The following is a 110071-nucleotide window of genomic DNA, read 5'->3' as shown; positions in this document are numbered from 1 at the left end:
GCACGGGCTGATTCCGCCCGACCAGTTCATCCCGCTTGCCGAGCAGACAGGGCTGATCAACCCGCTGACCTACTGGGTGCTCAATGCCGCAATGCGCCAATGCTACGACTGGCGCGGCGCCGGGCTCGACATCCCGCTGGCGGTCAACCTGTCGGCGCGCAATCTGCAGGACCCGCGCCTCTTGGACCGCATTGCCGGGCTGTCCGCGACTTGGGGCGCGAGCCCCGATTCGCTGCAGTTCGAGCTGACCGAGAGCACCCTGATGGATGACCCGGAAGGCGCGCTCGACATCCTGCAGCGCATCAAGCAGATGGGGTTCCGCCTGTATGTGGACGACTACGGCACCGGCTATTCGTCGCTGAGCTATCTGAAACGCCTGCCGATCGACTCGCTGAAGATAGACAAGTCCTTCGTGATGAGCATGCCCGAGGAGCGCGATTCGTATGCCATCGTGCGTTCCACCATCGAGATGAGTCACAACCTCAACCTCGAAGTGGTGGCCGAGGGCGCCGCCAGCCAGCAGATCTGGGCGCAGCTGACCGCGCTGGGCGCCGATGTCGGCCAGGGGTCGTACCTCAGCAACCCGATGCCGGCCGAACAGTTCCTCGGCTGGCACGGCGGCCATTGAGCGTTCGCACCGGGCCTGGCAAGGCGCGTCAACCGGGCCGGCCGCCAAGCGTTGCCAGATAGGCCGCGGCGCGACTTCCACCACCGCCGGCTTGCTCGCCTGCCCGGCACCGCCCCGGCCGCGCCCGATTGTGTTGTCTCCCCGGACCTGCCATGCAGATTACTTTTCGTTGCGACCCCGCCCTCATCGACGTGCTGCCGCGCCCGATCCCGGCCCGCCAGGCCCTGCCGGAGTGGCTGCGCGCCATGCCCACCAAGGCCTTCTCCGAGCTGCACGGGCGCGACATCCGCACCGTCAAGCAATGCCCGCCGTTCGTGGATGCGATGTCGCACGGCTTCATGATCCTGCTGCCGTGCGATGTGCGCGTGGACCATGGCCGTTTCGCCTGGGATTGGGCCCAGCCGCCGCTGACGGTGGAGCACCATCCGCGCGCACCCCTGAGCTTTCATGTGCCCGAGCAGCTGCGTGGCGCACCGTTTCACGATGGCCGCTCGGCCGCGCTCAAGTTCAACAGTTTCTGGACCATCGAACTCGAACCGGGCTGGTCGCTGCTGGTGACGCACCCGGTGAATCGTGATGACCTGCCGTTCCGTCTGTTGACCGGCCTGGTCGATGCCGACCGCTTCACCGATGCCGGCATCAACTTTCCCGCCATCTGGGCCCGCCCCGATTATTGCGGCGTGCTGCAAAAAGGCACACCGATCGCCCAGTGCTTCGTCGTGCCGCGCGACAGGCTGGAGCTGGTATGCGAGCCGCTGTCCACCGAGCGCGCGCGGCGCTACACCCGCCTGGTGGCGGAGGTGATGGATACGCCGGGGGTCTACCGGCGGCTGTTTCGCGTCAAGCGGGGCGGCTCAGGCCGCGAGTAGGCGCCGCAGGGCGTCGATGTCGAGGCACAGCCGTCCGCTTGGCGCCGCGCTCAGGGCGAAGGCGATGCGGCCGAAGGTATCGGGCCGCAGACGATAGGCCAGCCGATAGTGCGCCAGCGCGTCGTCGATCCGGCCGCTTTCCTGCTGCACGATGCCGAGGTTGACGGCGGCCTCGGCGTCGTCCGGGCGCAGTGCCAGCACCTTGCCGAATGCCGTGATCGCGCCGGGGAGGTCGGCCATGTCCTGGCGCAGCATGCCAAGGTTGAACCAGGCGCCGGCCTGTTGCGGATTGAGCGCCAGTCCTTGTTCGAACGCGGCGCACGCCGTTGCCGGGTGCCCCGCCTGGCGCCGGGCCGTGCCCAGGCCAAACCACACGGCTGCCTGCTGCGGCTGGGCGGCGGTCGCGCGTTCCAGCAACTCGGCCGCGGCGTCAGCCTGATCCAGCTTGAGCAGGGCGTCTGCGGCCAGCAGCGCGGGCTCGGGCTGCGCGGGCGCGAGCGCTGCGGCTTGCGCGAAGCTGATGGCGGCAGCCGCCGCATCGTCGTCAGCCAGTGCGGCGCGGCCGGCCAGCAGCAAGGTTGGCACATGCCCCGGGCGCGCCCGCAGGCTGCGCTCGGCGTGGCGCCTGGCCTGCCGCGCGTCGCCGGCACCGAGGCAGATCAGGGCCAGCAGCTGGTGCGCGGCCGCATGCTCGGCGTCGGCCGCCAGTATCTGCCGGCAAAGCTCGGCAGCGCGGGTGGCGTCGCCACCGTTATAGGCGGCGATCGCGGCGGCGGTGAGCGCATCGGGTTGAGCTGGGGCCATGGCGTGACAGGGCAGGGATGATCGTGCCGTGGAGTATAGCAGCCGGCCCGGGCCGCATCGGTCTGCCGCGGTGCAGCTCAGAGCAGGCCCAGGTCGCGGGCGCCTGCGCCCGGGAACACCGTGGCCAGTTGCGCCGGGCCGAGGCCATACAGCCGCGCGAACAGCCCCGCCAGCAGTGGACGGTAGTCGTTGAGCACCGGGTAGTCGCGGTTCTGGAACAGGCTGGCCCGCTCGACCCGGACCTGCTCGCCGGCCACCCTGCCGCCGGCAAGCTGGCCGCCGAGCACCCAGTAGACCGAGCCGTGGCCGTGATCGGTGCCGCGGTTGCCGTTCTCGCGGAAGGTGCGGCCGAACTCGCTGATGACCACGACCACGGTGTCGGCCCAGCGCGGCCCCATCTCGTCGGCAAAGGCCGCCAGGCCGCGCCCGAGCTCGTCGAGCCGGCTGGCCAGGTAGCCGGTTGCCGCGCCCTGGCCGACGTGGCTATCCCAGCCGCCGACATCGACGAAGCCCAGGCCATAGCGATCCCGCATCAGCTTGGCAATGCGCCGCGCCTCCTGTTCGAAGCCGCGGGTGCTGATCGCCTGCCGGCCGGCGCCGTCCATTTCCGTCTGAAGTGTCTTCTGCACGTCCTCGCGCGTTGCGAAGCCTTCCAGCACCTGCTGTGCGAGTGGTGTATCGCGGTACATGGCGGCGACGATGCGGCTCTGTCGCGCGTCGAGGCCGGGCCGGTCGAGCTGGCGCAGCGCCAGATTGGCGACCTGCAGCTCGCCACGGAAGATCAGCGGCAGCTGCTCGGTGAAGGCGATGGCGGGCGTGCCCGACAGCACCGCCGCGAGGCGGTTCAGAAAGCCCGACTGGTACTGGCCCGCGCCCGTCGTGCCGAGCTCGATGCTGTCCTGCGTTTCGAAATGGCTGCGCGACAGGTCATCGGTGCCGGCAAACGGAACAAAGGCAAGCTGCCTGGCCTGGTACAGCGGATACAGGCTGTCGCGCAGCACCGGGTGCAGGCCCCAGTCGGCATCGAGCGGCAGCGCCGCATTGGCGTCCGGGCCGGGCGGCGCGATGGCGATATTGGGCCGCGACTCGTAGTAAAACGCGCTGCCGTGCGGCACCAGCAGGCTTGCCGCATCGTAGCCGCCGCGCAGGAACACGAGCAGGAAGCGGGGGCTGGCGGCCGGCGCCGACAGCAATTGCCCGCCCCAGCCGGCGAAGGGCAGGGTGGCCAGCGATTTGAGCAGATGGCGGCGGTTCATGGCGGCCTCGTGTCAGCGGTTCATGAAGTCGGGCGAGCTGAGCAGGAAGGTATTCCACTCCTGCGGCGACTCGGCCTGATCGAGCGCCTGGCGTGTGGCCGGGCTGATCAGCGCCTGCCAGTGGCGGTAATAGAGCGGCCCGGCCAGTTGCGGAAATGCCGGGCGCGCCATCGGGCTCAGGCCTTCGCCACGGAACAGGCCGGCGCTGCCGTTGCCGATGGCGCGGGCGATCTCGAAGCGCGTCGTCATCTGTCCGGGGCTGGCCCAGGCCGAGGACAGCAACGGGTAGCCATCCGGCGTCTGGTGGCCGTACAGCGGCTCGCCCATGCGGTTGATCCACGCCAGCATGGGGCCGGCGTTGAGGATGGGCTTGCCGTCGTAAGCGAGGCGCACGGCCGACACGACATAGTGCATCGGGTCCTTGAAGCGCCGGCCCAGCGAGGCGGCGAACTCGGGTGAGCGGAACAGCGTGCGCAGCGTGTCGGCGATCTGCCCGTCGCGGCGCAGGAAAGTGTCCGCCATGGCGGCGACCAGGCGTGGTGGCGGCTCGTCCCCGACGAAATACTGCGCCAGCTTGCGGCTGATGAAGCGCGCGGTGGCCGGGTGGCGCGCCAGCCGGTCGAGCGCCTCGTCCACCTCGGCCAAGCCCTTTGCGTGCAGCGGCTGGCCCAGCAGCGTCTTCTCGCCGTTATCGTGGCGGCGCGGGTTGAATTCGAACAAGCCCTCGCGCACGGCGGCTGCCGGCTGCTCGCGCAATTGGGCCGGGTGGACGATGCCGACGCCGGTCAGCACCCGCGCCAGCTCCTGCACATCGCGTTGGCTGTAGCCGCCATCGACGCCGAGCGTGTGCAGCTCCATCAGCTCGCGCGCGTAGTTCTCGTTGATATGGCCGGCCGCGTTCTGCGCGTTGTCGAGGTAGTGCAGCATCGCCGGGTGGTGCGCGGTGACGCCGAGCAGGTCGCGGAAACGGCCCAGCGCATGGGCCCTGAGCTGGTCCTCGTAATCGGCCAGCAGCGCGCGGATCGGGCCCTTGTGCTGAAACACCGAGAAATGATTGAGCCAGAACCAGGTCATCTGTTCCTGCAACTGCCTGGGCGAATACAGGTCGCGCAGCAGCGAGCGCGTCGCTGCCTCGCGCGCCAGCGTGTTGAGGCTCTGGTTGAGCTGCTGCCGCGCCGCCTGCCTGGCGCCATCGTCGGCAGCCGCGTCTGCCGCCATCTTTTGCTGCGCGAGCTCGGCCGCCAGTTGCGGCAGCGGCACGCGGCTGATCGTCATCGCGTCGATCTGTGCCTGCACCTCGGCGGGCAATACCGCCGGCCCCGGGCGCAGCTGTTGTTCCAGATAGCTGGCCGCGCCGTCCACTTCGATCTGTCGCACGCTGGCGCTGTCGGCGCCCCAGGTGACGCGGTTGGCGAACAGCAGCGGGTCGAGCCGCAAGCTACCGTTGCCGCCCGCGTGGCCCGGCCCGCCAGCGGGCGCCGCACAGGCCGCGAGCCCCAGCACGCTGGCCAGCAGGCCGGCGTGGGACAGTCTTTTGCCATGCAGCGTCGGGTGGCCGGGCATTGCCATCGTTCGTCCTCGGGCTGGGTGAGGCAGCTTCACCGGCTTACTTGCCGATTTCCTTGCTGACCGCGTTTTCCTGCTGGTTCAGGGTTTTTTGTTCCTGCCTGGTGATGTGGCCGCCATTCTGGCTCGCCATATCGCGCTCTTCCTGGCGGATCTGGTGGTCTTCATGGTGCAGCTTGCGTGCTTCCGCGCGCGTCATGTCGCCTTCCTTCACCTCGCGCTTGATGCGGCGGTCCTGGCGCTCCAGCCGGTCGTTGACCTGGTCGCGGCGCGGGTGGTGCTTTTCCCAGCTGGTCTCGGCCATCGCCTGGCTGGCGGCACCCAGGCTGATCGCGGCAAGCAGCAAGCTAAGCGTAGTACGTTGGATGGTTTTCATGATAGGGCTCCTTTTGTAGATTGAGGTGGCACACTGCCGTGCCACACCTCCAAAAACGCCGCAGTGCGACGGGGAGGGGACATTAAATTTTGTAGCTTTTGTAAAACTTCGTAATGAGACCTCGCCGGCCGCACCTCGCCGGCCGCACCTCGCCGGCCGTACCTTGCCGCCCGCAGCTAACCGCCAGCACCTACTCACGCGGCAGCTCGATCGCCAGCCGTGTAGGTGAGGGCGCCGCCGCCCACCGGCAATACAGCCGCACCACGACGAGCGCCAGCGCACACGCTGCCAGCGGGCAGTAGAACGGATCGGCCGGTGCGCGCCGGGCAAACGACACGACGAACTGCAGCCACAGGTAGTGCGTGCCGAGCCAGTGCAGGCGTTGCCAGTTGCGCTGGCCCAGCAGCGCCGCCGTGCGCTCGAATGAGGTCGCCGCCAGGCTCACGATGAAGCCGTAGCCGATGCCGCCCAGCACATAGTTCGCCGACTTGACCATGGCGTGGAACAGCTGCGGGTCGAGCCGGGCATAAACCAGCACCCACGCGCCATGGACGGCATGGGATAGCGCGAACGACAGCCCCAGATAACGCCGGTTGCGCCGCAGCCAGGCCGTAGCGCCGCACGGCCAGCGCTGGTACAGCGGGCCGGCGAGGAAGGCGGCGGCAAACAGCAGAAAGGACGAGCGGGCCGTGATGCGTATCATCAGCCGCGCGCCGTCGCTCGTCAGGCCGCCGCCGGGCACGGCCACGCTGAGCAGCGCCAGCGCGAGCCCGACCCATGCAGGCAGCGCCCATCCCTCGATCCATGGTTTGCGTGGCGTGTCCATGGTGGCCCTCTCAGCGCAGCGACGAAGACAGCGGGATCGGGCCCGAGCCCGCGCTCACGAAGGCCTTGCGCACCAGCGCGCCGCATTCCGCGCTTTTCATGCCGGCATCGGGCAGGTAGGACTGGCGCGCGAAGATGCCGTAGAGCGCCTTGTCGGCGCTGATCCACGGATAGAAGCCAAACGCGCCGGCCGAGCTGAATGCGCCGTCGCCTTTCGGGTCGTCCTCCACCCAATGGTTGAGCGAATAGTGCCATGCATAGGGCGAGGGGCTCTGCACCGCGCTGGTGCAACTGCCAGGCAGCGTGCAGACCGGGTGGGCCCCGAGCAGCCGGTTGATGACGAGGTCGCCGCGCATGATCTTGCGCAGGAAGTGCGCATAGGCCGCCGGCGCCGCCGCCATGCCGCCGGCCGGCTCGGGCGTATTGAAGCGGATGTCGACATCGGCGCCCAGCCTGGCCTGCAGCTCGGTGGTCAGCGCCGCGCTATCGATATCGCCGAGCCCCAGGTCGATCAGCAGCTTCTGGTCGTGCCCGCCGTTGTAGCTGAACTTGCCGACATGCTCGGGATTGAAGTTATTGTTGTCGCCCCGCGCAAAGCAGGCGCGACCGGTCTCGCTGCCCTTGCACAGCAGCGGCTGCAGCTCGTCGTAACCCGAGAGCATCTCCAGCGCCGCCATTTCACTGAGGCTCAAGCGGCCACCTTCGCGCTGCGCCACGTAGGCGCCGAACACCCATTTCGATGCCGAGGCGAGGGGGATCACCTTCTCCTGGCGAATCGAATAGCCGTGCTGGCCGTGCAGCAGCGCGCCGCGCGCGTCGCCGATCTCCCAGTAATAGTCGCCGAGATTCTGGCAGGCCGGCGCCTGAGCGAGCGTGCGCTGCACCGCCGCCTCGCGCGCCAGCCAGTCGCCCGGCCCGGCCCAGGCCATCGATACCGCCACCCAGCCCGCACTCCAGGCGCCCGCCTGGCGGATCCACTTTGTCTTCATGGTTTGCTCCTCATCGACGTTGATCATCTTCGGTTCCGATACGCCACCCGCTGCGGGGATGGCTCGGCCCGATGCCATGCAGTCTATGCAGTGTTGCGGCGGGGCTGGCGCGGTGCCTGTTACAAGCGATTTGGCGGCGGCCCGGCTGTAATCGGCTGTAATCAATTCGCGGCATGCATGGGCGCCATGGCGGCGGTAACATGCGTCTGACGATTCAGACCGATGGAGCCAAGTGGATGTCGATACGCGTGATCGTGCTCGACGACGATGCCGAGATGCGGGCGCTGCTGCAGCGCTTCCTGAGCGAGCAGGGGCTGGCGGTGCGCACGGTGGAGGATGCGCCGCAGCTCGACCGCCTGCTCGCCCGCGAGCACTTCGACCTGCTGGTGCTCGACCTGATGATGCCCGGCGAGGACGGCATGTCGATCTGCCGCCGTCTGCGCCACCAGGGCGAGACGATCCCGATCATCATGCTGACGGCCAAGGGCGACCCGGTCGACCGCATCCTCGGCCTGGAAATGGGCGCCGACGATTACCTGCCCAAGCCCTTCGTCGCGCGCGAGCTGCTGGCACGCATCCATGCGCTGTTGCGGCGGCAGGCGATGGCCGAGGCCGGCACGGCCAGCGGCAAGCTCGACAGCGTGTGCTTCGGGCCCTTCGTGCTCGATCTGGCTCGCCGTGAGCTGCTGCGCGACGGGCAGCTGCTTGAGCTGTCGTCCACCGAGTTCTCGCTGTTGCGCGCGCTGGCCACCAACCCCAACCGTCCGCTCGGGCGCGAGCGGCTGATCGAGCTGGCGCGCGGGCGCGACCACGATGCCACCGAGGGCAGCGTCAACGTGCAGGTGCTGCGGCTGCGCCGGCTGATCGAGGCCGACCCGGCCAATCCGAAGTACATCCAGACCGTCTGGGGCGTGGGCTATGTCTTCGTGCCCGAGCAGGAAAACCGGGGTAGCGCGCAATGAGGCTGCTGCCGCGCTCGCTGCTGCGCCAGAACCTGCTGCTGATCGCGGCGCTGGTGGTCGCGGCGCAGCTCGCCACCGCCTTCGCCTTCTATTACCTGATGCAGCGGCCGCGCGCGGTGCACACGGTGCAGCTCGCCGTGCAACAGATCCGCTGGCTGCAGGATGGCCTCGCCAGCATGCCGGCGCCCGCGCGGCAACACTATGTCGAGCAGATCAACCGTTCCGGCGTCGCCACGCTGATCCCGGCCGATGGTGGCGCCCTCGCCGGCAGCGAGGTGCCGCCGTCGCTCGGCATGCGCATGTTCGTGCGCTCGCTGCGGCGCGAGCTGGCGCGTGCCGGCATCGACAGCCACTGGCGCAACGACCCGCCCTACAGCCTGTACATCAGGGTGCGGCTCGGCGAGGCGCCGTACTGGTTCCGCCTGTCGATGGCGCAGCTCGATTCCGCCTCGATCTGGCCCTGGCTGGTTGCGCTGCTCGTCAGCGCCGTGCTGACGATGGCCGGCGCGTTCGCGATCCAGCGCCGCATCAGCCGGCCGCTCACCGATCTCGTCGACGCCGCGCGCCAGCTCGGCCAGGGGCGCTACCCCGCGCGGCTGCCGGAAGACGGCGTGACCGAGATTGCCACCGTCGCCGGCAGCTTCAACCAGATGGTCGGCAAGCTCGCCCAGCTGGACCGCGAGCGCGCGCTGATGCTGGCCGGCGTGTCGCACGACCTGCGCACCCCGCTGGCCAAGCTGAGCCTCGCAGTATCGCTGCTCGAAAGTCAATCCGACCCGGCGCTGGTGGCGCAGATCCAGCGCCATGTCGGCGAGATGGATGGGCTCATCGGCCAGTTCATCGATTTCGCCCGCATCGGCACCGATGAGGCGCCGGCGCCAGTCGACCTCGCCGCCATGCTGCGCCAGCTAGCCGGCTATTTCGAACAGCAGGGGGCGCATTTCAATCTTGAGCTGGATGGCCTGCCTGTCGTCACCTGCCGGCCGGCGGCCATCCGCCGCGCACTGGTCAACCTGATGGACAACGCCGTCAAATACGGCGCCAGTGCTGACGGGCATGCCGAGCTGGCCATCCATGCGCGCATCAACGGCGGCTATCTCAGCCTGTCGGTGCTCGATCGCGGCCCCGGCCTCGCCGACTGCGATCTGGCGCGGCTCGCCGAGCCCTTCGTGCGCGGCAGCGAGGCACGCCAAGGCAAGCCGGGCACGGGGCTGGGCCTGGCCATCGTTGAGCGCATCACCCGGCTGCATGGTGGAGAGCTGCGCCTGGCGCCGCGCGCGGGCGGCGGGCTGGAGGCAACCATGACCTTGCAGCGGGCAGGGCAGGCCGCGTCAGCGATTGGTTAATCAACGGTGGCCGCTATCGCACCGACATTACAGCGATGTCGTCCGGCAAGCCCGTGCCGTGCCATGCCGTCGCGCTGGCTCGCTACTGGCCGGGTTTTCGGGATTTTGCCGCGCCCGAGCGGAGATTCTCCGCCACCGCGGCCTGGATCAGCGCCTTGAATGCCGCCGCGTCGAGCGTGTCGCCCTCGTGGAGGTCGATCGCGCGGCGCACATTGCCGTCGAGGCTGGCGTTGAATAGCCCGTGCGGATCCGCCAGCGCCGCGCCGCGCATGAAGGTCAGCTTGACCGCCTGCTTGTAGATCTCGCCGGTGCAGATGATCCCGCCACAGGACCAGACTGGCACCCCCAGCGGGTTGCTGGGCTTGATCCATTTGCACTCTTCGAGGATGTCAGGCAACGCCTCGTGGATCAGCCGGCGGGCCTCCGTCAGCATCGCGCCACGCCAGCCCCCGAGTGCCTGAATCCGCTCGTCGATGAGGCTGCTGGCCACTTTCACGATGGGTTTGAGCTTCGGGCCGGCCGGCGCGGGCGTGTCCCGCTGCGTGGGTTGGGGGTCCGACGCTTTGCCTGGTTTCGGTGGCATGGTCATGCCGTATCCTCAGTGGCCCGAGGCCCCGTATGCGAGTGCCTGTTGCACCTGCGCCATGGCCTTGTCGAAAGACATGTCCCCGGCGATGACCTTCGCCAGCTGGGCGTGCCGGAAGATGGCGATGGACGGGACGGACTTGATGCCATAGGTCTGGGCGATGGTGGGCGATTCCGCCATGTCCACCGTGCCGGAAACGACGCCAGCCTCGCCGATCTGCGCCGCGATCTTCTCGAACACCGGCTTCATGCTCTGGCAAGGCTGGCACCAGGAGGCCGAGAAATAGATCACGGCCACGCCCGCCTCGCTGTCCGGCGCGTTCAGCGTGCGTGAAAAGTTGTCGATATTGAGCGCGGTGATGTCGGGCATGTGTCGATTTCCCCTGTCGTTGAGCGCGACGGCCAAGAATCGATCATGATGCGGGATGTCGGCCAGATAACCAAGTTTTCCTGCCTCATCCCGGCCGTAGCCGTAAGCGCGTGGCGTGTTCGATGCATTCGTCGCCTGGATGGCGCGCAGCAGAATCCGGGTTTCAAACTGCCGGCCTGAATGGCCGGTGGTTTGTTTCAGCGTTGATCACGCGCCGGCTCCGGATCACGTTGCGCGCCATCCAGCGCTACACACCACGCGGTTGCCCATGCCGGCAGCTGGCATGGGCATCGGCCTGCAAGGCGCTACCCGCTTGGCCTGCAGCCGGCCTGGGGGCGCCGCCAGGCGTGGCTTGCAGCTGCTGCCCGCAGGCCGCGCCGGCAGGCAGGTGCGCTACCCGATCAGCATCAGCCCCGGTGGCAGGGTTTCGCCGAGGACGCGTTGCTGGCTGGCGCTGTCGAGCTCGACGACTTCGCGTGGCATGGCGATCCAGATCGGTGCGGCGCGCAGGGCTTCTAGGCGTTTGGCGACCTGTTCGCGCAGGGGCTCGGGCAGGTCGCGCGGGCGGTCGCCGGTGAGGCGGGCCAGGTGGGCGGCGGCGAAGGCGGCGGGTTCGATGCGTTTCCAGTCGAGCGCGAGCAGGGCGTCGAGCCAGGGGGCGACGGCATCGGGGGCGATCACCTCGTGGGCGCTGCCGTAGAAGGGCTGGCGGGCGCCGAGCCGGCCGATGACCCACAGCGTGCGCGGCAGCTCGCCCGAGCTGGTGTCGCCGCCGGGCTTGGGCAGCGTGCTCACCAGCCATGCGCCGATCTGGCGCTTGAAATCGGCCGGGATGCGTTCGAGCGAGGCGGCGAGCCGCACCATGTCGTCCTCGCTGCCCTTGACCGGCGGCACCGCGCGCGCGCGGATCGCGGCCTTGTCCTTGTTCATGATCAGCTCGAAATCCTGCAGCAGGCGCAGTTGCTGGGGCTGTTCGAGCCCGCCGGCGATGCGCCGCCACAGAGTCCACCATTCGCTGCAGACGCGCTTGTCGCCGCCGTGCTGCACGCCGCTGTCGAACAGGCTCCACAGCTCGCTGACGCGCCAGTCGTCGAGCGCGTGGCCGTAGCCGGGGCGCAGGCAGAAGCCGGCCAGGTTGAGCCACAGCCGCTCGTGTTCGGCCGAGCGGCGGCGGCCCTTGGCGCGTTGCCACAGCGCATCGAACAGCGGGCGCAGCCAGGCCGTGGGCCAGTTGTCGCGCTCGCCCAAGAGCCGTTCGAGCTGGTGGCGCAGCTGCTTGACCTCGTCCGGCGCGACGCCCTTGGCGCGGGTGCCGAAGATGCGGTCGATGCGGTCGACGGCCTCGCCGAAACGCGGCGGCAGGGCTTCGCTGGCGGCGCTGGGCGGGGTGTCGCCGCGCAACTGGAATTCGAGCTGCCAGCGCCGGTTGCTGTCAGCGGCATCGACGCAGTGCATGGCCAGCGTGCCGACCTCGGTCAGCGTGGTGGCGAGCTGCACCGGGATGTCCTGTTGCGCGCCGGCGCGGGCGGCCGGCAGCACCGTGGCGATCGGCGGCAGGCGCGTGAATTCGCCGTCGGCCAGGTCAATCAGCTCGCCCGGCGCGGGCACGGCCTGACCCTGGGCCTCGGCCGTCGCCGAGACGAGGTGGAAGCGCACCGGCTGTCCGAGCCGCAGCGCGAAGCTGCGCTCGGCGAGCGCGATCTCCCGCCCGGCCTCGCTGCCGCGCGGCAGCAGGCAGACGGCGCGCTGGGGGGCGGCATCCTGCGCGGCCGGGGCGTCGTCGAGCAGCAGGAAATAACTGCGCGGCGAGCCACCGCCGATGCGCGGCGCACGGCCGTGGCGGGCCAGTGCGTAGGCGACGGCGCCGCGTGCCACGGCGACATCGGGCTGCGGATTATCGAGCAGCGTCAGCGGCTGGCCGCGCCAGTCGCCGAGCGTGTCGGCCAGTCGGCGCGCCAGCGCATCGGCGCGGAATACCCCGCCGTTGAGCAGCAGCGTGTCGGGCACGGCCGCGCCGTCGCCGCTGCCGAGCGCCTCGCGCGCCGCCGTGGCGTGATGGCGCAGGAAGCTTGCGACATGGCGCGTGATGGCCGCATCCGCCGCGTAGGGCAGGCCGAATTCGACCAGGCCGGCGCGCGTCTGGCGTGCCAGCTCGTCGAGGCCGACGCGTGGGAAGAAGCCGTCGACGATCAGTTGCTCGACCTCGTCGCGCAGCAGGTCGGCCGAGCGGCTGGCGCCGATCAGCTTGCTGCCGGCGCCGAGCAGGGTGACCGGCGCGCGTTCCGGCGCGTCGGCGGCCAGCAGTTGTTCCTTGGCTGCGCGGCAGCGCTCGATCAGCTGCGACAGGCGGCCCGCCGACAGCCGCGCGCCGGGCTCGGTGGCGAGCCGCGATTCGGCGAGGTGGGCGAGCGCCAGGTCCATATTGTCGCCGCCGAGCATCAGGTGGTTGCCGACGCCGATGCGCGACAGCACGGGCTTGCCGTCCTGCAGCTCGACGCGGATCAGGCTCAGGTCGGTGGTGCCGCCGCCGACGTCGCAGACCAGCGCGAGCCGGGTGGCGGCGAGGTCGCCGCCCAGCGTCGCGCGGTGGCGGAACAGCCAGTCGTAGCATGCCGCCTGCGGCTCTTCGAGCAGGCGCAGCTCGGGCAGGCCGGCGTCGCGCGCAGCGGCCAGCGTCAAGGCGCGCGCGCCGTCGTCGAACGAGGCCGGCACGGTCAGCACGATGTCCTGCCGTTCAAGCGGCGCTTCGGGGAAGCGCGCGTTCCAGGCCGCGCGCACGTGGGCCAGGTAGCTCGCGCTGGCGGCGACCGGCGACACCTTCGCCACGTCGTCGGCTGCACCCCACGGCAGGATGGCCGCGGTGCGGTCCACCGCCGCGTGCGACAGCCAGCTCTTGGCGCTGGCCACGAGCCGGCCCGGCACCTGGGCGCCGAGCTGGCGCGCCAGCTGGCCGACCACCACCGGTGCGGCGGCATCGGCGCGGGCCCATGGCAGGGCCAGCGCCTCGGCCGGCAGCTCGCCCGTCGCCGCGTGGTAACGCAGCGAGGGTAGCAGCGCGCGCGCCGCGACTTCGCCGGGTGCCACCAGCTGCTCGATCTCGAACAGGCGGATGTCGTCGCTGCCACGGGTGGCGTAGGCCACCACCGTGTTGGTGGTGCCGAGGTCGATGCCGACCAGGTACTGGCTCGCCGACATCAGCTTTCGCCGGCCCCGCGCACGTCGAACTCGACCTTCCAGCGCTCGTCGCCGTCCTGCGGCACGGCTTCGAGTTCGAGCGTGCCGGCCTCGGTCACGCGCGCATGCAGCCTGACCTGCACGACCTCGCCGGGCAGGCGGCCGATGGCCGGCAACTGCGCCTCGATCTGGTTCAGCTCCTGCAGCTCATCGTCGCTCCAGAAGCCGAGCAGCGTGCCCATCTGGTCCTGGCGGCGCGTCGACGAGCCGAAGAAGCGGAAATGCACGGGCTCGCCCACTCGCAGGCCGAATTCCTGCGCCGGCAGCGTGGCCTCGGTGCCTTCCTCCATGCCGAACGGGGCCACGCACAGCGCCTCGATCGGTGGCTCCATGCCGGGGATGGCCGGCATCGCCGACTCGACCGCGACGTAATAGGCCTTCGCGGTGCCGCCACGGATGCGCACCCCACGGCCGCGCCGCACATAGCCGTAGTAGGCCGCGCCGCGCGCCACCGCGAGGTCGAGGTCGGCGCCGCCGAGCACGCGGGCCGGCGCTGCGCCGTCGCTTTCGAGCCAGGCGTTGATGGTATGAACGACGCGATCGGCCAGGATCTCGGCCTTGAACACGCCACCGTTGAACAGGATCGCCGTCGGCTGCAGGAAGCTCGCGCCCGCGCGGCCTTCGAAGCCCTCGAGCTCGGCCAGCGCATCGACCTGGCGGCCGAGGAAGGCAGCGAGGTGGCGCGTGATGGCCGCATCCTGCGCATAGGGCAGGTTGAACTGCGTCAAGCCCGAGCGCGCGCGCGTGACGGGGCGGGCTGCCGCCTCGACCTGCGGGAAGAAGCCTTCGAGGATCACCGAGCCGACCTCGGCGCGCGTGAGCTCGGTGCGGATCGTGCCGCCGATCAGCTTCGAGCCACGGCTCGGCACCACGATCGGCAGCTCGTCCAGCGTCGGGTCGGACAGCAGGGACTCCTTGGCGCTGCGGCAGGCATAGGTCAGCGCGCGCATCTGCCAGGCATCGAGCTGGGTGCCGGTCTGCGCGAGCTTGCGCGCGATCACGTGGGCCAGCGTCAGGTCCATGTTGTCGCCGCCGAGCAGGATATGCTCGCCGACCGCGACGCGGTGCAGTTCGAGGTTGCCCTCGCGCTCGACCACGGCGATCAGCGAGAAGTCGCTGGTGCCGCCGCCGACATCGACCACGAGGATCACGTCACCCGGCTTCACCTGTTTGCGCCAGCCGCCTGCACTGTTCTGAATCCAGTTATAGAGCGCCGACTGCGGCTCTTCGAGCAGCGTCAGCGAGCTGTAGCCCGCCGTGCGCGCCGCCTCGGCTGTCAGCTCGCGCGCGGCCGGGTCGAATGAGGCGGGGATGGTGACGGTGATGTCCTGCTCGCTGAACGGTGCCTCGGGGTGGCTCTGGTCCCAGGCCTGGCGCAGGTGTTCGAGATAGCGGATCGACGCCGTCAACGGCGAGATGCGCGCCACCTCGGCCGGCGCGTCGTGCGGCAGGATGTCCGCGCGACGGTCCACGCCAGGGTGGCACAGCCAGCTCTTGGCGCTCGACACGAGGCGGATCGGCGTGTTGGCGCCACGGCTGCGCGCCAGGCTGCCGACCGCGTAATCAGGCTCGGCGCCCCAGGGCAGCGCGAGGTCGCCCGGCGCCAGCTCGTCGCCGTGCGGCAGGTAGAGGAAGGAGGGCAGCAGCGGCTGGTCTTCGATCTGGCCAGGCGCCGTCAGCTGCGGCACCGGCACGATGCCGTGCACGGTCTTCTCGCCGTCGCTCGCGCCGATATCGACGTAGGACAGCGCGCAGTGCGTGGTGCCGAGATCGACACCGATGGCAAAACGCGGGTCGCTCATAGCTCGACCTCCGCCGGTGCCAGCACGCTCGCGTCATGGCCGTCGGCCAGCTTGGGCAGGCGCGTCGAGGTGGCGCGCCAGCCGCGGTGGCTCAGGCTGCCGCGGAACGGCGCCTGGCCGACCACGTTGCCGGTCAGGCGGATCGAGGCGGCATCGAAGCCGGCCTGCAGCTCGATGCGGCTGCCCTCGGCCTCGCTGCGCACCGGCTCGATGGTGAAGTGCTCGCGCAATACTTTGGCGCAGCCCTCGTGCACGAGGCGCGCGGCGGCGCCGACGTCGGCATCGCTGAAGCCGGTGAGGTTTTCCTGGGTGAAATCGATCAGCCGTGCGTCGCGCTGCAACAGGCTCAGCAGCTGCAGGGCCGCATCCGGCGTGGCCTCGCGGAACACGCGCGGGGCCGGCTGCGGCGCGGGTTGCGGGGCGGCCTGTGGTGCGGCTTGCGGCGCAGGTTGAGGAACGGGCTGGGGAGCGGGCGCTGCTGCCGGCGCGTCGTTCAGGCGCTGCAGGCGCAGCGCGAATTCGCCGCTGGCGAGAATGCTGAAAAACGTGGCGATCGCAAGCGGAATGCGGCGCAGCAGGCCGGGTGCCGCATCGCGTGGCGTGGTGTGGGACGAGCTCATTGCTAACTCCTGGATCAATAATCGTTGGCCGGGATGCCCGCCTGGCGGCGGCATCGGCATTGGCGGTCGTGTCACGCGACAGGGGGGCGGCGGGCCGCGTGCAAGCTTGCATGGCGGTGGTCGGCGTCCCTGTCGATTCGGGCCTCGCGGCAAGCCGTCGAGAGCTACCCGTGTTGTCTGTTTGCCGCGGCGGGCACGGGCCGGTGGGGCCATGCGCATGCCGTCATGGCGACATCCGGCTATTCCATTTGAATGGTGCGCCGCAGCAGCGGAAGTGTACCCGATGCGCCGGCCCTTGCGTAGCGCTGAGTCGTGGCGGCGGGAGGGGCCCGGCCTGGCTGGGCTGGCGAAGAGAAAGAGTGGGCCGGGCGGGTTGCCAGCAGGCGGAAAACCGGTTGGCCCAGCCGGCCAGGCTACCGGGGGCCGGCGAAATCTGGTGGCTCAGCCGACATGCCGCCGGCTGGCGGGAAAAGGCCCTTGGCTCAGTGCACCAGCCAATGGCCCAGCGTCGCGATGGCGATGGTGACGAAGCCCAGCGCCAGGTTGAGGCCGACCAGCTGGCGGATACGGCCGAGCGCGGCGGCGCCGGCTTTCCAGTCCCCGGCATCGACGGCATGCCGCAGCGCGGCGTAGGGCACGGCATGGAGGTAGAGATAGATCGCGATCATCACGCTGCCGCTGGCCAGCATCAGGTGCCAGTTCAGCGGCGCGGCGGTGAAGCCGGTGCGGGCGATCATCGTCAGCCCGCTCAGCGGTATGGCGATCACGGCGGCCCACACCCAGACGAAGAAACGCGCGAATACGCCGCGCCACAGCCGCAGCCGGGGCGGGCCGTCGAGCACCTCGACGGCGGCGGGGCGCAGGCAGACATAGGCGAAGAACATGCCGCCGACCCAGATCGCCACACTGGCCAGGTGCAGGAAACGCAGGAGCGGGTCGATCGTCATGCTGGGGCCTTGGGTGGGTTGTCAGCCGGCGGGCTGCCTGGCTGCGCGGGTGGCGGGGGCGGCTCGTATTTGCGGATGCTGAGGTCGGGTGCCGCATTGCGCTTGAGGCCCTGTTTCTGTACCTGATCGAGCCAGCGCTCGAAGTCGCGCGAGAAAGCGTCGATGGGCTGGCCGACCACGCCTTCGAAGCGCGCCACCGTGTCGAGCGCCGGGTCGTCGAGCACATTGCCGGGGTCGCGGTCGCGGAAGGCGCTATATACGGTCGGCAGCAGGCCGCGCTCCTGCAGGTAGAGCATCAGGTAACGGTTGACGGCCATCTGCAGCGATAGTGCCATGGTTGCACGGCCCACGCCGTCGGTGTCGCGCGTGAGCTCCTGCACGTCGAACGGAAACCAGTCGCTGCTAATGATCTGGCGCACCGAGGGGCGTTGCGGCGGCGCGAACAGGTCGATCACCTTGCCGCGCCAGTTGGGCTCGCCGAGCAGCGCGTCGCCATAGAACGCCGACACCTCGTACAGCGAGGCGATGCCTTCGTCGAGCCATTGCGGGATGTCGCCGAAACCGCGATGCACGGTCAGGTGGTAGAGCTCGTGGAACAGCGTGCCGATGCCCATGCCCGACACCACGGCCACGGCCGACTGGTCGTCGCGGAAGGTGTAGCCGATGGTCGGGCTGTGGGGCCCCATGTCCAGCCCGTGCAGGCTGCGCGCGAGCTTGCCCAGGTCCGCCGGGCCCGGCACCAGGTAGATGGCGATGTAACGGTCGGGCAGCTCGATCTGGTAGGTGCGCTGCAGGAAGTCGAGATAGCGCGCGAGCTGGCGGCCGATCTGGCGCAACTGCTCGCTGCTGTGGCCAGCGCTGCTCGCGAGCACGAAGCGTGCGCTGGTCGCGACGCTCGGCAGGCCCGGCGCCAGGCGCTTGACCATGGCGATGGCTGCGTCGGCCTGATCGAGCGCGATGCGGCGCGCCACGAGCTCGCCCGGCGGCAACTCCCGGACGCGGCGGGCCGGGTAGGTCAGCACCGGGTTGGCGCGGTCGGCCGGCGCATAGAGCTTGCCCGAGCCCGACGCACCGGCGGCGACAAAGCTGTCGATACCGGGCTGGCTGGCCGCGAGCGGGCCCAGCGGCTCAGTGGCGGCCTGGCACAGCGCCAGCTCGCGCTTGACCAGCGCCCGGCTGGATTCGACCAGCGGGTAGTTGTACAGCGTATAGCGCAGTACGCGGGCTCCCCATTGCTGCTTGCCGGCCATGCGGCAGCCGCTGGTGCCGAGCATGTAGTCCACCTCGGGGCGGCGGCCGTAGGGCTGCTGGCGGAAGTCGAGCAGCGCGTCGTAGGCCGGCTGGTATTCGGCCGCCAGCCAGTGCGCCTTGCCGGCCTCGTACAGCGGCTCGGCCTGGGCCGCGCCGATCAGCCACAGCGCGGCGGCCAGATAGCTAGGATGGGCTCGGCGCATGGGGCTTCTCCTTGGCGGGCGGGCTGTCGGGCATCGCGTCGGGCCTGGGCAGCGCCTTGGCCGGGCCGCAGTTCGGGCCGCCGAACAGCTCGCATTCCTCGCCCGCGCCGCCGCTGGCGATACTGGTGCCGGGCACGGGCAGGTAGACGGCCTTGTCGCGCGTATCGAACTGGAACGGCACGACCAGCGTGATGCCCATCAGGATGGTGCCGAGCGTGGCCATCACCAGGCCTGGCGACGAGGTCTTGAGCATGCCCTTGACGCCGCCGCCCTCGGCCGCCAGCTCGGTGCCGGCTGTCTCCAGCCGCGCCAGCACGAAGATGGCGCCGACCAGCGTCAGGATCATGCCGGTGAGAAAGCCCAGGTAACGCGTCCAGGCGCGCAACAGCAAGGTCGCGTTGACCTGGCGGTAGCGCTGGTCGATCACATGCTGTTCGAGCAGCACGGCCGTCTTCCAGCGAAGATAGTCCTGCGGCGGCGGGGCATCGCGCGGCAGCGCCTGCTCAAAGCCGGCGAGCGATTGGCGGATGTCGTCGTGCGGTGCGATACGCACCTCGCGCAACAGCAAAAACAGCACGAGCAGGCTCGCCACGAAGAAAAACGCCGCCATCAGCGCGATGGCACGCGTCATGAAGGGCAGCAGGCGGCGCTGCCAGTCGATCAGGTGCTGCCTCGACGAGGTGGCCATGGTGGCGTCCGGCACGGGCGATAACTCAGTATAGGGCAGCGCGCCAGACCTGCTGCGCGAGCGACAGGCGGCGTGGCGGCCTCAAGCCGGCCGGCATGTGCCGCAAAACGCCACGGCGGGCCGCGCGAGTCCTGCTAACATGCCGGCATCGCGACTGAATCCAACCGGCAAGGAACGCGCCATGTCCAACCGCACGCTGAACCTCGACGATACGCTCTACCGTTACGTGCTCGACCACTCGCTGCGCGAGCACCCGGCCCAGACCGCCCTGCGCGAGGCCACCCGCAGCCACCCGAGCGCCAATATGCAGATCTCGCCCGAGCAGGGGCAGTTCATGGCCTTGCTGGTGCGCCTGCTCGGCGCCCGGCGCACCATCGAGATCGGCGTGTTCACCGGCTACAGCGCACTCAGCGTGGCGCTGGCCCTGCCCGCCGACGGCTATGTGCTGGCCTGCGACATCAGCGACGACTACACGCGCATTGGCCGCCCCTACTGGCAAGCGGCCGGTGTCGCCGGCAAGATCGACCTGCAGCTCGCGCCGGCGCAGGCCACGCTCGATGCGCGCCTGGCAGCGGGGGAGGCCGGCAGCTATGATTTCGCCTTCATCGATGCCGACAAGACCGGCTACGATGGCTATTACGAGCGCTGCCTGCAGCTGTTGCGTCCCGGTGGCCTGATCGCCATCGACAACGTGCTGTGGAGCGGCAACGTGGCGCGCCCGGCCGAGACCGCCGACACGGCCGCACTGCAGGCGCTCAACGACAAACTGCACCACGACGAGCGCGTTGACCTGTCGCTGCTGCCGATCGGCGATGGCCTGACGCTCGCGCGCAAACGCTGAGCCGCCGGCCCGCAGCGGCCCAGCCTGGCACCTGCCGCTAGCGGCAGCCAGATACAACATTCATTGCAAGGAACGCCGTCCGTGACCGCGCTTTATACCGTCCCACAACTCCGCAAACTCGAACGCCTGGGCGCGTCATTGGCCCGCCAGCCGCTGATGCAGCTCGCCGGCCAGGCCGCCGCCGACTGGGTGCGCAGCCATGTGCCGACCGGCAACCGCGTGCTGTGCGTGGCCGGCCCCGGCAACAACGGTGGCGATGCGCTGGTCGTCGCGCGGTTACTCAAGGCGGCCGGTTACCCGATCGATGCCGTGTTGTTCGGCGAGGCGGCCAGGCTGCCGGCTGATGCGGCCGGTGCGCTGCGCGACTGGCTCGCTGCCGGTGGCACCGTCGTCGATGCCATCCCGCCGGGGCAAGGCTGGCGCCTGGTGGTGGATGGCCTGTTCGGTATCGGCCTCGACCGCGAGCTCGATGCCCACTGGCAGGGTATCGTCGCGCAGATCAACGCGATCGATGCGCCCAAGCTCGCGCTCGACGTGCCGAGCGGCCTGCATGCCGAGACCGGCGCAGTGCTCGGTGCGGCGGTCGAGGCACGCTGGACGGTCAGCTTCATTGCGCTGAAGACCGGCCTGCTGACGGCCGACGGCCCCGACCACGCGGGGGAGGTGATTGCCGCGCCGCTCGGTTTCGACGCGACGACCGTGCTGCCGCCTGCCGGCCACGCGCTGCATGGCGTGGACGTGGCGCCGCTGCTGGCGCCACGCCGCCGCAACAGCCACAAGGGGCGCTATGGCAGCATCGGCGTGGTTGGCGGCTCCGCCGGCATGGTTGGCGCCGTGCTGCTTGCTGGCCGCGCCGCGCTCAAGCTCGGCGCCGGCCGCGTCACCATGGGCCTGCTCGACCCCGACGCGCCGCGTGTCGACCATGTGCAGCCCGAGCTGATGCTGCGCCACGCCGAAGACGTGCTGCACCTCGATCATGTGACCACGCTGGTGGTCGGCCCCGGCCTGGGCAAGAGCGCGGATGCATTGCACGCGGTCGAACAGGCGCTCGCGCGGCCGTTGCCGCTGGTGCTCGACGCCGATGCGCTCAACCTGGTGGCTGCCCGCCCCGAGCTGGCCACGGCGCTTGCCGCGCGCGAGGCCGATACGGTGCTCACGCCGCACCCGGCCGAGGCGGCCAGGTTGCTCGGCTGCGGCACCGCCGACATCCAGCGCGACCGCGTGCAGGCCACGCGCCAGCTCGCCGAGCTGTTCCGCTGCCATGTCGTGCTCAAGGGCTGCGGCAGCATCTGCGTCAGCCGTGACGGCGCCTTGCGCGTCAACACCTCGGGCAACCCGGGGCTGGCCTCGGCGGGGCAGGGCGACGTGCTGTCGGGCATGGTCGGCGCCTTGCTGGCGCAGGGGCTTGCCGGTTTCGATGCCTTGCAGCTCGCGGTCTACCTGCATGGCGCGGCGGCCGACAAGCTGGTGCAGGATGGTGTCGGCCCGGTCGGCATGACCGCATCGGAAGTCATCGACGCCGCGCGCGACGTGCTGCGGCGCCTGTCCCGGGGCTAGGGCGCGGGCCGCCTGCGCCGGGGCTTACCTGGCCTGCTCGGGCGGCCGGCCGTGGCCAAAGATCAGGCTGGCATTGGCCTGCCCGATGCGCGGCGCGACATAGCGCTGCATCAGGCCTTCCGTGCGCATGCCTTGCAGCTCCTTGCGCAGCGCATCGCGCTGGCGCGGGCTCAGGCTTTTCTTCGATAGATAGACGCCCACCTTGAGGCGTGGCGTGTTGGCGGGCTCCGCCACGTTGAGGTCGTCGCGCAGGTGCTCGGGCGGGACCTCCATCAGCAGCACGGCGAGATTGGTCGCCAGCAGCTGGATCCGCCCGAGTTTCAGCTTTTTCAGCGCGATCGCGTATTCCACCGAGTAATCGAGGCGGGACTGTGCCTCCAGCCCTTGCAGCGCGAGCTGGATGGCGCCGGGGAAACGCGCGCCGCGCACCACGCCGACCACCTCTTGTGGCCGTTGCTCAAGCTCGGACAGCTGGCTCGGCGGCATCAGGCCCCAGCGCTTGCTGGTGGCCAGCAGGAAGGGAATGCTGCCGAACTCGACGAATTCGCCATCCGCGCTCCTCTCCGGCGTTTCGATCGCCCCCAGCACGATGTCGAGGCTGCCCGCCATGAACAGCGACCACACGCGCGCCGTCGGGTAATCATGCAGCTCGATCGGGCAGTCCGTCCGCTGCTCCAGCAACGTGTGCAGCGCGGGTAGCCCGGTCTCCGCCAGCGGGGCGAACAGCGCGGAAGTCGCGCGCCCGGCGTAGCTGGCTTGCTCCGGCACGGGGCAGTCGCTGGCGGCATTGGCCGTGTCGACGGCCAACAGGCCCAGCAGGATGGGGAGGGTAGACAGAGAGGACAAGAAGGCCACCCGGCGAATTGGCTAAATTCCATCTTAGGCAATGGCAGACGCCGCGCGCGGGCCGGTGCCGGGCTGCCGGGGGCTGGCGAGGGATAGTGCTGAATATTTTGATATATAAGCCCCAGCGGGTGGGCCGGATGGGCTGTGCTTGGCTGATATAAGTGATTGTTATTGATAATGAATGATGGTTTGACTGACTGTTTTCGTAGCGCCAGCGAAAACCATGATTGCGTATTTACGTCATTATCGCGGCGCGAGCCACGGGCGTTCAGCGCAGAAAGAACAGCAGCGCCATGCCCAGGCCAACCAGCACGATGGCGAAGCGCAGCAGTCTGGCCGGAATGCGCCGCCCGGCGCGGCCGCCGACATAGCCGCCCAGCGTGGCCGCCAGCATCATCGCCAGCGCTTCGCGCCACAGGATCGCGCCGCCCCAGGCGTAGAGCGAACAGGCGATGGCGGTGAGCACGCTCGACAGCAGGTTCTTCAGGCCGTTCATGCGGTTGAGCTGCGTGTGGCCGAGCATGCCGAACAGGGCTAGCAGCATGATGCCGAGCCCGCCGTTGAAATAGCCGCCATAGCACGATACCGCCAGCACCCCGAGCACATGGGCTATGGCGCGGGCCTCGCCATCGCGCTTCACATGGGCCAGTAGCCACGGGCCGGCGGCGAACAGGGCCGCCGCCGCCAGCAGCAGCCAGGGCACCACGCGGCGGAAGGTGTCGTTCGGCGTGATCAGCAGCAAGGCGGCGCCGAGCGCGCCACCGACGAGGCTCAGGGCGACCAGCCGGCGCAGGCTGTCGCGGGTGATCTGGCGCATGTCGTCACGGTAGGCCCAGCTGCTCGACAGGTAGCCGGGCAGCAGCGCTATCGTGCCCGTCGCGTTGGCCGCCACCGGCGCCACGCCGGACAACACCAGGGCCGGGAAGGTCAGGAAGCTGCCGCCACCCGCCACGGCATTGAGCGCGCCGGCAAAAAAGGCGGCAGCAAGCAGCAGGGGCAGGCTGGTGATGACATCATGCGGCATGGGCGGTGCCGTGCAAAGGTAGGTAGGCGGGCATCAGGGCCGCCCATGGTCGCGCCGCCTGGCGCCGCCGTCGCTGGCGGTGAGGCCGCGCAGGTGCCCACGCGGCAGCCGCAGCGCAGCCCGAGCGGTAAGCCGCGCTGGCCAAGGGCCATGGCCAGCTGGGCGCTGTCAAAGCCGCGTGCCGAACAGCTTCAGCGCCTGCTTGCCATCGTCGAGCACGATCATGCGTTCGAACGACAACCCGAGCTTGCCGAGCAGACTCATCGAGCGCTCGTTATCGGGCACGGTGATGGCGACCAGGCGGCGCAGCCCGATCGCATCGCGCGCATAGGCCAGCGTCGCTGCTGCCGCTTCATAGGCATAGCCCTGGCCGCGATACTGCGGCAGAAACGCGAAACCGATGTCCACGTCGTCGAGCGCATCACGCTGGATCAGCCCGCACATGCCGATCGGCATGCCGTCGGCACAGCGTTCGACGAGGTAGAGGCAAAAGCCGCAATCCTCGTACATCGTCTGCGGCCCATTGCGGATGTAGCGGCGGGCATCGTCGAGCGTGGCGACCTGCTTGTTGCCGATGAAGCGCAACCAGTCCGGGTCGTTGACCAGCTCCAGCACGAAGGCCGCATCATCGAGCGTGAACAGCCGCAGCACGAGCCGCGGCGTGGCGATGACAGCGCCGGCCTGGCTCATGCGCTGTGCTGCTCCAGCGTGAAGCGCGCGCCGGCATCCTGCCCGAGCTGTTTGACGAGGTAGGGCATGAGTTGCGCGAGCGTGTCGTGCAAGGTCCACGGCGGGTTGACCACGAACATGCCCGAGCCGTGCATGCCGAAGCCGTCGGGCGATGGGCTCTGCACCTGCAGGTTCACGTGCAGCCAGCCCTTGGCCGGCAGCTTCTTGAGCTTGTCGAGCATGGTGCGGATCTCGGGCCGCGACAGCATCGGGTACCAGATCGCGTAGACGCCGGTGGCAAAGCGCTTGAGCGACTCCTGCATGGCGGTGACGACATGTTGGTAGTCGCGCTTGTCCTCGTAGGGCGGGTCGATCAGCGTCAGCGCGCGGCGCGTCGGCGGCGGCAGCAGCGCCTTGATGCCGTTGAAGCCGTCTTCCGGGTAGATCATGGTCTGCTTCAACTGCTCGGCGAAGTTGTCGAACAGGATAGGCGCGTCGGTCGGATGCAGCTCGTAGAGCCGCAGCCGGTCCTGCTCGCGGATACGCTGCAGGGCGAACCACGGTGAGCCGGGGTAGAGCCGCAGCTTGCCGTGGTCGTTGAGCTTGCGCACCACCTCGACATACTCGGCCAGCGCCGGCGGCAGGTCGGTGCGCGACCACAGCCGGGCGATGCCGCTCTCGTACTCGGCGTTCTTGGCGGCGAAGCCTTCCGTCAGCGCATAGACGCCGGCCCCGGCATGGGTGTCGATATACCAGTAGGGCTTGTCCTTCTGGTTCAGGTAGTCGAGCAGCTGCAACTCGACCAGGTGCTTGAGGACATCTGCGTGGTTGCCGGCGTGGAAGGCGTGGCGATAACTGAGCATGGCGGGACGAGGCGATTGGCAATCCGCCATTTTACCGGAAGCCGGGCCCGGATACCGTGCCCGGCGTGGCGATGGCTACAGCAGCTTGCCCGGGTTGATGATGCCGTTCGGGTCGAACACGCGCTTGATGCTGCGCATCAGCTCGATTTCGGCCGGTGCGCGGGTGTAATGCAGATAGGGCTGCTTGGTCAGGCCCACGCCGTGCTCGGCCGATACGCTGCCGCGATACTGGCGCACCAGCTCGAACACCCACTGGTTGACCTGCTGGCAGCGCTCGACAAAATCGGGCATGGCCATCGCCTCGGGCTTCAGCACATTGATGTGCAGATTGCCATCGCCAATGTGGCCGAACCAGACCACCTCGAAATCCGGGTATTCGCGCGCCAGCAGCGCATCGAGCGCCTGCATGAAGGGCGGCACATTGCTGATGGTGATCGCGATATCGTTCTTGTAAGGCTTGCGCGGCGTGATCGATTCGCTGATGTCCTCGCGCAGCCGCCACAATGCCTTGGCCTGCGCCTCGGACTGGCTCAGCACGCCATCGCTGACCCAGCCCTGGTCCAGCGCCTGTTCGAACAGCTTCAAGGCTAGCTCAGCCTCGCGCTCGCTCTGGTTCTCGAATTCGAGCAGCACGTAGTAATCGCTCTCGGTCTCGAAGGGGCGCTGCACATGGCCGCGTGCGAGCACGTGCCGGAGCGCCTTGTCGGAGAAGAACTCGAAGGCGGTCAGGTCCATCTCGGCGCGGAAGGCGTTGAACACGCGCATGATGGCTTCAAGCTCGGGCACCGCGAGCACCATCACCGACAGCTCGCGCGGCTTGCGCGCGAGCTTCATCGTTGCCTCGACAATGAAGCCCAGCGTGCCTTCGGCGCCGATGAACAGGTGCCGCAAATCATAGCCGGTGGCGTTCTTGATCAGCCCCTGGTTCAGTTCGAGGATTTCACCGGTGCCGGTCACCACCTTGAGGCCCAGCACCCAGTCGCGGAACAGGCCATAGCGCACCACCTTGATGCCGCCCGCGTTGGTCGAGATATTGCCGCCGATGCGGCTAGAGCCGCGCGAGGCGAAATCGACCGGGAAATACAGCCCGTGCTCGTCGGCGAACTGCTGCAGCGCCTCGGTGATGACGCCGGCTCCGCAGACGACGGTGCGGTCCACCGGGTTGAAATCGCGCAAGGCATCCATCCTGTCGAACGACACCACGACCTCGCCATGCCGTGCGACGGCACCCGCCGACAGGCCGGTGCGCCCGCCCGACGGCACCAGCGCGATGCCGTGTGCGTTGGCCAGCCCGACCAGTGCCCGCACTTCCTCGGCCGAAGTCGGGAACACCACCGCGCTCGGCGCCGGCTGGTAGATGCGTGTCCAGTCGAGGCCGTACTGCTCCAGGCTGTCAGCGTCGGTGCGCACGCGCTGCTCGCCGAAAATGGCGATGAGTGCGGGGATGAGGTCGAATGCCATATGTCTGCTTTCGTGGTGGGATGAGGCTTGCCTTGTCGGCAGGGACGTTGTCTAATAATACCTGATTATTTTAATCAACAATTACCATGCTGGTATTGGGGCCAAGATGAAACGATATTCACTCGACAAATACAAGATCAAGTTCCTGCTGCTCGAGGGTGTACACCAGTCCGCCGTCGATGCCCTGAAACAGGACGGCTACAGCAACATCGAATTCCACAAGAAATCCCTGCCCGAGAGTGAGCTCATCGAGGCGGTGCGCGATGCCCATTTCATCGGCATCCGCTCGCGCACCCAGCTGACCGAGGCCGTGTTCGCCGAGGCGCAGAAGCTGATTGCCGTCGGCTGCTTCTGCATCGGCACCAACCAGGTGGATCTTGCTGCGGCGGCCCGTCGCGGCATTCCGGTATTCAACGCGCCGTTCTCGAATACGCGCTCGGTGGCCGAGCTGGTGATCGCCGAAATCGTGATGCTGATGCGCGGCATCCCGGAAAAGAACGCGATTGTTCATCGCGGCGGCTGGGTCAAATCGGCCGAAGGCTCGTTCGAAGTGCGCGGCAAGACGCTGGGCATCGTCGGCTACGGCCATATCGGCACCCAGGTTGGCGTGCTGGCCGAAGCCATGGGCCTCAACGTGGTGTTCCACGATATCGACACCAAGCTGCCGCTCGGCAACGCGCGCCAGCTGGCCTCGCTCGACGAGCTGCTGGCGGTGTCCGACGTGGTCACGCTGCATGTGCCGGAAACCGCGCAGACGCAGGACATGATCGCCGCAGCACAACTGGCGGCCATGAAGCCCGGCAGCCACCTGATCAACGCCTCGCGCGGCACCGTGGTCGACATCGAGGCGCTGGCCGCGATGCTGGAGAGCAAGCACCTGGGCGGCGCGGCCATCGATGTGTTCCCGGCCGAGCCCAAGGGCAACGACGAGGAATTCGTCTCGGCACTACGCCGCTTCGATAACGTGATCCTGACGCCGCATATCGGTGGCAGCACGCTCGAGGCACAGGCCAATATCGGCGCCGAGGTCGCGGCCAAGTTCCTGCGCTATTCGAATAACGGCTCGACGCTGACCGCCGTCAACTTCCCCGAGGTATCGCTGCCCGAGCACCCGGGCAAGTGCCGGCTGCTGCATACCCACCGCAACGAGCCTGGGGTGCTGGCGAAGATCAACGAGGTGTTCTCGGGCAACCGGATCAATATCGCCGCGCAATACCTGCAGACCAACGAGCACATCGGTTACGTGGTGATCGATATCGATCAGGACTACAGCCACGTGGCGCTGGAAAAGCTGCAGCAGGTGGAGGGCACGATACGCTGCCGCGTGTTGTATTGAGCGGCCTGTACCGCAATATCGACGCGCCGGATTGTCCGGCGCGTTTTGTTTCTGCCGGGCTGGCACGCCGCGCACAGGCCACAAAAACAAAAAGCCGCGGGGCTTTTCCTCGCGGCTTGTGGTACGGGTCCGTTACAAAAGACCGTTCAGCGTTTGAACAAATACAGGATCCACCCCATATTTCGCTCCTTTCGATTTCGGCATCACACCTGACGGTGTTTAGCTGTACGCGGGCGGTTGCAACCCTTGCCATATTTGATGACGTCAACCACCGGCCACGGACGACACGATTGTCTGTACGAAGGTCCGCTCCGGCCCACCACACCAACCACGGCGCAGCGCTTTTCCTCTTTTGAAGGAATATAAGTGACTAATATTAAACAAATATGATGCCAAAGGCAATCGTTTATCAGTTTTTCATGATGATCCAGCTGCCCGGCAGGCAGTACAAAACATCGTGTGGCCAGCCGCAGCAAGGTGGTACGGGCCTTGCCAGTCGCGGCCTCCCGGCATCCGCCATCCATCGGCTACCGTTGCCGGCGGTGCTCAACCGAGTGACTGGACGCCAAAGGTGTTGCACTGGCGCGTGTCGCCCGAGTCGAAGCCTTGCTTGAACCATTTGATGCGCTGCGCCGAGCTGCCGTGCGTGAACGAGTCGGGCGCCACATGTCCGCTCGCATTGCGTTGCAGCGTATCGTCACCGATCGCGTTGGCCGCCGTCAGCGCTTCTTCCATATCGCCGGATTCAAGCAGGTGGCGGGTCTCCGCGTAGTGGCCCCAGACACCGGCAAAGCAGTCGGCCTGTAGCTCCAGCCGTACCGACAGCGCATTGGCGGTCTTTTTCCCCACCTGCTGCTGCTTGCGATGCACCTGTTCGGAAATGCCGAGCAGATTCTGCACGTGGTGCCCCACCTCGTGTGCGATCACATAGGCCTGCGCAAAATCGCCAGGGGCACCGAAGCGGGTATGGAGCTCGTCGAAAAAGCCGAGGTCGAGGTAGACCTTGCTGTCACCCGGGCAATAAAACGGACCCACCGCCGAGCTGGCCTGGCCGCAGGCCGACGCCACGGCACTGCGGAACAGGACCAGCTTGGGCCGCTGGTATTGCTTGCCCGACTGCTGGAACAACTGCCCCCAGGTATCTTCGGTATCACCCAGAATGGCCGAGACGAATTGCTTGCCCTGGTCCGCAGGCCCCGCCGGTGCTTGCCCCTGAGCAGGTGCAGCAGCGTGCTGCTGCACCTGTTGCACGAGGCCCAGCACCTCCAGCGGATTCTTGCCGAGCAGCAGGCTCAACAGGCCGACCACCACGATACCGCCGATCCCGAGCCCCTTGACCGGCAACCCGCCGCCACCCGAACGGCGATCTTCCACATTGTCGCTTTGACGCATCTCGTCCCAGCGCATGGCATCCACTCCTGCTGTGATTTCCTTTTTACTCTAGCAGATGTCGCCGTTGCGAGGCCCATGGCCGGGCTGCATGAGTGCGTCCGTGTGCGGAAACAGGGGCATGCTTCAAGGGGGCCCATAAAAAACTGGATAACTGGATATGATTACAGTATGCTGTATGAAATTGCAGTTAACTCAGTCGATAACGGAGGCAGCCATGCGCAGGGATACCATGTCGTTCAATCGGACCGAAGCCGTGGCTTCAGTCTACCTTCATCACTCGAATACCCGCCTGGCCGATTGGGCCGAGGCGGCCCCGCTTACCGGGCTTGGGCTATTTCTCACGGCCGTACTGTTTGTCGTTGCGCCCGCCTGGCTCGAAGTGCTGGCCCATCTGCAAGCCGGCCCTGGCCTGTGCCTGCTGGTGCTGGCCAGTGCTGCGACCTTGCTTGGTGCTACCGCTCATTGCATCAGGCGCTGCTGGCAGGTGCTGTCGCGCCCCGCATCGCGTGTGCCGCGCTCTGCCTTGCACGAGCGCGAGTTGGCGGTGCGTGCCGGCATGAGGCTGGTCGAACGCCTGCTGTCGCGCCGCGCGGCGCCGCTACCTTGCGAACGTGATGCCGCGCGCAGGGTTGCCGGCGCGCACCAGTTGGCCTGAGTGCAATCGGCACTGTCTTCCTGGCGGCTTGTGGCTATGCTGAAAACTGCGCAATCGCAATTTTCAACAGGCGCGATGCGATCGTCGTCGTGCAGCGCCACTTCGGGAGCCAGACAAGATGAGCGAGCATGTCTACAAGATGCTGGAATTGGTCGGGTCGTCAAAGCAGAGCAGCGACGATGCGGTTCGCAACGCCATTGCCAAGGCGGCCAAGACGATCAAGCACATGGATTGGTTCGAGGTCGTCGAGACGCGCGGACATCTCAACAATGACGCGATCGCCCATTGGCAGGTGACTATCAAGGTTGGTTTCCGCGTCGACGACTGAGGCCGGCGTTGGAGGCTGGGCGGGGCTTGCTGCCCACCCCGTCGATGCTGCTGTGCAGATGGTCTGCCTAATCGGGGAGCCCGAGTTCCTGATTCAAGCGGCTCACAATCGCACGCAACTGGGCCAGCTCGTCTTCCAGCACCGTGACCCGGCTGCGCAACTCGGCAAGCTCTCCGCCCGCTGCTGCCGGTGTGCTTGGCGTGGATAGTTGATTGATCTCCGGCGTACCCGACAACAGGTGGGCCCAGCGGTTTTCGCGTGAGCCGGGCTGGCGTGGCAGCTCCATGACGAGTGCGCCGCTTGAGCGTTCGGCCAGCTCGTTGAGAAACCCTTCGACGGCGGAAATGTCGGCAAAGCGGTGCAGGCGTTCGCAGTTGATGCGCAGCTCGCCGGCTGTCTGCGGGCCGCGCAGCATGAGGGTGGTCAGTATGGCCACCGATTGCGATGGGACCTGCAGCACCCGGTCGAGATTGTGCGAATAGCGCGCAACACGACCGCCGCTCGATTCCACCACCAGCGACAACGACTTCAGGTTGTCGATGGCCGTTGCCGCTTCGGCCTCGCTGATCTCCATCACCGGGTCGCGGCTGGTCTTCTGGTTGCAGCCGGCGACCAGGGCGTTGAGTGAGAGCGGATAGGTGTCGGGGACGGTACGCTGTTTTTCCGAGAGGACGGCCACGATGCGGGCTTCGGCGGCGCTGAGTGAGGGGAGGGCCGACATGCTGTCTCCTTGTTGGTCGATTCGGCCCGTATTATGCGGCCCGTACCCGGACGCGACAAAGCACGGGCGGACGAGCGGCCGGCTGTCGGGCGCCTAGATGGTGATTTCGAGCACGTTGCCTTCGGGGTCCAGCACGCTGCTTTCATAGTAGCCGTCGCAGGTCAGCCGTGGCCCGCTGAGGTGGGTACACCCCAGGCTGATCAGTTGTTCGGTCAGCTCCTCCACCTTTTGTGCGCTACCGGCCGCAATCGCCAGATGTCCCAGACCCAGCATGGTGTCGGCCTGCTTCCGTGCGATGTCTTCGCGGTGCATCAGCTCCAGCCGCGCGCCATCCTCGAAATGCAGGAAATAGGACTCGAAGCCGGTTCGCTCATTGCAATACTTGTCCGATGCCCAGGCGCCGAACGTACTGCAATAGAACTGCCGCATCCGCTCCAGATCGTGCACCCAGATGGCGACATGCTCGATTTTCATTGCCATGTCTCCAGTGTTGACAGCCATTGGCGGTAATCCGAGCTGCTCCATTTTGCGCCGAGCTCGCTGAGCTCCGCACCGCTGAGCGTGGTGCGGAGCGCGGCGACATCCATGCCGGCTAGGGTGGCGGCACGGATGCCTGCCGCGCTGTCTTCATGCACGAGGCAGTCGCCGGGCGCCAGGCCCAGCTGACGAGCGCCGATCAGGTAGGGCGTCGGGTCTGGCTTGCCTTGCGGGCTATGCTCGGCCGCGATGATATGATCGAAGGCGCTTTCCAGCCCGAGTTCCGCCAGGGTGAAGTCGACGTTTTCCAGCGGCGCGTTGGTTACCAGCGCAGTCGGGATGCCGTGCTGATCGAGCCATGCGAGGTAGTCGCTCAGGCCGGGCAGGGGGCGTAGCCTGCCGGTTGCGAGCCACTTGAACATGGCTTCTTTCGTTTGGCTCATGCGGAGCGCCTGCTCACGTGATACACCCGCCAGACGCATGAGGATTTCCACCGACGTACCGGTGTGCACCCGCGGGTCGTTCGGCGCGAGGTCGAGGCCAAGATGTTCGCGCGCGAACAGCCGCCATGCTTCGTCATGAAACGGGACGGTATCCGTCAGCACACCATCCATGTCGAAGCATATTCCGGCATAGAAACTTTGTAGGTTATGCATGGTGGTGCCTCTTTTTACGAATTCATGCTGATTGTTGCACGGTATTCTGCCTATTTGTGCATAAAAACGCAAAAAGATGCATGAATGTGAAGGGATGATATGATGGCGACCATGTTCGCCGAAGAAAGACGCAAATTGATCCTGGACGACCTGACCCGCACCGGGCGGGTCGAGGTTGCTACGCTTGCGCAGCACTACGCGGTATCGGAAGACACGATACGCCGCGATCTGCGTGAGCTGGCCGAGCAGGGCTTTTTGCAGAAAACCCATGGTGGTGCGGTTGCGCTCGATACGGCGCACATGCCGTGGCGAGTGCGCACCCAGCTGCTGCCGGAGGCCAAAACCCGCATCGGGCAGGCCGCTGCCGCATTGGTCGAGCCGCACCAGACCGTCATCCTCGATGCCGGGTTGACCACGCTCGAGCTGGCGCGCCATCTGACAGCCAGGCCGCTGACCATCGTCACCAACTCGTTCGATATCGCCGCACTGTTCGTCGATGATGCCGAGGTGGAGCTGGTGTTGACCGGGGGCGTATGGAACCGCGAGGACCGCCATTTCAGCGGGCCCCTGGCCGAGGCTGCGATCAGGCGCTACCGGGCGGACTGGACCTTTCTTGGCGTATGCGCGGTGCACCCCAAGGCGGGCATCACCGCGACCTATGCACCGGATGCCGAGGTGAAGCGCAGCATGCTCGAATGTGGCGTCAAGGTGGTGCTGCTGGCCGACCACTGCAAGTTCGGGCAGGTGGTGTCGCACCATGTGGCACCGCTGCAGGCCATCGACCTGTTGCTGACGGATGAGCCGACGAGCTTGCTCGATGGCTTGGACATCACCGTGACGGTGGTCGGCAAGGCTGCTGTGCCAGCCGTTTGAACCCGGCAGGGCAAGCGGTGCCGTTTCATTGCTTCCAGCGGCAGAGCAGGACGTAAGCCACGGTGATCTGCGTGGTCACCACGAAGGCCCATGAGGCGAAGATGCCGGTTGCGCTGGCCAGCATCACGCAGGGCATGCGCCAGTCGAGGCAAGTGCTGCCGACCAGCTCGATCAATTGCAGCGAGCCGAGCGACAACAAAAAGATGATGGTCCATTTGAGGATGTAGGCGGGCAGGTAAATGCGCTGTTCGCGGTTGTGGCGATAGGCTGCTGCGCGCTCCAGCAGCGAGCCGTTGTCTGCGTCCTTGAACATCCAGAATGGCCACAGATACAGGTAGAGCAGGTAGCGCAGGGAATCGCGTCGGGCCGACGCGCTGACGAAGATTGGCATCGAGCAACTCCTGGCTGAGGCGAATCCGTGAGCGGGTGATTCCAATATAGCTCAGCGCTCCAGACCGCACGTCCATCGCCCAGGTCAGCCGTCTGCGTTGAACAGCCAGTTAGGCTGGTGACAGATGCGGAGGCGGCTGAGTTACGCATACCTGACTCCTGAATTGGCTTGGAAGCCCTTTGGGTCGGACATTGACCATACAGTGCCCCAAGGGAATGCTGTTGAGGCGGCGTCCGGTTCAGTGCCTAACTGTGCATTGAGTTGTGACCGGACAAAAGCGAGTTCTTCTTCAATGGCCTCACGAGTAGGCCAACCACCTTCGAGCTTTGCGTCTGGCAGCGATACGCTGAAATGGACTTCCGTTAATGCCCCGTGGTTGAAACCGGCAGCGAACCCACAAGGTTGCTTTCCGAGGGTGACCTTGTGAAACGAGAGCCATTCATAGCCGTTGCCCATTGCGTGTTCTTGCCTGAACAAAGGGGCAAGCGCTTTGCGGACATCTTCTTTTCTCCGCCCGCTGCGAAGCGCCAAGCTATAGCCGCTTAGATGGATTGCTCCGTCGTGAGGCGAGATGACAAGCTCGGCTGTATTCATGAGAGGCCTAACGCAAGATGGGCGCACAATCAAGGGCATTCCGGCAGTTCGTCTCCTCGTCGCTTGTCGCCGGTAGCGGGGTCATCCGCTTGATGCGGGCTCGGCATGTCGGCGCGTACCACGGTGACCGAGCAGGTCGCCCGGGCCACCACTTCGGCCGATACGCTACCCAGATGGCGCCGCAGGCGCGAGCTGCCGCGCGCGCCCAGGAGCAGATGGTCCACCTGGCAACGCTCGGCATGTTCGAGTAGCGCGCTGGCCGGGTCATAGTGGGCCAGCACATGGTGCGTCACCCGCTCGCCCTGGGCGCTGAGGCCGCGAGACCAGTGCTTGAGGGCGATCAGCTTTTGCAGGTGGGCATTGCGCCCCTCGCTGTCCTCGTTCAGGTCCAGCGCGATGCGGTGTGTCTTGAGCACCGACACGCAGGCAACGCGGGCCTCGGGCTCGATCTGCAGGATGCGGTTGGACATGAAGCGTAACTTGTCCGAGAGCGCATCCTCGCCGTGCGTGAGATCGACCGCCACCATCAGCATCAGCGCGCGGTTGGTCTGCTGCTCGGCCGACTGGCCGCTGAGCGCCTCGGTGCCCAGTGACTTCAGCCAGCGCCGCGCAACCGTGCCGAGCCCGTCGGTCTTGCGCTTGGCGGCCCGCTCGGTGAGCACGACCTGTTCCGGATGTTGCAGCTGCATGGCCAGCTCTGCCGCACTGCCGTAACGCTGGGCGGGCTCGGCCGCCAGGCAACGCAGGATGATCTCCTGCAGCCAGGGCGGGCAATCCGGCCTCAACGAGATCGGCGGGGCCGGGTCGCTATAGAGCCGTTTGCGCAGCCCGGCGACGGTGGTGGGAAAGCCGAACGGCCGCTTGCCGGTGAGCAGGAAATAAAGCAGGACGCCTACTGCGAACAGGTCGCTGCGCGGGTCGTTGCGTACATGCAGCACCTGCTCGGGCGAGATGTAGGGCCCGGTGCCCAGCGGCAGGCGAAAATCCTCGGCGAGCAGATCGGGGAGCTGATCGTGGCGCGACAGGCCGAAGTCGACGAACACCGCCTCGCCGCTGGGCCGAAACATGATGTTGCTGGGCTTCACATCGAGATGGATCACATGCTGGCGGTGCAGCTGGTGCAGGCCGGTGGCGATGTGCCGGCCGATATCGGCCACTTCGTCGATGTCGAGCGGCAGGCTGTCCAGCCGTTGCGACAGGGGCTGGCCGTCGATGCGCTCCATGACGATGTAGGGCTGATCGGTGAGGTCGCTCGCGGCGTAGAACGTCGGCACATGGGGGCCGCTGAGCTTTTTCATGATCATCTGCTCGACCTCGAAGCCGACGATCGCGGTCGGGTCGTCCACGCTCTTGAGCCGTGGGATCTTCATCACCAGCGGCGCTGTCATGCCGGTGTGGCTGACGCGCCAGATGGTGGCCATGCCGCCCTGGTGCAATTTCTCTTCCAGCAGATAGCCGTCGATCTCCATTCCCGGCTTGACTTGCCGCATGCTGACTCCCTTCTCAGGTGCCGCTGGCGAGCCGATCGGCAAGCCGCGCGGGCAGGCCGGCCTGGCGTATCTTGCGGGCAGCGCTGTCGTGATCGTAGGGTACGCGCAGGAAGGTGATTTCAGATTGCGCCAGGTCAAACTCCGCGTAGCAGGCCGCCGGGTTGCCGTCGCGTGGCTGGCCAACCGAGCCCACCACCGCCAGCCAGCGCCGCATGCGGCTCAGGGGGATGGCAACACCGGCCGTCGGCGTATGGCTGCTGGCGCGCTGCGAGCCCGCCAGGTGATACAGCGCCTGCGGGTGCATGTGCCCGCACAGCGTGTAGCGCAGCGGGGTCGCCTGCAGGCTGTGTGCGGCCTCCTTGTCGCCGTGTATATAGCCCCAGTCGCCGGGCGCCCAGGCGTTGGCGTGGACAAACAGGCAGTCGTCGTGTTCGAGCCTGAGTGGCAGGCCAGACAGAAAACGGCGCTGCACCTCGCTCAGCTGCCCGCTCGTCCACTGCGCGGCGCGATTGGCATCGGCCGCCATGGTGAGGCTGCCGGCCTGTACTGCAGCAAGGTCGTGATTGCCCTGCACGACCCAGGCCCCCTTGTTCGCATGGTCCATCACCTGATCCACCACCCAGCCGGGATCGGCGCCGTAGCCGACTAGGTCGCCCAGAAAGGCGAGCCGGTCATAGCCACGTTGGGCCGCGTGGGCAAGGCAGGCGGCCAATGCCTCGCGATTGGCGTGCAGGTCACTGAACAGGGCGATTCTCATAGGCGTGACGAGGTGATCCGTTTTTCCCAGTGTAACCGGTTTTGCCGTGCCCGCCGTGCGGCGGCCCGACGTCGGACACGCTCGGCGAGCTTGTGAACATTTGTTAACTCGAGTAGCGTGCTAGCCATCGAATGTGCCTTGTCGAAGGAGCTGGCGATGTCGGGCAAGAGTAATCATGTGCAGGATCTGCGGGGGCTGAGCCGCCTGACGACCGATGCGGTGACGCAGATCACCCATCTGGTGGAGGCGGTGCATCTCGACGTCGTCGAGCGCACGGGCAGCTGGAGCGGCGGCTTGCATCGTCCCGTCGCTGCGGCGACTCGGGGCGTCTACCGCGCGGTGCGGGGCATTACCCAACTGGCGGGGATGGGCGTCGGCGCGTTGATTGGCGGGCTGCAGCCCTTGCTGGGCGAGCGCAGTGGCTGGCCGGGACGGGAGCCCATGGTGGCCGCGCTCAACGGCGTGCTCGGCGACTATCTGGTGGCATCGGCCAACCCGCTGGCTATCCCCATGCAACTGCGTGTTCACGGCAAGGCGCTGAGGCTCGAACGCGAGGCGCTGGCCCATGCCTTCCCGCACGCCGGGCGGCGGGTGATGGTGATGGTGCACGGGCTGTGCATGAGCGACCTCAGTTGGCACCGCCGTAGGCATGACCATGGCGCCGCGCTGGCGCGGGCCCTGGGGTGCAATGTCGTCTACCTGCGCTACAACAGTGGCCTGCATGTATCGACCAATGGGCGAGAATTTGCCGGCATTCTGGAGCAACTGGTGCAGGCATGGCCCGTGCCGATCGAGCAACTCGACATCATCGGTTACAGCATGGGGGGCCTGCTTGCACGCAGCGCCCACCACTATGCCCTGGAGGCCGCGCACAGCTGGCCCGCAAGGCTCGCCAGGCTGGCCTTTGTCGGCACACCGCACCATGGCGCGCCGCTCGAGCGACGTGGCAACTGGCTCAACACGGTACTTGGCATCAGCCCCTATACGGCGCGCTTTACCCGCATCGGCAACGTACGCAGCGCCGGCATTACGGATCTGCGCCATGGCAACCTGCTGGATGAAGACTGGCAGACCCACGGCCGCTTTCACCATCACGACAACCGGCAGCTCGTGCCGCTGCCGCCACATACCCAGTGCTTCGCCATCGCGGGCACGCTTGGTCTGCACGACGACGAACTCAAGGGGCGCCTGCTGGGTGATGGCCTGGTGCCGACCATGAGCGCGCTCGGACAGCACAGCGATGCCGCACGCGTCTTGCCGATACCGTCAGAGCGGCAGTGGATAGCCTATGGCGCCAATCACCTGGATTTGCTGAATCGGAAGGATGTCTACGAGCAGTTGCTGAACTGGCTCGGCTGAGCCGCGCCCGACATGGGCTAGCGGCCGAGCAGCGACAGTACCGTCTGCGGCTGCGCATTGGCCTGCGCTTGCACGGCCAGCGCAGCCTGGGCGCGGATGTTCGCGCTCGCCAGGTTGCTCGACTCAGCTGCGTAATCGGTGTCGTTGATGCGGCTCTGGGCGGCGGACAGGTTCACCGACGTGGTCTGCAGATTGGATATGGCTTCGGAAAACTGACTGCTGGCCGCGCCGAAGTTTGCCCGCGTGCTGGAGAGCGTGCCGATGTCGGCATCCAGATTGTCGATGCTCTGCGTCGCCGAGGCCGCCGAACTGAGATCCACGCCACCGGCCAGTGAAAACAGGCCGCCATTGCCCGGCGTGGTGGAAAGATTGCCCGTCGTGACGCCGATCTGGTTGCCGGCATTGGGGCCGGACTGGAAGTTGAGCGTGGCGCCACCCTGCAGCAACGACACACCGTTGAAGCTCGATTGCTGCACGATATCCGCGTTGGACTGCGTCAGCTGGTTTGCTTCCGCCTGCAGTGCTTCACGGTCGCTGCCGGACAGGGTGCCGTTGCCGGCTACCACGGCAAGTTCGCGCAGGCGGTCGGTGTTCGATTGCAGCTGGGACAGGTTACCGTCGGCGACTTCGGTCAGCGATACGCCGTCGTTGAGGTTGGACGCGGCCTGGTTGCTGCCGGCGATCTGCGCCGCGAAGATCTGCACGATAGCCGAGCCGGCCGGGTCGGTCGCGGCCGAATTGATGCGCTTGCCGGACGACAACGCCTCGAGCGACTTGTGCTGTGCCGACTGCGCCGCCCCCAACTGGTTTTGCGCGTTGAGCGAACCGAGGTTGGTATTGATTGATTGCAGCATGGGCCGGTCTCCTGCGGTATCCGCGATGAAAATCCACGCGGAGAGGTTTCGCCTGGTGTGGCGCCACCGTGATCGAATTCAGTGTTTCACTTTATTCTCAACGGCTTGCCTTCACAAGCGGCGCGCGATGAACGGTTGATTCCTCGTGCCGTGCTGATTCGGCCATGCCAAGGTAGACGCCGGCCGGCCCGTGCGCTAGACTCAGCCCGGTGCCTCATGCCATTTTCATGAGGCCGCGCCAGGCTTGGCTTACAGCCAGGTTTTGGCACTCGCTGCATTCTCATAACGACATTTCTCCACCAGCAAGATTCAGCCGGGCTCGGCATCGAGCCTCGCGTCAGGGCCAGGCCCTCGCGCACCGGCATCGTCATTTCTATCGCTGGAGCAAATGTTATGTCCCCACCCCCCGTTGAATGGTTTCATCCGCTGTTCGTGCTGCTCAGGCAGGTGTTCGGCGACACCGACATCTGCGTGGGTGCCACGCTGGTGTTGCTGCTGGTTTGCCTGTTCACGCAGTGGGTTGCCTGGGATCGCTATCGCCACGCCTACCTAGGCGCCAAGGCATCGGGCGATTACCCGCGTTTTCTCGCCCATCCCGAGCCGCAGAGCGGCTTTCGCTTTGCCGCGCCGCTCTTGACGGCGATGGGGGTGCTCGGCACCTTCGGCGGCATCACCGCCGGCCTGGCCCATTTCGGCAATACCGACAGCTCGCAGGAGATCATCGCCTCGGCGCGCACGCTGGTCGAGGGCATGAAGACGGCGTTCTACACCTCGCTCGTGGGCCTGTCGTCGGCCGCGCTGTTCAACCTGTTCCAGTCCGCGCTGACGATACAGGTGCGCAAGTGGCGCCGTCTGGCCACCGAGGGCTGGCAGCGCCAGGCTGCCGATGAGTCGCGCCGTGCACATGAAGCCTCGCTGCTGCCGATGAAGCGCACGGCAGACGAAGTCTCCACACTCAACGCCCATCTGGTGACGGCGCTCAAGCTGCAGGAGTCGCTGCAGCGCGCTGTGTTCGATATGCAGAAGCTGCTCAAGCCCGCCGTCGACACCATGGGCGAGGCGCTCGACGTGCTGCGCCCGCTGCCGGCGGCAGTCGAGGATCTGCGCGTGATCCACGGCCAGTCGATGACCCTGCTCACGGCCGCGGCGACCGATCTGAAAACCTTCTCGGAGAACATCCGCGAGCCGTTCAACACCTTCAGCCGCACCGTCGATGATTTCGATGGCAAGGTGAACGCCGCGCTGCAGCAGTTCGCGCAGGAATTCAACAAGGCGCTGTCGATGCGCCAGGCCGAGGAAAAGGCGTTGATGGAGACCTACCGCGAGACCTTCGTCGAGCTGCAGAACAGTGCCGCGAGCGTGATGGACAACGCGCGGCGCAAGCTCAGCGCGACACTGGCCGGGCTCGACCTGCATCTCGATGCGGTGCGCCAGGCGGCCGAAACCGATCTCGAACGCATCCGCCGCATGTTCGACAGTACGCTGGAGCAACAGCAGAGCCGCTTCAGCGAGCTACTGCAGACGCGCCAGCAGCAGGAGGCCGCGCTGTACCAGGACTACCGCCAGAGCTTCGAGCAGATCCACTCGCGCGCCGTCGGCTCGCTCGACGCGGCCAGGGGAGGGCTCGACGATACGCTGGGCGGTCTCGGCAGCCAGCTCGTGGGCCTGCGCCAGACGGCGGCCGACGAGATGCTGCGGCTGCGCGACGATTTCCGCGACGGCTTGCAGGGATTCTTTGCCCAGCAACAGCCCTTGCTCGAACAAAGCCTCGGGCATCAGCGCGAAGGCTTGCTCGACGCGGTGTCGGCGTTCCGCCTCGCCTTCGACACCGAGGCCGGGCGCCGTGCCGCCATGCATGCCGAGTGGGAGGCGAGCTTCGGCAAGCTGGTCGAGGCGACTGGCGCGGTCGGCCAGCTCGCTGCCCAGCTCGATCTGCAGGAAGCCCAGGCGTTGCTCACCCAGCTGTCGCGCCGCGACACCACGCTGGCCGAGCAGGCGGCAAAAGAGGCGCAGGGCTTGCGCGAGGCGCGCGCCGCGCTGCAGGCCGTCTCGGCGCAGTTGGAGGACATCAGCCATCACCTGCCGAGTGCTGCCGAGCATTATTTCAGTGCCGCCAGCCGGGGCACCGAGGGTTTCTTCAAGCAGCTCGACGGCGCGGCCGAGCGTATTGTGACGCGCATCGACAGCGTGGTGCGCGAGCTGGTGACGGCCACGCAGGCCGTGCAATCGCTGAGCGAGAGCAGCCAGGCCATGGCTGCCACGCAGCAGCGCCGGCTGCTCGCCAAACTCGCTGAAGGAGCCGACTCGTGATCCACTGGACCGCTACGCTGCCGCATGCCGAGCCCGAGGATGATTACTCGATCCTGTCGCTGCGCGAGTTCCTGTCGGCCATCCTGCTGACCTTTGCGCTGCTCTACGTGGTGGCGATGCTCGAAATCGTCAGCCTGAAGGAGCGCAGCCAAGTCACCCGTACGGCCATCCTGAGCACGCTGCAGGGCGAGCTGCGCCGTGCCGGCGTCGATGTCGGTGTGACCGCGCAGGGCGAGATGGTGCTGCCCGACCGCGTGTTCTTCGATCACGGCCGCCACGAGCTCAAGCCCGAGGGGGCCGCGCGGCTGCAGCAGATCATGCCGATCTTCACCGAGGTGATCTTCGCCAAGCCTGAATTCGCGCATGAGGTGCAGCGCGTGGTGGTGGAGGGGCACACGAGCCAGTCCGGCGACTACGACACCAATATGAGCCTGAGCCTGCAGCGGGCCGGCAGCGTGCTGCTGTACATCGCCGGTATGAATGCGCTGCCGCACCGCGAGGCGCTGCTCGCACGGCTGACCGGCGCTGGCCGCGGCAAGAGCGATGCGCGCGCCGGCGCGGAGGATGAGGCCGACCGCAATGTGCTGATCCGGCTGCAGTTCCAGTCTGACGATGAACTGCTGCAACGCCTGGTCGGGCAATTTGGCGGCGGCTGAGCCGGCAGGTCAGCGCAGGAGGGCGCACGGTGATAGCCATGCTTCGGCTGTTGGGCTATCGCGGGCGGGAGAGACGATGGTGCTACCTGATCTGGTATCTGGCGATGGCCGTTTTCAACTTCGATGGCTCGCTGCGCATCTGGCTCATTTCGCTAGGCAGTGGCACCGTCATCGGTGCCGGCTTGGTGCTGTGCGTGGTCGTGTCAGGCCGGCCCGTGCAATTCAAGCGCTGGCAGCGTGCGTGGCTTTACCTGGTATCGTTTGGCGTATCGAGCTATTCGGCCGTGCTGAAGGAGCGCGGCCTCCAGCCCATCTTCTCGCCGCGCAGGCTGGAAGACCTGCTTGCCGTGCTGTGCCGCCCTTGCCTTGTTCGCGTTTACCCGCAAACAGTTGTTCACCGCTAGAATGCCGGCTACCGAGCCACCCAACTGAACCGCGCCTCTGGCCGAACCCAACGTGAACCCGCCGACCATCACCGCCACCGCCTGCCGGACGCCACTTGCCGCGGGCCTGCGTAGCTGGCTCGCCAGCACACCGGGGGCCTTGCTGGTCACACTTGCGATCAGCACGGTATGTGCGCTCGAATCGACGGTTGCGCCATGGGCGCCGTATTTCGTCGTCTATGGCGCGCTGGCCCTGCTCATTCCGAATCTCGTCGGGATAGCGCCGATCCGGCCGACGCGCCTGCATGGCCGGCCGTTGTGGCGAATCACGACCATCGTGGCCGTGCTGGCGATCGCGGTCGATTCCGGCGTGTTCACCCTAGGCTACGATCTGCTGCTGCAGCGGATGGGGCTTGGGGGGCAGGCGTTCTATTCGATATCCGGCGCGACCGCGCGCCTGGTCGAGATGGTCGCGTATCGTACTGGCCTGTCGCCGCTCGCGGCCCAGGGCATCTTTGGCGTGTTCGTACTGCTGTGGGCGCCAATCGGCGAGGAACTGTTCTACCGCGGCTATCTGTACGGGGTGCTGAAGTCGCGCATGCCGGGCGTGGCAGCGTTCGTGATTGCCGCCGTCTGTTTCAGCGCGCGCCACGTGCTGCATTTCCTCTACCTGTGGCCGACCGTCTCGATTGCCGGCCTCGCATGGGCGCTTGGCATGCTGTGTTTCGCCGGCTTGATGACCTGGCTTTATGAACGTACCGGCGGCCTCGGGCCGTCGATGGCCGTGCACTTCATGGTGAACGTGGCTGGCCTGCTCGTCGCGCCGGTTTGAGCGTGCGCCGGCGGTGACGGACTATAGTTAGGAGGGACCGCCCAGGCTGTCCCGTCTTAAGAGGCCCGCCCAGGATGCCCGCCACGAACACGAGAACCCCGCCATGTCCCATCCACCCGCATCCCACCAGCGCGCCCGGCGCCGCCTGCTGAAGGCTGGCCTTGCCATGGCGGCTTCCGGCTCGGCCTTGGCGGCCTGGGGCGCCGAGCAGCCCGAGTGGCGTACGCTCGGGCAGATACTGCCCTTGCTCGACCAGTTCGATCATCAGGCTGGTTTCGGCGTGCGCGAAGGCTGGCCGCTGCCCAAGGTGCTGGTGCATTGTGCGCAGAGCATCGACTATTCGCTCGATGGTTATCCCGAGGCCCGCTCAAGGCTGTTTCAGGCGACGGCGGGGTCGGCGGCATTTGCCGTATTCCGCCTGCGCGGAAAGATGAGCCACCCGCTGGACGAACCAATACCGGGCGCGCCAGCCATCGACGACGCGACGTCGTTGCCCGAGGCAACAGCCCGCCTGCGCCGGGCCATTGCCCGCTTTCAGTCGCACCAGGGGCCGCTGGCGCCGCACTTTGCCTACGGCGCGCTGGAACATGCCGATTTCGAGCTGGCCCACGTCATGCACATCGCCAACCATCTGAGCCTGCTCGTGTCACCCGCGGCTTGAGCCGGCGCAAGCTGCAGGCAATTGGCGGCTATTCGGCCGGCTTGTCGATGGTGTCGGCTTCGCCTGCGGCAGCGTCGGCCGGCTTGTACTGGCGTTTGATGTGGTCGAGGTCCGACAGCATCTGCCAGGTCAGGTGGTCGATGCGGGTGTGCAGCTCGACGATGGCCGCTTCAGATTTCAGGTTGACCTCGAAGTCCCGGATCATCGTCATGCGGTCGCGCGCCGCCTGGCGGTTCTGCGACATCATGATGATCGGTGCCTGGATCGCGGCCAGCATCGACAGCACCAGGTTCAGGAACACATAGGGGTAGGGGTCGAAGGCGCGCTCGCTCAATATCTCGGTATTGAGGATCGCCCAGCCGATCAGAAAGGCACCGAACAGGCTGATGAAGGTCCACGAGCCACCGAACTCGGCGACGCGGTCGGCCATTCTTTCCCCGAGGGTGACGCCTTCTTCCGGAATCGCGCCCTCGGCACGTGTCTGCTGCAGCCGTTTGGAAATGCGCATCAGCGCGATGCGTTCGCGTTCGCCCAGGCCCCCGATGCCGGTGTGCAGCAGATGTTCTGCCAGATAGCGGATGTGCTTGTTGTCTGTTTTCATGGCATGACCCCGATTTTACGTTGGGGCGCCAAGCCGCCCCCTGGCCGTATTAACGGATGGTCGGCCATTTCGATGACAATATGGGCGCGTTGCGACATTTTTTGCGCGCCAGGCAATGTTTTCTGTACACAAAAGCAAAAGCTGTTGTAGAATTCGGCCCTCTTCGCGGATGTGGCGGAATTGGTAGACGCGCTATCTTGAGGGGGTAGTGTCCTTGACGTGTGGGTTCGAGTCCCACCATCCGCACCAATTACCCCGCTCTGCATGCCTTGCAGAGCGATACAAAAAAGCCCGACAGACTGGATCTGCGGGCTTTTTTGTTGCCCGCGTGCAAAGCGCCCGCTGGGCATTTCACGCTATTCTCTCGCTTAGCCTTCACCTTTCGCCAGGAGCCACTTCCATGACGGTCGATGTCAGCACAGCCCGGGTTCGCCAGGCCATTGTTCACCAGGTCGGCAATCGCGGCCGCGACGAAGGCTGCCGCTTGTCGAGCGAGCTGGCCGATGCCGACGAGGCGGTGTGCCAGTTGCTGGTCAGCCATTACCTCGCCAGCGCGGTCAAGTCGGCCGGCGACGGCTACGAGTTCTTTCACGAATCCGATCTGCAGCTGAACGAGATCTACCACTACAGCCGCGAGCTGTTCGATGGCGCGGCCGGTCTGCAGGCTGTGTCGGAGAAGATCGCGCGCCACCTCTACGCGCAGTCGGTGCATCCCAATATCGGTGCTGGTGACCTGCTGCTGGTGTTGTTCCATGACATCAAGGTCGACGGCGAGACTACGCAGGCGCTCGGCATCTTCAAATCCGAGGTGCATGAGGCCTATCTCTCGGTCGAAGAGGCGCAGGGCCGCTACCGGCTACGCGGCAGCACCGGCATCAGCCTGGGTCAGATCCAGAAGGGCGCGGTGGTCATCGCGCGCGACCACACGGTGTATGCCGTCGATCGCCTGAGCAGCAAGACCAAGTACTGGCTCGAGGCCTTCCTGCAGGTGCGCAAGAAGGTGACCGAGAAGGCCGCGCTGCAGTCGTTGACCAAGCTGGTGAAGAAGGTGACGAGCGAGATCGAGGAGCCCGATCGCGCCATCGAATTCAGCAATGCTCTGGTGACGCAGCTCGAATCGGATGCACCGTTCTCGATCGACGACATCAAGCAGCTGTCGTCCGATTATGTGCCGCTCGATGCGCTCGAAGCGGCCCTGGCCGAGACGCATGCCGTCGAATACTTCAGCCAGCCAGAGGCCTTCGAGCCGCCGCCGGCGAAGAAGCTCAGCAGCGCGGTGCAGAAGGGCAGCCGCAAGATCAAGGTGATGGCTGGGGTCGAGCTGGTGTTTGACAACAACTTCAAGGTGTCGTCGATCGACAAGGATGAGGACACCGACGACGACAGCGTCATCGTCACGCTGCGCATCGGCCGCGGCCGCGAGGACTGAGCCAATCTGGCGTCTTGGTGCGGCGCGCTGGTGGAGCTTGTGTGCGACAAGCATGAAAAAAGCGGCGAGTGATCGCCGCTTTTTCGTACCGACGCCGCTATCGACGTCACGCCGCGTGGCTTAGGCCATTACGGCGGCCATCGCATTGGCGACGTAGTCGACGTTGCCGTTGTTGAGCCCGGCCACGCACATGCGGCCCGAGCGCACCAGGTAGACGGCGAACTCCTCGCGCAGGCGGTCGACCTGCTGCGGGTTGAGCCCGGTGTAGCTGAACATGCCGCGCTGGGTGAGGAAGTAGCTGAAATCGCGCCCTGGCATCTTGGCCGACAGCACCTCGTGCAGCTTCTTGCGCATGGCCTTGATGCGCTCGCGCATCTCGGCGACTTCGCTTTCCCATTCGCTGCGCAGTTCCGGCGTCTGCATCACGGCCGCGGTGATCTGGCCGCCGTGGGTCGGTGGGCTCGAGTAGTTGCGGCGCACGGTGAACTTGAGCTGGCCGAGCACGCGGCTAGCTTCTTCCGCATCCTGGCAGACGACCGACAGGCCGCCGCAGCGCTCGCCATAGTAGGAGAGATTCTTCGAAAACGAGTTACTGACGAAGAAGCTGACGCCCGCATCGGTCATCGCGCGGATCGCGAAGGCATCTTCCTCCAGGCCATCACCGAAGCCCTGGTAGGCGATGTCCATGAACGGGATCAGCTTGCCGGCCTTGACCACGGGGACGATCTGCTCCCACTGCGCGCGCGTCAGGTCGACGCCGGTGGGATTGTGGCAGCACGGGTGCAGCAGCACGATGCTGTGCTCGGGCAGCGACTTGAGCGTGGCCAGCATCTCGTCGAAGCGCACGCCGCCGGTCTTGGCGTCGTAGTAGGGGTAGTCGTGCACCTTGAAGCCGGCGCCCTCGAACATCGAGCGATGGTTGTCCCAGGTCGGATCGCTGACCCAGACTTCGCTGTTCGGGTAGTAGCGCTTGAGGAAGTCGCCACCGATCTTGAGCGCGCCGGAGCCGCCGATGGTCTGGATGCTGGCGATGCGATTGGCCTTCACCGCCTCGTGCTCGGCGCCGAATACCAGTTGCTGCACCGCCTCGCGGTAGTTGGCAGCGCCTTCCATCGGCTGGTAGGGGCGTGCCGCGGCGTTCTGCGCACGTGCCGTTTCGGCTTTCCTGACCGACGGCAGCAAGGGAATGCGGCCCTGCTCATCGTAATACAGGCCGATGCCGAGGTTGACCTTGGTGGTGCGCGGGTCCTTGTTGAAGGTTTCGACGAGGGTGAGGATCGGGTCGCCTGCGTAGGCGTCAACATGCTGGAACATAGCTCGATGTGCAGGGTGGGTGGGTAGAAGCGTGAAATTCTAGCCCATGCCGAGGCAGGAAATACACATACAGTTTGGTGTCGGGCCCCGGCCCGTGTCGTCACAGCGCTGCGCCTGCCCGGCGGGCTGCCCGTGGCCATTGCCGCCGTGCCGGGGCAGGGGCGGTCAGGCTACCGGCTCGGGATAGCCATCGCGGAAGCAGATTAGCTCGCCGGGCGCCATCTTGTGCCAGCATTCGTTGTCGGTCAGCGGCTGGGTGGCGATCACCGCGACGCGGTCGTTGGGGGTGGTGACCTCGCTGAAATCGACCGTGACGTCGTCGTCGACCAGGTGCGCCTGGGCAAACGGGGCGTGGCGCACGATGTAGTGCAGATGGGTGGCGCAGTGTGCGAACAGCCAGTCGCCGTTGGACAGCATGAAGTTGAAGGTGCCGAGTGCGGCGAGCTCGGTAGCGATCTCGCGCAGGGCCTGGCACAGCTGGGCGTGTTCGGGCAGTGCGGAGAAGCGCTTGCGCAGCCGCTCGAGAATCAAGCAGAAGGCACGCTCGCTATCGGTGCTGCCAACCGGCTGGTAATAGTCGCCGAAGTCGTTGGGCAAGCCTTCGAGGTTGCCGTTGTGGGCAAAAATCCAGTATTGCCCCCACAGCTCGCGCAGGAAGGGGTGGGTATTGGCCAGGTTCACCGCGCCCTGCGTGGCTTTGCGGATATGTGCGATGACGTTGGTGGACTTGATCGGGTAGCGCTGCACCAGCTCGGCGATCGGCGATTCGGCCGAGGGCAGGTAGTCGCGGAAGATGCGGCAGCCATGCCCCTCGAAGAAGGCGATACCCCAGCCGTCACCGTGATGGTCGGTGTGCCCGCCACGCCGCGAGAATCCGGTGAATGAAAAGCAGATGTCGGTCGGGACATTGCAATTCATGCCTAATAATTGACACAATTTACCTGCTCCTTGGTAGCCGATGGCATGAAGTGCATGCCAACCATTGCGTACTCCTACGTTCGATTTTCTACGCCGCAACAGCTCCTGGGGGATTCCCTTTGGCGGCAGCTTGAAGCCTCTATCGGTATGTTATCGAAAATGATCTCGTTCTTGATCAAACTCATCCGTGATGAGGGGGAATTTGAAACCGGGTGTTTCAGCTTGTTGGGCTGTTAATCCAGCGCCCTATGGTATCGACGGCTTCTTTTTCCATACCGATAAACCCGTGCCAATGCAGTGCCGCACACGGATCACCCGTTGGGTTGTCACCCTCGCTAACCATGATTTCCTTTTTGATAGGAGCATTCTTGAGGCCACGCAGGATGTTGGGAACTTCCTGCGGTTGGCAAAGGGGGCAGGCGTCTTTTGTATGATGAAGCACCAGGACTGGCACCCTGATGTCAGCCAATTCCTGTTTGGGTATGGCGCCGGGCTTCTTGTTGTTGACGACACTGGAGGTCAGCACCAAACCCGCAATTTCGTTCTGCACATGGATGGCGGTAGCCGTTGCAGAAATAGTGCCTCGGCTGGTACCGACGACCCATACTGGCAAATCAGCTTTAGTCTTGATAAAGGCTAGCACCTTCTGTACATCGGCCATGTGTGCATCGCTAGTCCGGTCTACGTACTCCAGCTCAGCGGAATCATTGGGGCGGCCGAAAATGGCGACATTGAAGCCATTAGCCAGAAAATATGGGTTGGAGCGAACTAAAAAATTATTGCCGGTCGCCTTCCCATCTTCCACTTTGCCAAAACCACCGCCTCCACCTGGAAAAAGCAAAACAGTGGCTTTTGCATTGGGTATCGATTCCCAAAACAGCGTGGTGGATACACCGTCGCGCGTCGGCACCCTGATCAGTTCCCCTGCGGAGGCTAAACATGAGGCTGCGAGTAGAAAAATAGCCAGTAGTTTCTTCAGCATATTGGATAATCGTATTTATACAGAAAATGGCTGGGCGAGGCTTCTGTCAATATTATGGAATGGCACGACTGGCTTCAGTCACTAATCATGCCAGATGCCATTATGTAATTCGTGTTGCTTATTACCTGGTAATTGACACACTTTACATGCTAATTACTGGCCGACAGCAGGGAGTACATGCCTGCCATTGCCTTTTCTTACGTTCTTTTTCAACGCCGCAATGATTGAGGAATGATCCCCTTCGGTGGCAGCTTGATGCCTCTGGCCGATATACTACCGAAAATGGTCTCGTTTTTGACCAGACGCATCCGTGATGAAGGGCGACTGAGCATGCTCAAACCCTATGCGGGCAAATCGATTGCAGTCAGCGTGCGCTTAGCTTGCTGTCACGGTGGCGATGGCCTGTGTTCGATTACGCTTTCACTCAGATAATGGCTGGGAGTAGCAGAATGAAATGTATCGTGGCTGCCATGCTGATGGCTATGGCAACAGGGCAGATATTGGCTGCGGATGAGGATCAGCCGGCAACGCCTGTCCCCGCGCACCTTAAACTGGCTCGCGAGTTGCTCGCCACCGTCAAGCCCGAGAACAACAAATACGTAATTCGTGGGCCGGAAGGGGTACGCTGGAAGGGTGACCTGTTTACCAGTGAAAACTCGGTCAACACGATGTGTACTGGTTTTGTCAGCGCGGTGCTCGAAAAGGCCAACAACCCGACGGTCAAGGAAATCGAGTCCAAAACCCAGTGGAAAAAACACCTACGCTTGGATAGCTATTGGGAAGCACTGCAGAAGGGCTACGGTCTCCAGAAAATACAGACCATCGAGGCGGCCAAACCCGGGGACTTATTCATGTTCTGGTGCAATGGTGGTTGCCGCACACGTGAGGGATATGAGGCACTTGGGCACATCACCATCGTTGATGCGCCTCCCACGCGTAAAGAACCCACTCCGCCGCTGATCGACAACACCATTCAATGGCTTGTGACGGTCATTGACTCGGCGGATGGCCCGCATGGGCGAGAAGATACGCGCTGGAGGCCAAAGGGCGAGCCGATTGCGACCGGGGTTGGCCGTGGCACGTATCGCATCTACACCGATATGGCGGGGATTCCTGTGGGGTATACCAATGGTCCGAATGATCCCAAATTCCATGACGGCAAAGACCGGCCAATCAATATTGGCCGTCCCTTGCCATACTGATGTGGCATTCATCGGGTTTTCGTAGGTTTTCGATTCCTTGGCGAATCCAGCAGGACTTGCTGCGTGACCGGATCGATCGCCTCTCTGCTTCGATCGGGAAACGACGAATGTCTTGGCAGATGCAGAAAGTGTGATTCAGCAGGCCGTGCCTACGGCGTGCCTGGCTCGATTCGGCCCTTGATGTTGCTTAACGCGCGGCGCGGCAGTGCCTGATAACATCGCGCCATGAGTCGCTACCAAGAGCTCGCAGAGCAGACAGAAAACCTCATCCTCAACGGCGTGCTTCGTCCGGGGGAGCGACTGCCTTCTGTCCGGCATGCCTGCCGTATCCACGATGTCAGCCCCGTCACGGTGACGCAAGCCTACTACCTGCTGGAGAGCCGCGGGCTGATCGAAGCGCGCCCCAAATCGGGCTATTTCGTCCGCGCCCGTTTGGGCCGGGGCCTGCCCGAGCCCGAGATGACGCACCCTGTCGGTGGCTCCACGCAACTCCAGGTCAGCGACTTCATCTTCCAGATACTGGAGAGTGCCCGCGACCCCGCAGTCGTGCCGCTCGGCTCCAGCTTCCCCAGCCCCTATCGCTATCCGCTCGACAAGCTTGGGCGCTTTCTCGCCAGCGCGGCCCGCAAGTTCGACCCGCAGGCAACGTTGACCGACCTGCCGCCTGGAAACGAGGAGCTGCGCCGGCAACTGGCCTTGCGCTACCTGGCGCAGGGGGCAACGGTGTCGCCGCAGGAGATCATCATTACCTCCGGGGCGATGGAGGGGCTGAATCTATGCCTTCAAGCCGTCACCCAGCCCGGCGATCTGATAGCCATCGAATCGCCGACCTTCTATGCCGGATTGCAGGCCAGCGAACGCCTGGGCCTCAAGGTCATCGAAATTCCTTCGCATCCCCGTGACGGGGTCAACCTGGCTGCCCTGGCGGATGCCCTCAGGCATCACCCCATCAAGGCATGCCTATTCATGCTCAACTTTGCGAACCCGACAGGCAGCCGCGTGCCGGATGAAAGCAAGAAGGCGCTGCTGGCGTTGCTGAGGCAACACGACGTGCCGCTCATCGAGGACGATGTGTACGCCGAGCTCTATTTCGGGCCGCACGCGCCGCTATGCAGCAAGGCCGAAGATAGCACCGGCCTGGTGATGCACGTTTCGTCGTTCTCGAAATGCCTGGCTCCCGGCTATCGCATCGGGTGGGTGGCAGCTGGCCGCTACGCGCGCCAGATCCAGCGCCAGAAGCTCTCCTTGAGCCTGGCCACGACCATCCCGGTGCAGATCGCCGTTGCCGATTACCTCAAGCAGGGGGGATTCGATAATCATCTGCGGCATCTACGGCAAACGCTGGCCATGCAGGAGGTAGTGCTGGCGCAGGCCGTCGAGCGCCATTTCCCGGCTGGAACCAAGCTGGCACGTCCCAAGGGGGGCTATTTCCTCTGGCTGGAGCTGGCCGCCAGGGTCGATACCCTGTTGTTGCATCAACAGGCTTTGACGCACGGCATCAGCATTGCACCTGGCCCCATTTTCTCGGCCAAACGGGAGTTCAGCCACTACCTGCGCCTCAATTTCGGACATCCGGGCTCGGAACGCCTGATGTCGGCAATGGCGACGCTGGGAGCGCTGATCGCCCAGCAGCTATCGTGATGCCCAATGCGCCAGTTGCGTACCGAAATAAGCTGTCATGGCCAGCGCCAGCGGCGTCACCGAGACAAATACATACACCACGCGACGAATGAAGGGGTGGGTGACTTCAACCTCGATGAAGCGCCGGGCAACCAGCATGCCCTTGACCCAGATAATGGCGGCAACCAGTAGCTGCAGCCACGGCGTGCCATGAAACCATTGGCCGAGGTACAGGCTGGTGATGGTCAGGACGAGCAGCCCCAGCCAGGCGTAGGTGAGTGGTGCCAGACTGGTCGACAGCGTTTTCTCGGTAGTATTCATGGTTACACCAGTACGTAGAAGAACGAGAAGAGAACCAGCCAGATGATGTCCGTGGCGTGCCAGTAGCTCGCCAACGCTTCCAGGCCGCCGTGATCATCGGCTGAATAGCCGCCAGCCAGGTGCCGGGCCAATACCCACAGTATGCCGAGGATGCCCCAGGTGGCATGAACCAGATGGCTCAGGGTCAGGTAGTAGTAGACGGTGAAGAATATGCCCGCATCGCCAGTAACGCCATGCGCCATGTTCCACTGGAACTCGAGATATTTGGTGAGTGGATAGCCAAGCGCCATCACCAAGCCTGCAAGCAGCCAGCCAATCGAGGCCCGGCGCTTGCCTGCACGCATCGTTGCAACCGAGCAGGCTATGAAAAAGCTGCTGGTCACCATCAGTGCGGTAATAACCGTCCCCGACAGCCGGGACAGTTTCTCGCCCCCTTGCTCAAATGCCTGTGGGAAATGGGCCCGGGCAACGAAATACACGGTGAAGAGAACCAGAAACTCGACAAATTCGCAGGTAATGCCGACCCAGATGCCGTTGTTGCCAGGCACCCGTCGATTGTTCTGCACATGCTCCAGCGGCTCTTGCGGCTGCAGCGGCTCGAGGCCTGAAATTGCCAACGTGGTCATAGGGATACCTGCATTTCTTTCGACACCACCATTTTGGCTGAATGCGGCGACCATCACAGATACAGCTGGTGCGATTTCCGATCTGAACAGTTTGCCAACCTGCGCGTCGACGTCAACTTATTCCTCGATCGGGAGTGGGCTGAAGTGGCGTCGAGCCAGCTCGGGAGGCGGATTGATGCAGCCCGCCAGCGAAGGGTGGGCCTTTGCAAAATGGCCATTCAAGCGCGGATGAGGGTGGCCGCACGGATGGTGCCTGATGGACTTCCTGCCGACACGGCAGAATGGGTTTGAGGGGCTGGCTTCAATCACCAGCCCCCCAAATACCATCACGAAATCATGCTATTGCAGAATGACTTGCACATCGACCGGGCCATCGCAGATGGATGACGGCAGGACTTACTTCACACCCATTTTCTCGCCGAGGCGCACCGGGCGGGCGGCTTCCCACTCCTTGTTGAAGCGCAGCTTGCCCTTGGGGAATAGCAGCACGACCGTCGAGCCAAGCAGGAAGCGGCCCATCTCTTCGCCTTGCTTCAGCACGATCTGCTGCTCGTCGTAGCGCCATTCGCGCACCTTTGCGCTGCGCGGCGGGTTGACCACGCCGTGCCAGACCGTGGCCATGCTGCCGACGATGGTGGCGCCGACCAGCGTCAGCACGAATGGCCCATGTTCGGATTCGAACACGCACACCACGCGCTCGTTGCGGGCAAACAGGCCCGGCACGCCACGCGCGGTCGTCGGGTTGACCGAGAACAACGCGCCCGGCACATAGATCATGCGTACCAGGCGGCCGTCGCAAGGCATGTGGATGCGGTGGTAGTCCCGCGGGCTCAGGTAGATCGTGGCAAAGCTGCCATCCTCGAATTGCCTGGCGAGTGCTGCGTCGCCGCCGACCAGCGCCGTGGTCGAGTACTGGTGGCCCTTGGCCTGGAAAATCTGGTCGCGCTCGATTGCGCCAAACTGGCTGATCGCGCCATCCACCGGGCAGATGAAGTCAGCCCGGGCCAGCGGGCGGACACCGGGCTTGAGCGGGCGGGTGAAGAATTCGTTGAATGTCGAGTAGCTGCGGATGTCGGGATTGGCCGCCTCGGCCATGTTGACGTTGTAGCGGGCGACGAAGCGCTCGATGATGCCGGTGGTCAGTGCGCCGGCGCGTGCACTGGCGAGCTTGCCGGCGAGCGAGGTGAGGGCTTGCTTGGGAAGGAGATACTGCGGCAGCACCGCGAGACGGTCAGACAAAATGCATACTCGAAAAAAAGCCAATCGCGGATTATAACGTCGCACCGCCACAAGGCCTACCGCTGTTTGGGCCCAGGTCGCGGGGCTTGTATATCGGGGTTTGTCCCAGTACGGTGGCCATCGCCCGGCAATCGTTGCCCGTGGCGCCAGACGCGGCATGGCAGGGAACTCGTGCAGCCGTTGCCGGTCTTGTCCAGAGCCGATATCGGCGGCGCGGGGCGGATGCCTTGGTGGTAAAATGCGCCGATCTGCATGAAGGATTTGCAATGCAACAATACCTGGACCTGATGCGCCACGTGCTCGAGCACGGCGTGAAGAAGACCGACCGCACCGGCACTGGCACCGTGTCTGTGTTTGGCCACCAGATGCGCTTCGACCTGTCGCAGGGGTTCCCGCTGGTCACCACCAAGAAGGCGCACCTGAAGTCGATCATCCACGAATTGCTGTGGTTCCTGTCCGGCGACACCAACATCCAGTACCTGAAGGACAACGGCGTCACCATCTGGGATGAATGGGCCGATGCCGAGGGCAATCTCGGGCCGGTGTATGGCTACCAGTGGCGCAACTGGCCTGCGCCGGACGGCCGCCATATCGACCAGATCCGCCAGGTGATCGAACAGATCAAGCGCACGCCCGATTCGCGCCGCCTGATCGTGTCGGCCTGGAACGTGGCCGACATCGACACGATGAAGCTGCCACCCTGCCACGCCTTCTTCCAGTTCTACGTGGCCGACGGCAAGCTCTCGTGCCAGCTCTATCAGCGCAGCGCCGACATCTTCCTCGGCGTGCCGTTCAATATCGCGAGCTACGCGCTGCTGACCATGATGGTGGCGCAGGTGTGCGGCCTGAAGCCGGGCGACTTCGTGCATACGCTGGGCGATGCCCATATCTACCTGAACCACCTCGAGCAGACCGAGCTGCAGCTGTCGCGCGAGCCGCGCGCCTTGCCGACGATGTGGATCAACCCCGAGGTGAACGACATCTTCACCTTCAGTTATGACGACTTCCGTCTCGACCATTACGACCCGCACCCCGCCATCAAGGCGCCGGTCGCGGTGTGAGGCAGCCATGAGCAAGTTCGATGGTATCGTGTGGCGCTCGGCGACGGGCGAGGTGATCGCCTGCGTCGAGAAGATCAAGGTCATGCGCGAGAATCTCGAAGAGCTGCAGCAGGCCGCTCAGGATGCGCTCGAAGACGCGCTGCTGATGGGCTGCGACGAACGACAGGTAAAGGATGTGTTGCACCGCCTGGTCGATGAACTCACCAACCCCTATAACGACTGAATGAGCCCGACCCTTTCCCTGATCGCCGCCATGGCGCGTAACCGCGTGATCGGCATCGACAACCGCTTGCCCTGGCATCTGCCGGAGGATCTCAAGCACTTCAAGGCACTCACGCTCGGCCACCCGATCCTGATGGGGCGCAAGACCTTCGAATCGATCGGCCGCCCGCTGCCAGGCCGCACCTCGATCGTCATCAGCCGCAATTCACAGTGGCGGGCCGACGGCTGCCTCGTTGCCGGCTCGATCGCCCAGGGGCTTGAGCTGGCACCGGCCGCCGACGAGGTCTTCGTCATCGGCGGCGCGGAGCTCTACAGCCAGGCCATGGGGCTGGCCCAGCGGCTCTATCTGACCGAGATCGACGCGGATGTCGCGGGCGACGCCTACTTCCCCGCGCTCGACATGACGCAGTGGCAGGAGGCCGAGCGCGTCGTGCATGCCGACGACGGCCGTGGCTTCGGTTACGCCTTTGTACGCTACGACAGACGCGGCGCCTGAGCCGCCACCAGGAGCCGCGGTGATGGATTCCCTCGCGCCACTCGCCGCCTACCTGGAAACCCACCGGGAACCTGCCTTCCTGCAGGATGCCTCGGGCTGCCTGCTGGCCGTGAACGAAGCGTTCTGCCGTTTCACCCTGACGCCGCGCGCCAAGCTCATCGGCCGGCGCGCTGGCGGCGACGCGATGCCGTTACCCGCCTGGGCCGACGGGCGAGCCGTGTTCGTGACTGGCGAGGAGCAGGAGGTGGTGGACCATTTCCGCCTGCCCGATGGCCGCGCGCAGTCGCTGGTGACGCAGAAGCACCTGATCACCCTGCCCGATGGCAAACGCATCCTGGCCGGCAGGATCACGCCCACGGCCGAAATCGTCAGTGACGAGCAGGACGAACGGCTGTTTCGCGTCATCGCCGAGGCAACGCCATTCCCGCTGCTGCTCGTCAGCGCCGCGGACCTCGTCATCGTGGCCGTCAACCAGCGGGCAGCCGAGTATTTTGGCCAGACCGCCGTGGAGCTGATTGGACAATCATTCGAGAGCCGTTTCGTGATGGCGCAGGTGTGCCGGCAACTGCTGCTGATGCTGAAGACCCAGGGGGCGGTGCGCGACGAGGAATGTGGGATTCGCGGCCGCAATGGCCAGACCTGCTGGGTGCAGCTCGCAGGGCGGAAAACCAGCCACGGCGACGGCAGCCTGCTGCTGTTCGCACTGCACGACATCACCGAGCGCAAGCGTGCCGACGCCGCCTTACGTGACAGCGAGGCCAGGCTCAGGGCGATACTCGATACCACCTCGGAAGGCTTCGTTCAGTACGACCTGGTCAACGGCCTTATCGTCGACGTCAACGAAGCCATGTGCAGGCTCACCGGCTACCCGCGTGAAGCGCTGCTGGGGCGCCCACCGGCCGATTTCGTCGATGAGCCGAGCCGGCAGACCCTGTCCGAACAACTGGCTCTGGCCGGGCGCGAGCATCACCGCCAGTTCGAGCTGACGCTGTACACCCGCGAGGGCGAGGCACGCGTACTGCTGGTGAATGCCTCCACCCGGTTCGATGCCGAGCAGCACCCGGTATTTAGCTTCTGCCTGATCACCGACATCACCGAGCGCAAGCTCAACGAAGAGCGCGTGCTGTATCTCGCCTTCTATGACACGCTGACGGCGCTACCCAACCGCTTCCTGTTTCAGGAACGCATCGATCAGGCGCTGCTGCAGCAAAAACGCCAGGGCGGGCTCGTGGCGCTGATGTTCGTCGACCTCGACGACTTCAAGCTGGTCAACGATACCTTGGGGCACGACTGCGGCGATCAACTGCTGCGAGAGGTGGCGCGCCGGCTCAACGCCTGTGTGCGCCGCAGTGACACGGTGGCACGGCTGGGCGGTGACGAATTCGTACTGTTGCTGCCAAACCTGAAGGCGCGCGAGGATGCGATTCTGGTAGCGCGCAAGGTCGTGACCTCTCTGACCGTGCCCGTCCTGATAGAGGACCAGTTGCTGACGGTATCGCTGAGCCTGGGCGTGGCGCTGTGTCCGGACGACGGAAACGACCCCGATCTCTTGCGCAAGAAGGCCGACATGGCCATGTATGCGGCCAAGCGGGCGGGCAAGAACCAGTTTCGCCTGGCCGGCGATTAAGTCGCGCGCCGCTTGCGCATCCAGGTGAGGCCCCCGGCTGTCAGCCCGGCGATTGCGACGCCGATGCCCAACGCGGCATAGGGGGACACCGGCGCATCCGGTTTCAGTGTGCTGGCCACCGGAATCTGCGGGGCTGGCCGTGGCGTAGCCGCCTTGGCCGGCGCGGCAGTGCCGGAAGCAGCCGCTGGCGCGGTGGATTGCCGCTTGAGCTCGATCTGCAGCGCGGCGACCTGTGCTTCCAGTTCACGAATCTTGTCGTTGAGCGCGAGCAATTGCGCGGTCTTGTCATCGTTCTCGTGCGTGGCCGACGGTTTGCCCGTACCGCCCAGGTCATCCTTGGTGCCGGCATCGGCGTCGTTCTTGGTGGCGGACAGCTTGACGCGATATTCGGTCTGGCTCGCGACGATTGGTGCCGTGCGGTGCTTCGGCGGGGGCGGCTCGGCTGGGCTCGACGGCCCAGCCTTGGCAGCTGGCGGGGCCGCGAATTTCTCGCGGGTTTCGAGCAGCTCCGGAATCACCAGCGCCTGGCCGATACGGATACGGTCCGGATTGCGGATGTTCGGGTTGGCATCGATGATGGCCTGCGCCAGCTGTTTCTGCCGGTTCTTGCTGCCGGGCTGGTAGCGACGCGAGATGCGCTGCAGGGTGTCTCCCTTGCGTACCGTCCAGGTGGTCTTTTCCCCTGTTTCTGCTGCTGGCTCGGCCGCCTTGGGCTTGGTCGCCAGCACCCTCACGACGGGCAGGAATACCTGGCTCGGCGGCACCGGCGCGGCCTCATCGCGTACCCGGTCTTGCGGTGCGGGATCGAGAAAGAAGGTGTATTCCCTGAGCGAATCCGCGTTTGCATCGCAGCGGAACTTGATCCGCACCAGCGCGACCGGCTCGGTGACCGGGTTGGGGGTGGCAATACGCAGCGTGCCTTGCTCGGGGCTGCCTTCGACGCTCAGCGTGGCATTGCTGATTACCGGGAAACCGTTTTCGCTCCCACCGCTGCGATCGAGTTCGAAGCAGCCAAACAACTCACGTTTGCCGCTCAGTTCAACATGGCTGAAGCTGATGCTTGCGTCGAACGGCTCTTGAAGATAGGAGCGGACCTGCAACGGGCCCAAGGTGGCGGTGGCCAATGCGGTCTGGCTCAACGCCAGCAGGGGAAGAACAGCCAGGGTGGCAATGGTGGGTCGCTCGTATCGGCGCATTATCTTGTCGTGGCCATTGATGTGCCGTGATTATAGCGGCATTGCGTGCGCTGTCAGCAGCCGCGCGCGATGGACGGCGCTTCCGCGGGCATGGTCAGTCGTGAAGTTGGCCGTCGACGTAGTACCAGCGGCCATCCTCGCGCACAAAACGGCTCAGCTCGTGCAGCTTGCCGGCACGTCCGCCGATCTTGTAGCGGGCGACGAACTCGACGCTTGCCTCGTCGCCGTGCTCGCTTGCCCGCAGGACTTGCAGGCCGATCCACTTGATACCGACGTGTTCGTTGGGGTCGAGCGCTTCCGGCCGGGTGGAGCGATGCCAGGTGTCGAGCAGGTATCGATCGTGTTGCAGGGCGTAGGCGCTATAGCGCGAACGCATCAGCGTCTCCGCACCGGGGGCAGCTTCCGCCCCTTGCAGATAGCGGCCGCAGCAGCGCTCGAACGATGCCGGCGGGCCGCAGGGGCAGGTCGGATGTGCCTTTGCCTTGGCCATGGCTAGCCCCCGGCGAGCTTGACGGTGAAGCCGCGCTTCTCGAGCTCGGCCTTGATCGTTTCACGGTGATCGCCCTGGATTTCCACTACGCGCTCCTTGAGCGCGCCGCCGGTGCCGCACTTGCGCTTGAGCTCGGTCGCCAGCTGCTTCAATGTGGCATCGTCGATGATGAAGCCGGTGGCGGTGGTCACCGTCTTACCGCCACGGCCACCGGTTTCCCGGCGAACGCGAATGACGCCATCACCGGCCGGCGGCGCGGCTTGCTTGCAGGTGCAGGCATTCGAGGGGTGACCGCAGCCAGGGCAGAGCCGGCCATGCTCGGTCGAATAGACTGCGCGTGAGTTGGACACGTCGGTGCTTCCTGTTCAGGATGGATCGGCCGTGCCGGCTTCGGCCCGGGCCTGTATCTGCTGCTGGTACTCGGCCAGCTGGCGGCGGTATTCGGTGAGTTCGGCGGTGTACATGTCGTGTACGCACACATCGCAACCACTGCCGCAGCAGTCGCTATCCAAAGGGGGCTCTGGTGGTTCTGGTGGAGTAGGGAGATCGGTCATGCCCCGATTTTACCGGATTCCGCCTCGCCTGCTCAAAGGCGACGCATTGCCGTGTTGGCTGCCTGGCTGGCGAAAACGGGCAAAAAAAGCCCCAGGCCAGTCCTAGACTAATTCCTGGGGTAGGGGAAAGCAAAATATATTCGAGTGATAACTCTAACTTAAACGTATTCTAGTTCATCGGCATATTGAAGTCAAAAAGATTAAGTTAGAACAAATTCCAAAAACGTAAAATATAGAATAATCTGCTTGATTATCAAATGATTACGTTTTTGCTTGAGGGGTGGGGTGGCGCCAGGCCATGTCAGCTATTGTCCGGCAGATACAAGGTTACCTTCAGGCCTGGGTTCAGGTGCTTGCCGAGCTTGTTCCAGCGCTGAATGTCGGCTGCGGCCACGTTGAACTTGCGGGCGATGCTGTATACCGTGTCGCCGCGCTGAACCACATAGCGTGTGGTTTTTGGTTGTGCGGCCTTGTGCACCGCCTGCTTGCCACTGCGAGCCTCGGCCAGCTTTGTCGGCTTGACCGTGTCGGGCTTGGCTACCACGAGCATCTGGCCCGGGGTGATGTGGCCCGCCCGCAACTTGTTCAGGTGGCTCAACTCGGCAACGGTTAGTTGATAGCGCTTGGCCACACTGAACGCGGTATCGCCGTGCTTGACCTTGTAAGTGCCTGGGTTGCTGTCGATGCGCTCCAGCTTGGCGTAGGTGGGCAGGGTGGGTACGGCTGGCTGCGGTGCCGCGACGTTTTGGGTGGCGTCTTCATCCGCCCCCGTGCTGGGGACCAGCAGCATTTCCCCACGAGCGACGCGCACGTGCCCGATGCTGTTGATTTCCCGCAGCCTGTCGACCGAGATGCCGAATTTCGCCGCAATCTGCTCGTAGCGCTCGCCCCGCGCGGTGCTATAGGGTTTCCAGCTCAGCAGCGGCTTATCGTAGCTGGCCAGATTCTCGTTGAATGCGTCAGCCTTGTCGGTGGGGATCAGCAGCTTGCGGCTTGGCTTGTAGGCGATGACTGGCTTGTTGAAGGCCGGATTCAGGTGCACGAATTCGTCCACCGGGATTTCCGCCAGCTTCGCCGCCACCTTGGTATCCATGTGGACCGGTGCGCTGACGACGGTGAAATACGGCCGGTTCGGAATCGAGCGTACGTTGATACCGTAGGCCTTGGGGTTGGCAAAGATGTTGCGGACTGCCAGCAGTTTGGGCACATAGTTCTGCGTTTCGGCCGGCATGCGGATATCGAGGTAGTCCTCGGGCAGGCCGCTGGCCCGGTTCTTGGCCAGTGCCCGCGAGACGGCGCCTTCTCCCCAGTTGTAGGCCGCCAGCGCCAGATGCCAGTCGCCGAACAGGCCGTACAGATACTGCAGATAGTCGAGCGCTGCGTCGGTAGCGGCCAGCACGTCGCGCCGGCCGTCATACCACCAGGTCTGTTCGAGGCCGTAGTTCTTGCCGGTGGAAGGCACGAACTGCCAGATGCCGGCTGCATGGGCCGGCGAGTAGGCCTTGGGATTGAAGGCGCTTTCGATCATCGGCAGCAGCGCCAGGTCGACAGGCATGCCGCGGCGTTCGAGCTCGTTGACGATGTGATACAGGTAGCGCTGCGCGCGTTCGACCATGCGATACAGCGATTCCGGGCGGTTGGCGTAATACTGCTCATATTCGCGTACCTGGGGCGAATCGAGATTCGGAATGCTGAATCCCATGCGCATCCGCTCCCAGAGATCCACGTCAGCGAGCAGATTGGGGGTCAGCCGGTCCGGCTCAGCGGTGTTGTCGTCCGCGTCGGCTGCCGGCTCCACCTGTGCGGGGATGGCGGCTTCCTGCGATATGCCGGGCTGGGGCGCTGTTTGCGGGGAATCTGGCGGCGTGAAACGCGTTTCCGCCGCAAAGAGCGGGGCGGAAGCACCCAATCCGAAGACGGTAAGAACCAGGAACGGCAGTTTCTTCATTCGGTCGGCTGCTGTAAGGCGTGTCAAACGTGCAATTTTACCGGGGCCGACTCTGCGCTGTCAAAAAGCGTAATCAAATTAATGGGATGTGTGTGGGCCTGGCGATGAAAAAACGGGCTAAGTGACTCGTTGGAAAAAGAAAAGTGCCGGGATATATATTGTTGATGAAATATATAGCCGCGCTGCCTGGGCGCCGGTCAACCGCGGAACCCATCCTTCCAGGCGCGCAGTGTTGCAAATACGCTACAGGCGTCGGGTAGTGGGTGGCCGGCATGCTGCTCCGCTGCCTGTCTGACCGACTCGAGCGAGGCCCGCAGGAAGGGGTTGGTGCGATGTTCCAGCTCGATGCTGCTCGGCAGCGTGGCTTCGCCTTTGTCGCGGCGCGCGCTGTCCGCCGCGTGGCGCTGTTGCAGATCGAGATTGTCTGGCTCGACGGCCAGGGCGAAACGTTGGTTCGACAGCGTATATTCGTGGGTGCAATATACCTCGGTCGGCCCGGGGAGCGCGGCCAGGCGCGACAGCGAAACGTGCATCTGCTCCGGGCTGCCTTCGAACAGGCGGCCGCAACCGCAGGCAAACAGGGTATCGCCGCAGAACAGCCGGCCATCGCCATAGTAGGCGATATGGTCGAGCGTATGGCCCGGCACGGCCATGACCGACAGCTCACAAGCCAGGCCCGGGACCGCGATCCGCTCGCCGTCGGACAGTGGGTGCGTGATGCCCGGATAGGGGCTGCCCAGCGGTCCGAATACCGGCACGGGCCTGCACGACAACAGCTTGGCCACCCCACCGACGTGATCGGCATGATGGTGGGTCAGCAGGATCGCCGTCAGCGACAGCCCCTGATCTTCCAGGTGGTGCATGACTGGCTCGGCGTCGCCCGGGTCCACCACGACGGCATTCGGGCCGTCGCTCAAAAGCCAGATATAATTATCTTGAAACGCTGGGATGGGGATGATCTTCATCGTGTTTCGGCCTGAGGCTGTCATCGCAAAGAGGAAAGACTGATGCAGGATTGGAACGAGTGGTGGCAATCCGCCCTGGGTCAGTATGTCATAGAACGCGAGCAGGAGTACTTTGATCGCACGGTAGCCAATTTGTTCGGCTACCACGCGGTGCAGATCGGTATGTCACAGTTCGATTTCCTGCGCGCCAACCGGATGCCCCACCATTTCCATCTGGGGCGGGAGGTGGGCGCCGAGCTCTGCTGCGACCCGACCCAGGTGCCGCTGGAGACATCCAGCGTCGATCTGGTTGTCTTGCCCCATGTGCTCGATACCAGCGAGCACCCGCACCAGGTCTTGCGCGAAGCGGAGCGCGTGCTGGTGCCGGAAGGGCAGCTCGTGGTGGCAGGCTTCAACCCCTGGAGCCTGTGGGGCGCCAAGCGCTACTGGGCGCGGCGCAATGGTGCGCCATGGTCTGCCAACTTTGTCAGCCTGCCGCGCATCAAGGATTGGCTCGAACTGCTTGGTTTCGAGGCGCGGACCACGCAGTTGGCCGGCTATGCCCCGCCATTCTCGCAGCGACACTGGCTGGAGCGCTTCTGTTTCGTCGAAGAGGCCGGCCGGCGCTGGTGGCCGGTAGCAGGGGGGGTGTACTTCCTGCACGCGACGAAACGGGTGCGCGGCATGCGGCTGATCACGCCGGCGTGGCAGCAAATCCAGCTGCGTGCTAGGCTCGCGGCCCTCGCGGAAAAGAACGGAGTCGGCGCCGCTGCGCGCACCATCGAGCAGCGGTCGAAATCATCATGACAGACCAGATCACAGTCGATATCTATACCGATGGCGCTTGCAAGGGCAACCCGGGCCCAGGTGGCTGGGGGGCGCTGCTGCGCTATGGGGCGCAGGAGAAGGAGCTCTTTGGCGGCGAGCCGATGACCACCAATAACCGTATGGAGCTGCTTGCGGTGATCGAGGCGCTCAACGCGCTGAAACGGCCATGCACGGTCACGCTGTATACCGACTCGCAATATGTGCAGAAGGGCATCAGCGAGTGGATACACGGCTGGAAGAAAAAGGGCTGGAAGACCAGCCAGAACCAGCCGGTCAAGAATGCAGACTTATGGCAGCGCCTGGATCAGGCGCAAAGCCAGCACAAGATCGACTGGCGCTGGGTCAAGGGTCACGCCGGGCATGAATTCAACGAACGGGCCGACCAGCTCGCGAATCGCGGTGTAGAAGCAGCACGATAAGGGCATCATGAGACAAATCATCCTCGATACCGAAACCACCGGCCTGGATCCGCAACAGGGTCATCGCATCATCGAAATTGCCGGTGTGGAGATGATCAACCGCAAGCTATCTACGCCGGATCGCCACTACCATAGCTTCATGAACCCGGGCCGCGACAGCGATGAAGCCGCCCTGCAGGTGCACGGCCTGACGACCGAGTTTCTGTCGGACAAGCCCAAGTTCGCCGAGATTGCCCAGGATTTTCTCGAGTTCGTCCGCGGTGCCGAGCTGATCATTCACAACGCGGCATTTGACATCGGCTTTCTGAACGCCGAGCTGGGCAAGCTCGGGCTGGGCAAGATGCAGGACCATGTCGCCGGCGTCATCGATACGCTGGTCATGGCCAAGGAGATGTTTCCGGGCAAGCGCAACAACCTCGATGCGCTGTGCGATCGCTTCGAGATCGACCGCTCGGCGCGGACATTGCACGGCGCGTTGATCGACTGCGAACTGCTCTCCGATGTCTATCTCGCGATGACCCGCGGCCAGGAGAGCCTGGTGATGGACATCGTCGACAACACGCCGGCCCAGGCGCTGACCTTCAAGGCTGAACGCAGCCGGCCGCTGAGGGTGGTGCGTGCAAGCGAGGCAGAGCTGGCGGCGCACGATGCTTACCTGGGCGACCTCGACAAGGCCGTGAAGGGCACGTGCACCTGGCGTCAGCTCATCAGCACGACGGAGCCGGCCGATGCCAGCTGAGGTGCGCCGTGTGGCCTTGCTGCCGGCGGCAGGCAGCGGCTCGCGCATGGGCGGAAGCCTGCCCAAGCAATATCTCGATCTGGCTGGTGAGCCGATCATTATGCACACCGTGCGCCGCTTCATCGAGAATGCGGACATCGACTGCGTGGCGGTCGTATTGAGCGCCGACGACAGCTATTTCGATGCCCATGACTGGCGGTTTGCCGGCAGCCGCCTGCGTGTGCTGCGCTGTGGCGGCGACAGCAGGGCGGAATCGGTGCGCAATGGCTTGCGTGCGCTCGCCGGCGAATTTGACTGGCAGGATTGGGTGCTGGTGCATGACGCCGCCAGACCTTGCCTTGGCGCACGCCTATTGGTGGACATGATGATCGAGCTCGAAGACGACGAGGTGGGCGGCATCCTGGCGATACCGGTGGCCGACACCCTCAAGCGTACCACCGATGGTGCACATATTGCCGAGACGGTGCCGCGCGACATGCTGTGGCAGGCGCAAACGCCGCAGATGCTGCGTTTTGGCCTGCTGCACGAAGCGCTGGAGCGCGATTGCGGCCCAGGCATCACAGACGAGGCCTCCGCCCTCGAACGGTTGGGCTGGCAACCGCGCCTGGTCAAGGGCAGCCCACGCAACCTGAAAGTTACCTATTCCTCCGATCTGCCTTTGGCAGAGCTGATCTTGAAAAGCGAGCAATGATGAGAATTGGGCAAGGATTCGATGTTCACGCACTGGTCGAGGGGCGCCGCCTGATCATCGGTGGTGTCGACATCCCATACGAGAAGGGATTGCTTGGCCACTCCGACGCGGATGTGCTGCTGCACGCGATCACCGATGCACTGATCGGGGCGGCGGCGCTGGGTGATATCGGCAGGCATTTCCCTGATACCGACCCCCGCTTCAAGGGTGAGGACAGTCGTGTGCTGCTGCGGGAAACCTGGAAGCTGGTCCACGACAAGGGTTATCGCGTGGCCAATATCGACGCGACCATCATTGCACAGGCACCAAAAATGGCCCCGCATATTCCGCAGATGGTTGCCAATATTGCCGATGATCTGGGGCTCTTGCCCGACGAGGTCAACGTCAAGGCCAAGACGACCGAGCGGCTGGGGTTCACCGGGCGTGGCGAGGGCATCGCCGCGGAAGCCGTGTGCCTCTTGCAGAAGCACCAATAGACGACATCACGCCCAGGCTCAGATGCCCGCAAGCACGACGCGGGCTACGCCGACGAAGCCGAACCCCGCCACGGTCAGGCCGGCAATCTTGCGTACCAGCGGCTTGCGTGTGAAGGTAGACAGTTTTTGTGCGGTGACACCCATAGCTAGCAGGTTGGGCAGGGTGCCGGCACCGAAACACAGCATGATACCCGCCCCCTTGAGCGGGGCACCGCTGGCGAGGGCGGACACCAGCGCCGTATAGACCAGCCCGCATGGCAGCCAGCCCCAGAGCATGCCTACCAACCAGGCTTGGCCGAGCGAGCGCACGGGCAGCAGTTTGGTCAGCACAGGGTTGAGATGGCGCCAAAGCCGTTTGCCTGGGCGTTCCAGCCAGGAAATTGCATTCGACAGCCCGGCCAGATAGAGCCCGAGCCCGATCAGCAGCAGGCTTGCCAGCAGGTAAAGCACCAGGCTCACCGGCAGCAGGTGCTGGAATAGCCCGCTCGCGGACCCGGCCAGCCCCGCCAGCATGCCTGCCAGCGCGTAGCTGCTGAGCCGGGCCAGGTTATAGGCCAGCAGGAAAGGCCAGCGCGCGCGCCCCGGAGGCAGTTGCAGGCTCAGTGCGCTGACCAGGCCGCCGCACATGCCGATGCAGTGCACGCCACCAAGCAGACCCGCCAAGAACAGGGAAAGAAAGCTGACCTCTAACATCGCCACAGGATACCAGCCTGCCGAGGTCGCAGATACCTGCTATCGGCAATGCCAGCAAGATTTATGGGCACTATCGCCGTCGCAAACGTGCCCGCCTGTTTGTAACAGGGATCAGATTACCTTCGAGTAGCGCTGGCGTTCCTGATCGTGGCGCAGGTACTTGTCGAAGACCATGCAGATGGTGCGAATCAGCAGCCGCCCCTTGGGGGTGACCGTGAGCCAGCCATCGGCCAGCGTCAACAGGCCTTCGCGTTCATAGTCACGCAGCAGCTCGATCTCAGCGGTGAAGTAGCGATTGAAGTCGACGAGATAGGCGACTTCGAGCGATTCGATCGAAATCTCGAAATGACACATCAATGCCTGGATGATCGCCCGGCGCAGCAGATCGTCCGCGGTGAGCTCGATGCCGCGCATGATCGGCAACTCGTTACGGTCGAGGCAATCGTAGTACTCATCCAGTGTGCGGAAATTCTGGCTGTAGGTCGGGCCGATCTTGCCGATGGCCGAGATGCCCATGGCTACCAGATCGCAGTCGGCGTGGGTGGAGTAGCCCTGAAAATTGCGGTGCAGGCGGCCTTGCCGCTGCGCGATGGCCAGCTCGTCATCCGGCTTGGCGAAGTGATCCATGCCGATGTAGACGTAGCCTGCATCGGTAAGCTTGCCGATGGCGAGTTTCAGTATGTCGAGCTTGGATTGCGCCGTCGGCAATTCCACCACGTTGATACGCCGTTGCGGCTTGAACAGCTGGGGCAGGTGGGCATAGCTGTAGATCGACAGGCGATCGGGGGCGGCCGCGATGACCTTGTCGAGCGTCTGTGAGAACGATGCCAGGGTCTGCTTGGGCAGGCCGTAGATCAGGTCCATGCTGATCGATTTGAAGCCGTTGTCGCGTGCGGCTTGCATGACGCCGAGCGTTTCTTCCTCGGACTGCACGCGGTTGACGGCTACCTGTACATCGTGGTCGAAGTCCTGCACGCCGATGCTCATGCGGTTGAAGCCTTGCTTGCCGAGCAGGGCGACGGTTTCGTGATCCACCTTGCGCGGGTCGATCTCGATCGAATACTCGCCGTCGTCGATCAGCTGGAAATGCTCGCGCGTGGCCTGCATCAGTTCGGCGATCTGGTCGTGCGGCAGGAAGGTCGGCGTGCCGCCACCCCAGTGCAGTTGCTCGACACGCCGGTCGTTGCCGAGCAATTGCGCATGCATGGCCATTTCCTGAATCAGGTATTTCACATACTTGGCCGAGCGGGCTCGATCCTTGGTGATGACCTTGTTGCAAGCGCAGTAGTAGCAGATGGTGTTGCAGAATGGAATGTGGAAGTACAGTGACAACGGGCGCGAGATGGCGCCGATATTGCGATCCCTGAGCCAGCTGGTATAGGTCTGCGCGTTGAATGCCTCGACGAAACGGTCTGCCGTTGGGTATGAGGTATACCTCGGGCCATTACGATCGAGACGACGGATCAAGTCCAGATCGACCTCGACATGATCAAAATCCGAGACAGGGGCCAGCAGGGGGGAGGAAGTTTGCATATCGGCTATTCGCTTTACTGGTGCGGCCCATCATGCCAGCGCAAGCCCCGTGTTGGTTTGATTTGGGTCAAAATCCATGTCATAGTAGGCTGTTTGTAACTGCTTGGTGAATCATGTCTGGTGCCTCCGTCGTTCCGATCCGGGAAGTCTCCTTCAAGCAGTTGAAAGTTGCTTGTTCCTCGTGTTCGTTACGTGAGTTGTGCCTGCCGTTGGGTCTGTCGCATGACGAGATGAGCCAGCTGGAAAAGCTGATCAGCCTGGGTGTGAGGGTAAAGAAAGGCGAGCCGCTGTATCGTGCCGGCGAGCCGTTCCGCTCGCTATATGCGGTGCGCACGGGTTTCTTCAAGACCACGGTGCTGGCGGAAGACGGGCGCGAGCAGGTGACGGGTTTTCAGATGTCGGGCGAGCTGATCGGGCTCGATGCGATCAGCACCGAACGCCACACCTGCAATGCCGTTGCACTCGAAGACAGTGAAATCTGCGAGATTCCATTCAATCGCCTGGAGGAATTGTGCCGCCAGGTGCCTGTGCTTCAGCATCATCTGTATAAGGTAATGAGCCGCGAGATTGTGCGCGATCATGGCGTGATGATGCTGCTCGGCAATATGAAGGCAGAAGAGCGGTTGGCCGCCTTCCTGCTGAACCTGTCCCAGCGTTTTTCCATTCGGGGTTATTCTGCCACGGGTTTTTACCTGCGCATGACCCGCGAGGAGATTGGCAGCTTCCTTGGCCTCAAGCTCGAAACCGTGAGCCGGATTTTCTCGCGCTTCCAGGACGAGGGATTGCTCAAGGTCCAGAACAAGTATGTCGAGGTGCTCGATGTTGGCGGGCTTAAGGCCACGCTGAATGGCTGCGCCGGCAGCTAACGATTACCGGATCAAATCAAAAACGCCGACCAATGGTCGGCGTTTTTGATTGTTGACGCTACTCGTTAGGGCTGAGAGAGGCGCTTGTTGTGTGCGGGCTTGATCGGGCAGTAAAGATTCACCGAGTCCGCGTCTTTCTGGAAGAACAGGGTCAGCCAGCTGTCGCCGGCGGCAAACAGCCAGAAGACGAAGAAACCGAGGGAGTAGGTTGCCATGCGATATCGCGCCAGCGATGTGCCAAAGACGACCAGATCGGCTGGATCCACGAACGTGAAGAACAGCGAGGTCATGATCCCGGCGACCAGGAACGACGGCCACAAAATCGATATTGCCTTACGCATTGACTTCTCCTCTGGTGAATATCAACGACGGCAACCCCTTGAGCATCCAGCCAGCCTATTGATTTGCCGCCGCTTTTAGAATAATTGCTTTATCTTTGTCGGTATCCCACTTGCCTGTCAAGCGCCATTTCTGCTCCACCGCCTCGACGCTGATATACCAACGGCCATGGATGGCCTGTGGCAACTGTGCCTGGTAGAGGTTGCCGCCCAGGCTGGCGAGCGGCAGGGTCTGATCCAGCCCGGCTCGCGTCGGGTGCATCAGACGTAAGCCAAGCTGCCTTGGCCTCTGCAGTGCATCGTTGCCATCCAGAGTCAGGCGTAGCTCGCGATCGTTGTCGCCAAGCATGACGTGCGCACGTGCACCAAGCTTGCTCGCTGCCGTATCGCGGGCCAGATCGAGGTTGATTTCCTTGCCCTGCTTGTAATAGTCGTCCGTGACGAGGCCATCGTCGCTTTTGACCGCCAGCCAGGCTGTCAGGAAACCGGCGACGACGACGACGGCCGGACCCGCCATCAACAGCCAGGGGCCGTTGTAGCGATACCAGGGTTTATCTTGCTTCTTGCGATTCATGTATTTCTCGACAGTTGGCCGGTGGCTTGGTTCCGCCGGCCAGCCGTTAACGGGTGATGAAACTGGTCGTGTGTTCGATGGCGACCTTGGCGTCGTCCACCGCTTCGACCTTGAACGTGACCTGCTTGGTGCCGCGGCCGATATCGGCCGGATCGACCTGGATGTTGGCGGGTACGTTGAAGGCGCTGCCGGCCGGTACGCTGACGCGGGTGTCGGCAATCAGCTTCAGCCCGGTGAGCCCGGTAGCCGAAATCTGGTAGGTGTGTGCCTTCTCGTCGGTATTGATGATCTGCAGCTGGTAGAGGTTTTCCAGCAGCCCGTCATCCGTTTCCCGTACCAGCGTGGCGCGGTCGCGCGTGACATTGAGCTTGAGCGGTACGCGCAGGGCGAGTGTCGCGATCATGGCCGCCGAGATGACCGCCAGCAGCACCGTATAGACCATCACGCGGGGGCGCAACAGGCGACGCAGGAACTGGCTCTCCTCGTACTTGTGCTCCAGTGCGTTCTCCGTGGTGTAGCGGATCAGGCCGCGCTGGTAGCCCATCTTGTCCATCACCTGATCACAGGCGTCGATACAGGCTGCACAGCCGATGCACTCGTACTGTAGCCCTTCGCGGATGTCGATACCGGTCGGGCAGACCTGGACGCAGATGCTGCAGTTGATGCAGTCACCCATACCTTCGGCCTTGTGGTCGACCTTCTTGCCGCGCGAACCACGCGGCTCGCCGCGTTCCGTGTCATAGGAGATGACCAGCGTGTCGCGGTCGAACATCACGCTCTGGAAGCGCGCGTAGGGGCACATGTACTTGCACACCTGCTCGCGCATAAAGCCTGCGTTGCCATAGGTGGCGAAGCCATAGAAGCCGACCCAGAAGGCCTCCCATGGGCCCAGCGAGAACGAGATCAGCTCGTTCCACAGCGATTGGATCGGCGTGTAGAAACCGACGAAGGTGAAGCCGGTCCAGAACGACAGCAGCAGCCACAGGCCATGCTTGGTGGCCTTGAGCCTGAATTTGGTGAATGAGTTGGGCGCCGCGTCGAGCTTCATGCGTTTGTTGCGGTCACCTTCGACCCAGTTCTCGATCCACAGGAATATCTCGGTGTAGACCGTTTGCGGACAGGCGTAGCCGCACCAGAGCCGGCCGGCGATTGCCGTCCACCAGAACAGGCCGAACGCGCACAGCACCAGCAGGCCTGCCAGCAGGGCAAAATCCTGCGGCCAGAATACGTAGCCAAAGATGTAGAACTTGCGGTTGACCAGGTCGAACAACATCGCCTGGCGGCCATTCCATTGCAACCAAGGGACGCCGTAGAAGAACAGCTGGGTGATGACGACCATCGCGATACGCCAGTTGTTGAACAGGCCTGATATGTAACGCGGGTAGATTTTCTTGCGGACTTCGTAGAGATCCTGAACCTCGGCGGCTTCAGGGGTGTTTGATGCGATGACCTTGACGGGTATTTTCTTGAGACTGTCGCCCATTTTCAGTTTCCTGTTGCGAGCACCAGATGGGGGCGCGGGGCCGGGAGACCGCCTTGCGAGGCGGCTGGTACCGCCGTTCGCTGATGCGAACGGCGGTGAGGCAGGCCGGAGCCTGCACTTGAGGGGATATTACTTGGCAGCGTCAGCCTGGTTGGACAGGCCGTAAACGTAGGAAGCCAGTACATGGACCTTGGCATCGCCCAGGAATTCCTTCCAGTTGGGCATCACGCCGTTGCGGCCATTGGTGATGGTTTCGACGATGGTCTTTTCCGAACCGCCATAGAGCCAGGTCTTGTCGGTCAGGTTGGGGGCACCGACTGCCTGGTTGCCCTTGCCGTCAGCGCCGTGGCAGGCCGCGCAGATGGTGGTGAAGGTTTCCTTGCCGCGCAGCGCACGGTCTTCGTTGTGATCACGGCCGGACAGCGACAACACATAGTTGGCCACATCCTTCACGCCGTCTTCACCGAGTGCCGCGCCGAAGGCCGGCATGGCGCCCTTGCGGCCACCGCTGATGGTTTCGCCAATCTTCTCCGGGGCGCCGCCATACAGCCAGTCGCTATCGGTCAGGTTGGGGAAGCCCTTGTTGCCCTTCGCATCGGCGCCGTGGCACTGCATGCAGTAGGTCTGGAACAGGCGCTGGCCCATCTGCTTGGCCTCCGGGTCTGCTGCTACGGCCTTCACGTCCATCTTCAGGTACTTGTCGTAGATGGCGTTGTACTTGGCTTCAGCCTTGCTGCGCTCGGCTTCGTACTGGCCTTGCGAGGTCCACTTGTTCAGACCTTGCCAGGTGCCGAGGCCCGGGTAGAGCGCGAGGTAGACTACGCCGAACACCAGCGTGAGCACGAACAGGCCCATCCACCAGCGCGGCAGCGGGTTGTTGTACTCCTCGAGATCGCCATCCCAGACATGGCCCAGCGTCTCGACCTTCTCGCCAGGTGCCACGCGGGTGCTACGTTGCGACACCAGCAGGTAGGCAAGCCACACGATGCCGCCGACCACGATCGCCGTGATCCAGATACTCCAGAAACTGCTTACGAAATCACTCATTTGATTGCTCCGCTATTCGGCCGCCGATCAGGCGTCCTGCCTTTTGTCGGCCAGAGGTGCGTCGTCTTCCATGAAGGGGACATTGGCCGCCTCGTCGAGATCCTTCTTGCTGCGTGCCATGGCCCATACGACGATGCCCAGGAACACGATGAAAGAAACGACTGTGACAGCAACGCGCAGATCGGTGATCGTCATTACCTATTACCTCTTGTTTTTCAGCGCCAGGCCCAGACCTTGCAGGTAGGCGATCAGCGCGTCCATTTCAGTCTTGCCCTTGGCGGCGTCGACGGCACCCTTGATGTCGTCATCGGTGTAGGGTACGCCGAGCTTGCGCAGTGTCTGCATCTTGGCCGGCAGGCTGTCTGCATCGACCTGGTTGCGGGCAAGCCATGGGAAGGCAGGCATGTTCGATTCGGGCACGACGTCACGCGGATTGTTCAGGTGAGTGCGGTGCCATTCGTCCGAGTAACGGCCGCCGACGCGAGCCAGGTCCGGGCCAGTACGCTTCGAGCCCCACAGGAAGGGGTGGTCGTATACCGACTCGCCAGCCACCGAGTAGTGGCCATAGCGCTCGGTTTCTGCACGGAACGGACGCACCATCTGCGAGTGGCAGCCGACACAGCCTTCACGGATGTAGATGTCGCGGCCAGCCAGTTGCAGCGCCGGGTAGGGCTTGACGCCCTCGATCGGTTGCGTGGTCGACTTCTGGAAGAACAGTGGAACGATTTCCACCAGGCCGGCGAAGCTGACGACGATCAGGGTGAAGACGATCAGCGCGAACGTGTTTTCTTCAATCAGTTTTTGTACTTTTTCCATGATGCTTCTCTTTCCGACTTAAGCGTGGGCATGTGCAACGGGAGCCGGGATCGAGGCTTCCACTGCCTTGCCTTGGGCCGCGGTCTTGAGCACGTTGTACAGCATGACGACCATGCCGGACAGGAACAGCGCGCCACCCAGGAAGCGGATGGTCAGGTATGGATACTTGGCGGCCACGACCTGCGCGAACGAGTAGGTCAGGGTGCCGTCCGGGTTGACCGCGCGCCACATCAGGCCTTCCATCACGCCGGAAATCCACATGGCGGCGATGTACAGCACGGTGCCGATGGTGGCCATCCAGAAGTGGGTTTCGATCAGCTTGATCGAGTACATCTGCTCGCGGCCGAACAGGCGCGGGATCAGGTAGTAGATCGAGCCGATGGAGATCATTGCCACCCAGCCCAGTGCGCCGGAGTGAACGTGGCCGATGGTCCAGTCGGTGTAGTGCGACAGCGCGTTGACGGTCTTGATCGACATCATCGGACCTTCGAAGGTCGACATGCCGTAGAAGGACAATGCGGTGACCAGGAACTTCAGGATCGGGTCGGTGCGCAGTTTGTGCCACGCGCCGGACAGGGTCATGATGCCGTTGATCATGCCGCCCCAGCTCGGTGCGAGCAGGATCAGCGAGAACACCATGCCGACGGACTGGGTCCAGTCGGGCAGAGCGGTGTAATGCAGGTGGTGCGGGCCCGCCCACATATAGGTGAAGATCAGCGCCCAGAAGTGAACCACCGACAGGCGATACGAGTAAACCGGACGGCCGACCTGCTTCGGTACGAAGTAGTACATCATGCCCAGGAAGCCTGCAGTCAGGAAGAAGCCTACCGCGTTGTGGCCGTACCACCATTGCACCATCGCGTCAGCGGCGCCGGCGTAGGCGGAGTAGGATTTCATTGATGTCCAGGAAACGGGCAGCTCGGCGCTGTTGACCACGTGCAGCAGGGCCACCGTCAGGATGAAACCGCCGTAGAACCAGTTCGCGACATAGATGTGCTTGACCTTGCGCGTGGCGATCGTGCCGAAGAACACGATGGCGTAAGACACCCAGACGATGGTGATCAGAATGTCGATCGGCCATTCGAGTTCGGCATATTCCTTGGACGTGGTGTAGCCGAGCGGCAGCGAGATCGCGGCCAGCAGGATGACCAGTTGCCAGCCCCAGAACGTGAACGCGGCAAGCTTTTCCGCGAACAGACGGGTGTGACAGGTACGCTGGACAACGTAGTAGGAGGTAGCGAACAGGGCGCAACCACCAAAGGCAAAGATCACCGCATTGGTGTGCAGCGGGCGGAGGCGGCTATAGGTCAGCCAGGGTGTATCGAAATTCAGGGCCGGCCAGACCAGCTGCGACGCGCATAGCACGCCAACGGCCATCCCGACAATACCCCATATGACAGCCATGATGGCGAACTGCCTTACCACCTTATAGTTGTATGTGGACTGCGATTGCATGAAGTTCTCCCAGTGTTGCATGAAAAGGTGCGCACATTCCCCGGAGGCGGGAATGTGGGTAATGCTAGCGTGACGAATCCCTTGAATTCTTGACTTGAGTCAAAGGGGGTGCCAGAACTGTGGCGTTGCAGCAATGTATGTGCGACGCAACATAAACATGCGATTATACATTAACTGTCTTGCTCGGGCTTGGTTTCCGGGCTGTCGTCGTCCATGATGACGCGATGCGCGGGGCCTTCGAGGTCGTCAAACTGGCCATTGTCAATCGTCCACCAGAACAATGCCGCGATCACGAGAACTAGTACCACGCTGAGCGGAATGAGTAAGTATAGGATTTCCATAAGTTTCTGCCGGCTATCGAGTCCGCGGGCCGAGCAGCCGCAAGGCATTGCCGACCACCAGTAGCGAGCTGCCTGCCATGCCGATGCTTGCGAGCCATGGCGTGATCAGACCGGTGATCGCGAGCGGCAGGGCGACCAGGTTGTAGCATAACGCCCACCATAGGTTCTGCCGGATGATGGCGCGGCAGCGCCGGGCGATATCGAGCGCGTCGGCGACGACCGGCAGCTGGTTGTTCATCAACACCATGTCGGCGCTTGCCCGGGCCACATCGGTGCCGCTGCCCAAGGCAATCGAGACCTGTGCGCTGGCAAGCACCGGGGCGTCGTTGACCCCGTCCCCCAGCATGGCAACCACCGCACCGCTTTGCTGGAGCGCCTGTACGGCTGCCAGCTTGTCGCCAGGCGTCAGCGCTGCACGGGCGTCATCGATACCAAGCCGCTGGGCCAGCGCATGGACTGCCTGTTCGCGGTCGCCACTCAGCATCACAAGCTGCTGGCCGGTCGCACGGAGCCGCTGGAGCAGCGCGGGTGCCTCGGGGCGAACATCGTCCCCGATCGCTATAACGGCCAGCCAGCAGCCGGGTTGACCGAGGTAGACATGGCTCGCATCCGCATGCCAGTCGGCCGGCATGGCGGGCAGCGGCTGGCCGACCAGTTGCGCTACATAGGCGGCACGACCGAGCCGGTGCGGCTCGCCCGCGATGACGCCTTCGATACCCATGCCGGTTTCGCTGCCGAGCGCGTCGGCGGCGGGAAGGTCTGGCTTGCCGACTGCATCGAACAGCGCCTTCGCGATCGGATGGGGGGAGCCCTGTTCCAGCCGGGCCGCCCGTTCAAGCGCCATCGCGGCATCAAGCCCGCCGAGCGGCAGGATGTCGAGCAGGCGCATGCGGCCATAGGTCAGCGTACCGGTCTTGTCGAATACCACGTGGGTGACACCGGCCAGGGTCTCCAGCGCATGGCCGCGTGCCACCAGCATGCCGAGCTGGGTGAGGCGGCCGGTGGCGGCGGCCAGTGCAGCCGGCGTGGCCAGCGAGAGCGCGCAGGGGCAGCTGATGACCAGCACCGAGACGGTGATCCACAGCGCGCGGTGGGCATCGTGCAGATACCAGCCGGCAAAAGTGAGCGCGGCCACCAGCAGCAGCGCCGTGACGAACCAGGCCGACACCCGGTCCGCGAGCTGGGCCAGGCGCGGCTTCTCGGCCATGGCGCGGTCGAGCAGGCGCACAATGGCCGACAGCGCCGTGTCCTGCCCTGTCTTGTCGACCCGTACGACGAGCGGGCCGTCGATATTGACGGCACCGCCGATGACCGGGTCGCCGACCTGCTTGGCGATGGCGCGGCTCTCGCCGGACAGCAACGATTCGTCGACACCGCTGCTGCCTTCAATCACCGTCGAGTCGATCGGAATGGTTTCGCCGGGTTTGACCAGCAGCACGTCGCCGCAGGATAGGGTGGCGACCGCGGCCTCATGCGCCTCGCGACTTTGCGGATAATGGGGGAGCCGGTGCGCGAAGGCCGGTATCAGCTTCACCAGCTGCTCGACCGCCGCACCCGCCTTGCGCCGCGCGATCATCTCGAGATAGCGGCCGCCCAGCAGCAGGAACACGAACATCGACACCGAGTCGAAATAGACCTCGCCGGTGCCACTGACCGTTGCCCACACACTGGCCAGGAAGGCCGTGAGAACGCCGATGGCGACCGGCACGTCCATGCCGGCGCGGCCGGCCTTGATGTCCTTGAGCGTGCCTTTGTAGAACGGCAGCGAGGAATACAGGATCACCGGCAGCGTGAGCACCAGGCTGGCCCAGCGCAGTATCTGCTCCGATTCGGCACTCATGTCGCCGTGCGCCATGTACACCGGCACCGCATACATCATCACCTGCATCATCGACAGGCCGGCGAGATACAGCCGGATCAGCGCCTGCTTGCGTTCCTTCTGCGCCAGCTGGTCTTGCCGTGCAGCATCGAACGGGTGGGCGTGGTAGCCGATGTCGGCGACGGCCTGCAGGATGCGGCTCAGCTTGACCTGGCTGTCGTCCCAGCGCACCAGCGCGCGGTGCGTGGTGTAGTTGATGTCGACCGACAGTACGCCTACCAGCCGTGTCAGGTGCCGCTCGTTGAGCCACACGCAGGCCGCACAGGTGATGCCTTCGAGAATCAGCGCGGCCTCGCGGATATCGCCCGATTCGGTGCGCACGAAACTCTTCTGGATTTCCGGCGAGTCATAGAGCCGTATCTGCTCGAGGATTTCGGTTGGCAGCGGGGTGGCCTTGTCGGCGGCACCCGCGCGGTGCTTGTAGTAATCGCCGAGCCCGCTGTCGACGATGGTCTGCGCCACGGCCTGGCAGCCTGCGCAACAGGCTGCGTGCTGCTGGCCCTGGTGGCGTATCGGGTAGTCCGCACCGGCTGGCACCGGCAGCCCGCAATGAAAACAGTCGGTTCCGGTAATTTGTGCGGTGCGGTAAGTCATGGCCGGCATTGTAATGTATTTCACGTCGGCTTAATTGATCGATGTCAATGCGCATCTCCCGGATTGACTGGCGCTGACCTCATTCGTGACCGGCCCAAGGCGATGTGGCCGGGCGCCATGGCTCAGCCGAGGCGGGACTTGATCGCTGCCGCGCTATCCTGCAGCGCGGCGACATAGTGCGCCAGCCAGGGGTTGCCGGGCCGGTGCAAGGGGCGCACCACGCCTACCCGGTAGGGGATCGAGATGCTGAAGCGTCGCAGTTGCAGGCGCTCGCCGGCGAAGGCCAGCGCCGTAAGCGGATTGATGATGGAGAGGCCGATGCCTTCGCACACCATGGCGCAGATCGCCACGGCGCTGTGGGTCTCCATGCGCATGCGGCGCTGGACGCCGTGCTGCGCGAAGGCCTGATCCAGCTCCACGCGGTAGGGGTCGTCGGCGGAGAGGCTGATGAAAGGCTGCTCCGCGAAGTCCGCCGGGGTCAGCACGGGCCTGGCCAACAGCGGGTGGCCGGCCGGCAGCACGCACACCTCGTCGGCTAGCAGCAAGGGCTCCAGCTCGGTGCCGGGTGGGGTGTCGTGGTGCTCGGTGAGGCCAAGGTCGAAGCGCTGGCCGCTGAGCCATGCCTCCAGCAGGGGGGACTCCTGTGGGGTGACGGAAAGCTGTACGCCGGGGTGGGCCGCAAGAAAATGCGCGCTGGCGGCCGGCAGCAGGGCATGGGTGAGGGCGGGTAGGCTGAGGATGCTCAACTGCCCCTGCTCGCCGCGCCCCAGCTGGCGGGCCGTGCTGATCACCTGATCGAGGCCCTGATAGCTGCGCTGCACCTCGTCGTACAGGCTCAGGCCCTGCGTGGTCGGCTGCAGGCGGCCCTTGCTGCGGGTGAACAGCGCGTAGCCGAGCACCTGCTCCAGCCTGGCCAGCTCGCGGCTCAGCGTGGGCTGCGAGCTGTTCATCAGCCGCGCGGCCTCGGTCACGTTGCCGGTGCTCATGACGGCGCGGAATACATCGATGAGTCGGTGGGTAATCGTTTCTGTCATATCAAATATGAATGAATAATATAAAAATCTGCATTGGACGGCATGCTATCGCGGGCGCATCATGCATGGCAATCAAACACAGGACCTGCTCATGCCTTCTATCGCTCCAGCCCGCCTCGCCGATCTCGCCAACCGTTATGGCACACCATTGTGGATCTACGATGCCGCCGTGATCCGCCAGCGCGTGGCCGACCTCAAGCGCTTCGACATCGTCCGCTTTGCGCAGAAGGCCTGTTCCAACACCCACATCCTGCGCCTGATGCGCGAGCAGGGCGTGAAGGTCGATGCCGTGTCGCGCGGCGAGATCCTGCGCGCACTGGCGGCCGGCTTCGACGCGGCGGGCGATGCACCGGGCATCGTGTTCACCGCCGACCTGTTCGACCGCGCCACGCTGGACACCGTGGTGGAGCAGGGCGTCACCGTCAACGCCGGCTCCATCGACATGCTGCACCAGCTCGGCGCCGCGTCGCGCGGCCACAAGGTGTGGCTGCGCATCAATCCAGGCTTTGGCCACGGCCACAGCAACAAGACCAACACCGGAGGCGAGCACAGCAAGCACGGCATCTGGCACACCGACCTGGGCGCCGCCCTCGATGCGATCCACCAGCATGGCTTGCAGCTGATGGGCCTGCACATGCACATCGGTTCGGGCGTGGATTACGGCCACCTGAGCCAGGTGTGCGGCGCGATGGTGGCGCTGGTGCGCCAGACCAAGGCCGCGGGGCATGATCTGCACGCGATCTCGGCGGGCGGCGGCCTGTCGATTCCTTACCGCGAGGGCGACGCCAGCATCGACACCGAACATTATTTCGGCCTGTGGGACGCCGCGCGGCGCGAGGCCGCTGCCATCGTCGGCCACCCGCTGTCGCTGGAAATCGAGCCGGGGCGCTACCTGGTGGCCGAATCGGGCTGCCTGCTGACCGAGGTGCGCGCGACCAAGCAAGCCGGTGCCAACCATTTCGTGCTGGTGGATGCAGGCTTCAGCGAGCTGATGCGCCCGGCCATGTACGGCAGCTACCACGGCATGAGCCTGATCGCGCACGATGGCGGCGAGCGCCCGCTCGGTGAGTGCGTGATCGCCGGCCCCTTGTGCGAATCGGGCGATGTGTTCACCCAGGGCGACGGCGGCGTGGTCACGCCGCGTGCCCTGCCGCGCGCGCAGGTCGGCGATGTGCTGGTGATCCACAATACCGGCGCCTATGGCGCGAGCATGTCGTCCAACTACAACACGCGGCCCTTGATCGCCGAGGTGCTGGTCGATGGCGAGCAGGACAGGCTGATCCGCCGCCGCCAGATGGTGGACGAGCTGCTGGCGCTGGAAACGATCTAAGCCTGTATTGGCGATGGCTGTAAAGACGGGCGCGCTGTGCGCCCGTTTTGCTTGTGGGCCGGGTCAAAAAAAACCCGGCCGGGGCCGGGTCAATGCCGTTGGAGCTTCCAACAAAAAACTGTCTGGCGATCCTCGTCCGTGCCGTCAGGGCACGAACAGGTCGACGAATTCGTTGACCGGCGTGGCCTCCAGCCTTGCCTGGTCCGCCGTGAGTGCAACGATCGCCTGCTGCCGTGCGGCGGGCAGGCGGCGGGCGAGATTGGCCTCGAACTTGGCCTGCAGCACGGGCATGCCTTCGTCGCGGCGGCGCCGATGGCCGATTGGATACTCGACCTCGATGTTCGCGGTCTTGCTGCCGTCGCGGAAAAATACCTGCACTGCATTGGCGATCGAGCGCTTGTCGGGGTCGAGATAATCCTGGGTATAGGCCGGGTTCTCGACGCAGATCATCCTGTCGCGCAGCATGTCGATGCGCGGATCGGCGGCGGCTGTATCCTCGTAGTCGGCCGCGCTGAGGCGGCCCTGGATCAGGCCGATGGCCGTCATGTACTGGATGCAATGATCGCGGTCCGCCGGGTTGGCGAGCGGGCCTTTCTTGTCGATGATGCGGATCGCCGATTCCTGCGTCGTGATGATGATTCTTTCGACTTCGTCGAGCCGGCCCTGCACCTGTGGATGTAGCCTGATCGCGCATTCGACGGCTGTCTGGGCGTGAAACTCGGCCGGAAAGCTGAGCTTGAACAGGATGTTCTCCATCACATAGCTGCCGTAGGGCCGCTGGAACCGGAATGCGCTGCCCTTGAACAGCACATCGTAGAAGCCCCAGGTCCGGGCGGTGAGCACCGACGGATAGCCCATCTCGCCCTTCATCGTGAACAGCGCCAGGCGCACGGCCCGGCTGGTGGCATCCGCCGCGGCCCAGCTCTTGCGCGAGCCAGTGTTCGGCGCGTGGCGGTAGGTGCGCAGCGGCTGGCCATCGACGAAGGCCTGAGACACGGCATCGATGATCTGCTCGCGGTTGCCGCCCATCAGTCGGCAGCACACGGCGGCCGAGGCGACCTTGACGAGCACCACATGGTCGAGGCCGGCGCGGTTGAAGCTGTTCTCGAGCGCCAGGCAGCCCTGGATCTCGTGCGCCTTGATCATCGCGGTCAGCACGTCGCGCATAGTGAGCGGTGGCTCGCCCTTGGCGACGCGGATGCGGCTCAGCCAGTCCGCGGTAGCGAGAATGCCGCCGAGGTTATCGGAGGGATGCCCCCATTCGGCGGCGAGCCAGGTATCGTTGAAATCGAGCCAGCGAATCATCGCGCCGATGTTGAAGGCAGCCTGTACCGGGTCGAGCTGGAAGCGCGTGCCGGGAACCCGGGCGCCGTTCGGTACCCGCGTGTCCGCCACGATCGGCCCGAGCAGCCTGGTGCAGGCTGGGTAGTCCAGCGCTTCGAGCCCGCAGCCCAGCGTGTCGATCAGGCAGAGGCGGGCCGTGTGGTAGGCCTCGTCCGACCCGATCGGCGTGTCGACGACATAGTCGGCGATGTCGATCAGGACTTGATCCGGATCGGGGCGGGCGCTCGAGGCATGGGCGGACATCCAGACTACCTTTCTCCATTTCAGGCGCTCATTGCAACACCTCGCGAATGTCTTCAATCACGCGGTCCGCGATGAACGGGGTCTTGGCCTTGGCAATCGCCTTGTGGAGCTCGTCCAGCAAGGCTTTCAATTCCATGGCGTTGCTGCAGCGTTCGATTTTCAGGGTGAAGAACACTGCCTTCAGGCCGAGGTACTGACTCACGGCCTTGTTCATCATCTCGGTGGCCGCCAGAAAGCGCTTGAAGGCGGCATCCTTGTCGATGGCGGCGGCTTCCGTTTCTGCGCTGGGCGCGGCTGCAGGTACCTCGGCTGGCACAGCTGGCGTCGGGGCTGCCAACGCGACGGCCGCCGCCGCACCGATTGCTTCTGCCAGGCCGAGCTCCGCCAGGCGCGCCAACACGCCGTCCGCACAGCCCAACGAGGCTGCCAGGGCAGTCAATTCGGCGCCATTGCGCTTGCCGTCGACCTGTAGCAGCAGATTACGTAAACGTCCCGTCAACTCCGGGCAGCGGCCCCGCTCCTGCAGCGCGAGCTGGCCTGCTGCCGTCTTCACCCAAATCGAATCCTGCACCACCCGGTCTCCTTGTTCCGTTTAGGCCATATTCCGAATCCTGCCGGTTCGGATAGGGACAGGTTAGCACAAGAAAACCAGATGTCATTTTTTGCTCGCACAGGCCAAAAGGCCCGGCTGGCCTGTGTTGACGGCCAGCACAGGGGCGGGACAGCGCGCTAGAATGAATCCCCCGGCACGCGCACCCAGCCTTCCATCAACACGCGCGCGCTGCGGCTCATGATGGCCTTGGTCACGCGCCATTCGCCGCCGACCTGCGCCGCCTCGGCGCCCACCCGCAAGGTGCCCGACGGGTGGCCAAAGCGCACCGCGTTGCGTGGGCCGCCGCCGGCCGCCAGGTTGACCAGCGTGCCGGGGATCGCGGCGGCGGTGCCGATAGCCACGGCCGCTGTGCCCATCATCGCGTGGTGCAGCTTGCCCATCGACAGCGCGCGTACCAGCAGATCGACATCGCTTGCGGCAACCTGCTTGCCGCTCGATGCGGCGTAGCTCTGGGGGGGCGCGACAAAGGCAATTTTCGGCGTGTGCTGACGGCTGGCCGCTTCGTCCAGACTCTTGATCAAGCCCATGCGCAACGCACCGTGAGCGCGGATGGTTTCGAACATCGCCAGTGCCTTGGCATCGCCGTTGATGGCGTCCTGCAGCTCGGTGCCGTTGTAGCCGATAGCGTCGGCGTTGACGAAAATGGTCGGGATGCCGGCGTTGATCATCGTCACCTTGAGCGTGCCGACGCCCGCTACTTCCAGGTCATCGACCAGATTGCAGCTAGGGAACATCGAACCGCCGCCATCGCCTTCTCCTTCATCGGCCGGGTCGAGGAATTCAAGCTGCACCTCGGCCGCCGGGAAGGTCACGCCGTCGAGCTCGAAGTCGCCGGTTTCCTGCACTTCGCCGTTGACGAGCGGCACGTGGGCGATGATGGTCTTGCCGATATTGGCCTGCCAGATGCGCACGGTGCAGTGGCCGGTGTGCGGAATGCGGGCGGCATCGACCAGCCCGGCGCTGATGGCGAAAGCGCCGACCGCCGCCGAGAGGTTGCCGCAGTTACCGCTCCAGTCGACAAAGGCCTTGTCGATCGAGACCTGGCCGAACAGGTAATCGACATCGTGCTCGGCCCGCTCGCTCTTGGCCAGGATGACCGTCTTGCTGGTGCTCGACGTCGCGCCGCCCATGCCGTCGATCTGCTTGCCATAAGGGTCAGGGCTGCCGATCACGCGCAGCAGCAGCGCATCACGCGCCGGCCCTGCCTGCTGGCAGCGCTCGGGCAGATCCTGCAGACGGAAGAACACGCCTTTGCTGGTGCCGCCACGCATGTAGGTAGCGGGGATTTTGATTTGGGGTGGGTGAGGCATATTACCTTGTTCCTTTGCTAGGACTATTGTCTCCCCTCGCCCCTTGCGGGATGACCAGCAGCTTGACCAACGTTGTTTGTTGGCTTAGCCGAATGATCAGTGGTTTCATCAGAGGGGTTGGGGGAGAGGGGGCTCACGCCTGCGCAGACTCCAGAAAATCCTGTGCAAAGCGCTGCAACACGCCACCGGCTTCGTAGATCGACACTTCTTCATCGCTGTCGAGGCGGCAGGTTACCGGCACTTCAAGCCGTTCGCCGTTCTTGCGATGAACCACCAACGTCAGATCCGCACGTGGCTTGCGCGTGCCGATCACGTCGTAGGTTTCGGTGCCGTCCAAGCCCAGCGTCAAGCGCGTGGTGCCGGGTTTGAACTCCAGCGGCAACACACCCATGCCGATCAGGTTGGTGCGGTGGATGCGTTCAAAGCCTTCGGCGATAATCGCTTCGACACCAGCCAGACGCACGCCCTTGGCGGCCCAGTCGCGCGAGCTGCCCTGGCCGTAGTCGGCGCCGGCGACGATGATCAGTGGCTGTTTGCGGCCCATATAGGTTTCGATCGCTTCCCACATGCGCATCACTTTGCCTTCCGGCTCGACGCGCGCCAGCGAGCCGGCTTTCACTTTGCCTTCAGCATCGCGCACCATTTCGTTTTTCAGCGTCGGGTTGGCAAACGTCGCGCGTTGCGCCGTCAGGTGGTCGCCGCGGTGGGTGGCGTAAGAGTTGAAGTCCTCTTCCGGCAGGCCCATCTTGTGCAGATACTCGCCAGCGGCCGAGTTCATCATGATGGCGTTCGACGGCGACAGGTGATCGGTGGTGATGTTGTCCGGCAGCACCGCCAGCGGGCGCATGCCGGTCAGCGTGCGCGGCGCTGCCAGCGCGCCTTCCCAATACGGCGGGCGGCGGATGTAGGTCGACATCGGGCGCCAGTCGTACAAGGGGCTGACCTGGGGGCCGGCATCCGCTTGCAGCGCGAACATCGGCTCGTACACCTTGCGGAATTGCTCAGGTTTGACGCTGGCTTTGACGATGGCGTCGATTTCCTCATCGCTCGGCCAGATGTCTTTCAAGCGGATTTCCTTGCCATCAACCACCGCCAGCACGTCGCGCTCGATATCGAAACGGATGGTGCCGGCAATCGCGTAGGCCACCACCAGCGGTGGCGAAGCGAGGAAAGCCTGCTTCGCATACGGGTGAATACGGCCGTCGAAGTTGCGGTTGCCCGACAACACCGCAGTGGCGTACAGGTCGCGCTCAATGATTTCCTGCTGAATCTGCGGATCCAGCGCGCCGGACATGCCGTTGCACGAGGTGCAAGCGTATGCCACCACGCCAAAGCCAAGGGCTTCCAGATCGCCCAGCAGACCAGCTTCTTCCAGATACAAAGTGACTGCTTTCGAACCCGGCGCCAGCGACGATTTGACCCACGGCTTGCGCGTCAGGCCGAGTTTGTGGGCATTGCGCGCCAGCAGCGCTGCAGCGATCACGTTGCGCGGGTTGCTGGTGTTGGTGCAACTGGTGATGGCTGCGATGATCACCGCGCCGTCCGGCATTTGCCCCGGTGTTTCCGTCCATTGGCCTGCGATGCCCTTGGCCGCCAGATCGCTGGTGGCAACGCGGGCATGCGGGTTGGATGGGCCGGCCATATTGCGTACCACGCTCGACAGGTCGAACTTGAGCACGCGTTCGTATTCGGCGTTTTGCAGGCTATCCGACCACAGGCCGGCAGTCTTGGCGTAGGTCTCGACCAGTTTCACCTGCTCGTCGCTGCGGCCGGTGAGTTTCAGATAGTCGATGGTCTGCTGGTCAATGCTGAACATCGCCGCAGTTGCGCCGTATTCCGGGGCCATATTGGAGATGGTGGCGCGGTCGCCCAGTGTCAGGCTGCTGGTGCCTTCGCCGTAGAATTCCAGATAAGCGCCGACCACTTTCGATTTGCGCAGGAATTCGGTCATCGCCAGCACTACGTCGGTGGCGGTGATGCCGGGCTGGCGTTTGCCGCTCAGCTCAACGCCGACGATATCCGGCAGGCGCATCCACGAGGCACGGCCAAGCATGACGTTTTCGGCTTCCAGGCCGCCAACACCAATCGCAATCACGCCCAGTGCATCGACGTGCGGCGTGTGGCTGTCAGTGCCAACACAGGTGTCGGGGTAGGCCACGCCATCCAACACGCCAATTACCGGCGACATCCGTTCCAGATTGATCTGGTGCATGATGCCGTTGCCGGGCGGGATCACGTCGACGTTCTTGAACGCCAGCTTGGTCCAGTTGATGAAGTCGAAACGGTCTTCATTGCGGCGATCTTCGATGGCGCGGTTTTTCTCGAATGCCTGCGGGTCGAAGCCGCCGCATTCAACGGCCAGCGAGTGGTCGACGATCAATTGTACCGGCACCACTGGATTCACTTTGGCCGGATCGCCGCCTTGCTCGGCAATCGCATCGCGCAGGCCAGCCAGATCCACCAGTGCAGTCTGGCCAAGGATGTCGTGGCACACCACGCGCGCCGGGAACCACGGGAAATCCAGGTCGCGTTTGCGTTCGATCAGTTGTTTCAGCGAATCGGCCAGCGTGGCCGGCTCGCAGCGGCGCACCAGGTTTTCCGCCAACACGCGCGAGGTGTACGGCAGCTTGTCGTAGGCGCCGGGCTGGATCGCATCGACTGCCGCGCGGGCGTCGAAGTAATCCAGTTGCGTACCGGGTAAGGGCTTGCGGTTGGCGGTATTCATATTACTTGCGATCCTTCAGTGGGACGAAGGCGAGGTCTTCCGGGCCGGTGTAGTTGGCGCTCGGGCGGATGATCTTGCCGTCGATGCGTTGTTCGATCACGTGGGCGCTCCAGCCGGAGGTGCGGGCAATCACGAACAGCGGGGTGAACATGGCGGTCGGCACGCCCATCATGTGGTAGCTGACGGCCGAGAACCAGTCGAGGTTAGGGAACATCTTCTTGATCTCCCACATCACGCTTTCCAGACGGTCGGCGATGTCGTACATCTTAGTGTTGTGGGCCGCGTCCGACAGCGATTTGGCTACGCGCTTGATGACCACGTTGCGCGGGTCGCTCACCGTGTAGACCGGGTGGCCGAAGCCAATCACCACTTCCTTGCGCTCGACGCGGGCGCGGATGTCAGCCTCGGCTTCGTCGGGGCTGTCGTAGCGCTTCTGGATCTCGAACGCCACCTCGTTGGCACCGCCATGCTTGGGGCCGCGCAACGCGCCGATGGCGCCGGTGATGGCCGAGTACATGTCCGAGCCCGTGCCGGCGATGACGCGGCCGGTGAAGGTGGAGGCGTTGAATTCGTGCTCGGCGTAGAGGATCAGCGAGGTATGCATCGCCTTTACCCACAGCTCGGACGGTGTTTCGCCATGCAGCAGGTGCAGGAAATGGCCGCCGATCGAGTCGTCGTCGGTTTCCACGTCGATGCGCTTGCCGTTGTGGCTGAAGTGGTACCAGTAGAGCAGGATCGAGCCGAACGAGGCCATCAGGCGGTCGGCGATGTCGCGCGCGCCGGCGGTGTTGTGGTCGTCCTTCTCGGGCAGCACGCAGCCCAGCGCCGAGGCGCCGGTGCGCATCACGTCCATCGGGTGGGTCGCGGCCGGGAGCTGCTCCAGCACTGCCGTCACGGCGGCCGGCAAGCCGCGCAGGGCGCGGAGCTTGGCCTTGTAGCCGGCCAGCTCGGCCTGGGTCGGCAGCTTGCCGTGCACCAGCAGGTGGGCGATTTCCTCGAACTCACAGCTCTCGGCGACATCGAGGATGTCGTAGCCGCGGTAGTGCAGGTCGTTGCCGGTGCGGCCGACGGTGCACAGCCCGGTATTGCCGGCGGTGACGCCGGACAGGGCGACGGATTTCTTGGGCTTGGGCGTTACTTGCTGGGGTTCGGTCATCGTTGTCTCCTCAATGATCGGCGAGCGGGGTCGCCAGGAATTCATGAAAAATAGTCAATCCGGCTGGTAGAACACGGCCAGCCAGACCGTGTCGGTATCCGTCTGCGTCCATTTCACCCGGTGGCGCCGGCCAGCCGGGATCAGCACATGATCGCCGGCATGCAGGCACAGCTCGCCTGCCGGCGCGTCGTATTCGATGCAGGCGCTGCCGGTGACGAGCAGCACCCATTCGTGTTCAGTCTGTTCGTACCAGAAGCCGGGCGGCGAGGCCTGGCCGCGCGAGACGATGCGCTCGACATGAAAGCCGCGCTGGCCGGCGAACAGCGGCTCGATCAGCTCCTCGGGCAGCGTGGCGGGCATCCCGGCGAGCAGATTGCCGGCTGGCTCGGCCTGCCGGCGCCAGTCGGCGCGGCTGAGCCGGTACAGCACATGTGGCCGCAAGGGGTGGCCCTCGGCGATGCGTGGATGGTCGAAATCATCCGCCGGGTCGCGCTGCATGCCGATGCGTTCCATCACGCGCCGCGACGGCTGGTTGGTGGCCGTGGTCAGTGACACGATCTGGTCGAGCCCGAGCACCTCGAAGCCGTGAGCCAGCGCCAGCTCTGCCGCTTCGCTTGCATAGCCGCATCGCCAGTAGTCGGGCAACAGCCGCCAGCCGACCTCGACGCACGGTGTGAAATGCGCCTCGTAAGCGGGGCGCATCAGGCCGACGAAGCCGGCGAACTCGGTCACGCCGGGAATCTCGAGCGCCCACAGGCCGAAGCCCTCGCGCTCGAAATGCTCGGCGATGCGGTCGGCTTCCTGATTGCTCTGTTCGGCCGTGGCGAGGGTGGGGAAGTAGAGCCTGGCCGCCGGGTCGGCGTTGAGGCGTGCGAACGGTGCCCGGTCGCTCTCGCGCCAGGGCCGCAGCAGCACGCGTGCGCCGTGCAGGGTCGGGATCTCGCTCATGTCCGCCACGTTGCCGTGTCGATCAGCCGTTCCTGGCGAACAGCGCGTCGAGCTTCTGCTCGTAGCTGTGGTAGCCCAGGTGATCGTAGAGCTCCATGCGCGTCTGCATGGTATCGACGACGTGCTTCTGCGTGCCGTCGCGCACGATCGCCTCGTACACGCCGAGCGCCGCCTTGGCGCTGGCCCGGAAGGCCGACAGCGGGTACAGGATCAGGCTGACGTCGGCGGCGGCCAGCTCGTCGCGGGTGAACAGCGGCGTCGCGCCGAACTCGGTGATGTTGGCGAGCACCGGCACCTTCACTGCGGCGGCAAACTCGCGGTACATGTTCAGGTCGGTCATCGCCTCGGGGAAGATCATGTCGGCGCCGGCCTCGACGCAGCGGCAGGCGCGGTCGATCGCTGCCTGCAGGCCTTCCACGGCGAGCGCGTCGGTGCGTGCCATGACCACGAAGTCGGCATCGGTCTTGGCATCGACGGCGGCCTTGACGCGGTCCACCATCTCGTCGGCGGGGACGATGGCCTTGTTCGGGCGGTGGCCGCAGCGCTTGGCGGCGACCTGGTCCTCGATGTGCACGGCGCCGGCACCGGCCTGGATCATGGCGCGGATGGTGCGTGCGATGTTGAAGGCGCCGCCCCAGCCGGTATCGATGTCGACCAGTACCGGTAGCTCGGTGACGTCGGTGATGCGGCGCACGTCGATCAGCACGTCTTCCATCGTGGTGATGCCGAGATCGGGAATGCCGCAAGAGCTGGCCGCCACGCCGCCGCCCGATACATAGAGCGCCTTGGCGCCGCTATGTTCGGCCAGCCGCGCGGCATAGGCATTGATGGCGCCGAGCACTTGCAGCGGCTTGTTGTCGGCGACGGCCTGGCGAAAACGTTTGCCTGCGGATGTCATGGTGTTGTCTCCTCGTCCAAATGCGTTGCCTGCTTATGTGCAAGACTTGGGCCAGCCTGACGGATGGCCAGCGCAATCGTGCAACTCCATTGACGATTCAGCGACTTAGGTGGATGCCATCAACAAATGGCATGTTGCATCATGAAACCATGGTGTGTTTCATATTGAAATGCTATGTTTCACCCATGAAACATTGAGGTGACATCATGGCCGGAAAACCCAGATTGCTGGTGGTGGCGTCGCGCGGGCTCGCCGAGCTGGTGCGGGCGATGCTGCCCGAGTTCTCGTCGCTGGCCGACGTGCGCCTGCTCGACAAGCCGCTCGACGAAGCCGTGGAGGCCGCGCAGGAGCTCCATCGCGCCGGCCTGATCGATGTCGCCATCGCCGCCGGCATGACCGGCCAGCGGCTGCGCGCCGAGCTCAGCCTGCCGACGGTGCTGATCAAGCTCGGCGGCTACGACATCATGCAGGCGCTGGTGCGGGCACGGCGGCTGTCCGACAGCGTGGCCATCGTCACGCGCCAGTCGCTCGGCGACGAGTTCGAGGAGCTGAAGCCGCTGCTGAACCTGAACGTGATGGTGCTCAACTATCGCGACGACAACGAGGCACGGCTGCTGTTTCGCGAGCTGCACGAGCGCCGCATCGAGGTCGTCATCGGCTCGGCGCAGGTGGCGGCGCTGGCCGAACAGGAGGGCCTGACCGGCGTGCTGATCTATTCCGACAACGCGGTGCGTCAGGCTTTCGACGATGCGCTTGAAATCGCCCGCATCGCCAGCATCGAGGAGGCCAAGCGCGAGCGCATCGGCAATATTCTCTACAGCCTGTCCGAAGGCGTGGTGGCGGTCGACATGCGCGGCCGGGTGCAGACCCTGAACCCGGCCATGGAGAAGCTGCTCGGTGTCGGCGCCGACTGGGCGCTCGACCAGCCGCTCGCGCGCGTGGCGCCGACGCTGTCGCTCGATGCCGTGATCGCCAGCGGCCAGGCGGCGCTCGAACAGGTGCAGAGCGTCAACGGCCGCACGCTGGTGATCAACCGCCTGCCCATCCACGAGCACGGCGAGCAGACCGGCGCGGTGCTGACCTTCCAGGACGCGAGCCTGATCCAGAGCGCCGACCGTAAGCTCAGAAGCCAGAGCCGGCGCAGCCAGTTCGTGGCGCGCTACCGCTTCGAGGACATCATGGGTGAATCGGCCGCGATGCGCGACGCGGTGGGCATGGCCAGGCTCTACGCGCGCTCGGACGCCACCGTGCTGGTGACCGGCGAATCGGGCACCGGCAAGGAGCTGTTCGCGCAGAGCATCCACAACGTCAGCACGCGCGCCAAGGCGCCGTTCGTGGCGATCAACTGCGCATCGTTTCCCGAAAGCCTGCTCGAGAGCGAGCTGTTCGGCTACGAGGAGGGCGCGTTCACCGGCGGGCGCAAGGGCGGCAAGCCGGGCCTGTTCGAGTCGGCGCACACCGGCACGATCTTTCTCGACGAGATCGGTGAGATGCCGCTGAGCCTGCAGACGCGGCTGTTGCGCGTGTTGCAGGAACGCGAGGTGTTGCGCCTCGGCGGCACCGAGCCCACGCCCATCGATGTGCGCGTGATCGCCGCCACGCACCAGGATCTGCGCTTCAACGTGGAGCAGGGCCTGTTCCGCGCCGACCTGTATTACCGCATCAACATCCTCAACCTGCGGCTGCCGCCGCTACGCGAGCGGCGCGACGACATTCTGCCGATTGCCCGCGTGCTGGCGCGCCAGGCATTGCAGCGGCTCGCATCCAGGCGCCAGGCCGAGCCCTTGATCGAGAGCGTCGGCGGGCACCTGCTGGCGAGCGAGTGGCGCGGCAACGTGCGCGAGCTGGAGAACCTGATCGAGCGCCTGGCGGTGTTCTACGATGCCTACGGCCAGGTCGACGAACCCTCGCTGGCGCGCGTGGTACCCGAGCTGGTGGCGGCGGGCGCGCCGGCCGAACGCAAGGCCGCGCCGCCCACCGAGCCGACGCTGGCGGCGCTGGCCTTGCACGACGGGGATCTTGGCCGTACCGCGCAGGCGCTCGGCATCAGCCGCACGACGCTGTGGCGCCGGCTGAAACGGTTGAAGCCCGAGGCCGGCTAAGCGGAGGCCGGCTGACCGGGGGCTGGCCAACCGGGGCGCTGGCGGGGGCGCGCACTACACGGCGGCTGCGCCCGAAGCGGATAGGTGGGCGCGCGGCCGGCGGCTTATGCGGACTTTCCCTAGCCTGCTTGGCGCCAACCCGGCCCGGCGCCTACAATCGCGCATTCCGGTGCGGCGGCGATCCCGCTTGCATCTATTCTTAGAAGATGGCGCTACCCGCGCGATCCAAGGAGTGCCTCATGAGCTACGCCTTTCTCGCCCATCTCGGCGAGCAACTCGACAGCCTGCGCCGCGACGGCTTCTACAAGCCCGAGCGCGTGATCGCCAGCCACCAGCGGCCCGACATCGCGCTGGCTTCGGGCCAGTCGGTTCTCAACTTCTGTGCCAACAACTACCTTGGGCTCGCCGACAGCTCCGAGCTGATCGCCGCCGCCAAGCGCGGACTCGACGACTACGGCTACGGCGTGGCCTCGGTGCGCTTCATCTGCGGCACGCAGACCATCCACAAGCAGCTCGAAGCCGCGCTCAGCCGCTTTCTCGGCACCGACGACACCATCCTCTATTCGAGCTGCTTCGATGCCAACGGCGGCGTGTTCGAGACCCTGCTCGACGAACAGGACGCGGTGATCTCCGACGCGCTCAACCACGCCAGCATCATCGACGGCATCCGGCTGTGCAAGGCGCAGCGCTACCGCTACCGCAACAACGACATGGCGGACCTCGAAGCGCAGCTCAAGGCCGCGTCCGGCGCGCGTTTCAAGCTCATCGTCACCGACGGCGTGTTCTCGATGGACGGCATCATCGCCGACCTCAAGACCATCTGCGCGCTGGCGGACAAACACGGCGCGCTGGTGATGGTGGACGACAGCCACGCCGTCGGCTTCACCGGCGAACATGGCCGCGGCACACCCGAGCTGTGTGGCGTGGCCGAGCGTGTGGACATCTACACCGGCACGCTGGGCAAGGCGCTCGGCGGCGCGTCGGGCGGCTATATCGCGGCACGCGGGCCCATCATCGAATGGCTGCGTCAGCGTTCGCGCCCCTACCTGTTCTCCAACTCGCTGGCGCCGGCCATCGCGGCGGCCAGCCTGGCCGTGCTGGCCCTGATCGAGCGTGACGGCGCCGAGCTGCGCGGCAGGCTGCAGCGCAACGCCGAACACTTCCGCCGCGAGATGGGCGCGCTCGGCTTCACGCTCGTCCCCGGCCGGCACCCGATCATCCCGGTGATGCTCGGCGACGCTGCGCTGGCCGGCCGCATGGCCGCGCGCATGCTGGAGGAGGGGGTGTACGTGACCGGCTTCTCCTTCCCCGTCGTGCCCAAGGGCCAGGCCCGCATCCGCACGCAGATGAGCGCCGCGCATACGCCCGAGCAGATCGACCGCGCCGTGGCGGCATTCGCCAAGGTCGGGCGCGAGCTGGGGGTGATTTAGGGATTTGCCCAAGGGGCCCACAAGCCATGTGCATACGACCATTGCTGCTGGGAGCGGCTGCCGGTGTGCTGCTGTTGGCAGCTTGCACCGGCGAGGACCGTGTCGCCACCTTCATTCATGGCCTCGGCGTGGCGGTGCAAGAGCTGCAAGCCGGCCAGGCGGTGCAGATGGAGGCGGTCAACCCGGCCCGCTGGAGCCGGCTGTACGTGTTCGCGCCCTATACGCCGCTGGCGGTGATCGGGGCGGCCATCAAGACGCCGTTGTCGGCGGACATCGAGCGCACCGGCCTGCAGGAAAGGGATGACATCAATCTGCTGGTGTTCGTTGATCAGCACTCCGTAGCGCTGGTCGCGGCGGTGCCGCGCAATGTGGTCGACTTTTCTGTGGCTGGGGCCGGGCGGCCCTATGACCGACATGCCGCCGTATTCAGCTATGCCGTGCGCGATGGCCGGCCGCTGCTGGTCGACCGCTAGTGGCGCCGCCATCGATTTGAATTGCCGCGCGATGGCGCGACCGTGCCAGGCCGTGGCCGCTTGCGGTTGTTGGCGATGGCCGCAGGATCAAGTACCGGCGCGCCTGCCAGGCGCGCCACGAGCCGCACCCATACTGGCCTGAAGCCAGAATCATTGTTCGAGGTATAAATGAAAGCACTCGCCAAACTCGAACGCGCACCCGGCCTGACGCTGACGCGCGTGAAGAAGCCCGAGGTCGGCCACAACGATCTCCTGATCAAGATCCGCAAGACCGCAATCTGCGGCACCGACATCCATATCTGGAACTGGGACGAATGGGCGCAGGCCACGATCCCGGTGCCGATGCACGTCGGCCACGAATATGTCGGCGAAGTCGTCGATATGGGCGTGGAGGTACGCGGCTTCGCCATCGGCGACCGCGTCAGCGGCGAGGGCCACATCACCTGCGGCTATTGCCGCAACTGCCGCGCCGGCCGCCGCCACCTGTGCCGCAACACGACCGGCGTGGGCGTGAACCGCGAAGGCGCGTTCGCCGAATACCTGGTGATCCCGGCCTTCAACGCCTTCAAGATTCCCGATGACATCCCCGACGACATCGCCTCCATCCTCGATCCTTTCGGCAATGCCACGCACACCGCGCTGAGCTTCAACCTCGTCGGCGAGGACGTGCTCATCACCGGCGCCGGCCCGATCGGCATCATGGCCGTCGCCATTGCCCGCCACGTCGGTGCACGCCATGTGGTGATCACCGATGTCAACGACTACCGGCTCGGCCTGGCGAGCAAGATGGGCGCCACGCGTGCCGTCAACGTCAGCCGCGAGAACCTCAGGCAGGTGATGGAAGCGCTGCACATGACCGAGGGCTTCGACGTCGGCATGGAGATGTCGGGCAACCCGGCCGCGTTCAAGGACCTGCTCGCCAACATGAACCACGGCGGCAAGGTCGCGCTGCTCGGCATCCCGCCGCAGAACACGGTGATCGACTGGAACCAGGTGATCTTCAAGGGCCTCGAGATCAAGGGCATCTACGGCCGCGAGATGTTCGAGACCTGGTACAAGATGGCCGCCATGCTGCAATCCGGCCTCGATATCAGCCCCATCATCACCCATCACTTCCCGGTTGACGACTACGAGGCGGGTTTCAAGGCCATGCTGTCCGGGCAGTCGGGCAAGGTGATTCTCGACTGGTCGGCGCTCAAGCCGTGACGGCGGCGCTGACGGCTTGCCCGGCAGCACCTTGGGGGGCTCCGGCGCGAAGCAGGCGCCACGGGCCGAATAGCGCTATTGGTTTCGGGCTGCGTCTGCGGCGTCAGCTACAGGCAAAGCGGCAGGGCGCATCGCTCAGCGCCAGCTGCTTCCTGCGCTGGCGCACGAACGCCCAGCCTTGCGGTCGAGGCCGCCGGCTATTGCAGCCCGGTTGCATGTTTGATGATGGTGCCTCGATTGGGGGCCGGTGCCCGGGTCAGGGGGCCTGCCTGCAGCCCGTGGCGTCGCATTCGATGCGCGCCTTGCGCTTCACCTGTGTCATCTTCGCGGCGATCATGGCTTCGAGCCGTTGCCGGTGTTCGCCCGTCAGCCTGCGCAGGTAGTCGGCATCGTAGTCGAACCAGATGCCACGATACTTGCGCATTTCCTCGATCGCATCGTCAACGGGCATGCCCGCCAGCACGCGGTAGCTCGCCACCATCACACCTGTTCGGTTCTGGCCCGAGCGGCAGTGGACATACACCGGCTTGGCCTGCGTCCGCATGATGGCAATGAACTCGGCCACATGCTCGTCGAGCAGCCAGGGCGCGATCACGACATTCGGCTCCCAGTCACGCACGCGGAAATAGTCGAGGCTGCCCGACAGGCCCGGTGCGGCCGGGATGGCGAGCAGGGCGTCGAGATCGTCGTGCAGCAGTTCGAGGTTGACTACCGTCTTCACACCCAGCCCGACCAGGGTGGCCACCTCGCGGTCGGGCCTGCCGCCGCGCCACAGGATGTCCGGGACGACGACGCACGAATTGGGAACGGTAGCGGAGAGCGGCGTCGCGCAGGCGTCGGCTTGCGGTGCCGGGCCCGCGCAGGCCCCGAGCAGCGCCACACTTGCCGCTGCGCTGCAGATGAAGCGGGCGCTGCCGGTCAGCCTGTGCATGATGGATGGACTCGATGTCGTGGCGAAGGGCGGATATTAGCAGGCGCCAACGGGGCCGTTCGCCCTGTTGGACGCATCGCCCGGCTGGGGGATACGCGCCTCGCTCAATACTGGTCGGGATTCTTGCCGCTGATGTTCTTGTAAAACGCCTGAATCTCGGCCATGTCTGCCTCGACATTGCCCGTCGGCCTGAACACCGGGCCAAAGCCGCCCACCTTGCGGCGAAAATCGAGGAAGGCCAGCACGATGGGCACATTGGCGCCCTTGGCGATATGGTAGAAGCCGGTCTTCCAGTAACGCACCTTCTGCCGCGTGCCTTCCGGCGGAATGGTGACCACCAGGCGCTCGGAGCGGTTGAACACCTCGACCATCTGCCCCACCAGGTCGTTGGACTTGCTGCGATCCACCGGGATGCCGCCAAGCCAGCGCATGATCGGCCCCAGCGGCCCCTTGAACAGGCTGTCCTTGCCCATCCAGTAGATCTTGGCGCGCGCCGCGAAGCAGATGCCGAGCGTGACCGGGAAATCCCAATTGCTCGTATGCGGGGCGGCAATCATCACGTATTTCGGCAGATCGGGGAACTTGCCTTCGAGGCGCCAGCCGCTCAGCTTGAGCATGACGATGGAAATCCAGGCGAATAGGTCGCGGATGATGGGGGTGTCGAAGATGGTATGGTGCATGGCCGCGCTCCGTGGGCATTGGCTGGCCGTCGTACAGGACTGCCGCCATGCACATGAGCCGGCCGGAAATCCCATAATAATCAGTGACAAACCAGTTGGGTAAGCAAAATCAGGGCGCGACTATACCCGAGACCCTGTCTTGGGTAAACGCTCGTTCATCAAGTTTTCAGCGATTGCTCCGGTTCCGCGCCATCTGGCGGCCAAATGAGGGAAGCCGTCGTATGGCTACGGGTTTCCGGTAATGGTGTTTTACGGGCAATGATGGGCGAATTGGCCCCGCTGGATCGGGGTGAAACGGAAAACCGACACACAATCATCGGCTTGCAGCAGAAATTGACGTGCACGTTAGGGTATCTTGCTCTAGAAGATTGATGAGAAGATTCGAGCATACTAATTATCTTCTAATGAGGAGCAGGACCGAATGAAACGTACGATTGCTGCAACCCTGTTTGCCCTGCTGTCTTGCAGCGCATTCGCCGCCGAAGTCGAAGGTGTCGAAATCGCCCCGCAGGAGACCGTGCGTGGCACCGATCTGCAACTCAATGGCGCCGGCCTGCGTGCCAGTGGCGCGGTCAAGATCTATATCGCCGCCCTCTATTCGAAGACCACGAAGGCTGCAGCCGAGGAAGCCCTCGCCGCCCCAGGCCCGAAGCGCGTGCAGCTGGTGCTGATGCGCGACCTGAAGGCCAATCTGCTGCTGGCCGGCCTGAAGGATGGCCTGCGCCTCAACGGCGACCCGGAAATGCTGCAACGCCTGCAGCCGAGCATCGCGCTGCTCGAAGACATCTTCAACCGTATTGGCGACGTGCGCCTCGGTGACCGCGTATCGCTGGACGTCGGCAGTGATGGCTCGCTGGAGCTCGTGCGCAACGGCAAGGTCGTCGATGCCGTTCCCGGCCCCGATATCGGCCCCGCGGTACTCAAGATCTGGCTCGGCGAAAAGCCCGTCAACGAAGACCTCAAGTATGCCCTGCTCGGCACCACCCGCCCGGCATCGCTCGGCACACGCTCGGCACTCAACAACTCGGTATTTGACGGTTTCTCGCCTTGATCGGCTGAGCCCGCACGATACCCAAGCCCGGTTGGCGCAAGCCCCCGGGCTTTTTGCTGCCCGCGATGGCCTGTATCGACTCTGCGCCAACTGACTCGGCGGTGCCACGGTGTATCACGTGGTTCTGGCCGGCGGACTGTTCGTCATGCTGGTCGCGAGCAAATGCGTCAAAGCACCCAGCGCTTGACGCATGAAAATATTTTCAGTACTATCGCCACATACTAAAGCGATTGTTCTATGGCCGGTAATCGATTACGGCCAGCATGTAAATGTAAGTGCAGTAAGCAGTATGACTCCGGCGGGGGTGGGTCCGATACCCTCGCACCAGAATTCGAAACCCGCAACTATCCGTTTGCGGGTTTTTTCATGCCCGCGCCGGCCGGGTGCCTGCCGTTTCTGTCGCCATAGATCGTATAGCTGACTGCTATCCGCGCCATTGCCATATTCAATTTCCCGCCTGTTCGGCTTGGGTTTAGGCTGATCGTACTGGCCTCAAACGGCGCCAATCGGGTGCGCGTAGAGCTTCCTTGCCACAGGAGGTGCATGATGAACACCGAGCCGCAAACCATCGCCTGCAGCATCTGCCTGCATGATGTCCCCGCGTCGGAAGCCGACAGCGCAGAAGCGCGCGACTACATCACCTATTTCTTCGGCCTCGATTGCTACGTGACCTGGCGCGAGCAGGACCAGGTGGCTGAAACCGACGCCATGCCGCCACCGGCCACGCACTGAGGTGCCGGTCAGGCAAAATCCCATGCGTATGGGCTGATATTGATCCTCCTTTTTCACCTGAACGTGGCACACTATGGGCGAGTCGAACGTCGTCTGAAGCTGATAAAGAGAGGCTAGCCATGAAAAAGGACAAGGAGCTCGACCAGGACACCATCGCGCTGATCGAATGGTGCATGCAGGTGGAGGCGCAGCTCATCGAGCGCGGCGCCACGCGCGAGGAGGCGCAGGAACAGATCGAGGAACAGGCCGAGTGGTATACCGACCTGTTCTACGACGGTTATTCACCGGAGCAGGCGGCGGAGGAGGCCATGAGCGACTGAGTACGCACGCACCGTGACAAATGACAAAGCCGGCAGTTGCCGGCTTTTTTCTTGCCGGGCGAGTGGTTCAGACCGCGCCCAGATAGTCCATCTTGCCGATTTCGACGCCGTTGTGGCGCAGGATGTCGTAAGCCGTGGTCAGGTGGAAGTAGAAATTCGGCAGGGCAAAGCCCAGCAGATACGGCATGCCGACGAAAGTGAGCGGGCCGCTGCGCATCGGCACGGTGATGGTCTTGTCCTCGCTGCCGTCGATCTGCTCGGCGCTCACGCTGTTGATGAAGTCGATGGTTTTCTTGAGCCGCGCGATCAGCTCGGGAAAGCTCGCCTCATTGTCTTCGAATTTTGGCGGCTCCAGCCCGGCCAGCCTTGCCACACAGCCCTTGGCCGTGTCGCTGACGACCTGCACCTGGCGCGAGAGCGCGAACATGTCGGGAAACAGGCGGCTGTTGAGCAGCACTGCCGGGTCGATCTTCCTCGCTTCGGCGTGGGCCGCCGCCTTTTCCAGGATCGCGGCGAGGTTGTTCATCATCCTGGCGAATACCGGCACCGAGGCCTGGTACATGGAAAGTGTCATGGTTCCTCCTGCTACTCGAGTGTTCCGGCCCGGCAATCCCGAGCCACTGCTATCAGTGTAGGTGCTGCCGGCCTGGCCCGTTGCGCTTTCATGGGCTGCCCGGGCTTGTCTGGCCGGTCAGGTAGCGCAGCACGATCGCCACGATCTCCTGTTCGATGGCATCGGCCCTGGCGTCGTCCGGCCGGGCGATCACGGCGGTGTGGATCAGCGCATCGACGAGCTGCACCAGCATCAGGCTGGCGAGGTCGACATCGAGCGGCAGCAGCGATGCCCGATGCGCGAGCAGCAAGCCCTTCACCATCGTGCGCATGCTGGCCTCGAGCTCGTCGCGGCAATCGGCGAGGTCTGGCCGCGGCACTTCCTCGTCGAACACGCGATGCAGCTGTGGGTCGATCATGTGGGCGGCCATGACGGCATGGATCAGTGTGCGCGCGGCGACGGGCAATGGCGCTTCGGTGGCGGAGGCGGCCACCTCGAGCAGTGCCGCCTGCATCTGCTCCGTGTGGCGGCGGTGCAGCGCGGTGACGAGCGCCTCCTTGCTCGGGAAATACTGGTACAGCGAGCCGATGCTGATGCCGGCGGCCTCGGCGATGCGGTTGGTGCTGGCGGTCGCGTAGCCATGCGTGACCAGAATGCGAGCGGTGGCGTCGAGAATGGCCTCGACGGTGGCGCGTGAGCGTGCCTGGCGCGGCTGTTTGCGGGGCTTGAGCGGGGGCGTGGCGGGCATCTGGAATGCGAGTTTGATATGTGAGCAATTGCTCGTATATTAACCTGAAGTTTATCGCAGCGAAGCCACAACTATGTATACGAGCGCCGCCGAAGGCCGTTTCCTACCTTTCGATTTCCCGCTGGGCCAGGTCTACGCACTGGGGCTGACCTACACCGGGCACATTCGCGAAACGGGCGAGCGCGTCGGCCAACCTGCCGTGTTCCTCAAGCACTGCGCGCCGATGCCCGGGCAGACAAGGATGGCGCTGCCGGCCCCGGCCCAGCTCGACGCGGCCCTGGCCGCGCTCGATCCGGACTTGGCGCGCTGGCTCACAGCCCGGCTCGACAGCTTGCCCGTGCTGCTCGACTACGAGGTGGAGATCGGTATCGTGCCGCTCGAAGACATCCCACTGGCGCGGCTCGATGACCCGGCCTATGCACCGCAGCTGGCCTATACCGCCGCCAACGACCTGACTGCGCGCAGCGTGCAGATGGCCGGGGAGGGGGCCCGTGATCGGCTCGCCTACTGGTCGGCGGCCAAGAGCCTCGATGGTTTCCTGCCGCTGGGTCAACAGTTGTGGCAGCCTGCCATGGCCGACCTTGTGCGCCTGCCGGCGGTGGAGCTGGAGACCCGCGTCAACGGCCTGTGCCGGCAGCGGGCGTCGAGCCGTGAGCTGATCTACACGCCGCGCCAGTTGCTCGCCAGTGCGGCCGGTATCGCGCCCGGCCATTGCCTGCGGCGGCATGACCTGGTGCTGACCGGCACGCCGGCCGGCATCGCCCTATCGATACCACGCTGGAAGCGGCGCCTGGCGGCGATCCTGCCGCGTCGCCAGCGTGTTCTCGCGGGCTTGCGCGCCAACCGCGGCAAACCCGGCTTCCTGCAGGTTGGCGACGTGCTGAGCTTCAGCGCCGGCTGGCTTGGCGCCGGCGAGCTGACAATACGCGGCCCGCTTTGATGCGGGCCAACGACTGCTGCCCTACATTGAGTGATGTGCCCGACACACGACAAGGAGACGCATGAATCCGCCAACCGTGATCATCCCCATCCCGAGCCATGATTTCGACCCGACCGAGGTCTCGGTCAGCTGGAAAATCCTGCGCGACGCCGGCTGCCGCGTCGAGTTCGCCACGCCCGATGGCCAGCGTGGCTACGCCGACCCGCTGATGATCAGCGGCCAGGGGCTCGATCCATGGGGCTGGATACCGGGCCTCAAGGCCATCCGCCTCGTGGGTTTGCTGCTGCGCGCCGATCGTCACGGGCGCGAGGCCTATCGCCAGCTGCAGCAGGACAGCGCTTTCCTGGCTCCTCGGCGTTATGCCGAGCTCAAGCCCGACGACTACGACGGCCTGCTACTGCCCGGCGGCCATGCGCCACGGATGAAGGCTTATCTCGAGGACAGGAGGTTGCAGGCCTTCGTCGCCGCGTTTTTCGAGAGCGTCGATCACGCGGGGCAAGCGAAGCCGATCGCCGCTGTCTGCCACGGCGTGGTGCTGGCCGCGCGATCCATCTCGCCCCGGACGGGCAAATCAGTGCTGCATGGGCGCAAGACCACGGCGTTGACCTGGCAGCTCGAACGCAGCGCCTGGCAACTGACGCGGTTCTTCGCCCGTTTCTGGGACCCGGGCTACTACCGCACCTATGGCGAAGCACCGGGCCAGCCCGTGGGCTATTGCAGCGTGGAGAGTGAAGTGAAGCGCGCCCTGGCGAACGATGCCGATTTCATCGACGTGCCCAAGGGCAGCGCCGATTTCCTGCTCAAGACCAGCGGCATCGCCCGCGACCGGCTCGACAACCCGCGTCCGGCCTGGGTGGTGCAGGATGGCAACTATCTGTCTGCCCGCTGGCCCGGCGATGTACATACCTTCGCCCAGGCATTCGCCGAACGCCTGCTGGCAAGGGGTGGCAGATGAAGCCCGCACAGGCCATCAACATCGACGACCTGCGCCGGCTCGCGCGCCGGCGCCTGCCGCGTTTCGTGTTCGACTATATCGACGGCGGCGCCGAGGATGAAGCGGGGCTGGTGCGCAATGTCGACGCATGGCGCGGGCTGCAGCTCGTGCCGCGCTATCTCGTCGATGTGTCTCGGGTGGAGCAGTCCACCATGCTGTTCGGCCAGTGTCGGGCCAGCGCCTTTGGTATCGGCCCGACCGGGCTCGCCGGTTTCGCGCGGCCCGGGGCCGACCTGATGCTGGCGCGCGCCGCGGCCCAGGCCGGCATTCCGTTTGTGCTGTCGGGGGCCGGCACAGCATCGGTGGAAGCGGTGGCGCGTGCCGTGCAGGCCCCGTTCTGGTATCAGCTATACGTGTCGCGCGATGCTGCGATCACCGCCGACCTGATCCGCCGTGCCCGCGAGGCGGGCGTGGAAACGCTGATGCTGACCGTCGACGTGCCGGTGCACGGCAAGCGCGAGCGCGACATCCGCAATGGCTTTGTGCCGCCGGTGCGGCCAAGCCCGGCGCTGCTGTGGGACATGCTGTGCCATCCGCGCTGGCTCGCAGGCATCGCGCGCCACGGGCTGCCGCGTTTCGAGAACTGGGCGCCGTATGCGGGGCCTTGCGCCAGCGCCGCCGCGATCGCGGCTTTCTTCACCTCGCAGATACCGTTCACCCAGACCTGGCGCGATCTTGAATCGTTTCGCCAGCGCTGGCCGGGCCGCCTGGTGATCAAGGGGATTCTGCATCCCGACGATGCACGCCGGGCGGTGGCGCTCGGCGTCGACGGCATCGTGGTGTCGAACCACGGCGGCCGCCAGCTCGACTGCGCACCGACTGCGGTGGAGGCCTTTCCCGCGCTGCGCGAGGCAGTCGGGACGGGCTTCACGCTGATGCTCGACGGCGGCGTGCGCCGTGGCGCCGACGTGGTCAAGGCGCGGGCGCTCGGCGCCGATTTCGTCTTTCTCGGCCGCGCCAGCCTGTTTGGCGTCGCGGCTGGCGGCGAGCAGGGCGCCGCACACGCCATCGACATCATCAAACGTGAGATCGACCAGACCCTCGCGCAGACCGGCAGCCCGCAGCTCGCCCAGCTGGGGCCGGACTGCCTCGCCCCGCCGGCCCGATAGCTAGCCGAGGCGCGGCTTCCCGCTATTTGCCGCTGCTACCGCGCGGGCCGACCTTGGCGGAGCTGGCTTGCTGTGTCTACGCTTAATCAAGCGTCGCTCGTTGCCGTGCTTGCCTGCCGGTACTGGCTGCCCGTATTGCCCCGGCGTGCGCGCCAGCGGCGTGGGGCTCGCGAGGCCGGCCGCGCTGACGCAGGCCGGGGCCGGCCGGCATGCAATCGGGATGTCGCATTGGTGTGGCAGCATCCGCGCTTTTTCTGTCAACGGTGGCGCATGATCAATCTTTCCCTGCTCCTGGCCGACAAATTCCCCGCCTTTGCCCGGTGGCCGGCGCCGCTGCGCGGCCGCATGATCGCCTGGCTGGGGTGGCTGCTGTGCCTGCCCGAGATCGATGCCTTCCTGCAGCTGCACGGCCACCGTGCCGGGCTCGAATTCGTCGGCGCGGCACTCGATTATCTCAATGTGCGCTGGCGCGCCTTCGGACTCGAACATATTCCGCGTGAGGGGCCGCTGGTGATCGTCGCCAACCACCCGCTCGGCGCACTCGACGGGCTGTCGCTGCTGCAGGCGATGAGTACGGTGCGCCCCGATGTGCGCGTGGTGGTCAACGACATGTTGTGGCAGTTCAAGCCGCTGCGCGATGTCATGTTGCCGGTGGTGAATGTCGGGCGCGGCGACAACAAGGGCCACATCTGTGCGATCAACACCGAGCTGCGCGGCGGCGGCGCGATCATGCTGTTTCCGAGCGGCGAGGTGTCGCGCTGGTCGCGGCACGGCATCCGCGATCAGCGCTGGCGCAAGGGATTCCTGCATTTCGCGCGCGAAGCCGAGGCCAGCATCGTGCCGGTGCACATCGGCGGCCGCAACTCCGGGCGTTTCTACATGCTGTCGCTGCTCAGCAAGCCCTTGGCCATGCCGCTGCTGCCCGGCGAGATATTCCGCAACCGCAATGCCATCTTGCCGATCCGCGTCGGGCAAGCGCTGCAATGGCGCGGGATTGCCGACCAGGCCAGCTTCGATGAGCTGGCCGATACGCTGCGGGCGCAGGTCTACCGGCTGGCGGCAACGCCACGAGGTGACGCGGCCTGAGCGCGCCTGTGTGGCCGTATCCGGCCCTGCGGCCCGTGACGGCGCGAGATCATGGCTGGCTACCCCAGTCCCATTTTTCCGGCGTTTCGATCCGTTCCATCCTGAGGAGCTCAACCATGCGTCTTGCCTTGCCCATCGTCCTGTCTGCACTTGCCGTCAGCCCCGTTGCCCACGCCGCGAGCGTCGATGTCCCGCTCAACCTTGTCGACGAAAAGGGCGCGGTGTCGTCCATCGGCAACATCACCATCGGTGAATCGGCCCACGGCCTGGTGTTCACGCCGAATCTCGCCGGCCTGCCGTCCGGCATTCATGGCTTCCATATTCACGACAAGCCATCGTGCGACCCGGCCGAGAAGGACGGCAAGCCGGTTGCCGCCCTGGGCGCCGGCGGCCACTGGGACCCGGAGAAGACGGGCCGCCATGAAGGCCCGTTCGGCAGCGGCCACCTGGGCGATCTGCCCGCGCTCTACGTCGCGGCCGACGGCAAGGCGACCTACCCGGTGCTGGCGCCGCGCCTCAAGTCGCTGGACGAGGTCCGCGGCCATGCCTTGATGGTGCACACGGGTGCCGACAACCATAGCGATCACCCGGCAGCGCTCGGCGGTGGCGGCGCGCGCATGGCCTGCGGCGTGATTCGCTGACAACCGCGATGGCTGATGCCAAGGGGCGGCATGGCTGCCCTCACTTTGAAATGCATCCGGTGGGCTAACTGGCCGGCACGTAGCGGCCTTCCAGCCAGGCACGCCGGATGTTGCGCCCGCACTGCGTCGATTCATAGCCGGCATGCGGGTTCACGCTGTGCCGGGCGAGAATGCCGTAGTAGGTCTTGTCCGCGTCGATCCAGGGGTAGAAGCCGAAGGCGCCCGGGCTCGAATACGCGCCATCGCCCACGCGCGGGTCATCCTCCACCCAATGCCCGATCGAATAGTGCCAGCTTTCGTTCTGCGGGATCGGCGTGCTCACCGCCTGGCTGCAGCTGCGCGGGTTGGTGCAGACGGCATGCGTCCCCAGTGCATCGTGTATGCGCAGCTCGCCGGACAGCGTTCTCTGCAGGAAACGCGCATAGGCCGTGGCCGAGGTCTCGACGCCGGCGGCAAGCTGTGGCGAGGCATAGCCGATGTCGATGCCGAGCATGGCATTGACTGCCTGCGCCAGGCCCTCGTCGTTCAGCTGGCCGAGGTCTAGCGCCTTGACAGCATGTGCCTGGAAGTGGCCGCCATCGTAGAAGAAGCGGCCGTCGTTGGCGGCGCTGTAGCGGTTGTTGCCGGCGTTGTCGAAGCACTCGGCCACGGTTTCGTGTGCCTGGCGCCGCGGCAGCAGCTTGACGCAGCTGCCGTAGTTGAAGCTGGTGTAGCCGCTGCGCATCGTCAGCGCGCGGATGTCGGCCTCGCTGAGACGGCCGCCCCTGAGCTCGATGACGTAGGCGCCGAACACCCATTTCGACGCCGAGGCGATCTTCATCTGTGTTGTGGCATCGGGCTCATTGCCGCCGACGCTGCCTCCCGCGAGCCGTTGCTGCCGGTCGCCGATCTCCCAGTAAAACGGCTGGATCGCCTTACAGCGCGCGTTGCGCTCGGCCGTCTCGCTGGCAGCCTGCTTGCGGCTGGCGGGGGAGGGGACATCGTCAGCCCGGGCGGCAAGGCCGTAGGCGAGCAGGGCGGTGCCGAGCCACAGGCTTGCGGTAGCGTGTCGCGGGCCGATTCCGCGGTGGCCTGTCTGCTTCATCGTTTCTCCTTTGCTTCAAACGGGGGCGGGCCTGTCGTCCGGGCCGTGCGGCGATATCCGTGGCCTATTGTAAGCAAGGGCGCGAGCGTGCGGCGGGCAGGGGTCGATCCAGCGGTTAAAAACCATTGCAGGCCGGGCGGCGGTAATCGTTTGTAATCAAATGCCGGCCAGATGCCCCCAGGGCGCGCGTCGAGTTCGTGGCCGGCATGTCGGATCGGGCCGCACTGCGCCGCATTTCCGCCTATTCTGAGCAAGGTGGCCCGTGTATGCTGAAAGCACCGCCCCAGCTGATAATTCCGGCTGGCAACATGGTGCTAAGCGCTTGCAACAGGCGGGGGCCGGCGATGTGCCGGGCCCGCGCCCTCCGGAGATGATGGTAACCGCATGACGCCGCTAGCAAGTGCAATTCGCCAACAGGTGACGGTTGCGCCGGCCCGCTACAGGTTTGGGGCCAGTCTCGCTGCCGCCTATTTCGTCGTGGGCCTGCTGTCCTACGCGTTTTCGTCGGCCAGTGGCGCGCTCGCCGAATCTGTCTTCATGCACGAAGGCTTCGGGCTTGCCGCCGCCTTGATCTGGGGCACGCGCCGGGTGTGGTCCGGCATCCTGCTCGGACAGCTGGCGCTGGCCCTGTACCAGGGCTTGCCGGCGTGGAACGGCATGCTCGTGGCGCTGGCCAACGTCGCCGTGCTACTCGTCACGGCCCGCCTGCTCAAGGGCTGTCGCTTCAACCACGGTGTTGCCGCCCCACGCGACTACCTGTTGCTGGCCCTGGCCTGCACGCTGGTCTACCAGCCGCTGAGCCGCCTGTTCGGGCTGGCCGTGCTGAGCATGCTGACCGGCCTGCGCGTGACCCTGGCCGAGCTGCCCGACGTACTGTCCTACCTGTGGCTCGACCAGTCGGTGTTCCAGATACTGGTCGCGAGCACCGTGCTGGCCGCCATCAATGGCTACCAGCGCCGCTTGCCGGGCCGCTACTGGTGGCTGCTGGGGCTGTCTCTGGCACTGCTGGCGACGGTGCTGACGACCATGCTCTGGTGCCGGTTTACCAACCAGCTGCATCCGCTGCACATGCTGTCGATCGTGTATCTGCTGGTGATGGTGGTGACGGCGGCATTCGAGCTGCTCGGCGCGGCCTCGGCCAACCTGATCGTGCTCAGCGTGATGCAGTGGGCCAGTTATCGCGAGCGTGGGCCGCTGGCGGGCCTGTTGTCCGAGCCGGGGCAATTGCAGAACGTCAACACCTTCATGGCCGGCATCATCCTCAGCGCCTGCCTGGTCGGCACACTGCTGCGCGAGCGCTCGGAAAAGGAGCGCGCACTCAAGCGCCTGGCCAACCGCGATCACCTCACCGGGCTCTACAACCGCCGTTACTTTTTCGAAGCGGCCGAGCGTGAGCTCAGCAAGATCAAGCGCGAGCCCGCGGTGGTGACGCTGCTATGGATCGACATCGATCACTTCAAATCGATCAACGACCACCATGGCCACGCTGCAGGCGATCGCGTGCTCGCCTTTTTTGGCCGGCTCGTGCAGTCCATGTTCCGCCGCAGCGACCTGATCGCCCGCATCGGCGGCGAAGAGTTTGCCATCCTGACGCACGGCGACACCGACACCCAGGCCATCGCCGCCAAGCTGCGCGCTCAGCTGCAGCTCAGCCTGGCTGATGTGAACGATGTGGTGCCGTTCACGATCAGCGTTGGCGTCACCGCCCTCAGCCCGGGCGATGCCAGCATCGAATCCACGCTGGCACGGGCCGATGCGGCGCTGTACGAAGCCAAGGCGAACGGACGTGATCAGGCGGTGATGCGTTAGCGCGCGGCAGGCCCTTGCCTGGCCGGCGGGGTGTAGGCGGCCGAGGCGGCGTTCTTGTTATCGTTAGCGGGCAAACAGTCGGGCGTCGCGGACTTGGGGTGGGGCGGCCAGGCAGTGTGGCCGCCCGCCAACCCGCCGGATCGGGTGCCAACGCTCGACCCGGGTTGAGGCCGCATCCCTGCTAGTGCGGGAAGTGCGCCTTCAAATAATCCTCCAGCGCCTTCGGGCTGAGTTTCGATACATCCTTTGCCACCGCTTCGTCGATCCGCCGTTGCGTTTCATCGCCGAAATGCTGGCGCATCGCACCCAGCAGCCTCGGGGCGGCAAATACGCACAGATGGTCATAGCGGTTCTGCATCGCCGCGCGGTCGAGATAGGCGCTGACATTCATCGAAAAGCGTTCCAGTTCGTGCTGCACCGGGTCGGTTACCGGCTCGGGGGCGCCGCCCTGACCGTGGCCGCCACGGCCGGCAAAGCGGCCTTCTGCGTCTGCCGTCAGGTCCTGATTGCGGGCGTGTCCCGCCGCGTGTTCGAAGCCCTCTATCTCGCGCAGGTGCTGCGACTCGTCAAACTCGAAAATCCTTGCTCGGCTTGCGTCGGCGGCCAGTATCCAGGTTGTCTGCATAATCCACACTCCTTGTCATCCGATGAAAGACAGCCGTGATCTCTAGTGGTGTTTTCGTCTTTCAGCATAGGCCCGATTGCCTGCCGTGAAGTGGAAAGTGGATGGGCGGTGGCGACCGCACGCCGGACCATGGCCTGGGGCGGCGCAAGAAATCCGCGAGCGGCGGAGCATGGCCCGCCGCCCAGAAAAACGGATGGCAGGCAACAGGCGGCCGGCCCTCATGGTCGCGCAGATTATATTTTCTAATAAATTCGAATAGTCGATTAAACTGATTAATTACGATGCTGGATTTGCCGGAAAATCGGCGTGATTGGCTGCAGCGCGGCATGTTTTTGCTCGCATTTGAAGCGGCATCGTCAAGCCATACCACCTCTGCTTAACAATTAAGAACAGGAGTTCTGAATGATTCGTCGCGGTATTTTGCTGGTCGGCTTCCTGCTGTCCGCCGCGGTATCGGCAGAAGAATTGGGCCAAAACGAACGGGCGCAATTCGCCAAACAGATCATCAACGAGGTTCACGTCACCGACCTTTACGCGCGGATAGCCGGGCAGTGGGTCAGCCAGTTTGCGTCAGTTGGTGAAAAAATTGCGCAACAGGCCGCCACCAAGCCGGAAGACCGCGCCAAGCTGACGTCCGTGCTGGAGCTGGCGCTGATCAAGTCGGCGCAGAGCCGGTTTATCGATGCACCCACCGCCCAGGCCGAAGCCAGTCTGGCCACAAGCCCCGCGTTGACGAGCCTGAAGGACTACCAGTGGCTGAAATCTTTTGTAGAAAGTTCGCTGGGCAAGAAGCTGGTGCAACTCATCTTGTTTGGCTCCGCTGACGAAGCTTCGAACCTGGCGGAACACCGGTCGGGCGTGGGTTCCAAATCGTTCGAGCAACGCCAGGCGGAGATGATTGCCGCCTTTACACCGCAGGAAGCGGCGGACTGGAAGGTGCTGAATACCTCGCCTGAGCGCCAACGGCTGGCCGGCACGCTGTTCAACACCGTATTGAGCGGCATGAAGGCGGACCAGGGTAAAACACCCGAAGACAAAAAGGTGGCGTGGCGGAGAAACGCCAACAGGATCATTTGCGATGCGCTGAACGACGTTAAAACGGATGGCTATTCGCTTGACCAGAGCGCGTTCGAGCATTTCTGCACCGCATCCTGAGCGCCGTGCCGGGCGGCCAGCCAGACAGGCTATGGCCCACACCGTCCGGTGGCCCCACCTTTCGTTTACCGACATTGACGGAGTTTTGATGATTCGTTTCGGCATCCTACTCATGAGCCTGCTGGCGTCGTTCGCAATCGCTGCCGACGACTTTGGCCAGAATGAAAGAACGCAATTTGCCAACCAGATCATGAACGAGATCCAGGTTGTCGATATTTATGCGAGGCTGACCGGCCCCGGCGCGAAAGAGTTTGCCTCGTTCGCACCGAAGCTCGCACTGCAGGCCGCCGTCAAGCCAGAGGACCAGGCCAGGCTGACATCGGCCCTGGAGCCGGCACTGGTCAAGTCGGCGCATTATCTGTTCGTTGACAAGCCGGCGGTCATGGCGGAAGCCATCCTGGCCACCAGCCCGGAGCTGAAGGATCGCAAGGACTATCTGCGCTTGAAGTCCCTGGTCGAGAACACGGCGACCAAGAAGATGTTTGCCACGATTCTTGTCTCGGATTCGAAAACGTCCGAGCAGCGACAGGCCGAGCTGAAAGCCTCTTTCACGCCCAAGGAGGCAGCGGATTGGGCCGCTATCAACGCGTCACCCGAGCATCAACGGGTTTTCGATGTCTTGATGCAAGCCATCGGCAACGGGCTCAACCTGGGCCAGGGCAACGGGCAGGAAGACAAGAAAGCCGCTCAGGCGCGCAATGCCCGATCGATCCTTTGCGGTGCGCTGAAAGACGTCGAAGCGGACGGCTATTCCGTCGCGCCCGCCGCCCTCAATTATTATTGTGCAGCATCGTGACGGCAGCTTTCAGGCCGACAGCCAAAGACAAACAGGCCGTCCGGCGGTGGTCTGTCTACATTTCCGGGCCACTCATGGCGTGTTGAATTACTCGCCACAGGCCGCGCTCGTTGGGGGCGCCCGTGAATGACGGACGATGGTTGTCGCACATGGCTATATCGGCAAGGGTATCCGAGGTAAGATTGCATATTAGAAAAACCAGATATACCCGCTAGATGATTGCCAGCATCCTCCTCATCGCCATGGTCGCGCTCCTGATCGTGGCGGGCGCCAACTACGTCAACAACGTCAACCTCCTGCGCGAGGAGCGGCGGCAGCACGTGGCGAAGACAGGACAGCTGAAGGCCGACAAGGACCGCGCGCTCGTACATGTGCAGACGCAGGCCAGGGTCATCAAGCAGCTCATGGATACCCTGCAGACCGCCGTGCTCGATCTCCCCACCGACTACAAGCTTCGCCAGGCGGCAAGCATGCTGACGATGCTGCTGGCCAGGCTGGCGGTGCCGCCCGATCTCGCCGCTCCCTTTCTCGTCACGCTCAAGAAGCCGGAATATGAACTGCCCAAGCTCGAGCGCCTGCTCAAGGGGCTCGGCAACGCGAGCATCGACGAGCTATGGCAAACCGGCTCGTTCAACGACCTGCTGTCGATACTGGAACTGCTGGTCAGGGAAGCCAAGGCCCAGGCGGATGAGCGCGCGGCCGCCCTGCTGGCCGAGCCCGAAGAAGAACTGGAGCCAGCCCCAATGCCGCCCAAGCAGCCATCCGGCGGCCTTTACATCCGCTGAATGGCGCTGCGCGGTTCGGTCCCGCATCCGCGTCGTCACGTCGTCTTTCAGCATTTCCCGGAGCTTTGATTTCTTTGTTGTGGGCGAGAGCGTACTCATGACCAGCAAGCCTGCCTTCGAGTCGCTTCTTAATCACAAGGATACCTACGAGGAGGCGTACGCAGCGCTGAAGATGGAACCCGGATTTTCAGCAGCTATCGCCGACTTCGTCGTGTTTGATGCCTTTATCGGCAAGAATGCTACTCACTTGCGCCGTATGGCCGTGATCAAGGCTAGGGGTTATTACAACAACCCTGACTACATGGCTCGTCTTCGCGAAATAAATACTCTCCGAGCATGGGGTATTCAGTT

Annotated in this window: 113 protein-coding genes and 1 tRNA gene (1 of these 114 cut by a window edge); 48 read left to right on the top strand and 66 right to left on the bottom strand. The window is 64.7% G+C overall.

The features are described from left to right. Both ABWL39_RS03265 and ABWL39_RS03260 read left to right on the top strand, forming a co-directional pair. Positions 1-628 carry the 3' portion of an EAL domain-containing protein gene (locus ABWL39_RS03265; RefSeq protein ID WP_367787125.1) on the top strand. Its footprint begins 1727 nt before the window's first position, so the window shows 628 of its 2355 coding nt (coding positions 1728-2355); its start codon lies off the left edge, out of view; it ends in the stop codon at positions 626-628. A 152-nt stretch (positions 629-780) separates the two neighbouring features. Next, the gene (locus tag ABWL39_RS03260; RefSeq protein WP_367787123.1) at positions 781-1497 is read left to right on the top strand and encodes a hypothetical protein; all 717 of its coding nucleotides are present in this window, start codon (positions 781-783) and stop codon (positions 1495-1497) included. Here the strand turns inward: ABWL39_RS03260 and ABWL39_RS03255 are convergent. From ABWL39_RS03255 to ABWL39_RS03230, 6 genes are all read right to left on the bottom strand, one after another. After that, positions 1483-2301 carry a tetratricopeptide repeat protein gene (locus ABWL39_RS03255; protein WP_367787121.1) on the bottom strand — a complete coding sequence of 273 codons (819 nt, stop codon included), beginning with the start codon at positions 2299-2301 and terminating at the stop codon, positions 1483-1485. The two genes, ABWL39_RS03260 and ABWL39_RS03255, sit on opposite strands and share 15 nt — an antisense overlap. Before the next feature lie 77 nt (positions 2302-2378). After that, positions 2379-3557, bottom strand: a complete 1179-nt coding sequence (locus ABWL39_RS03250) for a DUF1501 domain-containing protein (RefSeq protein ID WP_367787119.1) — start codon at positions 3555-3557, stop codon at positions 2379-2381. 12 nt (positions 3558-3569) lie between these two features. Further along, complete coding sequence (locus tag ABWL39_RS03245; protein WP_367787117.1) at positions 3570-5126, bottom strand: DUF1800 domain-containing protein; 1557 nt, start codon at positions 5124-5126, stop codon at positions 3570-3572. Between the two features lie 37 nt (positions 5127-5163). After that, complete coding sequence (locus ABWL39_RS03240) at positions 5164-5499, bottom strand: hypothetical protein (protein ID WP_367787115.1); 336 nt, start codon at positions 5497-5499, stop codon at positions 5164-5166. A 190-nt stretch (positions 5500-5689) separates the two neighbouring features. Further along, on the bottom strand, positions 5690-6325 hold the full coding sequence (locus ABWL39_RS03235; RefSeq protein WP_367787114.1) for a hypothetical protein: 636 nt from the start codon (positions 6323-6325) through the stop codon (positions 5690-5692). Positions 6326-6335: 10 nt separating this feature from the next. Then, positions 6336-7313, bottom strand: coding sequence for a hypothetical protein (locus tag ABWL39_RS03230; protein ID WP_367787112.1), 978 nt, complete (start codon positions 7311-7313; stop codon positions 6336-6338). Between the two features lie 200 nt (positions 7314-7513). Here ABWL39_RS03230 and ompR point away from each other — a divergent pair, with 200 nt between their 5' ends. Both ompR and ABWL39_RS03220 read left to right on the top strand, forming a co-directional pair. Continuing rightward, positions 7514-8275, top strand: coding sequence for a two-component system response regulator OmpR (gene ompR / locus ABWL39_RS03225; RefSeq protein ID WP_367787111.1), 762 nt, complete (start codon positions 7514-7516; stop codon positions 8273-8275). Further along, on the top strand, positions 8272-9621 hold the full coding sequence (locus ABWL39_RS03220; RefSeq protein ID WP_367787109.1) for an ATP-binding protein: 1350 nt from the start codon (positions 8272-8274) through the stop codon (positions 9619-9621). Before ompR ends, ABWL39_RS03220 begins: the two co-directional genes overlap by 4 nt. Positions 9622-9703: 82 nt before the next feature. Here the strand turns inward: ABWL39_RS03220 and ABWL39_RS03215 are convergent, their stop codons facing one another. From ABWL39_RS03215 to ABWL39_RS03180, 8 genes are all read right to left on the bottom strand, one after another. After that, entirely contained in the window at positions 9704-10210 is a 507-nt protein-coding gene (locus ABWL39_RS03215) for a DUF1801 domain-containing protein (RefSeq protein ID WP_367787107.1), read from the bottom strand. Positions 10211-10219: 9 nt separating this feature from the next. Then, the gene (locus ABWL39_RS03210; RefSeq protein ID WP_367787105.1) at positions 10220-10576 is read right to left on the bottom strand and encodes a thioredoxin family protein; all 357 of its coding nucleotides are present in this window, start codon (positions 10574-10576) and stop codon (positions 10220-10222) included. A gap of 393 nt (positions 10577-10969) precedes the next feature. Continuing rightward, entirely contained in the window at positions 10970-13771 is a 2802-nt protein-coding gene (locus tag ABWL39_RS03205; RefSeq protein WP_367787103.1) for an Hsp70 family protein, read from the bottom strand. Further along, entirely contained in the window at positions 13771-15612 is a 1842-nt protein-coding gene (locus ABWL39_RS03200; protein ID WP_367787101.1) for an Hsp70 family protein, read from the bottom strand. Before ABWL39_RS03200 ends, ABWL39_RS03205 begins: the two co-directional genes overlap by 1 nt. Beyond that, positions 15609-16232, bottom strand: a complete 624-nt coding sequence (locus ABWL39_RS03195) for a DUF2760 domain-containing protein (protein WP_367787099.1) — start codon at positions 16230-16232, stop codon at positions 15609-15611. The genes ABWL39_RS03200 and ABWL39_RS03195 overlap by 4 nt, the downstream gene beginning before the upstream one ends. A gap of 482 nt (positions 16233-16714) precedes the next feature. Then, positions 16715-17179 (bottom strand): CopD family protein, encoded by a 465-nt coding sequence (locus ABWL39_RS03190; protein WP_367787097.1) that lies wholly within the window; start codon positions 17177-17179, stop codon positions 16715-16717. Further along, a complete protein-coding gene (locus ABWL39_RS03185) occupies positions 17176-18633 on the bottom strand; it encodes a hypothetical protein (protein ID WP_367787095.1) in 1458 nt (485 codons plus the stop codon). The genes ABWL39_RS03190 and ABWL39_RS03185 overlap by 4 nt, the downstream gene beginning before the upstream one ends. Beyond that, complete coding sequence (locus tag ABWL39_RS03180) at positions 18614-19321, bottom strand: hypothetical protein (protein ID WP_367787093.1); 708 nt, start codon at positions 19319-19321, stop codon at positions 18614-18616. The genes ABWL39_RS03185 and ABWL39_RS03180 overlap by 20 nt, the downstream gene beginning before the upstream one ends. Before the next feature lie 181 nt (positions 19322-19502). Here ABWL39_RS03180 and ABWL39_RS03175 point away from each other — a divergent pair, with 181 nt between their 5' ends. Beyond that, positions 19503-20162, top strand: coding sequence for a class I SAM-dependent methyltransferase (locus ABWL39_RS03175; RefSeq protein ID WP_367787091.1), 660 nt, complete (start codon positions 19503-19505; stop codon positions 20160-20162). Between the two features lie 81 nt (positions 20163-20243). Beyond that, complete coding sequence (locus ABWL39_RS03170) at positions 20244-21719, top strand: NAD(P)H-hydrate dehydratase (RefSeq protein ID WP_367787089.1); 1476 nt, start codon at positions 20244-20246, stop codon at positions 21717-21719. Positions 21720-21743: 24 nt separating this feature from the next. Here ABWL39_RS03170 and ABWL39_RS03165 read toward each other — a convergent pair whose 3' ends face one another. The 5 genes from ABWL39_RS03165 to ABWL39_RS03145 all read right to left on the bottom strand — a co-directional run bounded on the left by ABWL39_RS03165 (position 21744) and on the right by ABWL39_RS03145 (position 26582). Beyond that, entirely contained in the window at positions 21744-22565 is an 822-nt protein-coding gene (locus tag ABWL39_RS03165) for a hypothetical protein (protein WP_367787087.1), read from the bottom strand. A 268-nt stretch (positions 22566-22833) separates the two neighbouring features. Then, positions 22834-23589 (bottom strand): sulfite exporter TauE/SafE family protein, encoded by a 756-nt coding sequence (locus ABWL39_RS03160; RefSeq protein WP_367787086.1) that lies wholly within the window; start codon positions 23587-23589, stop codon positions 22834-22836. Between the two features lie 168 nt (positions 23590-23757). Then, entirely contained in the window at positions 23758-24279 is a 522-nt protein-coding gene (locus ABWL39_RS03155; protein ID WP_367787084.1) for a GNAT family N-acetyltransferase, read from the bottom strand. Then, complete coding sequence (locus ABWL39_RS03150) at positions 24276-25121, bottom strand: 23S rRNA (adenine(2030)-N(6))-methyltransferase RlmJ (protein ID WP_367787082.1); 846 nt, start codon at positions 25119-25121, stop codon at positions 24276-24278. The genes ABWL39_RS03155 and ABWL39_RS03150 overlap by 4 nt, the downstream gene beginning before the upstream one ends. A gap of 75 nt (positions 25122-25196) precedes the next feature. Continuing rightward, positions 25197-26582, bottom strand: a complete 1386-nt coding sequence (locus tag ABWL39_RS03145; protein WP_367787081.1) for an FAD-binding oxidoreductase — start codon at positions 26580-26582, stop codon at positions 25197-25199. Positions 26583-26688: 106 nt separating this feature from the next. Here ABWL39_RS03145 and serA point away from each other — a divergent pair, with 106 nt between their 5' ends. Next, on the top strand, positions 26689-27918 hold the full coding sequence (gene serA / locus ABWL39_RS03140) for a phosphoglycerate dehydrogenase (RefSeq protein WP_367787079.1): 1230 nt from the start codon (positions 26689-26691) through the stop codon (positions 27916-27918). A 546-nt stretch (positions 27919-28464) separates the two neighbouring features. On the opposite strand, the gene ABWL39_RS03135 is transcribed toward serA, so the two are convergent. Next, complete coding sequence (locus ABWL39_RS03135) at positions 28465-29325, bottom strand: neutral zinc metallopeptidase (protein ID WP_367787077.1); 861 nt, start codon at positions 29323-29325, stop codon at positions 28465-28467. Between the two features lie 199 nt (positions 29326-29524). Between ABWL39_RS03135 and ABWL39_RS03130 the strand changes: the two genes are divergently transcribed. Both ABWL39_RS03130 and ABWL39_RS03125 read left to right on the top strand, forming a co-directional pair. Beyond that, positions 29525-29965 (top strand): hypothetical protein, encoded by a 441-nt coding sequence (locus ABWL39_RS03130; protein ID WP_367787075.1) that lies wholly within the window; start codon positions 29525-29527, stop codon positions 29963-29965. Between the two features lie 118 nt (positions 29966-30083). Then, a complete protein-coding gene (locus ABWL39_RS03125; RefSeq protein WP_367787073.1) occupies positions 30084-30293 on the top strand; it encodes a dodecin in 210 nt (69 codons plus the stop codon). Positions 30294-30360: 67 nt separating this feature from the next. Here the strand turns inward: ABWL39_RS03125 and ABWL39_RS03120 are convergent, their stop codons facing one another. The 3 genes from ABWL39_RS03120 to ABWL39_RS03110 all read right to left on the bottom strand — a co-directional run bounded on the left by ABWL39_RS03120 (position 30361) and on the right by ABWL39_RS03110 (position 32147). Beyond that, positions 30361-31014, bottom strand: a complete 654-nt coding sequence (locus ABWL39_RS03120) for a YceH family protein (RefSeq protein ID WP_367787072.1) — start codon at positions 31012-31014, stop codon at positions 30361-30363. 93 nt (positions 31015-31107) lie between these two features. Further along, positions 31108-31488 (bottom strand): VOC family protein, encoded by a 381-nt coding sequence (locus ABWL39_RS03115; RefSeq protein ID WP_367787070.1) that lies wholly within the window; start codon positions 31486-31488, stop codon positions 31108-31110. Next, positions 31485-32147, bottom strand: coding sequence for an HAD family hydrolase (locus ABWL39_RS03110; RefSeq protein ID WP_367787068.1), 663 nt, complete (start codon positions 32145-32147; stop codon positions 31485-31487). Before ABWL39_RS03110 ends, ABWL39_RS03115 begins: the two co-directional genes overlap by 4 nt. A 111-nt stretch (positions 32148-32258) precedes the next feature. On the opposite strand from ABWL39_RS03110, the gene ABWL39_RS03105 reads away from it, so the two are divergent. Continuing rightward, entirely contained in the window at positions 32259-33020 is a 762-nt protein-coding gene (locus ABWL39_RS03105) for a DeoR/GlpR family DNA-binding transcription regulator (protein WP_367787066.1), read from the top strand. A 25-nt stretch (positions 33021-33045) separates the two neighbouring features. Here ABWL39_RS03105 and ABWL39_RS03100 read toward each other — a convergent pair whose 3' ends face one another. The 4 genes from ABWL39_RS03100 to ABWL39_RS03085 form a co-directional block, all read right to left on the bottom strand. Continuing rightward, on the bottom strand, positions 33046-33411 hold the full coding sequence (locus ABWL39_RS03100) for a hypothetical protein (protein WP_367787064.1): 366 nt from the start codon (positions 33409-33411) through the stop codon (positions 33046-33048). Between the two features lie 141 nt (positions 33412-33552). Continuing rightward, entirely contained in the window at positions 33553-34005 is a 453-nt protein-coding gene (locus tag ABWL39_RS03095) for a hypothetical protein (RefSeq protein WP_367787062.1), read from the bottom strand. Between the two features lie 29 nt (positions 34006-34034). Further along, positions 34035-35495: a serine/threonine protein kinase gene (locus tag ABWL39_RS03090; protein ID WP_367787060.1), complete on the bottom strand. Its 1461-nt coding sequence runs from the start codon at positions 35493-35495 to the stop codon at positions 34035-34037. A gap of 13 nt (positions 35496-35508) precedes the next feature. Further along, positions 35509-36252, bottom strand: coding sequence for a metallophosphoesterase (locus ABWL39_RS03085; RefSeq protein WP_367787058.1), 744 nt, complete (start codon positions 36250-36252; stop codon positions 35509-35511). A 117-nt stretch (positions 36253-36369) separates the two neighbouring features. On the opposite strand from ABWL39_RS03085, the gene ABWL39_RS03080 reads away from it, so the two are divergent. Next, on the top strand, positions 36370-37611 hold the full coding sequence (locus tag ABWL39_RS03080; protein WP_367787056.1) for a lipase family alpha/beta hydrolase: 1242 nt from the start codon (positions 36370-36372) through the stop codon (positions 37609-37611). 17 nt (positions 37612-37628) lie between these two features. On the opposite strand, the gene ABWL39_RS03075 is transcribed toward ABWL39_RS03080, so the two are convergent. Beyond that, the gene (locus tag ABWL39_RS03075) at positions 37629-38465 is read right to left on the bottom strand and encodes a flagellin (protein ID WP_367787054.1); all 837 of its coding nucleotides are present in this window, start codon (positions 38463-38465) and stop codon (positions 37629-37631) included. A gap of 393 nt (positions 38466-38858) precedes the next feature. Here ABWL39_RS03075 and ABWL39_RS03070 point away from each other — a divergent pair, with 393 nt between their 5' ends. The 5 genes from ABWL39_RS03070 to ABWL39_RS03050 all read left to right on the top strand — a co-directional run bounded on the left by ABWL39_RS03070 (position 38859) and on the right by ABWL39_RS03050 (position 43307). Further along, complete coding sequence (locus tag ABWL39_RS03070) at positions 38859-40775, top strand: hypothetical protein (RefSeq protein ID WP_367787052.1); 1917 nt, start codon at positions 38859-38861, stop codon at positions 40773-40775. Then, the gene (locus tag ABWL39_RS03065; RefSeq protein WP_367787050.1) at positions 40772-41431 is read left to right on the top strand and encodes an OmpA family protein; all 660 of its coding nucleotides are present in this window, start codon (positions 40772-40774) and stop codon (positions 41429-41431) included. The genes ABWL39_RS03070 and ABWL39_RS03065 overlap by 4 nt, the downstream gene beginning before the upstream one ends. Before the next feature lie 38 nt (positions 41432-41469). After that, the gene (locus ABWL39_RS03060; protein ID WP_367787048.1) at positions 41470-41835 is read left to right on the top strand and encodes a hypothetical protein; all 366 of its coding nucleotides are present in this window, start codon (positions 41470-41472) and stop codon (positions 41833-41835) included. Positions 41836-41887: 52 nt separating this feature from the next. Continuing rightward, entirely contained in the window at positions 41888-42646 is a 759-nt protein-coding gene (locus ABWL39_RS03055; RefSeq protein WP_367787046.1) for a lysostaphin resistance A-like protein, read from the top strand. Between the two features lie 103 nt (positions 42647-42749). Continuing rightward, positions 42750-43307 (top strand): DUF1569 domain-containing protein, encoded by a 558-nt coding sequence (locus ABWL39_RS03050; protein WP_367787044.1) that lies wholly within the window; start codon positions 42750-42752, stop codon positions 43305-43307. 28 nt (positions 43308-43335) lie between these two features. Here the strand turns inward: ABWL39_RS03050 and ABWL39_RS03045 are convergent, their stop codons facing one another. Further along, complete coding sequence (locus ABWL39_RS03045; protein WP_367787043.1) at positions 43336-43908, bottom strand: DUF1003 domain-containing protein; 573 nt, start codon at positions 43906-43908, stop codon at positions 43336-43338. Between the two features lie 165 nt (positions 43909-44073). On the opposite strand from ABWL39_RS03045, the gene ABWL39_RS03040 reads away from it, so the two are divergent. After that, positions 44074-44157: transfer RNA gene (locus tag ABWL39_RS03040), tRNA-Leu, on the top strand. A 151-nt stretch (positions 44158-44308) separates the two neighbouring features. Next, positions 44309-45337: a nucleoid-associated protein gene (locus ABWL39_RS03035; protein ID WP_367787041.1), complete on the top strand. Its 1029-nt coding sequence runs from the start codon at positions 44309-44311 to the stop codon at positions 45335-45337. Positions 45338-45457: 120 nt separating this feature from the next. Here the strand turns inward: ABWL39_RS03035 and ABWL39_RS03030 are convergent, their stop codons facing one another. The 3 genes from ABWL39_RS03030 to ABWL39_RS03020 form a co-directional block, all read right to left on the bottom strand. After that, complete coding sequence (locus ABWL39_RS03030; protein WP_367787040.1) at positions 45458-46651, bottom strand: aromatic amino acid transaminase; 1194 nt, start codon at positions 46649-46651, stop codon at positions 45458-45460. A 165-nt stretch (positions 46652-46816) separates the two neighbouring features. After that, positions 46817-47587 (bottom strand): class II glutamine amidotransferase, encoded by a 771-nt coding sequence (locus ABWL39_RS03025; RefSeq protein ID WP_367787038.1) that lies wholly within the window; start codon positions 47585-47587, stop codon positions 46817-46819. Between the two features lie 199 nt (positions 47588-47786). Then, positions 47787-48551: an alpha/beta hydrolase gene (locus tag ABWL39_RS03020; RefSeq protein ID WP_367787036.1), complete on the bottom strand. Its 765-nt coding sequence runs from the start codon at positions 48549-48551 to the stop codon at positions 47787-47789. Between the two features lie 449 nt (positions 48552-49000). On the opposite strand from ABWL39_RS03020, the gene ABWL39_RS03015 reads away from it, so the two are divergent. Beyond that, complete coding sequence (locus tag ABWL39_RS03015; protein WP_367787034.1) at positions 49001-49753, top strand: hypothetical protein; 753 nt, start codon at positions 49001-49003, stop codon at positions 49751-49753. A 225-nt stretch (positions 49754-49978) separates the two neighbouring features. Then, the gene (locus tag ABWL39_RS03010; RefSeq protein WP_367787033.1) at positions 49979-51394 is read left to right on the top strand and encodes a PLP-dependent aminotransferase family protein; all 1416 of its coding nucleotides are present in this window, start codon (positions 49979-49981) and stop codon (positions 51392-51394) included. On the opposite strand, the gene ABWL39_RS03005 is transcribed toward ABWL39_RS03010, so the two are convergent. The 3 genes from ABWL39_RS03005 to asd form a co-directional block, all read right to left on the bottom strand. Next, a complete protein-coding gene (locus ABWL39_RS03005; RefSeq protein WP_367787031.1) occupies positions 51386-51694 on the bottom strand; it encodes a hypothetical protein in 309 nt (102 codons plus the stop codon). The genes ABWL39_RS03010 and ABWL39_RS03005 overlap by 9 nt on opposite strands. Positions 51695-51696: 2 nt before the next feature. Continuing rightward, the gene (locus ABWL39_RS03000; protein ID WP_367787029.1) at positions 51697-52374 is read right to left on the bottom strand and encodes a cytochrome c oxidase subunit 3 family protein; all 678 of its coding nucleotides are present in this window, start codon (positions 52372-52374) and stop codon (positions 51697-51699) included. Positions 52375-52716: 342 nt separating this feature from the next. After that, positions 52717-53559, bottom strand: coding sequence for an archaetidylserine decarboxylase (gene asd / locus ABWL39_RS02995; protein ID WP_367787027.1), 843 nt, complete (start codon positions 53557-53559; stop codon positions 52717-52719). Between the two features lie 266 nt (positions 53560-53825). On the opposite strand from asd, the gene ABWL39_RS02990 reads away from it, so the two are divergent. The 4 genes from ABWL39_RS02990 to ABWL39_RS02975 are packed head-to-tail and all read left to right on the top strand — an operon-like array spanning position 53826 to position 56965. Further along, on the top strand, positions 53826-54620 hold the full coding sequence (locus ABWL39_RS02990; protein ID WP_367787025.1) for a thymidylate synthase: 795 nt from the start codon (positions 53826-53828) through the stop codon (positions 54618-54620). Positions 54621-54627: 7 nt separating this feature from the next. After that, entirely contained in the window at positions 54628-54843 is a 216-nt protein-coding gene (locus ABWL39_RS02985) for a hypothetical protein (RefSeq protein ID WP_367787023.1), read from the top strand. After that, positions 54844-55338 (top strand): dihydrofolate reductase, encoded by a 495-nt coding sequence (locus ABWL39_RS02980; RefSeq protein WP_367787022.1) that lies wholly within the window; start codon positions 54844-54846, stop codon positions 55336-55338. Positions 55339-55360: 22 nt separating this feature from the next. After that, the gene (locus ABWL39_RS02975) at positions 55361-56965 is read left to right on the top strand and encodes a diguanylate cyclase (protein ID WP_367787597.1); all 1605 of its coding nucleotides are present in this window, start codon (positions 55361-55363) and stop codon (positions 56963-56965) included. Here ABWL39_RS02975 and ABWL39_RS02970 read toward each other — a convergent pair. The 6 genes from ABWL39_RS02970 to gloB form a co-directional block, all read right to left on the bottom strand. After that, on the bottom strand, positions 56962-58161 hold the full coding sequence (locus ABWL39_RS02970) for a FimV family protein (RefSeq protein WP_367787021.1): 1200 nt from the start codon (positions 58159-58161) through the stop codon (positions 56962-56964). The genes ABWL39_RS02975 and ABWL39_RS02970 overlap by 4 nt on opposite strands. A 94-nt stretch (positions 58162-58255) precedes the next feature. Further along, positions 58256-58651: a YchJ family protein gene (locus ABWL39_RS02965; RefSeq protein WP_367787019.1), complete on the bottom strand. Its 396-nt coding sequence runs from the start codon at positions 58649-58651 to the stop codon at positions 58256-58258. 2 nt (positions 58652-58653) lie between these two features. Beyond that, on the bottom strand, positions 58654-59001 hold the full coding sequence (locus ABWL39_RS02960; RefSeq protein WP_367787017.1) for a translation initiation factor Sui1: 348 nt from the start codon (positions 58999-59001) through the stop codon (positions 58654-58656). A gap of 15 nt (positions 59002-59016) precedes the next feature. Then, complete coding sequence (locus ABWL39_RS02955; RefSeq protein WP_367787015.1) at positions 59017-59205, bottom strand: oxidoreductase-like domain-containing protein; 189 nt, start codon at positions 59203-59205, stop codon at positions 59017-59019. A gap of 301 nt (positions 59206-59506) precedes the next feature. Then, positions 59507-61153 (bottom strand): LysM peptidoglycan-binding domain-containing protein, encoded by a 1647-nt coding sequence (locus tag ABWL39_RS02950; RefSeq protein WP_367787013.1) that lies wholly within the window; start codon positions 61151-61153, stop codon positions 59507-59509. Between the two features lie 197 nt (positions 61154-61350). Beyond that, positions 61351-62118: a hydroxyacylglutathione hydrolase gene (gloB, locus tag ABWL39_RS02945; protein WP_367787011.1), complete on the bottom strand. Its 768-nt coding sequence runs from the start codon at positions 62116-62118 to the stop codon at positions 61351-61353. Positions 62119-62160: 42 nt separating this feature from the next. Here gloB and ABWL39_RS02940 point away from each other — a divergent pair, with 42 nt between their 5' ends. The 5 genes from ABWL39_RS02940 to ispF are packed head-to-tail and all read left to right on the top strand — an operon-like array spanning position 62161 to position 65250. Further along, positions 62161-62904 carry a methyltransferase domain-containing protein gene (locus ABWL39_RS02940; protein WP_367787009.1) on the top strand — a complete coding sequence of 248 codons (744 nt, stop codon included), beginning with the start codon at positions 62161-62163 and terminating at the stop codon, positions 62902-62904. Further along, the gene (gene rnhA, locus ABWL39_RS02935; protein ID WP_367787008.1) at positions 62901-63344 is read left to right on the top strand and encodes a ribonuclease HI; all 444 of its coding nucleotides are present in this window, start codon (positions 62901-62903) and stop codon (positions 63342-63344) included. Before ABWL39_RS02940 ends, rnhA begins: the two co-directional genes overlap by 4 nt. A gap of 7 nt (positions 63345-63351) precedes the next feature. Beyond that, positions 63352-64083, top strand: coding sequence for a DNA polymerase III subunit epsilon (gene dnaQ / locus ABWL39_RS02930; protein WP_367787006.1), 732 nt, complete (start codon positions 63352-63354; stop codon positions 64081-64083). Next, positions 64073-64774, top strand: coding sequence for a 2-C-methyl-D-erythritol 4-phosphate cytidylyltransferase (ispD, locus tag ABWL39_RS02925; RefSeq protein WP_367787004.1), 702 nt, complete (start codon positions 64073-64075; stop codon positions 64772-64774). Before dnaQ ends, ispD begins: the two co-directional genes overlap by 11 nt. Continuing rightward, positions 64774-65250: a 2-C-methyl-D-erythritol 2,4-cyclodiphosphate synthase gene (ispF, locus tag ABWL39_RS02920; RefSeq protein WP_367787593.1), complete on the top strand. Its 477-nt coding sequence runs from the start codon at positions 64774-64776 to the stop codon at positions 65248-65250. Before ispD ends, ispF begins: the two co-directional genes overlap by 1 nt. A gap of 18 nt (positions 65251-65268) precedes the next feature. Here ispF and ABWL39_RS02915 read toward each other — a convergent pair whose 3' ends face one another. Together ABWL39_RS02915 and hemN are read right to left on the bottom strand one after the other, a co-directional pair. Next, positions 65269-65943 (bottom strand): sulfite exporter TauE/SafE family protein, encoded by a 675-nt coding sequence (locus tag ABWL39_RS02915; RefSeq protein WP_367787591.1) that lies wholly within the window; start codon positions 65941-65943, stop codon positions 65269-65271. A 111-nt stretch (positions 65944-66054) separates the two neighbouring features. Further along, positions 66055-67476, bottom strand: coding sequence for an oxygen-independent coproporphyrinogen III oxidase (gene hemN / locus ABWL39_RS02910; RefSeq protein ID WP_367787002.1), 1422 nt, complete (start codon positions 67474-67476; stop codon positions 66055-66057). 113 nt (positions 67477-67589) lie between these two features. Here hemN and fnr point away from each other — a divergent pair, with 113 nt between their 5' ends. After that, positions 67590-68342 (top strand): fumarate/nitrate reduction transcriptional regulator Fnr, encoded by a 753-nt coding sequence (gene fnr, locus ABWL39_RS02905; RefSeq protein ID WP_367787001.1) that lies wholly within the window; start codon positions 67590-67592, stop codon positions 68340-68342. Positions 68343-68407: 65 nt separating this feature from the next. Here the strand turns inward: fnr and ABWL39_RS02900 are convergent, their stop codons facing one another. The 10 genes from ABWL39_RS02900 to ABWL39_RS02855 form a co-directional block, all read right to left on the bottom strand. After that, complete coding sequence (locus ABWL39_RS02900) at positions 68408-68683, bottom strand: hypothetical protein (protein WP_367786999.1); 276 nt, start codon at positions 68681-68683, stop codon at positions 68408-68410. A gap of 55 nt (positions 68684-68738) precedes the next feature. Further along, complete coding sequence (locus ABWL39_RS02895) at positions 68739-69254, bottom strand: FixH family protein (protein WP_367786997.1); 516 nt, start codon at positions 69252-69254, stop codon at positions 68739-68741. A 46-nt stretch (positions 69255-69300) separates the two neighbouring features. After that, positions 69301-70737 carry a cytochrome c oxidase accessory protein CcoG gene (gene ccoG / locus ABWL39_RS02890; protein ID WP_367786995.1) on the bottom strand — a complete coding sequence of 479 codons (1437 nt, stop codon included), beginning with the start codon at positions 70735-70737 and terminating at the stop codon, positions 69301-69303. 129 nt (positions 70738-70866) lie between these two features. Continuing rightward, positions 70867-71784 carry a cytochrome-c oxidase, cbb3-type subunit III gene (gene ccoP, locus ABWL39_RS02885; protein WP_367786993.1) on the bottom strand — a complete coding sequence of 306 codons (918 nt, stop codon included), beginning with the start codon at positions 71782-71784 and terminating at the stop codon, positions 70867-70869. Between the two features lie 27 nt (positions 71785-71811). Continuing rightward, on the bottom strand, positions 71812-71979 hold the full coding sequence (locus ABWL39_RS02880) for a cbb3-type cytochrome oxidase subunit 3 (protein WP_367786991.1): 168 nt from the start codon (positions 71977-71979) through the stop codon (positions 71812-71814). Between the two features lie 6 nt (positions 71980-71985). Continuing rightward, positions 71986-72600: a cytochrome-c oxidase, cbb3-type subunit II gene (gene ccoO, locus ABWL39_RS02875; protein ID WP_367786989.1), complete on the bottom strand. Its 615-nt coding sequence runs from the start codon at positions 72598-72600 to the stop codon at positions 71986-71988. 18 nt (positions 72601-72618) lie between these two features. After that, complete coding sequence (gene ccoN / locus ABWL39_RS02870; protein WP_367786987.1) at positions 72619-74055, bottom strand: cytochrome-c oxidase, cbb3-type subunit I; 1437 nt, start codon at positions 74053-74055, stop codon at positions 72619-72621. Positions 74056-74225: 170 nt separating this feature from the next. Beyond that, a complete protein-coding gene (gene ccoS, locus ABWL39_RS02865) occupies positions 74226-74396 on the bottom strand; it encodes a cbb3-type cytochrome oxidase assembly protein CcoS (protein ID WP_367786985.1) in 171 nt (56 codons plus the stop codon). A 13-nt stretch (positions 74397-74409) separates the two neighbouring features. Then, positions 74410-76869, bottom strand: coding sequence for a heavy metal translocating P-type ATPase (locus tag ABWL39_RS02860; protein ID WP_367786983.1), 2460 nt, complete (start codon positions 76867-76869; stop codon positions 74410-74412). Between the two features lie 122 nt (positions 76870-76991). Next, positions 76992-77903: a LysR family transcriptional regulator gene (locus ABWL39_RS02855; RefSeq protein WP_367786982.1), complete on the bottom strand. Its 912-nt coding sequence runs from the start codon at positions 77901-77903 to the stop codon at positions 76992-76994. Between the two features lie 91 nt (positions 77904-77994). Here ABWL39_RS02855 and lysA point away from each other — a divergent pair, with 91 nt between their 5' ends. After that, the gene (gene lysA / locus ABWL39_RS02850) at positions 77995-79233 is read left to right on the top strand and encodes a diaminopimelate decarboxylase (RefSeq protein WP_367786980.1); all 1239 of its coding nucleotides are present in this window, start codon (positions 77995-77997) and stop codon (positions 79231-79233) included. 144 nt (positions 79234-79377) lie between these two features. Here lysA and ABWL39_RS02845 read toward each other — a convergent pair whose 3' ends face one another. The 7 genes from ABWL39_RS02845 to prpB form a co-directional block, all read right to left on the bottom strand. Next, entirely contained in the window at positions 79378-80820 is a 1443-nt protein-coding gene (locus ABWL39_RS02845; RefSeq protein WP_367786978.1) for a bifunctional 2-methylcitrate dehydratase/aconitate hydratase, read from the bottom strand. 28 nt (positions 80821-80848) lie between these two features. Next, positions 80849-81391 carry a hypothetical protein gene (locus ABWL39_RS02840; protein ID WP_367786977.1) on the bottom strand — a complete coding sequence of 181 codons (543 nt, stop codon included), beginning with the start codon at positions 81389-81391 and terminating at the stop codon, positions 80849-80851. Between the two features lie 158 nt (positions 81392-81549). Continuing rightward, complete coding sequence (prpF, locus tag ABWL39_RS02835; RefSeq protein WP_367786975.1) at positions 81550-82743, bottom strand: 2-methylaconitate cis-trans isomerase PrpF; 1194 nt, start codon at positions 82741-82743, stop codon at positions 81550-81552. Between the two features lie 133 nt (positions 82744-82876). After that, positions 82877-85468, bottom strand: a complete 2592-nt coding sequence (acnD, locus tag ABWL39_RS02830) for a Fe/S-dependent 2-methylisocitrate dehydratase AcnD (RefSeq protein WP_367786973.1) — start codon at positions 85466-85468, stop codon at positions 82877-82879. A 1-nt stretch (position 85469) separates the two neighbouring features. After that, on the bottom strand, positions 85470-86624 hold the full coding sequence (gene prpC / locus ABWL39_RS02825; RefSeq protein WP_367786971.1) for a 2-methylcitrate synthase: 1155 nt from the start codon (positions 86622-86624) through the stop codon (positions 85470-85472). A gap of 54 nt (positions 86625-86678) precedes the next feature. Beyond that, entirely contained in the window at positions 86679-87572 is an 894-nt protein-coding gene (locus ABWL39_RS02820; protein WP_367786970.1) for a GNAT family N-acetyltransferase, read from the bottom strand. A gap of 22 nt (positions 87573-87594) precedes the next feature. Next, positions 87595-88470, bottom strand: a complete 876-nt coding sequence (gene prpB / locus ABWL39_RS02815) for a methylisocitrate lyase (protein WP_367786969.1) — start codon at positions 88468-88470, stop codon at positions 87595-87597. Between the two features lie 206 nt (positions 88471-88676). Between prpB and prpR the strand changes: the two genes are divergently transcribed. The 4 genes from prpR (at position 88677) to tdh (ending at position 93681) form a co-directional block, all read left to right on the top strand. Then, complete coding sequence (prpR, locus tag ABWL39_RS02810; protein ID WP_367786967.1) at positions 88677-90572, top strand: propionate catabolism operon regulatory protein PrpR; 1896 nt, start codon at positions 88677-88679, stop codon at positions 90570-90572. 239 nt (positions 90573-90811) lie between these two features. Next, entirely contained in the window at positions 90812-92002 is a 1191-nt protein-coding gene (locus ABWL39_RS02805) for a glycine C-acetyltransferase (protein ID WP_367786965.1), read from the top strand. A gap of 26 nt (positions 92003-92028) precedes the next feature. Next, positions 92029-92475: a hypothetical protein gene (locus ABWL39_RS02800; protein ID WP_367786963.1), complete on the top strand. Its 447-nt coding sequence runs from the start codon at positions 92029-92031 to the stop codon at positions 92473-92475. 168 nt (positions 92476-92643) lie between these two features. After that, a complete protein-coding gene (gene tdh / locus ABWL39_RS02795) occupies positions 92644-93681 on the top strand; it encodes an L-threonine 3-dehydrogenase (protein WP_367786962.1) in 1038 nt (345 codons plus the stop codon). A 256-nt stretch (positions 93682-93937) separates the two neighbouring features. Here the strand turns inward: tdh and ABWL39_RS02790 are convergent, their stop codons facing one another. Beyond that, positions 93938-94612: a dual specificity protein phosphatase family protein gene (locus ABWL39_RS02790; protein ID WP_367786961.1), complete on the bottom strand. Its 675-nt coding sequence runs from the start codon at positions 94610-94612 to the stop codon at positions 93938-93940. A gap of 104 nt (positions 94613-94716) precedes the next feature. Then, positions 94717-95292, bottom strand: a complete 576-nt coding sequence (locus ABWL39_RS02785; protein WP_367786960.1) for a lysophospholipid acyltransferase family protein — start codon at positions 95290-95292, stop codon at positions 94717-94719. A gap of 421 nt (positions 95293-95713) precedes the next feature. Here ABWL39_RS02785 and ABWL39_RS02780 point away from each other — a divergent pair, with 421 nt between their 5' ends. The 3 genes from ABWL39_RS02780 to ABWL39_RS02770 all read left to right on the top strand — a co-directional run bounded on the left by ABWL39_RS02780 (position 95714) and on the right by ABWL39_RS02770 (position 97395). Next, positions 95714-96343 (top strand): chalcone isomerase family protein, encoded by a 630-nt coding sequence (locus tag ABWL39_RS02780; RefSeq protein WP_367786959.1) that lies wholly within the window; start codon positions 95714-95716, stop codon positions 96341-96343. 543 nt (positions 96344-96886) lie between these two features. After that, positions 96887-97075, top strand: a complete 189-nt coding sequence (locus tag ABWL39_RS02775) for a DUF3330 domain-containing protein (RefSeq protein WP_367786957.1) — start codon at positions 96887-96889, stop codon at positions 97073-97075. A 119-nt stretch (positions 97076-97194) separates the two neighbouring features. Next, positions 97195-97395: a hypothetical protein gene (locus ABWL39_RS02770; RefSeq protein ID WP_367786955.1), complete on the top strand. Its 201-nt coding sequence runs from the start codon at positions 97195-97197 to the stop codon at positions 97393-97395. A 67-nt stretch (positions 97396-97462) separates the two neighbouring features. Here the strand turns inward: ABWL39_RS02770 and ABWL39_RS02765 are convergent, their stop codons facing one another. After that, positions 97463-97969 (bottom strand): DUF1993 family protein, encoded by a 507-nt coding sequence (locus ABWL39_RS02765; protein ID WP_367786953.1) that lies wholly within the window; start codon positions 97967-97969, stop codon positions 97463-97465. An 88-nt stretch (positions 97970-98057) separates the two neighbouring features. Continuing rightward, on the bottom strand, positions 98058-98696 hold the full coding sequence (locus ABWL39_RS02760) for a TetR/AcrR family transcriptional regulator (RefSeq protein ID WP_367786951.1): 639 nt from the start codon (positions 98694-98696) through the stop codon (positions 98058-98060). 73 nt (positions 98697-98769) lie between these two features. On the opposite strand from ABWL39_RS02760, the gene ABWL39_RS02755 reads away from it, so the two are divergent. The 5 genes from ABWL39_RS02755 to sodC all read left to right on the top strand — a co-directional run bounded on the left by ABWL39_RS02755 (position 98770) and on the right by sodC (position 103466). Continuing rightward, positions 98770-99636 (top strand): fumarylacetoacetate hydrolase family protein, encoded by an 867-nt coding sequence (locus ABWL39_RS02755; protein WP_367786949.1) that lies wholly within the window; start codon positions 98770-98772, stop codon positions 99634-99636. A 61-nt stretch (positions 99637-99697) separates the two neighbouring features. Continuing rightward, the gene (locus tag ABWL39_RS02750; RefSeq protein ID WP_367786947.1) at positions 99698-100591 is read left to right on the top strand and encodes a type 1 glutamine amidotransferase domain-containing protein; all 894 of its coding nucleotides are present in this window, start codon (positions 99698-99700) and stop codon (positions 100589-100591) included. Then, on the top strand, positions 100588-101739 hold the full coding sequence (locus ABWL39_RS02745; protein WP_367786945.1) for an alpha-hydroxy acid oxidase: 1152 nt from the start codon (positions 100588-100590) through the stop codon (positions 101737-101739). The genes ABWL39_RS02750 and ABWL39_RS02745 overlap by 4 nt, the downstream gene beginning before the upstream one ends. A gap of 270 nt (positions 101740-102009) precedes the next feature. Next, positions 102010-102825, top strand: a complete 816-nt coding sequence (locus ABWL39_RS02740; RefSeq protein ID WP_367786944.1) for a 1-acyl-sn-glycerol-3-phosphate acyltransferase — start codon at positions 102010-102012, stop codon at positions 102823-102825. Between the two features lie 116 nt (positions 102826-102941). Beyond that, positions 102942-103466, top strand: coding sequence for a superoxide dismutase [Cu-Zn] SodC (sodC, locus tag ABWL39_RS02735; RefSeq protein WP_367786942.1), 525 nt, complete (start codon positions 102942-102944; stop codon positions 103464-103466). Between the two features lie 64 nt (positions 103467-103530). Here sodC and ABWL39_RS02730 read toward each other — a convergent pair whose 3' ends face one another. Then, positions 103531-104550: a hypothetical protein gene (locus ABWL39_RS02730; protein ID WP_367786940.1), complete on the bottom strand. Its 1020-nt coding sequence runs from the start codon at positions 104548-104550 to the stop codon at positions 103531-103533. A 384-nt stretch (positions 104551-104934) separates the two neighbouring features. Here ABWL39_RS02730 and ABWL39_RS02725 point away from each other — a divergent pair, with 384 nt between their 5' ends. Beyond that, entirely contained in the window at positions 104935-106359 is a 1425-nt protein-coding gene (locus ABWL39_RS02725) for a diguanylate cyclase (protein WP_367786938.1), read from the top strand. Between the two features lie 181 nt (positions 106360-106540). Here ABWL39_RS02725 and ABWL39_RS02720 read toward each other — a convergent pair whose 3' ends face one another. Further along, a complete protein-coding gene (locus tag ABWL39_RS02720; RefSeq protein ID WP_367786936.1) occupies positions 106541-106984 on the bottom strand; it encodes a host attachment protein in 444 nt (147 codons plus the stop codon). Between the two features lie 402 nt (positions 106985-107386). Between ABWL39_RS02720 and ABWL39_RS02715 the strand changes: the two genes are divergently transcribed. The 4 genes from ABWL39_RS02715 to ABWL39_RS02700 form a co-directional block, all read left to right on the top strand. Further along, the gene (locus tag ABWL39_RS02715; protein ID WP_367786934.1) at positions 107387-108139 is read left to right on the top strand and encodes a hypothetical protein; all 753 of its coding nucleotides are present in this window, start codon (positions 107387-107389) and stop codon (positions 108137-108139) included. Between the two features lie 88 nt (positions 108140-108227). Further along, a complete protein-coding gene (locus ABWL39_RS02710) occupies positions 108228-108935 on the top strand; it encodes a hypothetical protein (protein WP_367786932.1) in 708 nt (235 codons plus the stop codon). 215 nt (positions 108936-109150) lie between these two features. Further along, entirely contained in the window at positions 109151-109720 is a 570-nt protein-coding gene (locus ABWL39_RS02705; RefSeq protein WP_367786930.1) for a hypothetical protein, read from the top strand. Continuing rightward, positions 109623-110071 (top strand): Kiwa anti-phage protein KwaB-like domain-containing protein (locus ABWL39_RS02700; protein WP_367786929.1); only part of this gene is annotated, 449 nt, incomplete at its 3' end. The genes ABWL39_RS02705 and ABWL39_RS02700, both read left to right, overlap by 98 nt.

Origin of the sequence: Chitinivorax sp. PXF-14 (genome assembly GCF_040812015.1) — a bacterium.
GTDB lineage: Bacteria > Pseudomonadota > Gammaproteobacteria > Burkholderiales > SCOH01 > JBFNXJ01.
The sequence above is the reverse complement of the archived record's forward strand: the minus strand, read 5'-3'. Positions and strand labels throughout refer to the sequence as shown.

Bases quoted from the DNA above. Each gene is read 5' to 3' on its own strand.
- ABWL39_RS03000 (WP_367787029.1), bottom strand. From the start codon at position 52,374: ATGGTCGCCGCATTCAGCCAAAATGGTGGTGTCGAAAGAAATGCAGGT.
- ABWL39_RS02845 (WP_367786978.1), bottom strand. From the start codon at position 80,820: ATGTCCGCCCATGCCTCGAGCGCCCGCCCCGATCCGGATCAAGTCCTG.
- ABWL39_RS02980 (WP_367787022.1), top strand. From the start codon at position 54,844: ATGAGCCCGACCCTTTCCCTGATCGCCGCCATGGCGCGTAACCGCGTG.
- ABWL39_RS02750 (WP_367786947.1), top strand. From the start codon at position 99,698: ATGAATCCGCCAACCGTGATCATCCCCATCCCGAGCCATGATTTCGAC.
- dnaQ (WP_367787006.1), top strand. From the start codon at position 63,352: ATGAGACAAATCATCCTCGATACCGAAACCACCGGCCTGGATCCGCAA.
- ABWL39_RS02705 (WP_367786930.1), top strand. From the start codon at position 109,151: ATGATTGCCAGCATCCTCCTCATCGCCATGGTCGCGCTCCTGATCGTG.
- ABWL39_RS03235 (WP_367787114.1), bottom strand. From the start codon at position 6,325: ATGGACACGCCACGCAAACCATGGATCGAGGGATGGGCGCTGCCTGCA.
- ABWL39_RS02985 (WP_367787023.1), top strand. From the start codon at position 54,628: ATGAGCAAGTTCGATGGTATCGTGTGGCGCTCGGCGACGGGCGAGGTG.
- ABWL39_RS02785 (WP_367786960.1), bottom strand. From the start codon at position 95,292: ATGCACCATACCATCTTCGACACCCCCATCATCCGCGACCTATTCGCC.
- fnr (WP_367787001.1), top strand. From the start codon at position 67,590: ATGTCTGGTGCCTCCGTCGTTCCGATCCGGGAAGTCTCCTTCAAGCAG.
- ABWL39_RS03200 (WP_367787101.1), bottom strand. From the start codon at position 15,612: ATGAGCGACCCGCGTTTTGCCATCGGTGTCGATCTCGGCACCACGCAC.
- ABWL39_RS03255 (WP_367787121.1), bottom strand. From the start codon at position 2,301: ATGGCCCCAGCTCAACCCGATGCGCTCACCGCCGCCGCGATCGCCGCC.
- ABWL39_RS03120 (WP_367787072.1), bottom strand. From the start codon at position 31,014: ATGTCGGCCCTCCCCTCACTCAGCGCCGCCGAAGCCCGCATCGTGGCC.
- ABWL39_RS03190 (WP_367787097.1), bottom strand. From the start codon at position 17,179: ATGACGATCGACCCGCTCCTGCGTTTCCTGCACCTGGCCAGTGTGGCG.
- ABWL39_RS03130 (WP_367787075.1), top strand. From the start codon at position 29,525: ATGCGCAGGGATACCATGTCGTTCAATCGGACCGAAGCCGTGGCTTCA.
- ABWL39_RS02760 (WP_367786951.1), bottom strand. From the start codon at position 98,696: ATGCCCGCCACGCCCCCGCTCAAGCCCCGCAAACAGCCGCGCCAGGCA.
- ABWL39_RS03245 (WP_367787117.1), bottom strand. From the start codon at position 5,126: ATGGCAATGCCCGGCCACCCGACGCTGCATGGCAAAAGACTGTCCCAC.
- ABWL39_RS02800 (WP_367786963.1), top strand. From the start codon at position 92,029: ATGTGCATACGACCATTGCTGCTGGGAGCGGCTGCCGGTGTGCTGCTG.
- ABWL39_RS02855 (WP_367786982.1), bottom strand. From the start codon at position 77,903: ATGACAGAAACGATTACCCACCGACTCATCGATGTATTCCGCGCCGTC.
- ABWL39_RS03125 (WP_367787073.1), top strand. From the start codon at position 30,084: ATGAGCGAGCATGTCTACAAGATGCTGGAATTGGTCGGGTCGTCAAAG.
- ABWL39_RS02950 (WP_367787013.1), bottom strand. From the start codon at position 61,153: ATGAAGAAACTGCCGTTCCTGGTTCTTACCGTCTTCGGATTGGGTGCT.
- ABWL39_RS03210 (WP_367787105.1), bottom strand. From the start codon at position 10,576: ATGCCCGACATCACCGCGCTCAATATCGACAACTTTTCACGCACGCTG.
- ABWL39_RS02965 (WP_367787019.1), bottom strand. From the start codon at position 58,651: ATGGCCAAGGCAAAGGCACATCCGACCTGCCCCTGCGGCCCGCCGGCA.
- ABWL39_RS03030 (WP_367787040.1), bottom strand. From the start codon at position 46,651: ATGTTCCAGCATGTTGACGCCTACGCAGGCGACCCGATCCTCACCCTC.
- ABWL39_RS03150 (WP_367787082.1), bottom strand. From the start codon at position 25,121: ATGCTCAGTTATCGCCACGCCTTCCACGCCGGCAACCACGCAGATGTC.
- ABWL39_RS03250 (WP_367787119.1), bottom strand. From the start codon at position 3,557: ATGAACCGCCGCCATCTGCTCAAATCGCTGGCCACCCTGCCCTTCGCC.
- ABWL39_RS03105 (WP_367787066.1), top strand. From the start codon at position 32,259: ATGTTCGCCGAAGAAAGACGCAAATTGATCCTGGACGACCTGACCCGC.
- ABWL39_RS03180 (WP_367787093.1), bottom strand. From the start codon at position 19,321: ATGGCCACCTCGTCGAGGCAGCACCTGATCGACTGGCAGCGCCGCCTG.
- ABWL39_RS02780 (WP_367786959.1), top strand. From the start codon at position 95,714: ATGAAACGTACGATTGCTGCAACCCTGTTTGCCCTGCTGTCTTGCAGC.
- sodC (WP_367786942.1), top strand. From the start codon at position 102,942: ATGCGTCTTGCCTTGCCCATCGTCCTGTCTGCACTTGCCGTCAGCCCC.
- ccoP (WP_367786993.1), bottom strand. From the start codon at position 71,784: ATGAGTGATTTCGTAAGCAGTTTCTGGAGTATCTGGATCACGGCGATC.
- ABWL39_RS03035 (WP_367787041.1), top strand. From the start codon at position 44,309: ATGACGGTCGATGTCAGCACAGCCCGGGTTCGCCAGGCCATTGTTCAC.
- ABWL39_RS02820 (WP_367786970.1), bottom strand. From the start codon at position 87,572: ATGAGCGAGATCCCGACCCTGCACGGCGCACGCGTGCTGCTGCGGCCC.
- ABWL39_RS03230 (WP_367787112.1), bottom strand. From the start codon at position 7,313: ATGAAGACAAAGTGGATCCGCCAGGCGGGCGCCTGGAGTGCGGGCTGG.
- ABWL39_RS03100 (WP_367787064.1), bottom strand. From the start codon at position 33,411: ATGCCAATCTTCGTCAGCGCGTCGGCCCGACGCGATTCCCTGCGCTAC.
- ccoO (WP_367786989.1), bottom strand. From the start codon at position 72,600: ATGGAAAAAGTACAAAAACTGATTGAAGAAAACACGTTCGCGCTGATC.
- ABWL39_RS02990 (WP_367787025.1), top strand. From the start codon at position 53,826: ATGCAACAATACCTGGACCTGATGCGCCACGTGCTCGAGCACGGCGTG.
- ABWL39_RS03015 (WP_367787034.1), top strand. From the start codon at position 49,001: ATGAAATGTATCGTGGCTGCCATGCTGATGGCTATGGCAACAGGGCAG.
- ABWL39_RS03090 (WP_367787060.1), bottom strand. From the start codon at position 35,495: ATGCGGCAAGTCAAGCCGGGAATGGAGATCGACGGCTATCTGCTGGAA.
- ompR (WP_367787111.1), top strand. From the start codon at position 7,514: ATGCGTCTGACGATTCAGACCGATGGAGCCAAGTGGATGTCGATACGC.
- ABWL39_RS02725 (WP_367786938.1), top strand. From the start codon at position 104,935: ATGACGCCGCTAGCAAGTGCAATTCGCCAACAGGTGACGGTTGCGCCG.
- ABWL39_RS03220 (WP_367787109.1), top strand. From the start codon at position 8,272: ATGAGGCTGCTGCCGCGCTCGCTGCTGCGCCAGAACCTGCTGCTGATC.
- ABWL39_RS03095 (WP_367787062.1), bottom strand. From the start codon at position 34,005: ATGAATACAGCCGAGCTTGTCATCTCGCCTCACGACGGAGCAATCCAT.
- ccoS (WP_367786985.1), bottom strand. From the start codon at position 74,396: ATGGAAATCCTATACTTACTCATTCCGCTCAGCGTGGTACTAGTTCTC.
- ABWL39_RS03185 (WP_367787095.1), bottom strand. From the start codon at position 18,633: ATGCGCCGAGCCCATCCTAGCTATCTGGCCGCCGCGCTGTGGCTGATC.
- ABWL39_RS03260 (WP_367787123.1), top strand. From the start codon at position 781: ATGCAGATTACTTTTCGTTGCGACCCCGCCCTCATCGACGTGCTGCCG.
- ABWL39_RS02765 (WP_367786953.1), bottom strand. From the start codon at position 97,969: ATGACACTTTCCATGTACCAGGCCTCGGTGCCGGTATTCGCCAGGATG.
- ispD (WP_367787004.1), top strand. From the start codon at position 64,073: ATGCCAGCTGAGGTGCGCCGTGTGGCCTTGCTGCCGGCGGCAGGCAGC.
- ABWL39_RS02860 (WP_367786983.1), bottom strand. From the start codon at position 76,869: ATGACTTACCGCACCGCACAAATTACCGGAACCGACTGTTTTCATTGC.
- ABWL39_RS03145 (WP_367787081.1), bottom strand. From the start codon at position 26,582: ATGGCATTCGACCTCATCCCCGCACTCATCGCCATTTTCGGCGAGCAG.
- acnD (WP_367786973.1), bottom strand. From the start codon at position 85,468: ATGAATACCGCCAACCGCAAGCCCTTACCCGGTACGCAACTGGATTAC.
- ABWL39_RS03215 (WP_367787107.1), bottom strand. From the start codon at position 10,210: ATGACCATGCCACCGAAACCAGGCAAAGCGTCGGACCCCCAACCCACG.
- ABWL39_RS02940 (WP_367787009.1), top strand. From the start codon at position 62,161: ATGCAGGATTGGAACGAGTGGTGGCAATCCGCCCTGGGTCAGTATGTC.
- ABWL39_RS02975 (WP_367787597.1), top strand. From the start codon at position 55,361: ATGGATTCCCTCGCGCCACTCGCCGCCTACCTGGAAACCCACCGGGAA.
- ABWL39_RS03085 (WP_367787058.1), bottom strand. From the start codon at position 36,252: ATGAGAATCGCCCTGTTCAGTGACCTGCACGCCAATCGCGAGGCATTG.
- ABWL39_RS02755 (WP_367786949.1), top strand. From the start codon at position 98,770: ATGTATACGAGCGCCGCCGAAGGCCGTTTCCTACCTTTCGATTTCCCG.
- ABWL39_RS03110 (WP_367787068.1), bottom strand. From the start codon at position 32,147: ATGCATAACCTACAAAGTTTCTATGCCGGAATATGCTTCGACATGGAT.
- ABWL39_RS02915 (WP_367787591.1), bottom strand. From the start codon at position 65,943: ATGTTAGAGGTCAGCTTTCTTTCCCTGTTCTTGGCGGGTCTGCTTGGT.
- ABWL39_RS03205 (WP_367787103.1), bottom strand. From the start codon at position 13,771: ATGTCGGCGAGCCAGTACCTGGTCGGCATCGACCTCGGCACCACCAAC.
- ABWL39_RS03075 (WP_367787054.1), bottom strand. From the start codon at position 38,465: ATGCTGCAATCAATCAATACCAACCTCGGTTCGCTCAACGCGCAAAAC.
- ABWL39_RS03050 (WP_367787044.1), top strand. From the start codon at position 42,750: ATGTCCCATCCACCCGCATCCCACCAGCGCGCCCGGCGCCGCCTGCTG.
- ABWL39_RS03005 (WP_367787031.1), bottom strand. From the start codon at position 51,694: ATGAATACTACCGAGAAAACGCTGTCGACCAGTCTGGCACCACTCACC.
- ABWL39_RS03020 (WP_367787036.1), bottom strand. From the start codon at position 48,551: ATGCTGAAGAAACTACTGGCTATTTTTCTACTCGCAGCCTCATGTTTA.
- ABWL39_RS03135 (WP_367787077.1), bottom strand. From the start codon at position 29,325: ATGCGCTGGGACGAGATGCGTCAAAGCGACAATGTGGAAGATCGCCGT.
- ABWL39_RS02770 (WP_367786955.1), top strand. From the start codon at position 97,195: ATGAAAAAGGACAAGGAGCTCGACCAGGACACCATCGCGCTGATCGAA.
- ABWL39_RS03060 (WP_367787048.1), top strand. From the start codon at position 41,470: ATGCTTCGGCTGTTGGGCTATCGCGGGCGGGAGAGACGATGGTGCTAC.
- ccoG (WP_367786995.1), bottom strand. From the start codon at position 70,737: ATGGGCGACAGTCTCAAGAAAATACCCGTCAAGGTCATCGCATCAAAC.
- hemN (WP_367787002.1), bottom strand. From the start codon at position 67,476: ATGCAAACTTCCTCCCCCCTGCTGGCCCCTGTCTCGGATTTTGATCAT.
- ABWL39_RS02740 (WP_367786944.1), top strand. From the start codon at position 102,010: ATGATCAATCTTTCCCTGCTCCTGGCCGACAAATTCCCCGCCTTTGCC.
- ABWL39_RS02955 (WP_367787015.1), bottom strand. From the start codon at position 59,205: ATGACCGATCTCCCTACTCCACCAGAACCACCAGAGCCCCCTTTGGAT.
- ABWL39_RS03160 (WP_367787086.1), bottom strand. From the start codon at position 23,589: ATGCCGCATGATGTCATCACCAGCCTGCCCCTGCTGCTTGCTGCCGCC.
- ABWL39_RS03070 (WP_367787052.1), top strand. From the start codon at position 38,859: ATGTCCCCACCCCCCGTTGAATGGTTTCATCCGCTGTTCGTGCTGCTC.
- ABWL39_RS02745 (WP_367786945.1), top strand. From the start codon at position 100,588: ATGAAGCCCGCACAGGCCATCAACATCGACGACCTGCGCCGGCTCGCG.
- tdh (WP_367786962.1), top strand. From the start codon at position 92,644: ATGAAAGCACTCGCCAAACTCGAACGCGCACCCGGCCTGACGCTGACG.
- ABWL39_RS02730 (WP_367786940.1), bottom strand. From the start codon at position 104,550: ATGAAGCAGACAGGCCACCGCGGAATCGGCCCGCGACACGCTACCGCA.
- ABWL39_RS03155 (WP_367787084.1), bottom strand. From the start codon at position 24,279: ATGAGCCAGGCCGGCGCTGTCATCGCCACGCCGCGGCTCGTGCTGCGG.
- ABWL39_RS03115 (WP_367787070.1), bottom strand. From the start codon at position 31,488: ATGAAAATCGAGCATGTCGCCATCTGGGTGCACGATCTGGAGCGGATG.
- ccoN (WP_367786987.1), bottom strand. From the start codon at position 74,055: ATGCAATCGCAGTCCACATACAACTATAAGGTGGTAAGGCAGTTCGCC.
- prpR (WP_367786967.1), top strand. From the start codon at position 88,677: ATGGCCGGAAAACCCAGATTGCTGGTGGTGGCGTCGCGCGGGCTCGCC.
- ABWL39_RS03045 (WP_367787043.1), bottom strand. From the start codon at position 43,908: ATGAAAACAGACAACAAGCACATCCGCTATCTGGCAGAACATCTGCTG.
- ABWL39_RS02805 (WP_367786965.1), top strand. From the start codon at position 90,812: ATGAGCTACGCCTTTCTCGCCCATCTCGGCGAGCAACTCGACAGCCTG.
- ABWL39_RS02895 (WP_367786997.1), bottom strand. From the start codon at position 69,254: ATGAATCGCAAGAAGCAAGATAAACCCTGGTATCGCTACAACGGCCCC.
- rnhA (WP_367787008.1), top strand. From the start codon at position 62,901: ATGACAGACCAGATCACAGTCGATATCTATACCGATGGCGCTTGCAAG.
- ABWL39_RS02900 (WP_367786999.1), bottom strand. From the start codon at position 68,683: ATGCGTAAGGCAATATCGATTTTGTGGCCGTCGTTCCTGGTCGCCGGG.
- ABWL39_RS02790 (WP_367786961.1), bottom strand. From the start codon at position 94,612: ATGCACAGGCTGACCGGCAGCGCCCGCTTCATCTGCAGCGCAGCGGCA.
- prpF (WP_367786975.1), bottom strand. From the start codon at position 82,743: ATGCCTCACCCACCCCAAATCAAAATCCCCGCTACCTACATGCGTGGC.
- lysA (WP_367786980.1), top strand. From the start codon at position 77,995: ATGCCTTCTATCGCTCCAGCCCGCCTCGCCGATCTCGCCAACCGTTAT.
- ABWL39_RS03240 (WP_367787115.1), bottom strand. From the start codon at position 5,499: ATGAAAACCATCCAACGTACTACGCTTAGCTTGCTGCTTGCCGCGATC.
- prpB (WP_367786969.1), bottom strand. From the start codon at position 88,470: ATGACATCCGCAGGCAAACGTTTTCGCCAGGCCGTCGCCGACAACAAG.
- serA (WP_367787079.1), top strand. From the start codon at position 26,689: ATGAAACGATATTCACTCGACAAATACAAGATCAAGTTCCTGCTGCTC.
- ABWL39_RS02775 (WP_367786957.1), top strand. From the start codon at position 96,887: ATGATGAACACCGAGCCGCAAACCATCGCCTGCAGCATCTGCCTGCAT.
- ABWL39_RS02720 (WP_367786936.1), bottom strand. From the start codon at position 106,984: ATGCAGACAACCTGGATACTGGCCGCCGACGCAAGCCGAGCAAGGATT.
- ABWL39_RS03195 (WP_367787099.1), bottom strand. From the start codon at position 16,232: ATGAGCTCGTCCCACACCACGCCACGCGATGCGGCACCCGGCCTGCTG.
- gloB (WP_367787011.1), bottom strand. From the start codon at position 62,118: ATGAAGATCATCCCCATCCCAGCGTTTCAAGATAATTATATCTGGCTT.
- ABWL39_RS02970 (WP_367787021.1), bottom strand. From the start codon at position 58,161: ATGCGCCGATACGAGCGACCCACCATTGCCACCCTGGCTGTTCTTCCC.
- ABWL39_RS02715 (WP_367786934.1), top strand. From the start codon at position 107,387: ATGATTCGTCGCGGTATTTTGCTGGTCGGCTTCCTGCTGTCCGCCGCG.
- ABWL39_RS02880 (WP_367786991.1), bottom strand. From the start codon at position 71,979: ATGACGATCACCGATCTGCGCGTTGCTGTCACAGTCGTTTCTTTCATC.
- ABWL39_RS02710 (WP_367786932.1), top strand. From the start codon at position 108,228: ATGATTCGTTTCGGCATCCTACTCATGAGCCTGCTGGCGTCGTTCGCA.
- ABWL39_RS03175 (WP_367787091.1), top strand. From the start codon at position 19,503: ATGTCCAACCGCACGCTGAACCTCGACGATACGCTCTACCGTTACGTG.
- ABWL39_RS03010 (WP_367787033.1), top strand. From the start codon at position 49,979: ATGAGTCGCTACCAAGAGCTCGCAGAGCAGACAGAAAACCTCATCCTC.
- prpC (WP_367786971.1), bottom strand. From the start codon at position 86,624: ATGACCGAACCCCAGCAAGTAACGCCCAAGCCCAAGAAATCCGTCGCC.
- ispF (WP_367787593.1), top strand. From the start codon at position 64,774: ATGAGAATTGGGCAAGGATTCGATGTTCACGCACTGGTCGAGGGGCGC.